116 protein-coding genes, 3 tRNA genes and 5 pseudogenes (1 of these 124 cut by a window edge) are annotated in these 110386 nt (G+C 59.1%); 56 read left to right on the top strand and 68 right to left on the bottom strand.

Annotated features, from left to right (window positions below; translation table 11 throughout):
* Both FBX99_RS21050 and sthA read left to right on the top strand, forming a co-directional pair.
* A protein-coding gene (locus FBX99_RS21050; RefSeq protein WP_256664104.1) for an FAD:protein FMN transferase crosses the window boundary here: on the top strand, positions 1–295 show its final stretch. 695 nt of this gene lie to the left of the window's left edge; the window shows 295 of its 990 coding nt (coding positions 696–990); its start codon lies off the left edge, out of view; its stop codon occupies positions 293–295.
* A gap of 209 nt (positions 296–504) precedes the next feature.
* On the top strand, positions 505–1899 hold the full coding sequence (sthA, locus tag FBX99_RS21045; protein ID WP_092197335.1) for a Si-specific NAD(P)(+) transhydrogenase: 1395 nt from the start codon (positions 505–507) through the stop codon (positions 1897–1899).
* A gap of 42 nt (positions 1900–1941) precedes the next feature.
* Here sthA and FBX99_RS21040 read toward each other — a convergent pair whose 3' ends face one another.
* Both FBX99_RS21040 and FBX99_RS21035 read right to left on the bottom strand, forming a co-directional pair.
* On the bottom strand, positions 1942–2664 hold the full coding sequence (locus tag FBX99_RS21040) for a glycerophosphodiester phosphodiesterase family protein (protein ID WP_144924127.1): 723 nt from the start codon (positions 2662–2664) through the stop codon (positions 1942–1944).
* On the bottom strand, positions 2661–3257 hold the full coding sequence (locus tag FBX99_RS21035; protein ID WP_145132761.1) for a PilZ domain-containing protein: 597 nt from the start codon (positions 3255–3257) through the stop codon (positions 2661–2663). Before FBX99_RS21035 ends, FBX99_RS21040 begins: the two co-directional genes overlap by 4 nt.
* Positions 3258–3351: 94 nt before the next feature.
* Between FBX99_RS21035 and FBX99_RS21030 the strand changes: the two genes are divergently transcribed.
* The 3 genes from FBX99_RS21030 to FBX99_RS21020 all read left to right on the top strand — a co-directional run bounded on the left by FBX99_RS21030 (position 3352) and on the right by FBX99_RS21020 (position 6601).
* Positions 3352–4602, top strand: coding sequence for a lipoprotein-releasing ABC transporter permease subunit (locus FBX99_RS21030; RefSeq protein WP_144924121.1), 1251 nt, complete (start codon positions 3352–3354; stop codon positions 4600–4602).
* Positions 4603–4609: 7 nt separating this feature from the next.
* A complete protein-coding gene (gene lolD, locus FBX99_RS21025) occupies positions 4610–5293 on the top strand; it encodes a lipoprotein-releasing ABC transporter ATP-binding protein LolD (RefSeq protein WP_162843613.1) in 684 nt (227 codons plus the stop codon).
* A 63-nt stretch (positions 5294–5356) separates the two neighbouring features.
* Positions 5357–6601: a lipoprotein-releasing ABC transporter permease subunit gene (locus FBX99_RS21020; protein WP_139648785.1), complete on the top strand. Its 1245-nt coding sequence runs from the start codon at positions 5357–5359 to the stop codon at positions 6599–6601.
* Between the two features lie 73 nt (positions 6602–6674).
* On the opposite strand, the gene FBX99_RS21015 is transcribed toward FBX99_RS21020, so the two are convergent.
* On the bottom strand, positions 6675–8033 hold the full coding sequence (locus tag FBX99_RS21015) for a heavy metal sensor histidine kinase (protein ID WP_145132759.1): 1359 nt from the start codon (positions 8031–8033) through the stop codon (positions 6675–6677).
* Positions 8030–8710: a heavy metal response regulator transcription factor gene (locus FBX99_RS21010; protein ID WP_144924114.1), complete on the bottom strand. Its 681-nt coding sequence runs from the start codon at positions 8708–8710 to the stop codon at positions 8030–8032. Before FBX99_RS21010 ends, FBX99_RS21015 begins: the two co-directional genes overlap by 4 nt.
* Before the next feature lie 229 nt (positions 8711–8939).
* Between FBX99_RS21010 and queF the strand changes: the two genes are divergently transcribed.
* Positions 8940–9770 carry an NADPH-dependent 7-cyano-7-deazaguanine reductase QueF gene (queF, locus tag FBX99_RS21005; RefSeq protein ID WP_144924111.1) on the top strand — a complete coding sequence of 277 codons (831 nt, stop codon included), beginning with the start codon at positions 8940–8942 and terminating at the stop codon, positions 9768–9770.
* A 174-nt stretch (positions 9771–9944) separates the two neighbouring features.
* Here the strand turns inward: queF and FBX99_RS21000 are convergent, their stop codons facing one another.
* Together FBX99_RS21000 and FBX99_RS20995 are read right to left on the bottom strand one after the other, a co-directional pair.
* The gene (locus FBX99_RS21000) at positions 9945–10208 is read right to left on the bottom strand and encodes a DUF4404 family protein (protein WP_144924108.1); all 264 of its coding nucleotides are present in this window, start codon (positions 10206–10208) and stop codon (positions 9945–9947) included.
* A gap of 111 nt (positions 10209–10319) precedes the next feature.
* Positions 10320–10940 carry an HAD family phosphatase gene (locus FBX99_RS20995; RefSeq protein ID WP_144924105.1) on the bottom strand — a complete coding sequence of 207 codons (621 nt, stop codon included), beginning with the start codon at positions 10938–10940 and terminating at the stop codon, positions 10320–10322.
* A 202-nt stretch (positions 10941–11142) separates the two neighbouring features.
* On the opposite strand from FBX99_RS20995, the gene FBX99_RS20990 reads away from it, so the two are divergent.
* The 3 genes from FBX99_RS20990 to rssC all read left to right on the top strand — a co-directional run bounded on the left by FBX99_RS20990 (position 11143) and on the right by rssC (position 13845).
* Entirely contained in the window at positions 11143–11832 is a 690-nt protein-coding gene (locus FBX99_RS20990; RefSeq protein ID WP_144924101.1) for a VacJ family lipoprotein, read from the top strand.
* A gap of 343 nt (positions 11833–12175) precedes the next feature.
* Positions 12176–13357, top strand: a complete 1182-nt coding sequence (rssB, locus tag FBX99_RS20980) for a two-component system response regulator RssB (protein ID WP_144924098.1) — start codon at positions 12176–12178, stop codon at positions 13355–13357.
* The gene (rssC, locus tag FBX99_RS20975) at positions 13357–13845 is read left to right on the top strand and encodes an anti-sigma factor antagonist RssC (RefSeq protein WP_144924095.1); all 489 of its coding nucleotides are present in this window, start codon (positions 13357–13359) and stop codon (positions 13843–13845) included. Before rssB ends, rssC begins: the two co-directional genes overlap by 1 nt.
* 78 nt (positions 13846–13923) lie before the next feature.
* Here rssC and tal read toward each other — a convergent pair whose 3' ends face one another.
* The gene (gene tal / locus FBX99_RS20970) at positions 13924–14850 is read right to left on the bottom strand and encodes a transaldolase (protein ID WP_144924092.1); all 927 of its coding nucleotides are present in this window, start codon (positions 14848–14850) and stop codon (positions 13924–13926) included.
* A gap of 178 nt (positions 14851–15028) precedes the next feature.
* Positions 15029–16048 (bottom strand): tRNA dihydrouridine(20/20a) synthase DusA, encoded by a 1020-nt coding sequence (gene dusA / locus FBX99_RS20965; protein WP_145132758.1) that lies wholly within the window; start codon positions 16046–16048, stop codon positions 15029–15031.
* Positions 16049–16140: 92 nt separating this feature from the next.
* Here dusA and FBX99_RS20960 point away from each other — a divergent pair, with 92 nt between their 5' ends.
* A complete protein-coding gene (locus FBX99_RS20960; RefSeq protein ID WP_145132756.1) occupies positions 16141–17292 on the top strand; it encodes a site-specific integrase in 1152 nt (383 codons plus the stop codon).
* Here FBX99_RS20960 and FBX99_RS20955 read toward each other — a convergent pair.
* From FBX99_RS20955 to FBX99_RS20895, 11 genes are all read right to left on the bottom strand, one after another.
* Positions 17267–17542: a pyocin activator PrtN family protein gene (locus tag FBX99_RS20955; RefSeq protein ID WP_145132754.1), complete on the bottom strand. Its 276-nt coding sequence runs from the start codon at positions 17540–17542 to the stop codon at positions 17267–17269. The two genes, FBX99_RS20960 and FBX99_RS20955, sit on opposite strands and share 26 nt — an antisense overlap.
* Positions 17543–17798: 256 nt before the next feature.
* The gene (locus tag FBX99_RS20945; RefSeq protein WP_145132750.1) at positions 17799–18344 is read right to left on the bottom strand and encodes a DUF2786 domain-containing protein; all 546 of its coding nucleotides are present in this window, start codon (positions 18342–18344) and stop codon (positions 17799–17801) included.
* Between the two features lie 279 nt (positions 18345–18623).
* Positions 18624–18887: a hypothetical protein gene (locus FBX99_RS20935; RefSeq protein ID WP_145132748.1), complete on the bottom strand. Its 264-nt coding sequence runs from the start codon at positions 18885–18887 to the stop codon at positions 18624–18626.
* A 57-nt stretch (positions 18888–18944) separates the two neighbouring features.
* Positions 18945–19139, bottom strand: a complete 195-nt coding sequence (locus FBX99_RS20930; RefSeq protein WP_256574011.1) for a hypothetical protein — start codon at positions 19137–19139, stop codon at positions 18945–18947.
* Positions 19140–19147: 8 nt separating this feature from the next.
* On the bottom strand, positions 19148–19486 hold the full coding sequence (locus FBX99_RS20925) for a hypothetical protein (RefSeq protein WP_144924069.1): 339 nt from the start codon (positions 19484–19486) through the stop codon (positions 19148–19150).
* Between the two features lie 58 nt (positions 19487–19544).
* Entirely contained in the window at positions 19545–22397 is a 2853-nt protein-coding gene (locus FBX99_RS20920) for a toprim domain-containing protein (protein WP_145132746.1), read from the bottom strand.
* 6 nt (positions 22398–22403) lie between these two features.
* Positions 22404–22637, bottom strand: a complete 234-nt coding sequence (locus tag FBX99_RS20915; RefSeq protein ID WP_145132745.1) for a hypothetical protein — start codon at positions 22635–22637, stop codon at positions 22404–22406.
* Positions 22638–22711: 74 nt separating this feature from the next.
* A complete protein-coding gene (locus FBX99_RS20910) occupies positions 22712–23083 on the bottom strand; it encodes a hypothetical protein (protein WP_145132743.1) in 372 nt (123 codons plus the stop codon).
* Complete coding sequence (locus FBX99_RS20905) at positions 23080–23370, bottom strand: ogr/Delta-like zinc finger family protein (RefSeq protein WP_003183346.1); 291 nt, start codon at positions 23368–23370, stop codon at positions 23080–23082. Before FBX99_RS20905 ends, FBX99_RS20910 begins: the two co-directional genes overlap by 4 nt.
* The gene (locus tag FBX99_RS20900) at positions 23367–23840 is read right to left on the bottom strand and encodes a YmfL family putative regulatory protein (protein WP_145132741.1); all 474 of its coding nucleotides are present in this window, start codon (positions 23838–23840) and stop codon (positions 23367–23369) included. The genes FBX99_RS20905 and FBX99_RS20900 overlap by 4 nt, the downstream gene beginning before the upstream one ends.
* 40 nt (positions 23841–23880) lie before the next feature.
* A complete protein-coding gene (locus FBX99_RS20895; protein WP_144924355.1) occupies positions 23881–24129 on the bottom strand; it encodes a hypothetical protein in 249 nt (82 codons plus the stop codon).
* A 101-nt stretch (positions 24130–24230) separates the two neighbouring features.
* On the opposite strand from FBX99_RS20895, the gene FBX99_RS20890 reads away from it, so the two are divergent.
* The 4 genes from FBX99_RS20890 (at position 24231) to FBX99_RS20875 (ending at position 26696) form a co-directional block, all read left to right on the top strand.
* Positions 24231–24638 carry a helix-turn-helix domain-containing protein gene (locus FBX99_RS20890; RefSeq protein ID WP_256664103.1) on the top strand — a complete coding sequence of 136 codons (408 nt, stop codon included), beginning with the start codon at positions 24231–24233 and terminating at the stop codon, positions 24636–24638.
* Between the two features lie 123 nt (positions 24639–24761).
* Positions 24762–25202 carry a hypothetical protein gene (locus tag FBX99_RS20885; RefSeq protein ID WP_145132737.1) on the top strand — a complete coding sequence of 147 codons (441 nt, stop codon included), beginning with the start codon at positions 24762–24764 and terminating at the stop codon, positions 25200–25202.
* Positions 25203–25230: 28 nt separating this feature from the next.
* Positions 25231–26160, top strand: a complete 930-nt coding sequence (locus tag FBX99_RS20880) for a hypothetical protein (protein WP_145132735.1) — start codon at positions 25231–25233, stop codon at positions 26158–26160.
* On the top strand, positions 26157–26696 hold the full coding sequence (locus FBX99_RS20875) for a hypothetical protein (RefSeq protein ID WP_145132733.1): 540 nt from the start codon (positions 26157–26159) through the stop codon (positions 26694–26696). The genes FBX99_RS20880 and FBX99_RS20875 overlap by 4 nt, the downstream gene beginning before the upstream one ends.
* 17 nt (positions 26697–26713) lie before the next feature.
* Here the strand turns inward: FBX99_RS20875 and FBX99_RS20870 are convergent, their stop codons facing one another.
* The 13 genes from FBX99_RS20870 to FBX99_RS20810 all read right to left on the bottom strand — a co-directional run bounded on the left by FBX99_RS20870 (position 26714) and on the right by FBX99_RS20810 (position 38506).
* Positions 26714–27967 (bottom strand): phage late control D family protein, encoded by a 1254-nt coding sequence (locus tag FBX99_RS20870; protein ID WP_145132731.1) that lies wholly within the window; start codon positions 27965–27967, stop codon positions 26714–26716.
* Positions 27964–28404, bottom strand: coding sequence for a phage tail protein (locus tag FBX99_RS20865; protein WP_145132730.1), 441 nt, complete (start codon positions 28402–28404; stop codon positions 27964–27966). The genes FBX99_RS20870 and FBX99_RS20865 overlap by 4 nt, the downstream gene beginning before the upstream one ends.
* A 5-nt stretch (positions 28405–28409) precedes the next feature.
* The gene (locus FBX99_RS20860; RefSeq protein WP_145132728.1) at positions 28410–31355 is read right to left on the bottom strand and encodes a phage tail tape measure protein; all 2946 of its coding nucleotides are present in this window, start codon (positions 31353–31355) and stop codon (positions 28410–28412) included.
* The gene (locus FBX99_RS20855; RefSeq protein WP_003183333.1) at positions 31345–31464 is read right to left on the bottom strand and encodes a GpE family phage tail protein; all 120 of its coding nucleotides are present in this window, start codon (positions 31462–31464) and stop codon (positions 31345–31347) included. The genes FBX99_RS20860 and FBX99_RS20855 overlap by 11 nt, the downstream gene beginning before the upstream one ends.
* Positions 31465–31472: 8 nt before the next feature.
* On the bottom strand, positions 31473–31802 hold the full coding sequence (locus FBX99_RS20850; protein WP_145132726.1) for a phage tail assembly protein: 330 nt from the start codon (positions 31800–31802) through the stop codon (positions 31473–31475).
* Positions 31803–31853: 51 nt separating this feature from the next.
* Positions 31854–32369: a phage major tail tube protein gene (locus FBX99_RS20845; RefSeq protein ID WP_145132724.1), complete on the bottom strand. Its 516-nt coding sequence runs from the start codon at positions 32367–32369 to the stop codon at positions 31854–31856.
* Positions 32370–32426: 57 nt separating this feature from the next.
* Positions 32427–33596, bottom strand: a complete 1170-nt coding sequence (locus FBX99_RS20840; RefSeq protein ID WP_145132722.1) for a phage tail sheath protein — start codon at positions 33594–33596, stop codon at positions 32427–32429.
* Positions 33597–33712: 116 nt separating this feature from the next.
* Entirely contained in the window at positions 33713–34150 is a 438-nt protein-coding gene (locus FBX99_RS20835) for a phage tail assembly chaperone (RefSeq protein ID WP_145132720.1), read from the bottom strand.
* A 19-nt stretch (positions 34151–34169) separates the two neighbouring features.
* Complete coding sequence (locus tag FBX99_RS20830; protein ID WP_145132718.1) at positions 34170–36071, bottom strand: phage tail protein; 1902 nt, start codon at positions 36069–36071, stop codon at positions 34170–34172.
* Entirely contained in the window at positions 36068–36685 is a 618-nt protein-coding gene (locus FBX99_RS20825; protein WP_145132766.1) for a phage tail protein I, read from the bottom strand. The genes FBX99_RS20830 and FBX99_RS20825 overlap by 4 nt, the downstream gene beginning before the upstream one ends.
* Entirely contained in the window at positions 36685–37596 is a 912-nt protein-coding gene (locus tag FBX99_RS20820) for a baseplate J/gp47 family protein (RefSeq protein ID WP_145132716.1), read from the bottom strand. Before FBX99_RS20820 ends, FBX99_RS20825 begins: the two co-directional genes overlap by 1 nt.
* Positions 37593–37937: a GPW/gp25 family protein gene (locus FBX99_RS20815; RefSeq protein ID WP_145132714.1), complete on the bottom strand. Its 345-nt coding sequence runs from the start codon at positions 37935–37937 to the stop codon at positions 37593–37595. Before FBX99_RS20815 ends, FBX99_RS20820 begins: the two co-directional genes overlap by 4 nt.
* Positions 37934–38506, bottom strand: a complete 573-nt coding sequence (locus FBX99_RS20810) for a phage baseplate assembly protein V (protein WP_145132713.1) — start codon at positions 38504–38506, stop codon at positions 37934–37936. Before FBX99_RS20810 ends, FBX99_RS20815 begins: the two co-directional genes overlap by 4 nt.
* 123 nt (positions 38507–38629) lie before the next feature.
* Here FBX99_RS20810 and FBX99_RS20805 point away from each other — a divergent pair, with 123 nt between their 5' ends.
* Complete coding sequence (locus tag FBX99_RS20805) at positions 38630–39847, top strand: hypothetical protein (RefSeq protein WP_145132711.1); 1218 nt, start codon at positions 38630–38632, stop codon at positions 39845–39847.
* On the opposite strand, the gene FBX99_RS20800 is transcribed toward FBX99_RS20805, so the two are convergent.
* The 13 genes and pseudogenes from FBX99_RS20800 to FBX99_RS20745 form a co-directional block, all read right to left on the bottom strand.
* Positions 39844–40311, bottom strand: a complete 468-nt coding sequence (locus tag FBX99_RS20800; protein WP_145132764.1) for a phage virion morphogenesis protein — start codon at positions 40309–40311, stop codon at positions 39844–39846. The two genes, FBX99_RS20805 and FBX99_RS20800, sit on opposite strands and share 4 nt — an antisense overlap.
* A complete protein-coding gene (locus FBX99_RS20795) occupies positions 40308–40784 on the bottom strand; it encodes a phage tail protein (RefSeq protein WP_145132709.1) in 477 nt (158 codons plus the stop codon). Before FBX99_RS20795 ends, FBX99_RS20800 begins: the two co-directional genes overlap by 4 nt.
* A pseudogene (lysC, locus tag FBX99_RS29040) lies at positions 40781–40969 on the bottom strand (Rz1-like lysis system protein LysC); the annotation flags it as partial. The pseudogene lysC and the gene FBX99_RS20795, both read right to left, overlap by 4 nt.
* Positions 40881–41324: an Rz-like lysis system protein LysB gene (gene lysB / locus FBX99_RS29265; protein ID WP_145132707.1), complete on the bottom strand. Its 444-nt coding sequence runs from the start codon at positions 41322–41324 to the stop codon at positions 40881–40883. The pseudogene lysC and the gene lysB, both read right to left, overlap by 89 nt.
* The gene (locus FBX99_RS20785) at positions 41321–41527 is read right to left on the bottom strand and encodes a hypothetical protein (protein WP_145132705.1); all 207 of its coding nucleotides are present in this window, start codon (positions 41525–41527) and stop codon (positions 41321–41323) included. The genes lysB and FBX99_RS20785 overlap by 4 nt, the downstream gene beginning before the upstream one ends.
* Positions 41524–42006: a hypothetical protein gene (locus tag FBX99_RS20780; RefSeq protein ID WP_145132703.1), complete on the bottom strand. Its 483-nt coding sequence runs from the start codon at positions 42004–42006 to the stop codon at positions 41524–41526. The genes FBX99_RS20785 and FBX99_RS20780 overlap by 4 nt, the downstream gene beginning before the upstream one ends.
* On the bottom strand, positions 42003–42845 hold the full coding sequence (locus FBX99_RS20775) for an N-acetylmuramidase family protein (protein ID WP_145132701.1): 843 nt from the start codon (positions 42843–42845) through the stop codon (positions 42003–42005). The genes FBX99_RS20780 and FBX99_RS20775 overlap by 4 nt, the downstream gene beginning before the upstream one ends.
* Entirely contained in the window at positions 42842–43165 is a 324-nt protein-coding gene (locus FBX99_RS20770) for a phage holin, lambda family (protein ID WP_003183304.1), read from the bottom strand. Before FBX99_RS20770 ends, FBX99_RS20775 begins: the two co-directional genes overlap by 4 nt.
* A 45-nt stretch (positions 43166–43210) precedes the next feature.
* Positions 43211–43423 (bottom strand): tail protein X, encoded by a 213-nt coding sequence (locus tag FBX99_RS20765; RefSeq protein WP_003199765.1) that lies wholly within the window; start codon positions 43421–43423, stop codon positions 43211–43213.
* Positions 43423–43884, bottom strand: coding sequence for a head completion/stabilization protein (locus FBX99_RS20760; protein ID WP_145132699.1), 462 nt, complete (start codon positions 43882–43884; stop codon positions 43423–43425). Before FBX99_RS20760 ends, FBX99_RS20765 begins: the two co-directional genes overlap by 1 nt.
* A 104-nt stretch (positions 43885–43988) precedes the next feature.
* A complete protein-coding gene (locus FBX99_RS20755; RefSeq protein WP_145132697.1) occupies positions 43989–44690 on the bottom strand; it encodes a terminase endonuclease subunit in 702 nt (233 codons plus the stop codon).
* A 3-nt stretch (positions 44691–44693) separates the two neighbouring features.
* The gene (locus tag FBX99_RS20750) at positions 44694–45713 is read right to left on the bottom strand and encodes a phage major capsid protein, P2 family (RefSeq protein WP_145132695.1); all 1020 of its coding nucleotides are present in this window, start codon (positions 45711–45713) and stop codon (positions 44694–44696) included.
* Between the two features lie 43 nt (positions 45714–45756).
* Entirely contained in the window at positions 45757–46587 is an 831-nt protein-coding gene (locus tag FBX99_RS20745; protein ID WP_145132694.1) for a GPO family capsid scaffolding protein, read from the bottom strand.
* Between the two features lie 167 nt (positions 46588–46754).
* Here FBX99_RS20745 and FBX99_RS20740 point away from each other — a divergent pair, with 167 nt between their 5' ends.
* Together FBX99_RS20740 and FBX99_RS20735 are read left to right on the top strand one after the other, a co-directional pair.
* The gene (locus FBX99_RS20740; RefSeq protein ID WP_003199774.1) at positions 46755–48515 is read left to right on the top strand and encodes a terminase ATPase subunit family protein; all 1761 of its coding nucleotides are present in this window, start codon (positions 46755–46757) and stop codon (positions 48513–48515) included.
* Positions 48512–49537 carry a phage portal protein gene (locus tag FBX99_RS20735; RefSeq protein WP_145132692.1) on the top strand — a complete coding sequence of 342 codons (1026 nt, stop codon included), beginning with the start codon at positions 48512–48514 and terminating at the stop codon, positions 49535–49537. Before FBX99_RS20740 ends, FBX99_RS20735 begins: the two co-directional genes overlap by 4 nt.
* 21 nt (positions 49538–49558) lie before the next feature.
* On the opposite strand, the gene FBX99_RS20730 is transcribed toward FBX99_RS20735, so the two are convergent.
* Positions 49559–49948: a hypothetical protein gene (locus tag FBX99_RS20730; protein ID WP_145132690.1), complete on the bottom strand. Its 390-nt coding sequence runs from the start codon at positions 49946–49948 to the stop codon at positions 49559–49561.
* Positions 49949–50074: 126 nt separating this feature from the next.
* Positions 50075–50776 carry an SOS response-associated peptidase family protein gene (locus FBX99_RS20725; RefSeq protein ID WP_145132688.1) on the bottom strand — a complete coding sequence of 234 codons (702 nt, stop codon included), beginning with the start codon at positions 50774–50776 and terminating at the stop codon, positions 50075–50077.
* Positions 50777–50873: 97 nt separating this feature from the next.
* On the opposite strand from FBX99_RS20725, the gene FBX99_RS20720 reads away from it, so the two are divergent.
* The 3 genes and pseudogenes from FBX99_RS20720 to FBX99_RS29260 form a co-directional block, all read left to right on the top strand.
* Complete coding sequence (locus FBX99_RS20720) at positions 50874–51299, top strand: LexA family transcriptional regulator (RefSeq protein ID WP_014338712.1); 426 nt, start codon at positions 50874–50876, stop codon at positions 51297–51299.
* On the top strand, positions 51292–52569 hold the full coding sequence (gene umuC / locus FBX99_RS20715; protein ID WP_145132686.1) for a translesion error-prone DNA polymerase V subunit UmuC: 1278 nt from the start codon (positions 51292–51294) through the stop codon (positions 52567–52569). Before FBX99_RS20720 ends, umuC begins: the two co-directional genes overlap by 8 nt.
* A gap of 1065 nt (positions 52570–53634) precedes the next feature.
* Positions 53635–53797, top strand: a pseudogene (locus FBX99_RS29260) (site-specific integrase); the annotation flags it as partial.
* A gap of 110 nt (positions 53798–53907) precedes the next feature.
* Here FBX99_RS29260 and FBX99_RS20705 read toward each other — a convergent pair.
* The gene (locus FBX99_RS20705) at positions 53908–55089 is read right to left on the bottom strand and encodes a hypothetical protein (RefSeq protein ID WP_144923980.1); all 1182 of its coding nucleotides are present in this window, start codon (positions 55087–55089) and stop codon (positions 53908–53910) included.
* Between the two features lie 509 nt (positions 55090–55598).
* On the opposite strand from FBX99_RS20705, the gene FBX99_RS20700 reads away from it, so the two are divergent.
* The 3 genes and pseudogenes from FBX99_RS20700 to FBX99_RS20690 all read left to right on the top strand — a co-directional run.
* Positions 55599–56078: a hypothetical protein gene (locus FBX99_RS20700; protein ID WP_144923977.1), complete on the top strand. Its 480-nt coding sequence runs from the start codon at positions 55599–55601 to the stop codon at positions 56076–56078.
* Between the two features lie 173 nt (positions 56079–56251).
* On the top strand, positions 56252–56920 hold the full coding sequence (locus tag FBX99_RS20695; RefSeq protein WP_144923974.1) for a hypothetical protein: 669 nt from the start codon (positions 56252–56254) through the stop codon (positions 56918–56920).
* Positions 56921–57160: 240 nt separating this feature from the next.
* Positions 57161–57391, top strand: a pseudogene (locus FBX99_RS20690) (methyl-accepting chemotaxis protein); the annotation flags it as partial.
* Positions 57392–57429: 38 nt separating this feature from the next.
* Here the strand turns inward: FBX99_RS20690 and FBX99_RS20685 are convergent.
* From FBX99_RS20685 to FBX99_RS20670, 4 genes are all read right to left on the bottom strand, one after another.
* Positions 57430–58152 (bottom strand): metallophosphoesterase, encoded by a 723-nt coding sequence (locus FBX99_RS20685; protein ID WP_144923971.1) that lies wholly within the window; start codon positions 58150–58152, stop codon positions 57430–57432.
* 66 nt (positions 58153–58218) lie between these two features.
* Positions 58219–58761 (bottom strand): hypothetical protein, encoded by a 543-nt coding sequence (locus FBX99_RS20680; RefSeq protein WP_144923968.1) that lies wholly within the window; start codon positions 58759–58761, stop codon positions 58219–58221.
* Positions 58762–58885: 124 nt separating this feature from the next.
* Positions 58886–59506: a putative adenosine monophosphate-protein transferase Fic gene (locus tag FBX99_RS20675; RefSeq protein ID WP_144923965.1), complete on the bottom strand. Its 621-nt coding sequence runs from the start codon at positions 59504–59506 to the stop codon at positions 58886–58888.
* Positions 59506–59676 (bottom strand): YhfG family protein, encoded by a 171-nt coding sequence (locus FBX99_RS20670; protein WP_144923962.1) that lies wholly within the window; start codon positions 59674–59676, stop codon positions 59506–59508. Before FBX99_RS20670 ends, FBX99_RS20675 begins: the two co-directional genes overlap by 1 nt.
* 117 nt (positions 59677–59793) lie before the next feature.
* Between FBX99_RS20670 and FBX99_RS20665 the strand changes: the two genes are divergently transcribed.
* The 4 genes from FBX99_RS20665 to FBX99_RS20650 all read left to right on the top strand — a co-directional run bounded on the left by FBX99_RS20665 (position 59794) and on the right by FBX99_RS20650 (position 63711).
* A complete protein-coding gene (locus FBX99_RS20665; protein WP_144923959.1) occupies positions 59794–61014 on the top strand; it encodes a putative DNA modification/repair radical SAM protein in 1221 nt (406 codons plus the stop codon).
* Entirely contained in the window at positions 61011–61850 is an 840-nt protein-coding gene (locus FBX99_RS20660; protein ID WP_144923957.1) for a TIGR03915 family putative DNA repair protein, read from the top strand. Before FBX99_RS20665 ends, FBX99_RS20660 begins: the two co-directional genes overlap by 4 nt.
* A 280-nt stretch (positions 61851–62130) precedes the next feature.
* Complete coding sequence (locus tag FBX99_RS20655; protein WP_145132684.1) at positions 62131–62817, top strand: cysteine hydrolase family protein; 687 nt, start codon at positions 62131–62133, stop codon at positions 62815–62817.
* 6 nt (positions 62818–62823) lie between these two features.
* The gene (locus FBX99_RS20650) at positions 62824–63711 is read left to right on the top strand and encodes a LysR family transcriptional regulator (protein ID WP_144923953.1); all 888 of its coding nucleotides are present in this window, start codon (positions 62824–62826) and stop codon (positions 63709–63711) included.
* Between the two features lie 29 nt (positions 63712–63740).
* On the opposite strand, the gene FBX99_RS20645 is transcribed toward FBX99_RS20650, so the two are convergent.
* Positions 63741–64229: a hypothetical protein gene (locus FBX99_RS20645; protein ID WP_256662471.1), complete on the bottom strand. Its 489-nt coding sequence runs from the start codon at positions 64227–64229 to the stop codon at positions 63741–63743.
* 142 nt (positions 64230–64371) lie between these two features.
* Complete coding sequence (locus tag FBX99_RS20640; protein ID WP_144923951.1) at positions 64372–65280, bottom strand: LysR substrate-binding domain-containing protein; 909 nt, start codon at positions 65278–65280, stop codon at positions 64372–64374.
* 181 nt (positions 65281–65461) lie between these two features.
* Between FBX99_RS20640 and FBX99_RS20635 the strand changes: the two genes are divergently transcribed.
* Entirely contained in the window at positions 65462–66754 is a 1293-nt protein-coding gene (locus tag FBX99_RS20635) for a dicarboxylate/amino acid:cation symporter (RefSeq protein WP_144923949.1), read from the top strand.
* Between the two features lie 11 nt (positions 66755–66765).
* The gene (locus FBX99_RS20630) at positions 66766–68259 is read left to right on the top strand and encodes an amino acid racemase (RefSeq protein ID WP_145132682.1); all 1494 of its coding nucleotides are present in this window, start codon (positions 66766–66768) and stop codon (positions 68257–68259) included.
* Positions 68260–68448: 189 nt separating this feature from the next.
* Here the strand turns inward: FBX99_RS20630 and FBX99_RS20625 are convergent.
* Positions 68449–68706, bottom strand: a pseudogene (locus FBX99_RS20625) (AraC family transcriptional regulator); the annotation flags it as partial.
* A 246-nt stretch (positions 68707–68952) separates the two neighbouring features.
* On the opposite strand from FBX99_RS20625, the gene FBX99_RS20620 reads away from it, so the two are divergent.
* Together FBX99_RS20620 and FBX99_RS28950 are read left to right on the top strand one after the other, a co-directional pair.
* Positions 68953–70188: an MFS transporter gene (locus FBX99_RS20620; protein ID WP_144923943.1), complete on the top strand. Its 1236-nt coding sequence runs from the start codon at positions 68953–68955 to the stop codon at positions 70186–70188.
* A gap of 128 nt (positions 70189–70316) precedes the next feature.
* Positions 70317–70565: a hypothetical protein gene (locus tag FBX99_RS28950; protein WP_178112015.1), complete on the top strand. Its 249-nt coding sequence runs from the start codon at positions 70317–70319 to the stop codon at positions 70563–70565.
* Here the strand turns inward: FBX99_RS28950 and FBX99_RS20610 are convergent.
* From FBX99_RS20610 to chrA, 3 genes are all read right to left on the bottom strand, one after another.
* A complete protein-coding gene (locus FBX99_RS20610) occupies positions 70562–71053 on the bottom strand; it encodes a hypothetical protein (RefSeq protein WP_144923940.1) in 492 nt (163 codons plus the stop codon). The two genes, FBX99_RS28950 and FBX99_RS20610, sit on opposite strands and share 4 nt — an antisense overlap.
* Before the next feature lie 241 nt (positions 71054–71294).
* Entirely contained in the window at positions 71295–72446 is a 1152-nt protein-coding gene (locus tag FBX99_RS20605) for a mechanosensitive ion channel family protein (RefSeq protein WP_145132680.1), read from the bottom strand.
* A gap of 173 nt (positions 72447–72619) precedes the next feature.
* The gene (gene chrA, locus FBX99_RS20600) at positions 72620–73963 is read right to left on the bottom strand and encodes a chromate efflux transporter (protein WP_144923934.1); all 1344 of its coding nucleotides are present in this window, start codon (positions 73961–73963) and stop codon (positions 72620–72622) included.
* A 185-nt stretch (positions 73964–74148) separates the two neighbouring features.
* Here chrA and FBX99_RS20595 point away from each other — a divergent pair, with 185 nt between their 5' ends.
* The 6 genes from FBX99_RS20595 (at position 74149) to FBX99_RS20570 (ending at position 82679) form a co-directional block, all read left to right on the top strand.
* Complete coding sequence (locus FBX99_RS20595) at positions 74149–74808, top strand: ribonuclease T2 (RefSeq protein ID WP_144923932.1); 660 nt, start codon at positions 74149–74151, stop codon at positions 74806–74808.
* 232 nt (positions 74809–75040) lie between these two features.
* Complete coding sequence (locus FBX99_RS20590) at positions 75041–76609, top strand: GGDEF domain-containing protein (RefSeq protein WP_144923928.1); 1569 nt, start codon at positions 75041–75043, stop codon at positions 76607–76609.
* An 80-nt stretch (positions 76610–76689) separates the two neighbouring features.
* The gene (locus FBX99_RS20585) at positions 76690–79266 is read left to right on the top strand and encodes an EAL domain-containing protein (RefSeq protein ID WP_144923925.1); all 2577 of its coding nucleotides are present in this window, start codon (positions 76690–76692) and stop codon (positions 79264–79266) included.
* A gap of 37 nt (positions 79267–79303) precedes the next feature.
* Positions 79304–80098 carry an exodeoxyribonuclease III gene (gene xth / locus FBX99_RS20580; protein ID WP_047703772.1) on the top strand — a complete coding sequence of 265 codons (795 nt, stop codon included), beginning with the start codon at positions 79304–79306 and terminating at the stop codon, positions 80096–80098.
* A 104-nt stretch (positions 80099–80202) separates the two neighbouring features.
* Positions 80203–81021: an arylamine N-acetyltransferase gene (locus FBX99_RS20575; RefSeq protein WP_144923922.1), complete on the top strand. Its 819-nt coding sequence runs from the start codon at positions 80203–80205 to the stop codon at positions 81019–81021.
* 137 nt (positions 81022–81158) lie between these two features.
* Positions 81159–82679 (top strand): nucleobase:cation symporter-2 family protein, encoded by a 1521-nt coding sequence (locus FBX99_RS20570; protein ID WP_144923919.1) that lies wholly within the window; start codon positions 81159–81161, stop codon positions 82677–82679.
* Positions 82680–82868: 189 nt separating this feature from the next.
* On the opposite strand, the gene FBX99_RS20565 is transcribed toward FBX99_RS20570, so the two are convergent.
* On the bottom strand, positions 82869–83219 hold the full coding sequence (locus FBX99_RS20565) for a hypothetical protein (protein WP_144923916.1): 351 nt from the start codon (positions 83217–83219) through the stop codon (positions 82869–82871).
* Positions 83220–83386: 167 nt separating this feature from the next.
* On the opposite strand from FBX99_RS20565, the gene FBX99_RS20560 reads away from it, so the two are divergent.
* Positions 83387–84208 (top strand): shikimate 5-dehydrogenase, encoded by an 822-nt coding sequence (locus tag FBX99_RS20560; RefSeq protein WP_144923913.1) that lies wholly within the window; start codon positions 83387–83389, stop codon positions 84206–84208.
* Between the two features lie 3 nt (positions 84209–84211).
* Here the strand turns inward: FBX99_RS20560 and FBX99_RS20555 are convergent, their stop codons facing one another.
* Positions 84212–84859 (bottom strand): YceH family protein, encoded by a 648-nt coding sequence (locus FBX99_RS20555; RefSeq protein WP_144923910.1) that lies wholly within the window; start codon positions 84857–84859, stop codon positions 84212–84214.
* A gap of 129 nt (positions 84860–84988) precedes the next feature.
* Here FBX99_RS20555 and FBX99_RS20550 point away from each other — a divergent pair, with 129 nt between their 5' ends.
* Positions 84989–85498, top strand: coding sequence for a DUF1993 family protein (locus FBX99_RS20550; protein ID WP_144923907.1), 510 nt, complete (start codon positions 84989–84991; stop codon positions 85496–85498).
* A gap of 186 nt (positions 85499–85684) precedes the next feature.
* On the opposite strand, the gene sstT is transcribed toward FBX99_RS20550, so the two are convergent.
* The gene (sstT, locus tag FBX99_RS20545) at positions 85685–86917 is read right to left on the bottom strand and encodes a serine/threonine transporter SstT (RefSeq protein WP_144923904.1); all 1233 of its coding nucleotides are present in this window, start codon (positions 86915–86917) and stop codon (positions 85685–85687) included.
* Positions 86918–87199: 282 nt separating this feature from the next.
* Here sstT and FBX99_RS20540 point away from each other — a divergent pair, with 282 nt between their 5' ends.
* The gene (locus tag FBX99_RS20540; protein ID WP_144923901.1) at positions 87200–88405 is read left to right on the top strand and encodes an MFS transporter; all 1206 of its coding nucleotides are present in this window, start codon (positions 87200–87202) and stop codon (positions 88403–88405) included.
* Here the strand turns inward: FBX99_RS20540 and nhaR are convergent.
* Positions 88347–89240, bottom strand: a complete 894-nt coding sequence (gene nhaR / locus FBX99_RS20535) for a transcriptional activator NhaR (protein WP_144923899.1) — start codon at positions 89238–89240, stop codon at positions 88347–88349. The two genes, FBX99_RS20540 and nhaR, sit on opposite strands and share 59 nt — an antisense overlap.
* Positions 89241–89374: 134 nt before the next feature.
* Here nhaR and FBX99_RS20530 point away from each other — a divergent pair, with 134 nt between their 5' ends.
* The gene (locus FBX99_RS20530; protein WP_144923896.1) at positions 89375–89638 is read left to right on the top strand and encodes a hypothetical protein; all 264 of its coding nucleotides are present in this window, start codon (positions 89375–89377) and stop codon (positions 89636–89638) included.
* Between the two features lie 28 nt (positions 89639–89666).
* Positions 89667–90416 (top strand): TerC family protein, encoded by a 750-nt coding sequence (locus FBX99_RS20525; RefSeq protein WP_145132678.1) that lies wholly within the window; start codon positions 89667–89669, stop codon positions 90414–90416.
* Between the two features lie 69 nt (positions 90417–90485).
* On the opposite strand, the gene FBX99_RS28945 is transcribed toward FBX99_RS20525, so the two are convergent.
* The gene (locus tag FBX99_RS28945; protein ID WP_178112014.1) at positions 90486–90647 is read right to left on the bottom strand and encodes a hypothetical protein; all 162 of its coding nucleotides are present in this window, start codon (positions 90645–90647) and stop codon (positions 90486–90488) included.
* Positions 90648–90871: 224 nt separating this feature from the next.
* Between FBX99_RS28945 and FBX99_RS20520 the strand changes: the two genes are divergently transcribed.
* The gene (locus tag FBX99_RS20520) at positions 90872–91549 is read left to right on the top strand and encodes a peptidase C39 family protein (protein ID WP_144923893.1); all 678 of its coding nucleotides are present in this window, start codon (positions 90872–90874) and stop codon (positions 91547–91549) included.
* Between the two features lie 100 nt (positions 91550–91649).
* Complete coding sequence (locus tag FBX99_RS20515; protein ID WP_144923889.1) at positions 91650–91862, top strand: DUF6021 family protein; 213 nt, start codon at positions 91650–91652, stop codon at positions 91860–91862.
* Positions 91863–91956: 94 nt separating this feature from the next.
* On the opposite strand, the gene pbpG is transcribed toward FBX99_RS20515, so the two are convergent.
* Both pbpG and folD read right to left on the bottom strand, forming a co-directional pair.
* On the bottom strand, positions 91957–92895 hold the full coding sequence (gene pbpG / locus FBX99_RS20510) for a D-alanyl-D-alanine endopeptidase (protein WP_144923886.1): 939 nt from the start codon (positions 92893–92895) through the stop codon (positions 91957–91959).
* A 263-nt stretch (positions 92896–93158) separates the two neighbouring features.
* Entirely contained in the window at positions 93159–94013 is an 855-nt protein-coding gene (gene folD, locus FBX99_RS20505; protein ID WP_047703758.1) for a bifunctional methylenetetrahydrofolate dehydrogenase/methenyltetrahydrofolate cyclohydrolase FolD, read from the bottom strand.
* Between the two features lie 281 nt (positions 94014–94294).
* Here folD and FBX99_RS20500 point away from each other — a divergent pair.
* From FBX99_RS20500 to FBX99_RS20450, 11 genes are all read left to right on the top strand, one after another.
* Positions 94295–94371: transfer RNA gene (locus tag FBX99_RS20500), tRNA-Arg, on the top strand.
* Positions 94372–94411: 40 nt separating this feature from the next.
* A tRNA-His gene (locus tag FBX99_RS20495) sits at positions 94412–94487 on the top strand.
* A gap of 58 nt (positions 94488–94545) precedes the next feature.
* Positions 94546–94630: transfer RNA gene (locus FBX99_RS20490), tRNA-Leu, on the top strand.
* Between the two features lie 424 nt (positions 94631–95054).
* Positions 95055–96365 (top strand): trigger factor, encoded by a 1311-nt coding sequence (gene tig / locus FBX99_RS20485; RefSeq protein ID WP_041021204.1) that lies wholly within the window; start codon positions 95055–95057, stop codon positions 96363–96365.
* 92 nt (positions 96366–96457) lie between these two features.
* A complete protein-coding gene (gene clpP, locus FBX99_RS20480; protein ID WP_003183177.1) occupies positions 96458–97099 on the top strand; it encodes an ATP-dependent Clp endopeptidase proteolytic subunit ClpP in 642 nt (213 codons plus the stop codon).
* Between the two features lie 107 nt (positions 97100–97206).
* The gene (gene clpX / locus FBX99_RS20475) at positions 97207–98490 is read left to right on the top strand and encodes an ATP-dependent Clp protease ATP-binding subunit ClpX (RefSeq protein ID WP_003183176.1); all 1284 of its coding nucleotides are present in this window, start codon (positions 97207–97209) and stop codon (positions 98488–98490) included.
* A gap of 221 nt (positions 98491–98711) precedes the next feature.
* Positions 98712–101108 carry an endopeptidase La gene (gene lon / locus FBX99_RS20470; RefSeq protein ID WP_139641705.1) on the top strand — a complete coding sequence of 799 codons (2397 nt, stop codon included), beginning with the start codon at positions 98712–98714 and terminating at the stop codon, positions 101106–101108.
* A gap of 148 nt (positions 101109–101256) precedes the next feature.
* On the top strand, positions 101257–101529 hold the full coding sequence (locus FBX99_RS20465) for an HU family DNA-binding protein (RefSeq protein ID WP_047703756.1): 273 nt from the start codon (positions 101257–101259) through the stop codon (positions 101527–101529).
* Between the two features lie 223 nt (positions 101530–101752).
* Positions 101753–103624, top strand: a complete 1872-nt coding sequence (locus FBX99_RS20460; protein ID WP_145132676.1) for a SurA N-terminal domain-containing protein — start codon at positions 101753–101755, stop codon at positions 103622–103624.
* Positions 103625–103848: 224 nt separating this feature from the next.
* Complete coding sequence (locus FBX99_RS20455) at positions 103849–104688, top strand: DUF2242 domain-containing protein (RefSeq protein ID WP_144923880.1); 840 nt, start codon at positions 103849–103851, stop codon at positions 104686–104688.
* A gap of 74 nt (positions 104689–104762) precedes the next feature.
* On the top strand, positions 104763–104942 hold the full coding sequence (locus FBX99_RS20450) for a hypothetical protein (protein ID WP_144923877.1): 180 nt from the start codon (positions 104763–104765) through the stop codon (positions 104940–104942).
* A 28-nt stretch (positions 104943–104970) separates the two neighbouring features.
* On the opposite strand, the gene FBX99_RS20445 is transcribed toward FBX99_RS20450, so the two are convergent.
* The 3 genes and pseudogenes from FBX99_RS20445 to FBX99_RS20435 form a co-directional block, all read right to left on the bottom strand.
* Positions 104971–105993 (bottom strand): AraC family transcriptional regulator, encoded by a 1023-nt coding sequence (locus FBX99_RS20445; RefSeq protein WP_371921393.1) that lies wholly within the window; start codon positions 105991–105993, stop codon positions 104971–104973.
* An 11-nt stretch (positions 105994–106004) separates the two neighbouring features.
* Positions 106005–107135 (bottom strand): carbon-nitrogen hydrolase family protein, encoded by a 1131-nt coding sequence (locus tag FBX99_RS20440; protein WP_144923870.1) that lies wholly within the window; start codon positions 107133–107135, stop codon positions 106005–106007.
* A gap of 170 nt (positions 107136–107305) precedes the next feature.
* A pseudogene (locus FBX99_RS20435) lies at positions 107306–107962 on the bottom strand (DUF3422 family protein); the annotation flags it as partial.
* A gap of 184 nt (positions 107963–108146) precedes the next feature.
* Here FBX99_RS20435 and FBX99_RS20430 point away from each other — a divergent pair.
* Positions 108147–110186: an FAD-dependent oxidoreductase gene (locus tag FBX99_RS20430; protein WP_145132674.1), complete on the top strand. Its 2040-nt coding sequence runs from the start codon at positions 108147–108149 to the stop codon at positions 110184–110186.
* Positions 110187–110386 lie beyond the last annotated feature (200 nt).

Here is a 110386-nt window from a genome sequence, read left to right as displayed (position 1 = left end):
TTCCGGCGACTACCGCCGATACTTCGAGCGGGACGGCATGCGCTATTCCCACACCTTCGATGCGCGCACCGGTGCACCGGTCCTGCACAACCTGGCGTCCGTCACGGTAATTCATCCTTCAGCGTTGATGGCCGATGGACTGTCGACGCTGTTGCTGATTCTCGGGCCTGAACGGGGGTGGGACTATGCCGAGAAACATAACATTGGGGTATTTTTCGTGCTCAGGGACGGCAATGGCTTTGTCACCCGTACCAACGATGCGTTTGAACGGATCAGCAGCGGAAAAAACCAATGATGACAGGCTGCTGAAAGCCTGGGTGTGGCGAAATAACGCAGCAAAACTAGCCTCTGGCGCGACCAAGGGGTAATGTGCGCGGCTTGACGTATCTATAGACGACGGTCGGGTGCCTGAACCGGCCCAAAATTGTCCCTTCATGCCGCAACCCGGCGTGATTTAGCCGTCGGTGCCATATCGGGTACCGCGGCCTGTTCTGAGGAGTACGCATGGCTGTCTACAACTACGACGTGGTGGTATTGGGTTCCGGCCCGGCGGGAGAAGGCGCGGCAATGAACGCCGCCAAGGCAGGACGCAAGGTGGCAATGGTCGACAGCCGTCGCCAGGTCGGCGGCAACTGCACCCACTTGGGTACCATCCCGTCCAAGGCCTTGCGTCACTCGGTCCGGCAGATCATGCAGTTCAACACCAACCCGATGTTCCGGGCCATCGGCGAGCCGCGCTGGTTCTCCTTCCCCGACGTGCTCAAGAGCGCCGAGAAGGTAATCTCCAAGCAGGTGGCCTCGCGTACTGGCTACTACGCCCGCAACCGTGTCGACGTATTCTTCGGCACCGGCAGCTTTGCCGACGAACAAACCGTAGAAGTGGTGTGCGGCAATGGCGTGGTAGAAAAACTGGTGGCCAAGCACATCATTATCGCCACCGGCTCGCGCCCTTATCGTCCGGCCGACATCGATTTCAACCACGCGCGTATCTACGATAGCGACACCATCCTCAGCCTGGGACACACCCCGCGCAAGCTCATTGTCTATGGCGCCGGGGTGATCGGTTGCGAATACGCATCGATCTTCAGCGGCCTGGGTGTGCTGGTGGAACTGGTGGATAACCGTGGCCAGTTGCTGAGCTTCCTGGACTCGGAAATTTCCCAGGCCTTGAGCTATCACTTCAGCAACAACAACATCACGGTGCGCCACAACGAAGAATACGAGCGTGTCGAAGGCGTCGACAACGGCGTGATCCTGCATCTCAAGTCCGGCAAGAAGATCAAGGCCGATGCCTTGCTCTGGTGCAACGGCCGTACCGGCAACACCGACACCCTGGGCCTGGAGAACATCGGCGTGAAGGTCAACAGCCGTGGCCAGATCGAAGTCGACGAGAACTATCGCACCTGCGTGCCGAACATCTACGGCGCCGGTGACGTGATCGGCTGGCCGAGCCTGGCCAGTGCCGCCCACGACCAGGGTCGTTCGGCCGCCGGCAGCATCGTCGACAACGGTAGCTGGCGCTTCGTCAACGACGTGCCGACCGGTATCTACACCATTCCGGAAATCAGCTCGATCGGCAAGAACGAGCAGGAACTGACCCAGGCCAAGGTGCCTTATGAAGTGGGCAAGGCCTTCTTCAAGAGCATGGCGCGGGCGCAGATCGCCGGTGAGCCGCAAGGCATGTTGAAGATCCTGTTCCACCGCGAGACGCTGGAAGTGCTCGGCGTGCACTGCTTCGGTTACCAGGCTTCGGAGATCGTCCACATCGGACAGGCGATCATGAACCAGCCGGGCGAGCTGAACACGCTGAAGTACTTCGTCAACACCACGTTCAACTACCCGACCATGGCCGAAGCCTATCGGGTAGCGGCCTACGACGGGCTCAACCGGCTTTTTTGAGCGGCTCCGGCCGGTGGCCTGAGCCGGCCGGGGAGACCGATTTCAGCAACTCTCGAGGGTGGCGGTGGCCAAACCGGGAAAGTCTGTAATCAGGCTGTCAGCGCCAAAGTCGGCGAGCCTGCGCATCAGCGCGGGCTCGTTGACGGTCCACACCGACACATGCAGCCCCTGGCGCTGCGCCTTGATCAGGCGCTCGGGCGTGCACAAGGTCCAGTTCAACGCCAGAATCTCACAACCGTAACTCTGGGCGACCTTCAGCGGGTCGAGCCAGGCGTACTCGGCTACCAACCCGCGGGAGATGTCCGGGGTCAGCTCCAGTGCTGCCTTGAGCACTTCCCGGGAACTGGAGGTGATGGTGACTTTGTCCAGCAGGCCGAAGCGCTGGGCCATCTCGCGGATCCCCAGCACCGTGGCCGCCGCGCGGGTGCGTGAGGCGCTCTTGACCTCCAGTTGCCAATGCTCGAAATCACACTGCTCGAACAGTTCCTCCAGGCGTGGGATCGGGCATGGCGTGATCCAGCCCGGGCCACCCTTGCGCGCATCGTAGGTCACCAGTTCGGCGGCGGAGTGCTCCACCACCTTGCCCCGGCGATCGGTCGTGCGCTTGAGGGTCGGGTCGTGGATCACCATCAACTCGCCGTCCATGGACAGATGCAGGTCCAGTTCGCAACGGCGCACACCGTGCTTGAGACATTCCTGAAAACCGGTCAGGGTATTTTCCGGTGCTTCGCCCTTGGCGCCGCGGTGGCCATAAATGAGGGTCACGGTTCTTCCTTATCGATACCTGATTCGTTCTGTTTCCGCGCCAGGCGACGCTCTTGCGCCTGTTTCTGCAGGATGTAGCGGGCCAGCAGCTGGCGCTGGGCGTCGGTCGGGCGTTCGAACTCGGTGCCTACGTCGTAGCCGTCGCCCTTGCGGTCGCAATGAGTGACCCGTGCCCGCAGCAACAGCCCCAGGGCCTGGGGCATGAGCACCAGTTTGATCGACAGGTGCGCACCGATGGCAATGGCGGTGGGGTACTGAAAGTCGATGCCGCCTTCGGAAATGATCACCGGTTGCGGCTCGCCGATCTCACCGAGCACGGTCAGGGCAATGACCTGGCTGAGCAGATCGATACGTTTGTTCATCACTTTGAGGTAGGCTGCGATGCTGCGTTCGCGCTCGCTGATCTGGCGCAGCAGGTGCTGTGACTCGAACTCGCTCAGGTGCAGTTCGCTGAGCAGATTGAACAATGGAGAGGGATCCTGCAACACTTCCTGGCCAGCAGCGTCAGGAATGGAGAGGGGCCGAATTTCCAGTGCGATCGTGTCCTCGATACGGTAGTATTCGCGGCGATCTTCTTCATCTAATGTCGACATGGCGAACCCATGGTAGCGGCGGTGGTCTGAGTGTAAAGCTGGTTTGAGACCCCCGCCACAAGGACGTTCCTTTTCCCTCCGAACAAGCCCCGACATGTTCAGACCTCTCTTCGTATTCATCGGCACGCGTTATACCCGTGCAAAACGTCGCAATCATTTCGTATCGTTCATTTCCCTGACATCCATCATCGGGCTGGCCCTTGGCGTGGTCGTGATGATCGTCGTGTTGTCGGTGATGAATGGCTTCGACCATGAAATGCGCACCCGTGTGCTGGGCATGGTGCCCCACGCCACTGTCGAATCCGGCGAAGCCATCAGCGACTGGCCGAGCCTGGCCGCCAAGGTCAAGCAGAACCCGCAGGTGCTGGCCGTCGCGCCGTTCACCCAGATGCAGGGATTGCTGACCAACGACGGCAAGGTGTCCAAGGTTCTGCTCAATGGCATCGACCCCGGGCTTGAGCGGCAGGTGTCGATCATCGACAACTTCATGCAGCAGGGTCGGCTCGACGATCTGGCGCCGGGCAGTTTCGGCATTGTGATCGGCGACAAGGCCGCGACCAAGCTGGGTGTGGCCATTGGCGACAAGCTGACCTTCGTCGCGCCGGAAGTCACCGTGACCCCGGGCGGCGTGTTCCCGCGCATGAAACGTTTTACCGTGGTCGGCATTTTCCATGTCGGCGCCGGGGAGCTGGACGGTTACCTGGGCGTCACCAACCTCCAGGACCTGGCACGCCTGCATCGCTGGAAGCCGGACCAGGTCCAGGGGCTGCGGCTGAAGTTCGACGATCTGTTCCAGGCGCCGCGCGCCGCGTGGACCATCGCCCAGCAGCTTGGCGAAGACCGTTACTACGCCCGGGACTGGACCCGCACCCACGGCAACCTGTACCAGGCGATCCGCATGGAAAAAGCCATGATCGGCCTGCTGTTGCTGCTGATCGTCGCCGTCGCTGCGTTCAACATCATTTCCACGCTGGTGATGGTGGTGAACGACAAGAAGGGTGATATCGCCATCCTGCGGACTCTTGGCGCCACGCCGGGACAGATCATGCGCATCTTCATGGTCCAGGGCACTGTCATCGGCGTGATCGGTACGTTTGTAGGAGCTCTGGTCGGGATGTTCGCCGCACTGAATGTCAGCGCCGCGATTGCCGCCCTGGAAAGCCTGATCGGGCACAAGTTTCTCAACGCGGATGTGTATTTCATCGACTACCTGCCATCGCAATTGCAGGCCGACGATGTGTTGATGGTCTGCGGCGCCGCGTTGATCCTGAGTTTCCTCGCCACCCTGTATCCAGCCTGGCGTGCCGCGCGCACCCAGCCTGCGGAGGCGTTACGTTATGAGTGAGTCGGGCATGAGTGAAAAAGCGATCTTGAGCTGCCGCAACCTGGGTAAATCCTACGAGGAAGGCCCGGAGTCGGTGGTGGTGTTGTCGGGCCTGCAACTGGAGCTGCATCCCGGCGAGCGGGTGGCGATTGTCGGTACCTCCGGTTCTGGCAAAAGTACCTTGCTCAACCTGCTGGGCGGCCTCGATACGCCGACCGCCGGCAGTGTCTGGCTGGCGGGGGAGGAACTCTCGGCGCTGAACGAGAAGGGCCGTGGCCTGTTGCGCAACCGCTCCCTGGGCTTCGTCTACCAGTTTCACCATTTGCTGCCCGAGTTCACCGCCCTGGAAAACGTCTGCATGCCACTGTTGATCGGCCGCACCGCGATTCCAGAGGCCCGCCAACGTGCTACCGCGCTGCTGGAGCGGGTAGGGCTGGGCCACCGCCTGGAGCACAAGCCGGCGGAACTGTCTGGAGGCGAGCGCCAGCGCGTGGCAATTGCCCGCGCCTTGGTCAACAAGCCTGGCCTGGTGATGCTCGACGAGCCGACCGGCAACCTCGACTCCCATACCGCCCAGGGCATCCAGGACCTGATGTTGGAGCTCAGCACCTCGATGCGCACAGCGTTCCTGGTGGTGACCCACGACATGAACCTGGCCCGGCAGATGGACCGCGTCCTGCATTTGCAGGAAGGTTGCCTGACGCCCATCTGACCGCCCGCAACCCGGCGCTGCTGATACGCGCCGGGTCTTCAATTTTTCTACGGTGCTCCGCGAATGTTCAGACCGTTATCGATCTTCATCGGCACGCGCTATACCCGCGCAAAGCGCCGCAATCGCTTTGTTTCGTTCATCTCCATGACCTCGATGATCGGCCTCGCCCTGGGTGTGCTGGCGATGATCGTGGTGCTGTCGGTGATGAACGGCTTCCAGCGCGAAATGAGCTCGCGCATCCTCGGCATGGTGCCCCATGCCACCATCGTCGGGGTCAATCCGATCGATGACTGGCAGCCGGTGGCCGCCGCCGCGCTGAAAAACCCCGAGGTGACTGCCGCGGTGCCGTTCACCGAGATGGAAGGCATGCTGAGCTATAAGGGCTCGATGCAGCCGATCCAGATCAGCGGTGTAGACCCGGCCCAGGAAGGCAAGGTGTCCATCGTCGCCCAGCATATCGTCCAGGGCCGTCTCGATGCCTTGAAACCGGGTGAGTTCGGCGTGGTGATCGGTGAAATCACCGCCCGGCGCTTCCGCCTGAACGTCGGTGACAAACTGACCCTGATCGTGCCGGAAGTCAGCACCGCGCCTGGCGGTATCACGCCGCGGATGCAGCGTCTGAATGTGGTCGGTGTGTTCAAGGTCGGCGCCGAGCTGGATGGCTCCATGGCCTTGATCCATCTGGCCGATGCTGCACAGATGCAGCACTGGCAGCCGAACCAGGTGCAGAGCGTGCGCCTGGCGGTGAAGGATCTGTACGCGGCGCCGAAGGTGTCCGGTGATATCGCCACCGGCCTGGGCAGTGACTACAAGGCCGACGACTGGACTCACACCCAGGGCAGTCTGTTCAGTGCCATGAAAATGGAAAAGACCATGATCGGCCTGCTGTTGCTGATGATCGTCGCGGTGGCGGCGTTCAACATCATCGCCACGCTGATCATGGTGGTGAACGACAAGGGCGCGGACATCGCGATCCTCCGCACCATCGGCGCCACGCCGCGGCAGATCATGGCGATCTTCATGGTCCAGGGCACGGTGATCGGTATCGTCGGCACGGTGATTGGCGGTGTGCTGGGAGTGATTGCGGCGCTGAACGTCAGTGAACTGGTGGGATGGCTGGAGCGGGTCACCGGCCAGCACATCTTCAGTTCCGACGTGTACTTCGTCAGCAACCTGCCGTCGGAGCTTCAGCGCGGCGATGTGGTGCTGATCTGCGCCGCTGGCTTCATCCTGAGCTTCCTGGCCACCGTCTACCCGGCGTGGCGCGCGGCGAAGATCGAGCCGGCGCAGGCGTTGCGGTATTCCTGAGGCTGCATAAGCCCTCTGTGTTCTTGCATTCCTTGTGGCGAGGGGATTTATCCCCTCGCCACAAGGTTTTGTGTCAGGGCTGGCCTGCCTTCGGCAGTTCAATCAAAAACCGCGTCCAGCCATCGGCTGATTCACATCGAATCTCTCCGCCATGGGCGCGGATGATCGAGCGGGTGATCGCCAGCCCAAGCCCCGCATGCTCGCTGCTGCCTTCCTGGCGAGCCGGGTCGGCGCGGTAGAAGCGGTCGAACAGGCGCGGCAACAAGTCCGTCGGGATGCCTTCGCCGCTGTTCTCCACGCTCACGCTCAACGCCTGGGCAGTCTCGACAATTCGCACACGCATTTCACCGCCCATGGGGGTAAAACGCAGGGCATTGTCCAGCAGATTGGACAGGGCCCGGCGCAACATGCCGCGGTCCCCCTCGAGGCGACCGTTGCCCTCGCGGCTCAAGCGAACCTGGGCGTCTTCGGCCAGTGGCGCGAAAAACTCCAGCAGTACATCCACTTCCTGTGCCAGCTCCAGCGGTTCGCGGTGGGGCGCCAGCAGGCCATGGTCGGCCTTGGCCAGGTAGAGCATGTCGTTGACCAGTTGAGCCATCCATTGCAGCTCTTCGAGATTGCTGTGCAACGTTTCTCGATATTCCTCCAGTGTGCGTTCGCGGGTGAGGGTGACCTGGGTGTGGGTCAGCAAGTTCGACAACGGTGTACGCAGTTCATGGGCGATGTCGGCGGAGAACGCCGAAAGCCGTTGAAAAGCGTCATCGAGACGTCCGAGCATGGCGTTGATGCTGTGGGCCAGTTCCGCCAGTTCGGCCGGCATGCGATCTTCGGGCAGTCGGGCGTTGAGTGAGCGTGCCGAAACCCCGCCAGCGATGGCTCCCATGCGACGAAGCGGCTGCAAACCGCGTTGGGCGACCCAGGCGCCGAGAAGGGCGGTTGCCAGGGCCGACAGGCCGACGGTCAGCCAGATCAGGCGCTGCATACGCTGCAGGAAGTGCTGATGGTGGGTGATGTCCAGCAGCAACGTCAGTTGCGGTGAGTCCGGGCGGTCGGGGTACAGCGCTGCGTTCAGGACGCGGTAATCGGTATCGGCATCGCTGAGGGTGAATAGGCCTGGGGGGGCGGGCAGTTGGGCCGGAATCTGGATCGAGCTGCCGTACCAGCGCACGCCGTCGCTGTCTTTGATGCGCAGGGCCAGGTCGGCCTGTCGGCTCAGTTCATCTTCCAGGCGCTGCTGGGTCTGCTCGGCATCGAGATCCTGAAGGGCGCGGCGCAGGCCGATCAGCTTGTCCTCCAGCAGCTGCTGGTCCAACTCGATGAAGTGCGCCTCGCTGGCGCGGCTGAACAATATCCCGGCAAACAAGGACACCACGGCGGTGCAGGCGGCGAACAGCAGTGCCAGCCGGCTGCTCAACGACCACCGCCCCCTCACAGGCTGCGCTCTTCAAGCACGTATCCCATGCCCCGCACGGTGTGAATGAGCTTGCTGGGGAATTCATCGTCGATCTTGAGCCGCAGCCGCCGGATCGCGACTTCGATGACGTTGGTATCACTGTCGAAATTCATGTCCCAGACCTGGGAGGCGATCAAGGATTTGGGCAGTACCTCGCCCTGGCGGCGCAGGAGCATTTCCAGCAAGGCGAACTCCTTGGCAGTGAGGTCGATGCGTCGGCCGCTGCGTTCGACGCGACGGCGGATCAGATCCAGACGCAGGTCCGCCAGTTGCAGGCAGGTTTCCTGGGGTGTCGACCCGCCCCGGCGCAACAGGCTGCGGACCCGTGCCAGCAACTCGGAAAAAGCGAAGGGCTTGACCAGATAATCGTCGGCACCCAGTTCCAGACCGTGTACCCGATCTTGCACCGCGTCCCGCGCTGTCAGGAACAGCACCGGGGTATCCAGGCCGGCTGCGCGAACCGCTTGCAGAATCTGCCAGCCGTCGCGGCCGGGCAGCATCACATCGAGGATCAGCAAGGCGTAATCACCGCTCAGGGCCAGTTGCTGGCCGCTGACGCCGTCCGTCACCAGGTCGGCGTTGAACCCGGCTTCGCCCAGGCCCTGGCGCAGGTATTGGCCGGTTTTGGTTTGGTCTTCGACGATCAGCAGTTTCATGGGCAACTCGGGGTATGTTCCAACGTGAGGTTATACCGCGGCCGGCACGGTTGCGGTGCAAGCTGACAAAGTTGTAATCGAGCCGTCAGCCAGCAGCCACACAGGGCGAAGGTTCTACGCAAGCTGAATCTTATGCCGGGACGGAAGGTGAACTGGCCGTCGACAGTAAGCACTCAAAGGCTGGGCAAAGGCTGGTAGAATCCGCTGATTCTTCAGTCAGGTTTCCGTCATGCATCCCGCAGCCGAACATTCGCCGCTGGGCAAATCCAGCGAATACATCGCCACGTACACGCCGTCACTGCTGTTTCCGATCCCACGCACTGCAAAATGGGCGGAGCTGGGCCTGACGGCCGACACACTGCCGTACAAGGGCGTGGATTTCTGGAACTGTTTCGAGCTGTCGTGGCTGTTGCCGTCCGGCAAGCCCGTGGTGGCGATCGGTGAGTTCGCGATCCCGGCGGATTCCCCGAACATCATTGAATCCAAATCGTTCAAGCTGTACCTCAACTCCCTGAACCAGACTCCGTTCGCCGATACCGCGAGTCTGGAAGCGACCCTGCGCCAGGACCTCTCGGCGGCGGCGGGGAAACCGGTGCAGGTTAGGGTTCGCACCCTCAAGGACGTGGAACGTGAAGGCGTCGTGGCGCTGCCCGGCGTCTGCATCGACGATCTGGATATCAGCGTCGACTCCTATGCGCACCCCCGTCCGGAACTGCTGCGATGCGATGAGTCGCGCATCGTCGAAGAAAGCCTGCACAGCCACTTGCTCAAATCGAACTGCCCGGTGACCAGCCAGCCGGATTGGGGCAGCGTTGTCGTGGAGTACCGCGGCGCTGCGCTGGACCCGGCCAGCCTGCTGGCCTACATCGTCAGCTTCCGCCAGCATTCGGATTTTCATGAGCAATGCGTGGAGCGGATCTTTCTCGACCTGCAGCGCTTGCTCAAGCCGCAGAAGTTGACGGTGTATGCGCGGTATGTCCGGCGTGGCGGGCTGGACATCAACCCCTATCGCAGCACTGAAAGCGTGCAACTGCCGAACCAGCGCCTGGTTCGTCAGTAAATACCCAGTTTGGGCAGTCCTGTGGGATCTGGGCTGCACATGATTTTCATGGCCTTCCCGGAACTATTGTGGGAGCGGGCTTGCTCGCGAATGCAGTGTGTCAGGCAACGCTAAGGTTGCTGATCCAGCGCTTTCGCGAGCAAGCCCGCTCCCACAGGAAATCGCATCTGTCAATCAGATCCCCATGTTGCCCAGCGTCAGCATGATGTTGCGCAACGTCCCTGCAACGGCCGGGTGGCTGACTTCGAAGCGTTCCACGGCCAGCTTAACTCCATCCACCAGGTTGGTGTCCTGGAGGGCGTTTTCCAGCTGGATTTCGGCTTCGATCCGAACCATCAGTTGTTGCAGGTTTTCGCGCTCCGGCCCGGACAAGGGCGGCTTCTGGTCCAATTGCTCGCGCAGGGCAACGAGGCGTTCTTGCAGTTCGAGGCGCGTCATTGGCATTGACTCCCATATTTGATAAGCACAGCCATGGACCGCGGCAGTGCGTCAAAAGTCCATGGCTTGCCCTAAGAGTAATCCACCCTCACGTTCCCTGCATGATCCCGGTCAGGGCTTCTCGCCCTTGAGCCGACGCAGGCTGATATCCGCCAGGCAGGTATCCAGTTCGCCCAGATGATCGATGACCGAATGCACCCCCAGGCCGAACAGCTGCACCGTGGCCTTGGCGCGACTCATTTCCCGCTGCTGTTGGCTCAGGGCTTGCCATTCGCTGGGTGTCAGGCCACACAGCGAGCCGCAGGAGGCCAGCCCGATGGTCCACAGGCCGGCGTTGAGCCCTGACTGCAGCAGACGGGGTTCGCCACTGACCAAGACGCACCCGTCCAGTTGCTGGACGTTCAGCGCCATCAGTGCCTGCCAACAGGCATGAGGGGCTGGCCATGGATTATTTGTTGCAGGAAGTTGCGGAGATTTGATCCATGCCGGCAACGACGCGGCCAGGCCATGACTGATGGCGGGTGGCAGTTCATCGAGCCAGGCGCAGGGGATTTCCTGAAGTTGCAGATGCCGCAGGCTTTCGAGGGCGCCGGGTGTCGGTTGTGCGTGATCGGCGGGTGTTGTTCCCGGGTGGCGAACCCGCGCCCCGAAATCCACCAGGCATCCGCTGAGGCCAAACAGTACGGCGGTGAGGCTGGAAGCGGGGAGGGGCAGGGCTTCGGCGCGGGGCATTGGAATCATCCTTGAAATAAGCCGAGCCTAACGTGTTTCAATGACAGGCTGGTGACAGAGAAATGAAAGGGGTGGGTTGTGGAAATGTCCTACGGGCAGCTTCTTTTCCATGCTGCCTCTCGGCGCTTTCCACCTTATACTACCCGCCATCTACCGCCTGGGCTCGGCGCCCTTGCCCGAATAAACCAAGGAGTTTTCCCTTATGCGCTGGAGCCATCGCCTAGCTCAGCTGTTTCTTTCCGCCAGTGTGCTGCTGGTGCCGTTCGCCACTCAGGCCGCGACGGAAGAAGATCCATGGGAAAGCATCAACCGTCCGATCTTCACCTTCAACGATACCGTTGACACCTACGCGCTCAAGCCGCTGGCCCAGGGTTATCAATACGTGACGCCGCAGTTCCTTGAAGACGGCATCCACAACATGTTCCGTAATATCGGCGACGTGGGTAACCTGGCCAACGACCTGTTGCAGGCCAAGCCGGCCGCTGCCGGGGTCGACACGGCCCGCTTGATTTTCAACACCACGTTCGGCTTGCTGGGCTTCTTCGATGTCGGCACCAAGATGGGCCTGCAGCGTAGCGATGAAGATTTCGGCCAGACCCTTGGCTACTGGGGCGTGGGCAGCGGCCCTTACGTGATGCTGCCGTTGCTGGGGCCAAGCACGCTGCGGGATGCGCCGGCCAAGTTGGTCGACAACTACACCACGCCTTATCCCTATATCGACGACGTATCGGTACGTAACTCGATCTTCGGCCTGAACGTCGTCGATACCCGCGCCAGCCTCTTATCGGCCGAAAAATTGGTGAGCGGCGACAAGTACGTGTTCATCCGCAATGCCTACCTGCAGAACCGCGAGTTCAAGGTCAAGGACGGCCAGGTCGAAGACGATTTCTGATTCGATCCAAAACTCATCGGAAGGCGGTCCTCATGGCCGCCTTCTGTGTTTTTGCGCCGTGTCAGGCACATTTGACCTTCCATTGAGTTACGCTCCGCTCGGTTCTTATAACTCTCTGTACTTTGACAAATAAAGACGGCAAGCGGCTATCCGCATGAGCTTGAAACGCCCCGCGGATGGGAGTACCGTCTGCGCCTTAGAAGGGCACCTCTGATGTAATCGTGTGTAGGGCAAAGGCCTGAAGCCGGTACGACAGAGAGGCTAGAAAGCGAATCCAGTAGTGCGTGCGAGGCCGGATGGCCAAGCCGGCTACGCCAACCTAATTCTGGCGCCGTTTGCCCACATGCCAAAAACCAGTGCCACGCTGCTGATAATCGATGATGACGAAGTGGTGCGAGCCAGTCTCGCAGCCTACTTGGAAGACAGTGGTTTCAGCGTCCTGCAGGCCAGCAACGGCCAACAGGGTCTTCAGGTATTCGAGCAAGACAAGCCCGACCTGGTCATCTGCGACCTGCGCATGCCGCAGATGGGCGGACTGGAGCTCATTCGCCAGGTTACCGAGATTTCCTCGCAGACTCCGGTCATCGTGGTGTCGGGTGCCGGCGTGATGAATGACGCGGTCGAGGCGTTGCGCCTGGGCGCGGCGGATTACCTGATCAAACCCCTCGAAGACCTGGCGGTGCTCGAGCACTCGGTGCGCCGGGCCCTGGACCGTTCACGGCTGTTGGTGGAGAACCAGCGCTATCGGGAAAAACTGGAAACCGCCAACCGCGAGCTGGAAGCCAGCCTCAACCTGTTGCAGGAAGATCAGAACGCCGGGCGCCAGGTGCAGATGAACATGCTGCCGGTCAGCCCCTGGGCCGTCGACGATTTCCGTTTTGCCCACCAGATCATCCCTTCGTTGTATCTGTCGGGGGATTTCGTCGACTATTTCCGGGTCGACGAGCGACGCGTGGCGTTCTACCTGGCGGATGTCTCCGGCCATGGTGCCTCGTCGGCTTTCGTCACGGTGCTGCTGAAGTTCATGACCACGCGGCTGCTGTTCGAGTCCAAGCGCAACGGCACGCTGCCGGAGTTCAAGCCTTCCGAGGTTCTGGGGCATATCAACCGCGGCCTGATCAGTTGTAAGCTGGGTAAACACGTCACCATGGTCGGTGGAGTCATCGACGAAGAGACGGGCTTGTTGACCTATAGCATCGGCGGTCATCTGCCGTTGCCTGTGTTGTATACGCCAGACAGTGTTCGGTATCTGGAAGGGCGTGGTTTGCCGGTGGGCCTGTTCAACGAGGCGACCTACGAAGACCACGTGCTGGAATTGCCGCCGGTATTCAGTTTGACGCTGATGTCTGATGGCATTCTGGATCTTTTGCCAGAGCCTACACTCAAAGAGAAAGAAGCGGCCTTGCCTGAGCGGGTGAGTGCAGCGGGCGGCAGCCTGGAAGGCTTGCGCCAAGTGTTTGGATTAGCCACGCTAGGGGAGATGCCGGATGATATCGCCCTGTTAGTGTTGAGCAGGAACCTTTGATGAGTACTGGTAGAATCCAGTTCGCCGAGCAGGACGGCACATTTGTCCTGAAGTTTGTCGGTGAAGTGCGCCTGACGCTGTGTTCGGCGCTGGATGCGACTATTGAGCGGATCTTCACCGCGCTGAATTTCAGCGCCATCGTGATCGACCTGACCGAAACCCGCAGCATCGACAGCACCACCCTTGGCCTGCTGGCCAAGCTGTCGATCCTGTCGCGACAGAAGGTCGGCCTGCTGCCCACCGTCGTCACCACCCATAACGACATTACCCGTCTGCTGCAATCGATGGGGTTCGACCAGGTGTTCAACATCGTGGGCGACCCGGTGCCGTGCCCTGAGTGCCTGGACGACCTGCCTGACCAGGATCAGTCCGAGGAAGAAGTGCGGATCAAGGTGCTCGAAGCCCACAAGATCCTCATGGGGCTGAACGAATCCAATCGTGAAGCGTTCCACGACCTGGTGAACGCGCTGGAGCGGCCCGGAGGCTGACTCAGTCCCTCGTTCCCACAAAAACAAAAAGGGGCGAACCCATCAGGTTCGCCCCTTTTTGTTTGCTGGTGTTTCATCTCACAGCTTGGCTTGCAGCAACGCCTCGAGCTTCTCCTGGTCCCGGGCGAACTGACGAATACCTTCCGCCAGCTTCTCGGTTGCCATGGCGTCCTCGTTGGACAACCAGCGGAACTGCGCTTCATTGAGGCTCAAGCGCGCTTCACCGGTTTGCCCCGGTGCCAGCTTGCGTTCCAGCTTGCCTTCGTCGGCGGCGAGTTTTTCCAGCAGTTCCGGGCTGACTGTCAAGCGGTCGCAACCGGCCAGTTGCTCGATCTGATTGAGGTTACGGAAGCTGGCGCCCATGACCACGGTCTTGTAGTCATTGGCCTTGTAATAGTTGTAGATGCGTGTCACCGACTGGACGCCTGGATCATCGGCACCGGTGTAGTCGTTGCCGTTGACCTTCTTGTACCAGTCGTAGATACGTCCCACGAACGGCGAAATCAGGAACACCCCGGCGTCGGCACAGGCCGCGGCCTGGGCGAAGGAGAACAGCAGGGTCAGGTTGCATTGGATGCCCTCACGCTCCAGCTGCTCTGCGGCGCGAATGCCTTCCCAGGTCGAAGCGATCTTGATCAGCACACGATCACGGCCGATGCCGGCCTTGTCGTATAGTTCGACCAGACGATGGGCACGCTTCAACATGGCGTCGGTGTCGAACGACAGGCGCGCATCCACTTCGGTGGAGATGCGCCCTGGAATCACCTTCAGGATCTCTTGCCCGACTGCCACGCCGAAACGGTCGCTGGCCAGGCCCACATCACCCTTGCAGTCCGCCACGCAGGCGTTCAACAGCTCGGCATAGCCGTGCATCGCCGAGGCCTTCAGCAGCAGGGAAGGGTTGGTGGTGGCATCGACCGGCTTGATGCGGGCAATGGCTTCGAAGTCGCCGGTGTCGGCTACGACGGTGGTGAATTGCTTGAGTTGTTCCAGCTTGGAAGTCATGAGCGTGCTCTGTCCTATGGGTCTGTTGACATTACCCGAGGGCCGGCGGCCACTCAAGGGCGTCTGCGGGGATCAATGGCCCCGGTGGCAACAACCTGAAAACGGCTGTTTGAAAGGGCGGGGCAGGTACCGGTAGATACGATGCCAAAACCTCGCGCAGGTTCAACCCAAATGACCGTCAGCGCCCTTCCAGCAACCCCGCCGCCTGATCCAGCAGTGCCAACGGATCCTTGCTCTTGTGGATATCCACCGACAACAGTTGCCGAAACCGTCGCGCCCCTGGAAAACCAGTGCCCAGGCCCAACACATGACGGGTAATATGATGCATCGCCCCGCCAGCGGCCAGGTGATTGGCGATATAGGGCCGCAACTGCGCCAGCGCCTCGGCCCGGCTGATGACCGGCGCGGTGCTGCCGAACAGCTGCTGATCCACCTCGGCCAGCAGATAGGGGTTATGGTACGCCTCGCGCCCCAGCATTACACCGTCGAAGGTCCGCAGATGCTCATGGCACGCCTCGAGCGTCTTGATCCCGCCGTTGAGCACGATTTCCAGCTCCGGGAAATCTGCCTTCAACCGCGCCACCACGTCATACCGCAAGGGTGGGATGTCGCGGTTCTCCTTCGGCGACAGCCCCTCCAGGATCGCGATCCGCGCATGCACGGTAAAACTCGTGCAACCGGCCTCGCGCACCGTGCCAACGAACTCACACAGCTGCTCATAGCTGTCCCGCCCGTTGATCCCGATCCGATGCTTGACCGTCACCGGGATCGACACCGCATCACGCATCGCCTTCACACAATCGGCCACCAACCCCGGATGCCCCATCAGGCATGCGCCGATCATGTTGTTCTGCACCCGATCGCTTGGGCAGCCGACATTGAGATTGACCTCATCGTAGCCATGCTCCTGCGCCATCTTCGCGCAGGCGGCCAGATCCGCCGGGACACTGCCGCCCAACTGGAGCGCCAGGGGATGTTCGGTTTCGTGGTGGCGCAGGAAGCGCTCATGGTCGCCGTTGAGCAGGGCGCCGGTGGTGACCATTTCGGTGTAGAGGAGGGCGTTTTTGGAGAGGATGCGCAGGAAAAAGCGGCAATGAGCATCCGTCCAATCCATCATGGGGGCCACACTGAAGCGCCGAGACGGCTCAGGCCGCGTATTCTCTAGCTTTGAGCCTGTTTTAACAGTGGAATTATTCAACGTGTTCTGTACCGATTTTCGGGGGTTTTGGGGCGTTTTTACCAATCGGTTGGTACAATGTACCAACCGAATCAGAACGTGTACCAATTCTCATGGCAACGATCAGATCACGCAAAAAGGCCGACGGCACCATCAGCTACACAGCTCAGATCCGCATCAACCGCGACAAGGTGACAGTCTACCAAGAGAGCCAGACCTTCGCCCGGAAACAGGCGGCGCAAGCTTGGGCGCGCAAACGTGAGTCCGAACTGGATGAACCTGGTGCGATTGAGCGGGCGAACCGCAAAAGCGCCACGCTCAAAGAAATGATTGACCAGTACCTGATCGAGGTTGAGAAAGCCCGGCCGCTGGGCAAAACCAAACGCGCAACCCTTACGGCCGTCGGCGAAACGTACCTGGGCAAGCTGGCCGATACCCAGATCAATACCCAATGCCTGGTCGATTACGCGCTATGGCGGATGAGCCCCGAAGGTGGGGGCGTCCAGGCGCAGACCGCTGGCAACGACCTGGCGCACCTCGGCGCTGTGCTTTCCATCGGCAAGGACGCATGGGGATACCAGCTTGACCCGATGGCGATGGGTGGCGCACGGCGCGTACTGCGCAAGCTCGGCTACAACCTGAAAAGTCGCGAGCGTGACCGGCGCCCTACGCTGGACGAGCTGGACAAGCTCATGAAGCATTACCAGGACATGCAGGCCCGGCGTCGAAGCATCATCAACATGATGAAAGTGGTGGGCTTCGCCCTGTTCTCGACACGCCGTCTCGACGAAATCACCCGGATTCGCTGGGACGATCTCGACGAGCGCGGCCAGCGGGTGCTGGTACGCGACATGAAGAACCCAGGCCAGAAGATCGGAAACGACGTGTGGTGCTACCTGCCCGACGAGGCCTGGAAGATCCTCCAGACCATGCCCCGCGCCGGCGAAGATATCTTCCCCTACAGCCCTGAATCAATCTCCACCTCCTGGGCGAAGGCCTGCAAATTCCTGGAAATCAAGGATCTGCACTTCCATGACCTTCGGCACGAAGGGGTAAGCCGTCTGTTCGAAATGGACTGGGATATCCCCCGGGTGGCAAGCGTTTCAGGACATCGGGATTGGAATTCGCTGAGGCGCTACACCCATCTGCGTGGCAAGGGTGATCGATATGTGAAGTGGGAATGGTACGAAGAGATATTGAGGGCGCCCGTCCAACTGGGCGCCGCATCAATGAAGTGGCTTAAAAGGCGTGTTTTAACCCGTTGAGCTGGCTGTTCTCTTTAACCGCGGCTGCCCGCTGTAGATCGAGATAAGCAGCCAAGTCGGTGATATGGATCCCCTTGGCCGACTTCTGGCTGCGTTCCAGACGGGTGATGGGGATCTTGATCTGCCCGTTCATCACCTTGCGTTGAAACATGTCAGGCGTCAGGTGCGTGAAGTAGTCCCGGCAAACCCGTTCCAGCGAGATAATCGCCTGGCCGTCGTACTGGGCCATCAGGATAAAGGCTGTGTTCATGATGTCCCTCACATCCGAAACGGTTGATTAATGAGCGTCGGCCGGGCGGTGCGTCCTGCAGGTTGCGCATCGTCCGCCTGAATTTCGCAAATAAACCTGTGCCTATTCCGATTTGTTGCGCTCAGTGCCTGGGTGAGCCTTGGTAATGCGCCAATGCATTGCTCATAGGCATCCGGCCCGTGCCAGCTTTGGGCAGGCAAAACCTGGCAGTCAGTACGTGTCGCGTCGCTGCATAAGTACAAAAGCAGTAGGGCTGTCATACGTTCCCCTTTCGTTCAAGACGGGGGCGGACGGATGTTGGTTTTATCGCTGAAGCCATGGCGACGACCCGCATATCGCTTTCGCTCAGCTCCATGTCCCTACTGCCTGATGGGGTGGCGGGAAATAATCGATTGGCCTGTACAAATGCGGAGAAGGCCTCGTCGAAGTGCGCGGCCAGCGCACTCCTCAACGTGTCGAAGTGAAGCTCGAACTCAATTGCCTCAGCCGGTGTAACTTCCACACCGACCTTTTTTGGTCGGCTCTTGCTGGTATACAGGCTGGGAGTGCATGTATCGCAGACCTTGGACATGATCTGCGCCGCAAGCTTTCGGTCGTACCGATTCACAATCGGAAACCAACGGATTTCTCGGCACTCTTCGTTTAAATCATCAAGGGTTAAACCGTGACGCGCTAACAAGTTATCCAGCATGCGTTGCGCATTATCCTTCTCGCCGCCTTCGCCACGCTCTGCGAGGGCCATCAGCTTGCGTAGCTTGGCCTGGACCTTCGCATCGCCTCCACGGGGCATTTGTGCTTGCATGGTGCTTCTCCTGGTAAGCGGTGGGGGAGTTGCCGCTCCCCGCGTTCCGCCTTTTTTTTGATTGTCAGCGTGCGTAGCGACGCGTTTGGTTTTGTCTTATTGCTTCCCGCTCTGCCATGAAAGCTGCCCACTCCAGCGTTTTTCGCTTCTGGCGAATCCGACTACAGGCCTGGTGCGTGCGGGTGGAGCGCGCTTTACCACATATATCGCAGCGGCTGGGCAGGTCGAGGCGTTGACTTGCCATGGCTGGCCGTGTCCTCGCTGGGCTGACAGACATAATTACTGCCCTCCCATGAGCATGCGTGTCAGGGCGTTGGGCTGGCCGTCCGGTGTCAATTTCCTGAGTGGCTGGGTGGTGGTGCGTCCATTGGCGCTACGCAATGTGGCCACGTCGCCGTTGATCTCTTCAATCACAGCTTTGCGGGCACTGAAACGATAGCTGCGACCGCCGCCACTGATTGCCACGTAGCTGACCATGTCGCCGATACCCAGCGGGGTTGTGGTAGCCTCTGCGGCGCTACCTTGGGTTTGATTCACTTGCATGGTGCTTCTCCTTTGGTGGTAGGTGTCGGGGAGTTGCCGCTCCTCGACACCGTCTTTTCAGGCCGTTCTGGCCTGGTCTTGCTTGATGATCGCTATGACTTCGTCCCGGTCCTTCGCATAAGCGAAAGGCAGATCGGCGCCTGGGCGAGTGATGGGATACCGCGCTTCAGGCAACCGGCACTCGGCCACCGTGTAGCCGCTGTCAGTGATCCAGCAGTTCTGCTGCACTTGTCCGTCTCTGTTGCGTTTCACTGCCCACTTCATGCCCAGACCCTACGCAGGTCCTGCCAGATCTCATCGCCGTCGGGGAAATAGGTGTGAACCTCTTGCTCGGGGCTGTTATCCAGCCGCAGGACTGCAATGCAGTCGTCGAACAGGCCAGCGTCGAGACGGCGCAGCTCGGTCAGGTCAAACGGATGTGCCGGGCCGTTGTACAACCCGAGCAGAAAACGCCCGATTACCCCGCTTTGCCCGGTGTCGCGTTGCGCGACCGGCAGCAAGCGAACCAGCGCCTCGACGCCGGCTTTGCGGATGGCCGGACGCTCGGCCTGGTACTGGAACAACTCGTCAAAGGCATCTTTGAGCGTTTTGTTGTGCATGGTGCTTCTCCTTGAGTGGCAGGCGTTGCCGCGCCTGGTGTGTGTTGCTGTCGATTGGTCAGGCCTGGAAGTGCCAGCACTTCACGATGGGTTGCTTGGTGATGACCGCGTTGCTGTGCTTGGCCTGGTGAGCCCGCACCGCGCTATCCGTCGCCTTGTTGATGTCGATCAGCTTTCGAGAGCGGGAGTCCTTCAGCCGCTCGCGCAGCTCGCTGACATCGGCAATTTTCTGGCGATGCTCTGCGGCGCACTTCACGAAGTCGTTGAGGTTGATGGCGATGATGTTGTCTTTCTTGCTGTGGTTGACTACAGGCCCATCGGCGTCGAGGCCTTCCAGGTATTCGTACACCTCCCAAAATTCGGCCACGACCGGATGATCGGAACTGATGGAGGCCTGGCGCTCTATCGCCATGCGAATGATCTGGGTGCGGGTGTTGCTGACCTGCGCGTCGGTGAGCGAAACCACCATCCGCAAGCAGTCGAGCAACGCGAGCAGTTGGGCGTGGTTCTTGTTGATCCGCTCGACACGGATGTAGCCGCGCAGCTTGTTGCCGCAATGTACGCAGTCGCTTTGCTCGTCTTTGAAAGGGGTGTCGCAAGCGAAGCAGTGCGAGTGCAGGCAGCGCAGTTTCGCTTCGTAGCCGGGCAGGCGCTGTGCAAACAGATCCATAACTTCGGCTTCTTTGCGCACGGCCTGCAATACGAAGTTGCTCAGCGTGGTGCCTTCCAAGGCGTTGAGTAAGTCCGCAGCAGCGCGGCTCTCCGGGGTCACGTTCGGTCGCACGAAGTGCAGTTTGACGATCCGGGTCATGATCGCTTCGGAGGCCACTACCGGCGCGTTCTGACTGATGGCGATCGTTCCCCGAAAGGGCGGCTCGTACGTCTCGTTGCCGGCGGTTTTAACCCCTTTGGTCGCCAGGGTGCCGCCGCCGTAATAGTCCTTCAGTTCATCCCATTCGAAAGTTTTGGAGTGCGCCTTGTCTTCGCCGCTTCGGTCGGATTCCAGCAACACGATAGGCATGCCAGACACCTGGCCCATCAAGCGGCTGCGGCCGGCCTTGGTGGATTTGGAAGGGTCAAAGCCCTCATACCCATCACGGCCGAGTAGCTTCCATAACAACGTCAGCAAGGTCGTCTTGCCGGCGCCGGCTTCACCGGTGGCCTCAAGAAAGGGGAACGACTGGTAGCGATGACGGATTTGCTCAGCAAACAGCGAGCCGAACCAAAACGTCAGGGCGACGATTCCCTGCGTACCGAAGCATTGCCACAGCAGATCCAGCCAGCGCGGGTCGTAGTTTTTGGCATCCTTGGTTAATTGGATTTTTACCCCTTTCTGCAAGCTCTTGAGTTTCAGCTTGCCCATTTCGAAAAACTCTTCTTCGTTGATGGTGATCAGTTGCCCTTCGCGAACGGCTACATCGTTGAACACGTAGCAGCCGTACTCCCGGCTGTAGCCGACGTAGTCGATGGTCTGAACGGTTTTAATGCCGAACAGTTGGTCTTTCATGATTTTGTCCAGCTGCTGTCCGCTGCCGGTGAACACGGCCCCGGCGCCCATGCCAAGAAGCCTTTTCTTGAACTCACTGGCAGCAGCGACCTGGCCGCCGGTGAAGGTGTTTTTCACTGAGCCGCCGTCGTGTGGGAAATCGACGCGGAAGAAATACCAGGACTCGTCGGTTATCTCGTTGCGCTGGAAATACAGTGCCTTGGGGTAGCAATTCGCGATCTCGACAACGCAGCCAGACATGCGCAGTGCCTTTTCGCGAATGGCCTTTTCGTTGAGCAGTTGGTCTTCCTGTTTGTCGCTGTCATCAAGCGCCTGTTTGGCACTGTTGAATTTGGAAATGTCCAGCTTCCACCAGTACAAGCGCGAGTCGAAGCAGAAGTGGAACTCCTCCCGCTCGCGCCACTGGTACATGAGCAGGGCCTTGTCGCTGGCGCTTTCGGCAATCAGCAGCGCGCCCTGGTGCCTGGCTTCTTTGAGGTCTTTTTCAATTCGCTGCGCTCGTGCCTCGTCATCGTCCAAAAAAGCCCAGCGCTGATGCAGGTCATTCCAATCGACCTTGCGGTTATCGGGCTGCAGGATCTGGGCAGCCTCGCAAAAAAAGCCCAACTCCCGGGCTTGCTTGACCCATGAGCGGGTGTATTTCTGCGCGCCAGGCTCGTTGTCCAATGCCCAAACCAACTTGGGCGGCTTTCCTTCACAGTCCGCGATCAATGTCTTGAGCGATTCTTCAGGGAATGCATTCGAGGACAGCGCGGCGACCGCAGAAATGCCGTTATGGATGAGCGCTATGGCGTCGAAAATGCCTTCGACAATCCACAGTTCATCAACCTGAAGAACATCAACACAAGGTGGGCACCACCAGTAGCCCTTGTAGCTTTGCTTGGGTTGGAAACGGGCTTTCTTCTTACCAAAGCGCGAGGGCTGGTCAATCAGGCGTTCCCAATAACCGCCATGTTCGAGAGGGAACCGCACCGTGGCCGAGCCGATATTTAGGTCGCGGTCAAAATAACTTTCCTGGGTGTACCAACCTTCAATCAGTTCCAGGCGGAAGCCGCGAGCAAAGGTCAGGTACGCCTTTGCGGTGGCGGTTGGCTGGTCATTGGTGGCTGGCGCACGCTTGCTCCAATCGTCAAACAGGTCGGGGTACAGCTCCTTTACCGGGGCCTGGTACCGACACTTTTCCTCGCGGCCGCAGCGGATAAACCACGGTTTATCGTGACGAGAAAACAGGCGCTTCTGATTGCACTGTGGGCAAGTACCCTTGCGCATGTAATGCGTGCCGGCCATATGTTGCAGGCCGTAATCTGACTCAAGGCGCTGAAGCACGTCGGCGCGCAGCTTGTGCTCCATGGGCTCGCGTACAAAAGCTTTTGCGCCATGGGTGGGGACGAGTCGCTTATTCATCGGGGCTTACTTCACTTCGCCGAGACTGTGTTTAAGGGCGCCAATCAGGCGTTTTTGCGCGGCCATTACCGGGAAGGCCGCGAGCAACGAGCCATGCCGTAAACCCTCGGGGATCATGCGAAAGCGGTCGTCGTACCAATGCTCGTTAAACTGCAGGGCGTATTGGTTCCGTAGCGCTTGGAGCAGCGCTTCGGCCTCTTCGCGGGGCAGTTTTGCGGTGATGGCGACGTCGATTTCCATGGTCCACCTCGAATTTCGGGCAAAGCTCACCCAAACCCACGGGAAGCGGGGCAGGGCGGGTTGTTTAAAAGGGGTTACTGAGGTTGTTGCTTCAGCGCGGCATCACGCTGGGCCAGCATCGTCTGTGGTAGCAGCCTTGCCGGGACCGGGTAGCGAAGGTCCGCCCGGGTGTCGATCAAATGGACGACGGTGCTGCCTGGGCTGGAGCCCCAGTCCACGTCGATCCACTTGCGTTGGTTGATGATCTGCAATTCAGTCCAGGCGTTGTGCACCAGTTGCTGTGCCATGAAAACTGGTACTTCCAATGCGGTGGTCATATGCCGGACGCAGTTTTCGTACAGCAGGTCTGAATCCACCAGGTGCTGCGCTTCGTGCCGTTCCAGGTAGGCGAATGCGGCACGTTGCATGCTGCTGCGGTAATCATGGTCAAGCTGTTCATGGTTCATTGCGCACACTCCATTTCCATTTGGTCGAGCAGGTCGGGTTGATCGTTGGCGGACTTCATCGCGGCACGGCGCAGGGCAATGTCGGCGATGGGCAACTTGACGGAGGGGTTCGCCATGCCGCTGGGGCTCATTTCATGAGTCATTTCGAACTCAGCCCGCACTGACCAGCCGCAGGCCTCATTGGTGCATTGCAGATAGGCCACCCGCAGGAAAATGTGTGTGCCTTCGCTGGTGCGGATACGCATGCGGCCGAGGCAGTGAGGGCAGACCAGCTTGTAAGTGCTCAATGCTTGCGCTCCTTGCTGTGCAACTGGATGGTGGCAAGCACTTCGGAGTGGCGCGCAGCCATGTAGCGATTGTGAGCGCCGAGAATCGCCGCAGCCTCGCCTGGCTCAACCACCCCGTCCTCCAGTGCCTTCGCGATGATCTGATCGACGTAACCACGTTTCGCTGCGGCATGTACCGAGCGGCTGTACAGGTCGATGTTGTCCAGCGTCTCGGGTTTAGCGAGCGGCACGAACATGCCGCCATACATGGCTGCGATGTATTCAGGCAGGTGAGTTGTGCCGGCATCCTGCTCAAGCAAGTGAATCTGCTCATCGCTCAGGGGGCGGCTGCCGGCGTTTTCGTAAACATGGTTATCGAACTTCTTCAGCTCATAACCGAGCCGAGCTGCGGCGCACTCGCGCCCGCCGGGGTAAGCGCAAATGACTGCGCTCATGACTTGGCGCTTGGTCGCTAGTATTGGGCGTTTCATCTTCTGGTTTCTCCCTGGTGCCGTCGCCCCTACAGTCATTTCATACAGCCTTGCATTCTGTTTGCTCGTTTGAATCCGCCAGGATTCCGGGTAGGACTTCTTTGCCGATCACTTTGGAGAGGTCACGCAAAATGCGGAACGACAAACGACCCCGAGGCAGCGTGTCGTGACCGGCCCAACGCTGGACTACTTGTGTCACCGTGCGCGGCTCGTAGCCGTGACTGATCGCGAACTGGCGGAAATTGCTGCCGTGCTCGATCAATCGCGCCTGAATCTGGCGCTTTTCCATGGCTTGGCTCATGGTTGATGTGTTCCTAGTTGGTTAAGATGTACCTGTTTGTTCGCAGTATACGCACCAAAACGAGTGCGTCAACCGGATCATATGAAAAAATGAGTATATCTGAGCGTCTTCGCAGCGTTCTTGATGCCAAAGGCCTGTCCATAAAGCAGGCTGCCGACATCATCGGCATCCCCTACAGAACGCTCCAGAACTACCTTCTGGACGAGAGAGAGCCCAACGCGAAGGCAATGTCGGCCTTTCGCACTCATTTGGGTATAAGCGTTGATTGGCTATTAACCGGTGAAGGTTCCATGTTTCACAGCTCGGTGGGCGAGGCCGCCCAGGCGCATGCTGCAAATAAGCAGGAGGAGGCCATCCTTGAACTGTTTCGCTCGCTTGGGGAGGCGGGCAAGCGGGAGATACAAAGCGCTGCTGAGGAGAAGAAACGCTTAATGGATGTCGAGCAGCGCCTCAAGGATTTGACTGAAGCCCTTGCCGATACCAAACGGCCAGCATAATCTGTACCCATTAAGAACGGATCAGTCAGAAAGGACGCCGACGATCCACTTGCCGACGCCCAGATCTCGGGCGCGCGAATACGCCGCCAGGCGAATATCCAAGCCACCATAAGGACATGATCCATGCGCAAAACAACAATCGCAGTTACCTCTTTGCTTACTTTCAGCCTCCCAGCAGCTTTTGCCGATATCCGCGAGATCGACGAGGTGGCCATCGTGAAAGCTATTGGCGCGCCTGTAATCAAGAAAGTGGCAGAAGAGGATTCGCCTGGTTGTAACACGACTCGCTATACCTTCGGAGACAAGGTCTTTGATATGAAGCTTGAGTTTAAATGCAATCGAATAAATGTTGCATGGACAAGCTCGAAAGAACTCAAGAACAAATCCCGAAGCGAGCAAGCATCGGATCTAGCAAAGCGCGCCGTTCAAGCTCTGTCGCGAGAGAGCGGCGTGGAGGTGGAAAAGGTTAGTGCTGGGCAGGTATTGAAAGAAAGAACTTATACAAATGGATTGGTTGGTAGCGGGTCGTGCGCCATGAATTCCTGTTTGCTTACCTTTAAATAAAATCAACTCTAAATAACGTGGTCGGCAAATGCATTCAATAGCCCCTTATTCACTTCGTTGTTTTAATCCTTATAGCGACCCTAGTAAGGGCGAAGATCGCTATGCTGTACTGGATAAAATTGGTCAGTTTGACATGTATCAGCTTTTTAAAGCTTTTATAGAGGCTCAGGGTGATAAATTCAAAATTGTTGAGACTACGCAGCAAGTTTATCGTTTTCATGGGATGAAATTTTATGATGACAAAAGAGAGATGGTCGGTTGGTTTGAAGCTGGGTATTACGGAGTAAAGAATAATATCATTGATATTGAAACAGGGAATGTGGACTTTGAAAAGCTTCAAAATAATGCCGAGATTATCAGGCATTATGTGAGGTTTTATATCCCTAATGGTTTTGATGAGGGGGTTGCTTTACTACATAATTACAAGGGTAACGGAATAAAAACGTTATTGCATGATCTCCTAAGGGAGCATTTCAATAAGGTTACTAAGCGAACTTTTCAGATGAATCCTTTGGCTTACAAGAAGGCGTTTAAAATTTGGGAGGAGGCTGTAACTAAAGAGATCAAGCTCACAAAATTTATGGGGATGCCCGACATTACGGATCAGTTGACTCGTCTTGGTCATAAAGAACAGCAATTGATAGTAAAACCCCCAAGTCGTGGCAAGCTGGGGAAACTTAAAGACTTCTTCAAACCAGGAACTGAAGAGTATGAAGTGGTTGAATTTTTAAGGCCTCATTGCGCACAGATAAAAGCCGTCGCCGAACTGGATGGTAAAAAAAGAACTTTTACAATTGGACGTCCCGCAGAGGAACAAATATGTGAGATCATTGTGGATGAGGATGAAGTGGTTATGGTTGCTGGAAATCCAGAACCAGAATCTTTACACAAATGGTGTACATCACTTCTTCAGGAATTTGTCGGGTATATATATCCAGGGCTAAAGGTTAAGATATGAGTAGCAAGATAAATGTCGCGAATATTGTATTAGGGCATATTGCAACACTTGCTGATCCTGCGGGGAAACGCTCCCTTATGGATTACGTGACATTTTTTGCAGTGCCAAGCGTGGTCGCTGCGGTAGCATGCTTTGCAGGCTACAATTTAAATAAAGATGTTTCTTCGATGCTTGTTAACTTTGGTGCGATTTTTACAGCGCTGCTTCTTTCCGTGTTGGTGCTGGTTTACGATCAGGAAAGTAAATTGAGTTCGGTCAAAGGTACTGATCCTCTTTATGAGGCAAAAAAAATACTTTTGCGCCAGCTTTATTATAATATTTGCTTTTCTATAATTAGTTCGATTGTTTTGGTTGCTTTGTGTTTTGTTCACTCGGTATTAGATGGGGTGGTAAATAGGGTTGAGTATGGTGGGTATGGGGTTAGCTTGAATTACGCTAAGTATATTTTGACTCCGCTGGTTATTTTTGTAGTTGTTAATTTGATGCTTACTATTGTTATGATTGTGAAAAGGATGCATGCGATGCTTACTATTTAAGTAAGCGGGTTACCTCTTCATATGCGCTGAAACTCTCGGTCCACCGCCCGTTTCGCCGTTTTCTCACTCGCATACAACCAGCGCAACCGCTTCGGCTTGCTCTGATCCCCAGCGGTTACCGTCTTTTCCTTCCCAGTTTTCTTGTCGCGGTAGTACGCGATGATCCCTGTGTAATTCCCGTTGTTCTCCTCCGCCAACCCTTCAACCGTATCCTCGGGTAGCTTGCTCTCCAGCTCCAGGCTGACGGTGTATCCATTATCCGGGCTGAGGGTGTGCTGCACATTTCCGCCATACCAGATGATCTCGTCGATCTCCGGCTTCACGCCCTGGAGCGTGTAGGTCAGCTCGGGAATGAGGTCAGGGCGGCCCCGCGCCAGAGTGTAGCTGAGCGTCGCGCTGCCACGTTGCAGACGGTTGAATTCCGCCCGGGCAGCGCGCAGGGCGGACTGGCGGTCGCTGAAGGTGTGGCGCAGGTCTTTGAGGTTTTCACCACCACCGGCGATGGCCTCCTGTTTCTTCGCACTGTTCACGTCGTAAAAATAGGCGCGCACACCGTCGTAGCTGTCGCGGTCAGCTTGCAGATAACGGTGTTGGTCTCCATCGGTGCGGGTGAGGGTGATATGCGGCAGCTCGGCGCCGGTGGCTGTCTTGCCGCCGCCCGCCGGCAGGCATAGCAGGCAGCCGGCCTTGACTGTGACCACCGCGTCGAACTCTTCCCCCACGCGGCTGATCAGGTTGGCGTCGGATTCGTTGGCCTGGTCCAGCTGAAGAATGGGCAATCCGTCGAGGGCGCCAGCGATGGTGGCGGTGAGGCCGTTGCCCAGGGCGATATCGCCCAGAACATCCCCGAGGGTGGAGTTGCTCCAGCTACGCTCGCGCTTGGTCTTTAGGCCTTTGCGAAGGTCCGCCGAGCGAGCGCGGATGCTCAATACATCCGGCGCGCCGCTGTGTTCGGTTTCATCGACCGTGTAGGTGCCTTTGTCCACCAGGCCTGTGTCGCTCCAACCCAGCCACAGTCGGATGGTCGCGCCTTTGGGCGGGATCGCCAGCAGCCCGTCGTGGTCGCTGAGGGTGATGCTGAGCTGGTCGGCCTCGATCCCACGATTGTCGGTCAGCTCCAAGCTCATCAGCCGTGGGCTGATCAACTGGGCGATGTCGTTGCCATCGACCGTGATACGAAACGCCGGCACCGGGTAGGCCGCATCGCGGCGGTAGCGTTCGACCAGATCTTCGACGTAGCCGGTAACCTTCGACAAGGCCGCATCAATCACAGCAACGCCCTCAAGATGTTGACGCCTGCGCTGGTGCCAGCGCCGAGGAGATCGATCCGGTCGTCATCGATGCGCTTGAGGTTGATCGTGAATTCAATACGCCGAGGCGTGCCGTCACGGAAGAACAGCGTTTTGGTTTCGCTCAGGCCATCGATAATCCACAGGCCGTAGATACGGCCGCTGCCTTCAACCATCGGCCAGGCCCTGCCGGTGTTTGCCATCAGGCGCAGGGCGTCGAGGCTCAAGGCGCTGCCGGCCAGTTCCGGCAGGATGACGCCGGGCAGGGTGATGGTGTCGTCGCCGCGACCGACAAACTGCCGAGCCGGAGCGGCGCCGACGCGGCTGTTGCTCGCATGGCGCCATTCGGTTTGGCGTTGCAGCTCTTGGTAAGCGGCGGTGGACAGGCTGAACACGAACATGCCCAAGGCAAGCATCATGGGGATTACTCCAGATCTGACAGTTTGCTGCGTTGGCGGGCGGCCTTTTCGCTGGCGATGCGCGCCAGCTCGGCCCGTACGGCGCGGCTGATTGCCTGGGCGTCCATGCCTGGCGTGGTGTGGATGTTGATTTCGTAGGTGTCGTGGCTGTCATGAACCGGCGCCGGGGCGGGGCTGATGGGCGCACGGTCATCGATCGACAACGAAGAGGCTGCGGCAGCCCCGACCGGGAATTGCGGCAACGGCATGGCAGCCAGAGGCATGGCGGTTGCGCCGAGGGCCAGTGTGCCGGCTGCCGTGAGTTGTTTGCTCAGGCTGGTCATGGCAGTCAGTGGCCCGTTTTGACTGCCCTCAAGACCCTGGGCCAGGCCCGCCATGGTGAAGCCGCCCAGCTCTGCGAACACACGGGAGGGGCTGTGGATGTCGAGCTTTTCCTTGAACCAACCAATCACCGCATCGCCTGCCCCGGTGATGGCCTCCTTGGCAACAGTCAGGCTGTTGGTGATGCCATTTGCCAGGCCTAGAATCATCTGCGTACCTAGTTCAGCGAACTGTGCAGGTAGACCTAACAGAAGGCTGAGCATATTGCCGATGACAGCGCCAAAACGTTCGCCCATTGACTGAGCGGCGCCGCCGACGTCCTCGACGGGTGCAAGTAGCTGGCCGAACCAGGTGATCAAGCTGCTGACGCCATCTGATATCAGGCTGAACAGCGGGCGTGCGATGCTGCCCAGAAGCTCCATGGCCGCGCCGACACCTGGCAGCGTCATAACGGCCTGGCCCAGGTTCAGCAGCGATTGGCCGAGCCCGGCGAAACTATCGAGTACCGGTTGCAAGGCCCCGACCAGGCCTTGCCAGAAGCCGAGGAAGAAGCCCTTGATGGGGTTCCAATATTTGTAGACCAGCACGCCAGCAGCAACCAGGGCAGCGATGGCAGCCAGCAGCCAACCGATGGGTGTCGCCATGATGGCGGTACCGACCGCACTGATCGCGCCGCCGAGCATCGGCAGCACGCTGGCGGCGGCCAGGCGGGCGCTGCTGACGAAAGCGGGTAACGCACTGAGCAAACCACCCGCCGAGCGAGTGGCTACGAGGGACCGCCAAACCTTCCCAAGCCTGCCGATGTTGGCACTGGCGCCTGCTGCTGCGGTGCGCGTGGCTAGCAACTGGGTTTTAACCAAGCCCAGACGAATGCCAAACATGCCCATGCCGTACCGCACCATGGCGAAAGGGCCGAGTAGGCTCGCCATCGTCAGTGCCAAGCCACCAAACACGAAGGCCAGGCCGGCGACAGCCGCTACAACCTTCACCAGGCCGCCCGCCAGTCTCGGGTTTTCCCGAGCCCAGGCGCCAACGCTGTTGGCAACCTCTCCGAGGGTGGTGATGATCTGTTTCAGTTCGGGCGCAACGGCAGCGCCAAACTCTGCCAGCGCGTTGGTGAAGCTGCCCTCTGCTGCTTCCATGACGTTGGTGAGGGTGGCGAGCTGTTCATTGACCCGCTTGCGCAAATCGGCTTGGTTTTGCAGCTTCTGCTGCACTTCCCGATAACCCGCGATCCCCTTGTTCATCATGGTGTTCAAGGTGGTCATTGTTTCGGAGTCGTCGCCGAACAGCAGCTTGATCGTGGACGTGCGGTCCTCGTCGTTCAGTGACTTCAGTTTTTCGACTTGGGCGAACAGATTTTCCAGTCCGGCGAAATTGCCTTTTTCGTCGGTGAACTTGAAACGGATGTTTTTGCCTTCAAGCTCCATGATTTTGTTGACGTCTTTGATCCCGTCCTTGTCCAGGCCTGCCTGGAAGATTTTCCGGTAGGCGTTACCGGCCGCGCCGCCTTCCATACCTGCCTGGTCCATCATGATCAGCAGCGGGGCCAGCTCGGCAGCGGCGTCGATGCCCGATTTCTTGATGGTGTCCATGACCGGCGCGATCTTGCTGAAACCTTGGAGCATGTTGGTCGGGTCTACGCCGGAGTAGAACCCACGCTGGATGATGTCCATCAGCGCCATCATGTCTTTCTCGGATGTTCGGGTAGCGTCCTGCATCTTCGCGGCAAATTCAGCCGCAGCGGTTACGGGCATCTGCAACTGAACGCCCAGGTACGCAGCCGCTTCGCCAGTGCCGCCGAGGATGCTTTGCGCGCTAAGGCCCTGGCGCCGCAGCATGGTCATCATTGCTTGAAAGTCGGCCGTGGTGCCGGGCAGGCGGTCGCCCAGCTTGGTCGCTAGGTCGGTGATTTTCTGAAAGTCTTCAGACACCTTGCCGGTGCCGTCCATCATCGAAACCTTGAGTTGCGTGGCCGAGTCTTCGTTCGGCGCGAAGGCACTGATGGCCTTAGCCACCGGCCGACTCGCGGCATATCCCACACCCAGGCCGGCGGCGCCGTTCATTGCCATGTTGCCGGCGAGGTTCTGTGTTTTCTCCAGCTTGGCGCGCTCGATGGCAAGGCGCTTCTGCTGAGCATTCAACGCGACCAGGCGTTTGCCTTGTTCGCTGATGCTGGCGTTGGTGGCGCTGATTTGCTCGCGCAGCTGGCGTTCGTGGCTGCTCAGGTTCTTGGTGCTGATGCCGGCGCCCTGCAGTTTGCTGCGCAGGGCCTGGAGCTGTTCGCCCTGTTGTTGATGTTGTTCCTTGAGCTTCTGCGCTTCGCGAACGGCTGCGCGGAAATCCCTGGTCATGGCCTTGGTTGGCGCGCCTGTAGCGGCGAACTGCTGGGACAGGGCCCGCACTTTGTCGCGGGCGGCGATGAGGGCTTGCTCGGTTTGCTCGGCGGCAGCGCGCTGGGTGCGCCAGGCGCTGACGTCCTTCTGTTGAGCGTTGAGTTCCTTGAGGCGGTCGCGGGCTTCCTTGAGGGCGCGGGCGGCCCCGATGCTGCCGTTGTTGATGGCCTTCAGGGGGCCGCTCGCCTTATCGATGGCATTGAGCAGCACCTGAAGTTTTAAGTCATTCGCCATCGGTGGAACTCCGCACCCGGGCGCGCTCGCGCCACTCCATCAGTTCTTGCAGGCCCAGCTGGTCCATGTCAGCCGGTGCCCAGTGGAAAACCACGGCCAGGTCGGCCATGGCGTCTTCTACGCAACGAGGGACGCGTCCGTCTTCACCGACTTCTGCAACAAAAAACCGGAGATCTTGCTGCCGCAGGCGAGTAGGTCGGCCGGATCCATGCTGGCGACTTCGGGCGCGGTGATGCCTGGTGCGCTGATACGCGGCAGGATCTTGATGAGGGTGGCGACGTCCATATTCAGCAGGTCCACCAGTTGCACACCGCGCAGCTCGCCGGATTGCGGTTTGCGCAGGGTGATGCTGTCGATGACGGTTTTGCCACGGGTGATCGGCGTGTCCAGAGTGACGGTGTTGTCATCAACCGGCGGCAGGGCTTCGAGGGTATCTTCAGGTTTCATAGGTGGCTCCAGATTGCAGGGTTAACCGCCCTGGGTCGGGGCGAGAGGGGGTCAGATGCCGAGGGCTTGGCGCTGCTTTTCCAGCATGTCCACGCCATCGACGATTTCGATGAAATTGAGCAGGTCGATTTCGATGATTTCTTCGTTATCGACGATCAGTTTGTAATAGGTGCAGGTGGTGGTGATGCTGTGCTCGGTGTCTTCGCCCGGCTGCGCATCACCCATTTCGATGGTTTCGTGCCGGCCGCGCATGACGACCTCCACGGCGCTGACTTCTTCGGTGTCGTCCTGCTGAAACGCACCCGTGAAGCGCAACGCGATGCCCGAGGCATTGACGGCGCCGAACTGTTTGAGGGCGATCAGATCCAGGCCGCCGGTCTTCCATTCGAACTGGATGCCGTCGTCCGAGAAGCCCAGGTCGGCCTTGACCGGGCCGTTCATGCCGCCGCCGCGATAGGCTTCCATCTTGCGGCCCAGCGGCGGCAGGGTGACCGACTTGACCACGCCCAGATAGCTGTTGGCGTCGTTGAACAGGTTGAGGTTTTTGAGTTTGCGAGGCATAGCCATGGTGCGTGTCTCCGTTGCTCAGGCACAGGGTCAGCTCCCCTTACGGGGAGGCCCGGTTTAGCTGTTGATCTTGCTGGCGAAGTCGATCAGGTAGCGGTCGGTAATGCGTTGCCGCAACGTGAGGTCTTCCAGCGGCGGTACCGGCGTGTAGTCGTAGTCCAGGAACAGCTTGCCGGCCTTGAGCGTGTCCTTGTCGTTGGCGTCCTCTGGATACCAGCACCTGCCGCCGATCAGGTACCCAGCCGCGATCAACTCGCGGAACTTGGCGTTGATCCCTTCGATGATGTCGCGCACCAGGGAGGCATGCATGGGCTTGTCCACGGCCCACATATGCGCCTCGGCCATGGTATCGGCGAGGATCTGCGCGGTGCGGGTGTAGTTCTCAAAGGCAAACAACGGGTCTTCGCTGGTGGTGCGGCTGCCCCAGAAGCGAAAGCCGCCTTCATTGATCAGCGTGGTGACTTCGTTGCTGTTGAGGTAGTTGGCGTCCGTGGCCGGGTTTTGCAGATCCCAGAACACGTCGGCGCTGATGCCGGTGACACCATTGACCGCGACGTTGGACAGCGTTTTGTGCCAGCCCACTTCCTGATCGATCTTGGCGCGTAGGCCCAATGCACGGGCCACGGCCGAGGCGGTGACGGTCGCGTTGGTGACGGTACTCCAGTTCTGGAACTCCGGCCAGATGACCATGGCTTCCCGGGCGCCGAAGTTGTCACGGTAGGCGACCACCTCTTCCTTGGTTTTGCAGTCCCAGGCGCTGACGTAGGCGAAGGCGCGCAACTGCTGGGCGACGGTGACCAGGGCGGTGGCGACCGGCAGGCTGTCGAGGCCTGGCACACCGAGGATGCGCGGCACCATGCCGACGCGAGCCTTCGCGGCGAGCAGGGCTTTCAATCCGGTGTATTTACCCTCTGCCGTGGTGGTGCCGATCAGCGCACTGGTGGTTTCTGCCTCGGTGGCGCCTTCCTTCACTCGCACGACGATGGTGTAGGGCTTGGTCTGGTCGGCAATGGCTTGAAGACTCTTCGCCAGGGTGCCTGTGGTGCCGGCCTTGCCGATGGCGGTTTGAACGTTGGTTAGCAGGACCGGTGTGTCGAATGGGAACACGGTGGCATCAGCGTCGTCGGCCGTGCAGACCATGCCGATAACAGCGGTGGGGATGGTGCGAATGGGGCGGGTGCCGTCGTTGAGTTCGATGACCCGCACGCCGTGAAGATAATCGGCCATGGGTTTGCCTGCGCAGTGATTGGGATGACAGTGCACAGGCTGCCGCGCGCGCGCCGGTTGGGCGAGCGCGGGGCCTTGTAGGGGAGGGCGTTACAGGACGAACTGGGGCGAAGTGTTCACTTGCCTTGGTCTGCGATCCATGACGGTGTTACTGGGCGGAGCGTTGTGTCAGGGAACGTTGATTTCTGCGGCCAATCACGAAGAGCCTGACGATAAACGAGCAACTCGGAAAATTGCTCTGCCGTAAGCGTCAAAACTAAATTCAGTTCCTTCTCATCGCGATGGCGGGTTACAAGCCATTCGGTGCTGGTTAATTCTGCATCCCGCCAAGCTCGTTCCCCGGCAGCGATAATTTCGGGCGGCTGCGGGGGAGGATCAATCAGTATCGGATAACCGTCTTCATCACTTGAAATCAGCAGCCCCATGGACTGCCCCTCAAGCAGTTCAATGTGTCGCTCCCTGGTTATCTCAACCGCATCCCCTGGAATTTGATGCACCGAGTGAATGGAGTCGTCGTAGAAGCCACCAGCTGCCTTACTCGAAAAAATAGTCATGTGTTCGGCTCCTCAATGGTCAGTAACCGATAGCCAGTAAATAGATGGCATCACCGCCCGTCGCCAACTGACTGGCTATAGTGGCTGATACATTTGGACTTGCAGTGTTGGGATGAGCACCGCATGCGTACATGGCTGCGCCGGAAGCACTTGCATCGTTACTCGCGAACACACGAAAGACCGAGTTGGGAAAGGCTATGGGGTAGGTCCATGTTCCAAATCCGTTGGAGGTGCCTGCCGTGCCCCATTGGATAATCACACCGCTTGGAAGCTTGTGATACCCGTTACTAGACAGAGAGGCGCTGAACGTCCCGGAGTATTTGTTAAGTACAGTTCCAGAGATAACCCGCCATCCTGTTGGGTTGGAAACCAGAACGATGCTCTCGAAAACGTCAATTGGAAGAAGGGATAGGACGGATAAACCGATGGATATTTTAGGGTCACCCGAGAAGGGCTTCAAGTTGAAAGCCCCCGCCCCTGCCGAGATTGCAATGGTTTGACCCGATGCTGTCGTCGACAGTTGAGGCAGTGTGACATCTGATCCCGCGAGTGCTGATGATCCAATACACACCACACCCGTATCGGCCGCTGTCAGCTCCGACGCCATAGACAGAATTTTGATACCCGAGTAGTTACCCATTAAGGATCTAATAGCCGAGGATTGAGAGTCCCGTACAGATCCGCCCTCGGCGTACCAAACATTGGTTCCAGCGCAAGACAGGGTAATGGTGTCCCGCTGTCTTAAGACGATGCTTCCCCCAGCTCCGACCCCATCAATCCCTGTCATATAGTCCGCCCCCTGCAAGGCAAGGGTCACTGGTGCTGTTAACACGTTGGTGAACGTTACTACGCCGCCGTTTGGTGAGGTACTTGCGAGGGGAAGCGTGACGGTGAAAGGGGTTGCAGAGTTGAGCATGTATGACATGCCAAACGTGTTGGCGCTGGTCAAGGTTGTGTTTGCGCTCAAGCCTCCAATAGCTGCATGGTTCCCGGAGTTTTTCTTAACAAACTCAGTTGTAGCAATTTTCGAAGTGCTGTCGAACTGAGCCGGCGTGTTTGCCGTTGGGTTGATCAGCGCTGGCGAGTTGAGCGGTGCGAACCCCTTTGTTACGTCCTGAAAGGTCAGCGCCGTGGTGCCCAGGACAATCACTCCGTCCGTAACAAGCTGCCATCGGGTGTCGGCCTGAGTGGCGCCTTGCTCTACAGACACCTGTAACGCTGAAGTTACCTCGACGCTGGTGTCGGCATCTGGCGCACGCTGCCAGGCAGCGGTCGCGGTGATGTACAGGCCGTTGTCCTTGGCGGTAGTCTGGTTTTTCACCAACACCCGGTCGCCAGCCAGCAGCGTCACTCCATCAACGACCTGCAACCCGGTTAGAGCGATGTTTCCCGTAGTTGCTACGCGCACAGACTGCTTGTTGTCGAGCTTGTACATCTCCTCACGAATTTTCGAATCCACGTAAGTGCGGGTTGCCAGAACGACGCTTGGGTCGATCTTCAATTCGACGTTGGCGGTATTGCTGACGATGAGGTTCATCCGCACCACCTGGGTACGGCCTGAGCCTTGAGTCAGCAGAGGCTTGAAGCTTGGCGCGCAGTTCGCCACGGCGACCAGGTCACCGTCGGCGTCATACAGGCCCACCTCACGAATCCACCAACCACCGATGTTCTCAGGAATGACCTGCTCGGCAACGATGATGTTGGGGTTGGCTGGATCAACGCTGAGCTGGTTCAGCGGGGCCCGGCGGCGCTCATTGATCAGGTGCGTCTGCTGCTCGTCGGGGATCGGGTCGGTGTCGTTGGCGTCCCCAACGCCCATCTGCGCGAATGTCCAGGGAATGCCCAGGGCGTCCGCGTTGGCCTGCTTGGCTTTGCCGATGGCGGTGAGGATGGCGAAAAACTGGCTGTTTTGGTCTGTCATGGGTAGATGTCCATGGTGTCGATCTGGTGTTCACGGCCGCCCTGATGGATGTAGCCCGTGACCTCGATGTCTCGCTGTGTAGGTGGGTAGATATCAATCTCGTCGCCTTCGGTGACGCAGGCGCCGATATGAACGGAACCGGTGGTCTCCAGGCTGATGGCGAGCCCGGTGAGGTGGCGTGTCAGGGGTTTGGCATCGTCAATCAGCCAGGTGAGTTCCTGGTACATCTCTTCGGTGATGCCGGTGTCCAGCACGCCGACCTTGAGCCTGAAGGTGGCGCGAGGACCGACCGGAACGGTCTGCCACCATTCGATGATTTCAATCAGGTAGCCGAGCGGTTCAACGACGCGGCGCAGTGAGCCGATGGTGCCCTTGCGCGAATGGATGTAATACGCACTGCGGATGGCGGCGCGCTTGGCCGCTTCGGTCCATTTGCTGTCCCAGCGATCCACGGAGAAGGCCCAGGCCAGGTAAGGCAAAAGAGGCAGCGGGCACCGGTCGGGGCTGTACAGAGTGCGCAGCGGAATCGGCACTCGCTGGATCTGAGCCAGTGCCTGCACCGCTTGGCGCTCCAACGGCGTCGAATTGCTTGGAAGAAGGGGCGCGTCAGCCATCATTCAACCCCCAACGCCAAATCGACGGCCGTGCAGTACGGCGCCTGGTACTTCGTGGCAACGATGTCGGCCCAGTTCTCCAGCACGACCTTGCGCACACCCTCGACGTGTAGCGACGCGTGGATGATTGATTCTGAAACCTCCAGGCCCAGGCGACGCCGCTGGTGCACGAAGGCCAGCAACTGAGCATTGGCCGCCGCGAGAATCAACTCGCTCTCAGGGCCGGACGTCGAGAGAAACAGCTTGGCCTTGACCTGGTAGTTGATGACCTGGGCGCTTTGCACAGTGAGCCGATCCGCGACCGGGCGGCGGTCATCGTCGCTGAGATAGGCATTGACCTTTGCCAGCAGCGCGGGCGAGGCGGTGCCGTCACCCAGGATCGATTGCACTGTCACCACCGCCTCGGCCGGAGCGGGGCTCTCGGCAGTGGCGTCGGCCACCTGGCCGTCAGCAGACCGCGCATGGAAGATGTAGCTATTGCGCGGGCCGGCGGTGCTCAGTCCTTCCCACGCCATTTGAGCCCGCTCCCGCAGGCTGTCGTCGCTTTCCATCAGTAACGGTACCGGCGGCACGGCTGTGGGCTTGGCGGCCTGGATGACCAGGCGCTTGACGTTGAAGTTGCCTGCCAGGTTCTCCAGATCGTTGCCCTTTGCCAGGGCCAGCATGTTGGCGACGGATGCTTCATTGACGCGCTGGCGCCACACCGTCTCGCGGTAGGCGTTTTCCTGTAGCAGCTTGGTCAGCGGCTCAGACTCCAGCTCAAGCCGGGCAGCGATTTCAGCTTGCTCCTCGACGGGCCACAAGCTGATTGCATATGCCTTGCGCTCGGCGAGGATCTGCTCGTAATCAATTTGCTCCACGACTTCGGGCGCAGGGAGCTGGCCCAGGTCAATCGCGACGAATGAGTTCATGCGCTACCCCCAAGGTTCAGCGGCACGCTCAGGCTCAGCGGCTCGTTGCTATCGACGATGCTGCCCTCGATGTCCAGTGATGCTTGACCTTGCAGGGTGGCGCCCTGGAACTGCACGCGGCTCAGGCTAATACGGGGCTCCCAGCGCATCAGCGCCATGACGGTGGCGGCGTACACCTGCAAGCGGGTGATGTCGTTGAAAGGTTGGTCCACCAGTTCGGGCAACAGGCTGCCGTATTCGCGGCGCATCACCCGGGTACCGAGGCGCGTGCTGAGGACATCGCTCATGGATTGGGCAATGCTCTCCACGGTGGTGATGGCGGCGCCGGTGTGTCGGTTCATTCCGGTTTTCCCGTCTTGCCGCTGCCAGGCATGACGCCGCCGTGCAGATGTTTCACCAGACTGATGCCGGCGGCCACCACATCCACTGACACGGTGACTTTGCCGGTGACGTTTTGGTTGCCGGTCTGGTTGTAATCGCCCTGGTGCGTGATGTTGCCGACGATGTTGATGCCGCCAGTGCTGATGAGGTTGGTGGTACCGCCATCGGTGAGCGTGGCGTTGAGGTGGTGAACGACGCTGTCGTACTCGATCACCGTGCCGTCGCGGTAGGTGACGCGGTGCAGGCCTTCGCGGTCGCCGTTGGCGGGGATCTGGTCGCTGAACAGGCCGGTCAAGGCGACGCCGTTGCCGAGCTGGCCCGAGGGGCTGAACAGCAAAACCTGTTCGTTGACTGTCGGCGGGTTCCACTCCCGGTCAGCACCTGCGCGCAGGGCGATCCACGGCAGCCAGGCAGTGGTCAGGGCTCCGGTTTTGACTTGCACACGCGGGGGCTGCATCTGGACGGCAGCGATGGTGCCGAAGCGGATGAGGTTTTCGATCAGGCGGGCGAGGGTGGCTAAGTCGTTCATGGCGCCGATGGTGGCGCCACGCGCGTATGAATTCAGCAATATTGCCGTGTAAGAACTCGGCCTACAGGTTTCCGTTTCTAAGCTAAGGTGATGGAACACATCGTTGTATCAAGGAGTGATTTGATGCTTTCCATCCTGCATCCAAGCGTGATGCGTAAAGTTCATGAATTGTCTATCGGCTTGCTCCCAATAACTATCAAGGGAGATTCTATCCCGAAATTGATTGTAAAAACTTCTAAGGAAGCAATCTTAACGGCTAAGGTTAGACAGGGCTTTCTTATCTATCTAATACCATACGAAATTCCAGGCGTTCGATCTCTCGCCTTCCTAGCTGCATTTTTTGATGATCAGCGTCACCCCTATACATCAGGTGGCGTGCTCATAAAGGAGCTTAGGGCTAAAGAATTTTCTTTGTTGTTCCAAGCACCAATTGTTGATGTTCATTTCTTTGATGAGCTTGGAAGGGAGATGCTGGCATATAGAACCGCATTCCATTCCACTAAACGACACAGAGATATGTTAAGAGGGGCTATTGTTCCCTCTATTGAAGGTTTGAATCAAAGTTTGATCCTTGATCGCATCACTGAGTGGTTTCGGTTTAGCAGCCAAGCAGATGACACCTCAGCAATCAAAGTGACATTTACAGAATCGCTTATGCCTGATGACATCATATACTTCGATATGCGTCCTGATGCTCATGACTACCATGGCAGTCCGGGATTCAGTTCGGCTCCTTTGGAACGTAGTGAACCGGGACCGTTCCAAGAAAAAGAGATTGTCGCTTTGCTTCAGCGTACATTTAAATCTAAAGAAATCTATCTTGCCCCTCTGAGAGTGAATGATAGAGAAGAAGTGGTCGATGTCTTGGTGGTGACTGCTCGTAGCGTGATTCTTATACAGGCTAAAGATAATCAAAATCTTGAGAGTACGTTAAATAAAACTATTGAGAAGAAACGAAATGCAACCAAGAAGTCTTTGAAGGGCGGGCTTGGTCAAGTAAAAGGAGCTATTGGCTATTTGAAAAGAACAGTTCCGTTTGCCTTTCTGATAGATGGAAAGGAAGTTGAGGTGGATTTGACGGGTAGGCGAATATATGCGCTGGTGATATTGAGGGAGCTTTTCGATGATGATTATGATGAGTATACCCCTCCTATGTTGGAGCTTTACAAGGCGACTGGGGTAGCCTGTATCCCTTTGTCATACACGGAACTGCACCAGTACACTCGATTTATTGAAGGTGATGAGCATTTTTATGACGCCTTCAATAAGGTTTTCAGCCATGGGCTAGAAACAGGCATGTTTCCTCGACTTCGGGTGCACCCTCCAGGTACAAAATTTTAACTTTCATGATGAGTCAGATGTGCCAACAGTCCGTCGCGGATCAGATCAAGATCCGCCTCGGTAAATCCTAGGAGTTGCCGTTGATCATATCTTACGTCTGGTGCTCCCCGTTCGGCTCGATCTTTCAGTCCATACTGGTGAACCCTAGCGATTCTCGCGATCCTTCCCGTGAACCCTACGCTGATAGCGTTGCCGTCGCCTTGGACCTTCAAAAAACTTGCCGTGCGCAGCTTCTGAAACATCTGCACCGTCCGCTTAACCCGCCCTTCTTTCCCTCGAAGGTTGCGCTGCTTTCGCGGTGCGTACTTGCTCCCGTCCGGGTTGCGCTGGGCGATGATCCGCTGTTGCTGGCTGCGCCGCAGAGCCTGGCCGATGCTGCGGGCCAGTTTGTTGCGCGATGCCGGTTCAAGTTGCCCCAGCAGGCCGGCCGCCCAGTCCTCCAGTGCTTCCAATCGATTGGTCATTTCGGCACGACCCATTCACTGCCGGTGCCTTGGGCGCCGGGTATCCACGTAGGATCGAGGAGTGCGGCTACGCGCTTAGGTTCGCCTGGATGGTGGACGGTGGTATTGCCGTCGGCGTCTTTCCCCACAACCACACGCTCGGTCAGCGGTAGTGTCAGGCTCAGGTCCACCTTGCTGTTGTCCAGGATGTCGGCCTCGAACTGGATGCCTTCGGCGGACTTGTTCAGGTTCTCCAGCAGCTCGGATTGGTTCACGCTCAGCCAGCCCAGCAACGGCAACATGACGCTGTCGGGGTGACCGGCGTAGTCGGTGAGGATGACCTGTAAATCAAAGCTGTATTCGAACGACAGCGAGGCAGCCGCGGTGCATCGGATTTTGCCGTTGTCGATGAAGATCAGCAGCCGGTCGGGGTTGTGCTTGAGTTCGGCCACTGTACTCAGCAGATGGGCGCGCAGGCTTTCGGGTTTGTTCATGGGGCCGCCTTTTGGTGTTTGAACACCATGTCTACCTGGCTCGCGCATTCAGCCCATGCGGCTTCGATGCGGTCCTGGTCGGTGAGCTGATCGCCGTTATTGAGTGGGCTTGTCGCCGGCAGGGTGCAGGGCACCACGGCCGGACAGCCACTGACGATAAGCGTCGGCGCCGGTGAGGGTGGGGCGCTCGCGCAGCCGGCGAGCAAGCTCAGGCAAAGGCTGGTCAGCCCAGTTGCGAAGGTCTTCGTTTTCACGTTTCAGCGCCTCGATGGTTTGCTCGCGCTTCGCCAGGCCCTGGCGCAGCTGATCCTGCTGGGTTCGCAGGGCAGCCTGGGCGATGCGCTCGTCGTTCAGGGTGCTTTGCAGGGTGCTGAGATTGGCGCGCAGCTTGTCAGCTTCACCGCGGGCGATTTTGGTGTCCTTCCCCGCTAGTTCGGTATTCTTCTCGGCCACGGTGATGCGTTGCTCTTGGCCCCAGATGAGCAGCGCCAGGGCGCCCAGCAGGGCGATGCCGTACAGCGCCTGGCGCAAGGTACTCATGCGCGGTACCAACCCAATTTGTTCATGTCGCCTACGTCCAGTCGCTCCACGGGGCCTCGCATGACGACTACCCGGCAACCTGGTGTCACGTAGGCCAGTGCTTCGCACAGCAGCTCCATATCGGCTTGTTCGGTACTTTCGGGCACCACCAGCAGATCGCCGTCCTTCACGTTCAACTGTTGCACGCGTTCAAGGTCGATCATTTTAGGAATTCTCCAAGATAGAGCAGCCGGAATTCCTCAGGGCTGTGCGAAGCACGGGCCTCTTCGAGAATGTCGGACATATGGATCTGCCAGGTGTAACGGCAGAAGTGCCGGTTATTGGCTTCGATCAGACGTAACAGCAGATCGTTTTCGGCGGTATTAACGCCCGCCGTCCGTTGGAATCTCGGTGTGGTTGCGTAAAAGGCGTCGGCCCGGATTCTGGTCGAATTGAGCCAATCGAATTCGTCGTAAAACCAAACAGCGTTTTCAACGTCTTCGCCGAATAGCACGTCTTCGCCGTCTTCCAGAATCACCGCGCCAGGCAAGCGGCGGCGCAGATCTTCGACCAGCCCCTTCAAGGTAACGAAACAAACCTTCCTACCCGCCACAAGGTAGGGTTGGGCACGTTGAATTAGCCGTTCGGTTTTTCCGGTTTGTCTCGGACTGATTTCAAGGTAAGCGATTTGAGGGAGGCTCATGCCGCTACCCCTTGGCCGCAGCCGCACTCAGCGTGCCGCTCATAGGCGCGTTGGAGCTTGATGTCGTACAGGTTCCGCTGATAGTCCGGGCCGTTGTAGAGCTTGGCGAATTCGGCCCATTTACGGCCTTTCAACGCCTTATGCAGTACCGGGTCGGTCTGGATGAAGCGCACGAAGGCGGCGAGCTGCTGAGACTCGCCTGCGCTCATGTCTTCTACAAACGCTTGCACACTGACATAGCCCAGGCGCTGCCAGTGAAAGCCCATGATCTGGAACGCACCCCATGAGGCAGATTCCAGCGCGGCGGTGTCATCGATCAGACGTGCATGACTCAGGCGTTGGTGTTCAGCAGTACCGCCGGCATAGCCGCCGGGCTTCGGATTGACGATAGCCGGGTTGCCGGCGGCGAGCTGGTCGGCGTGGCGCTTGAGTTCGTCGGGGTTGTCGCCGTCGTGGCGCGGTGTGGTGAGCTGGCGATACATGATATGTCGCTCGAACAGAATCACCGGCTTGCCATTCGCCAAGAATCCCTTGCCCTTGGATTCCACCTCGTTGACGGCATATACGCTCGCCAACGGTACGTCGAGGATCTGCGCAGCCTGCACCAGGTCTTCGTTTTTCAGCAAGAGCTGGCAGTCGCCACCGGCCAGGCTGGCCTGGGTTTTTTCGCCGGCCACTCCATCAGCGACCAAGCCGACTTTCAACTGATACGCCCGCACGGCGGCCTCGGTGGAATCGCCATAGTCGCCGTCCACCACCAGCCTGGCGCCGTGGTCGTTCAGGTTTTTTTGCAGGATGCGCACCGCTTGCGAGCGGTCGCCGTGGCGGAGCGTCGTCATAGCTGTTCTACCTTGCGAGTGAAAAATTTCTTGGCAGCGGCGCGAGTCCCCTCGACTCCAAGCAAACCGATTACTCCGCCGAAGAACGGTGCGGTTGAGGCGGGGATACCGAGCAGCGCTAGGCCATGACTGGCGGCCAGTGCCAGGGCACCGCAAAGCGGGGCCTCAACTGCCATCCGGCGCAGGGTTCCGCCGCCGTACATGATCCGTAGGGCGGCGATGGTCAGGGCCAGGATTCCCGCGTATAGGGCCGGCCAGTTCTGTTCGAGCCAGGCGGCGAGCCAGGCCCAGGTGTCGGGACGTTCAGGCATGCGCTTCATTCCGTAATCCAGGATGGGTAGGTTCGTGGGCTCGCTGCAGGTTGATCAGTCCCATAAGTTCACCATCTGCCGCTGTGGGGCGGCCGTCTGGGCTTCGGGCATTTGCACAGCCAGGCCTTGGGGCAGGATCGGTCCGTAGTCGGCCAGGCCGGGGTTGGCTTCGAGTACCGCTTCGGTTACGCCGGCGGTGCGGCCGTAGTGACGCCAGCACAGGGCGTCAACGGTGTCGTTTTGAAAGGCGCGGACGGTGACGGGCATCAGATCAGCTCCACGGTAGTGCGGTTGATGCCGAGGAAGTCACGCACGGCCCAGCGCAGGTCGCGGCGGTAATCGTCGATGTTTGGTGTGAGGTTTTCGGCGTTCTGGTTGCCGCTGTTGGTGGTGTCGTAGGAGCGGTAGCGCTCGCACACTTCGGCACCGGTGGCGGCTTCGATGGCGCGGCGGTAGAGGTGCTCCAGTACCGATACGTCGTTGATCTTGTCACCAGGAACATCTGCCAGTTCGGCATGGCCTGCGGCTTCCTGCCTGGCTCGCCATTCGCTCAGCTCACGGTTGACGCTGATGGCGGCGGCCACAGCGGCGGTTTCCAGGCGCGGCGCGGTGACGCTCGCGTCGATCCTCAGCGTGGCGCGCAATTGATCCAGATCGATGGAGGGCCAGAAGGCGTCGGTGTTGATATGGCCGCTGGCGACTGTGCCGCCGGCTACGAATCCGCTCATGGAACAGCACTCAAAAATAGGTCGCCGGTGGTCGGGGCTTCACGTTCAGGAGGAGCGGCCTGGCCGATCCGCCCCGAGCCGGCGGGGTGCGTGGGGACGCTCGGTTAGCCGGCAGGGCCGGCAAGTTTGTTGAGCAGGCGTTCGGCCCGCTCCAGATCTTTCTTGCCACCGCAGGCGTCGTGCAGAGCGATGGCTTTTTTCAGCAGATCCACACCGGCCTGGAGCTTGCCGGGTTGGCCTGGGGCCTCTTCGGTGATGCCTTCCAGCGTGGCGCGGCCCATGGCGAGAAACAGCTTGGCGCGGGCCTGGTCGGGCATGTCTTCGGCGTCGGTGAGTTCAGCGGTGCGGTGCAGGATCGTCAGGTCGAACGGTTCGCCAACCTTCTGAGCCTTGAAGGCTGCCGTGGCGACTTCCTCGGCGACCAGGCAGCCCAAGGTGCGGGCGAAGCGGTCGGGCATGACCATCTTGTGTTCCAGCACGTAGGTCGCGATGTCGAGCCCACCGGTGAAGTCGCCAGCGTCGAAGCGCCAGACCATGACGGTGGTCAGTACTTCGTCCTGGGCGCCCTGGCCGCCTTCCAGCACACCTTGCACATAGGATTCATAACTCGGCAGCAACTGGCGCTTGAGTTCGGCCTTGCCCTGGTTGGACTGGACCTGTTTCAGGCGCAGGCGGTCTTGCAGCAGCTGGTTGAGCTGATGCTCGTAAGCCGTGGCGCCGGCCATGGTTTGGGTGGGCTCGGTCGCTGCCGCCTCGATGGCGGCAGTGACGCGCTGGTAGTGGCGCTTGGCGAGGCTGTTAGCCATGAATCAGGCCTCCTCAAGCTCAATGTTTTCGATCAGGCAGCCAAGGCCGTAATCCTCGACTACATACGCGTCGTTGCTGGACTCGTAGTTTTCGATGCGGTTTTTTTCCGGTGCTTCTTTGACATAACGACGCCGACCACCGATCTGCCAGTAGATAGCCAAGTTCGACAGGGTGGTGACCAACGCCGAGCCGTCTGGAACATATGGCACTTCGACCGGTTGCTTCCCGCCCATGCGTTTCTGCGAAAGGATCATGTCGGTTGCCAGTTTTTCGGAGGCTGGCTGTTCCTTGTTGATCAGCGGGAAATATTTGTCGTGTACCAGATTGCTGCCCAGGATGACGACGATGCCTGGATCCTTGCGGTGCCATGGGTCGATGAGGTTGGCGACCGCGTCGAACACCAATGCATCAAGGTTGTTGTAGTCGGCGGTGGCACCGCTGCCGATGATGATCTTGCCGGCAGTTTTCCCCTCTTTGAGGACTCGCGCAGGTGCGTTGAGACGGTACTGTTCCAGCCAGCCGACATTGACGTCTTGCAACAGAGCATTGACCTGGCGGTCGGTCGTAGCGGCTGCGCTGACACCGTTGAAGCCGATCATGATGCGGTCGAGCGCCTGGCGCTTGAGGATCGCGTCGCGCAGGCGAGCCTGGAAGTCTGGAAATTTCGCCCAAGCGTCAAGCTGCGCGTAGCGGATGGCGGTGTCGAAGTCGGTTTTCTTGGCTTCGTAGCCTTTCTTGTCCAGGGAGGAGACGTCACGAGGTTGGCGCACGCCGTTGCCGGTGGTGTCGGTACGACCGGCAATGGTGCTGCTGACACCCAGGCCGACTTTCTCTCCTTGGAGTTCATCGACGCCGATGATGCCGATCTTGCCCAGGAACTCGCTGGATTCCTGCATCCGGGTTTCCAGCGTCTGCTGAACCGTGGGGTCAACGGAAAAGGTCGCGGTGGTTGAGGAAACGCCGTTGAGTCGGGCGAGCTGGCTCAAGTAGGCGTTGAAGTGTTCGCGAGTATCGTTGCGCATGAATATCGTCCTTCGTTTGTTCGGGGCTGTGGGTGGCCGGCTGTCAGCAGTCGGTCATGACCTGTTTGTCGCCACCGGTAACCGGAGGGCGCGTCTTTTGGTTGTGGTCCTGGGTGGTGGAGAGCTTGGTTTTTAGCTCTGTGAGTTCCGTGCTGATCTGGTCGAGCCGGGTTTTCAGCCCCGCGGAAAATTGCTTTTCTGCGGCCAGTTGGTCGGGCAGATCCTTGACGTGTTCGGCGATGGCTTCGACGGCTTCGCCGATCTGGGCGAATTCGGTGTCGTCCTTGGCCTGCTTGCCAGTCAGCAGCGCTTGCACCTTGTTGAACAGCTGGGCGCCGATGCTGGGCTTCTCTTCGATTTCTTCGAACTTCAACTCGGTTTCCACCGCCTCGGTAAACATCGACGTTGCCGAGTAGTGGCGATCCTTGAAGGGGCTGGCGTCAGGTTTCTGGGCAGAGAACGCCAGAACGTCGGTGCCCAGGCTGGCGGGCGAGTCGGTAACAGCCAGGCCGACGATGTAGGCCTCGCCGGTGTCGGCAAAGCTGTCGTCGATTTCGATGGAGGTGTAGATCTTCTGTTTCGCCTTGTTCATGGCGATCAGCTCTGGGGTCGGCTCAACCTGGGCGAACAGGGCCAGTTTCTTCTGGCCGTTGATGTCCACCTCTTCGGTTTTCACTGCCAGCACGTCGCCGTAGGCCTTGAACGGGCTGTCGGGCAACAGGCTGCGGAAATGCTCCAGCCAGATGCGGGCGCCGTAAGTGGACGGGTTGAAGTTCTTGGCGGCCTGTTCCAGCCAGCTGCGTTTGATGGTGCGCTTGTCCGAAGTAGCGCCCTCGACGGCGACGCGGAACCAGTTGCTGCGAAACTTCTTCATGCCGGGAATCCTCAGTGCGTGGGGCGCCTGCTGGGTTGAGCAGTGCGTTGCAATGAAGGGCATGGTCGTCACGGGCGCGAGCGGCGGCAACGAGACGGGACTGTAGGCGGGGAGGGTACAAGGGGCGGCGCTATTGAGTCGCCGCCGTGGGCGGCAGCATCTCGGCCATGACGACGACCACCCTGCTGCCTATCGATCCGCGACGCCAATCCAAGTTCCTGTACTGGATGGGTTGGCGCATCTGCGAGATTGCCGAGGCTACGGGCGAAAAAGAAAAAACGCTACACAGCTGGAAGGCCCGCGACGAGTGGGACCGGGCCGACAACGTCGAGCGCATCGGCGGCGCCCTGGAAGCGCGCTTGGTGCAGCTGATCCTCAAGGACAACAAGACTGGCGGCGATTTCAAGGAGATCGACCTGCTGCACCGCCAGCTTGAACGCCAGGCCCGTATTCAACGCTTCCAGGGCGGCGGTACCGAAACCGATCTCAACCCGAACCTCGCCAAGCGCAACGAGGGGCCGAAGAAAAAATCCCCGAAAAACGACATCAGCGAAGACCAGATCGAGCTGCTGCGCGAGGCCTTCATCGATGGCTGTTTCGATTACCAGAAAGACTGGTATCGGGCCGGCAACCAACGCACCCGCGTCATCCTCAAGAGCCGCCAGATCGGTGCCACGTACTACTTCGCCCGCGAGGCGTTCATCGACGCCCTGGACACCGGTCGCAATCAGATTTTTCTGTCGGCCTCGAAGAACCAGGCCTACCTGTTCCGTGGCTACATCCAGGCCTTCGCCCGGGAAGTCATCGGCGTCGAGCTGACCGGTGACCCGATTGTGTTGCCCAACGGCGCCGAGCTGTTTTTCCTCGGGACCAACGCCCGCACCGCCCAGGGCTATCACGGCAATTTCTACTTCGACGAGTTCTTCTGGACGTTCAAATTCGAGGAGTTGAACAAGGTCGCCTCGGGCATGGCGATGCACAAGAAGTGGAGGAAAACCTACTTTTCGACGCCATCGAGCATGGCCCACGAGGCGTACACCTTCTGGACGGGCGAGCGCTTCAACAAGGGCAAGCCCGCTGCGCAGCACACCAAGGTTGATGTGACCCACGGCGCGCTCCAACAGGGGCGGTTCTGTGAGGACCGGCTGTGGCGCCAGATTGTCACCATCCTCGACGCGGAGCGGGGCGGCTGCGATCTATTCGACATCGAAGAGCTGCGCCGGGAGTACAGCCCTGAGGCGTTCGCCAACTTGCTGATGTGCGAGTTCGTTGATGACGGCGCCAGCATCTTCCCGCTGTCGGTGTTGCAGTCCTGCATGGTCGATAGCTGGGTGGAGTGGGCCGAGGACTACAAACCTTTCGCCATGCGTCCGTTCGGCGACCGCCAGGTATGGGTCGGCTATGACCCGGCCGAGACGGGCGATTGCTCCGGTCTGGTGGTGGTCGCGCCGCCACTGGTGCCGGGCGGCAAATTCCGTGTGCTCGAGCGCCACCAGTTTCGCGGCATGGACTTCGCCGCCCAGGCCGCCGCCATCAAGGGAGTGTGCGACCGCTACTGGGTGACCTACATCGGCATCGACGTCACCGGCCTCGGCAGTGGCGTCGCCCAGCTGGTGCGCCAGTTCTTCCCGGCGGTGACCACCTTCAGCTACTCCCCCGAGGTGAAAACCCGTCTGGTACTCAAGGCCTACGACGTGATCCACAAGGGGCGGCTGGAGTTCGACGCCGGCTGGACCGACATGGCCCAGTCACTCATGGCGATTCGCAAAACCATCACCGCAGGCGGTCGCCAGTTCACCTACACCGCCGGCCGCAACGACAACACCGGCCACGCCGACCTGGCCTGGGCGCTCTTCCACGCACTGCAGAACGAACCGCTCGAAGGGCAGACCGCTGCCAATACCGGGCGAATGGAGATTTTCACATGACCGAACAACTCGCCAGCCAAGAGCTACTGCCGGCCACCCTCGACGCCGCCAGTGCGGGTACCCAGGTGTTCAGCTTCGGGGAGCCTACACCGGTGTTGGGTGGTCGGGAGGTGTTCGACTATCTGGAGTGCTGGTTCAACGGGCGGTGGTATGAGCCGCCGTTGTCGCTTAACGGCCTGGCCCGCTCAGTGGGCGCGAGCGTGCATTTGCATTCAGGATTGATGTTCAAGCGCAACCTGTTGAGCAAGACGTTTGTCCCGCATCCGATGTTGTCCCGGGCGGCTTTTGAACAGTTCGCCCTGGATTTTCTGTGCCTGGGCAACGGGTATCTGGAGAAACGCCGTTCGGTGCTGGGCAGCACGCGGCAACTGGTGCCGTCGCTGGCGAAGTACATGCGGGTTGGGCCGGAGGGGCAGTTCTACCAGGTACAGGGCTGGAAGAATGAGCATGCGTTTGAGCCCGGGAGCATCTTCCACCTGCGCGAGGCGGATTTGCACCAGGAAATTTATGGGCTGCCCGAGTGGATCAGTGCGTTGCAGTCGGCGCTGTTGAACGAGTCGGCGACGCTGTTCCGGCGCAAGTATTACGAGAACGGTAGCCACGCCGGTTTCATCCTGTACATGACCGACGCAGCCCAGACCGAGGCGGACATCGATGCCTTACGCAAGGCGTTGAAGGATTCGAAGGGGCCGGGGAATTTTCGGAATCTGTTTGTCTATTCGCCGACCGGCAAGAAGGACGGGATTCAACTCATCCCCGTCAGCGAGGTGGCGGCTAAGGATGAATTCAACTCGATCAAGAATCAGACCCGTGACGATGTGCTGGCTAGCCTGCGGATTCCACCGCAGTTGATGGGTATCGTGCCGCAGAACGCGGGTGGATTTGGATCGATCAGAGAGGCGACACAGATCTATGCAGCCAACGAGCTGGAGCCCATCCAGACGCGAATGATGCAGTTGAATGATTGGTTAGGTGAAGAGGTGATGCGGTTCAAACCTTATGAGCTGGCCCCGGCGATTTAGGCAAGGGCACAGCAGTTCATTTTAATCGTCGAATATGACTTCGCGATTATCAATCATGCCATGGCTTGACATCGCTAGGCTGAATCGCTTGAAAAGAGTGAAGAACTCAACAAGGGGCATTTCTAACTTAATTTTACGAACCTTGAGTGGTTTGCCCGAATCAACGGCCTCTTGAACATTTTCGTACCCTTCGTACTGGGTTACTAGAACTGTAACGTCCACATCAGTTACTTGAGGCTTTCCCATCAGTTCACACGCATAAGCTTCGATACCGACCAGAAATTCGCCCTGATTGATCAGACCTTTCGTTTGGAGGTATTTGCCTATGTCGTCTTGATCGTGCCGGTCAGCAGCGACGGTACCTTTGAAGTCGCCATACTGGACGCTTGCGTGAAAATTATCCTGCCCCATTCTGCTGTCCCTCTTCCTAAAATTGTTAATCGTTGGGTGCCGCTGATTCGAGCGTCTTACGCTGTATTAGGTCTGGAAAATACCAGCTGGATCCTAGCCTATTACCTGAGGATCTGAATTTTTTTATCATTCCACCTTGCTGGAAATAGACGCTATTAATTCTTCGCCTTGATTTTTTACGTTTCCTACAGCCTTGCCTACGGGAAACCACTCGAACTCCTCCACTGGGCGACAATGCTCTCTTGCGATTTTCTCTGCCCGCCCAGAATCCAGATCAGGATTCAACCACTCGCGAGCCAGGTCCGGTGAAAGCACTAGAGGCTTTCGATCATGGATATCCACCATGCCCTGATCACTGGCAGCGGTGATGATGACGAAACCGTCACCTTCTTGGCCCTCCAATCCTGGTCTGGCCTGCGCGAGGGCGCCAAAAAACATAGGCTTCTGGGTTTTCAGTCGGATGAAATAAGGCTGTTTTTTCTTCGGGTCGTTGGGATCCTTAATCCACTCATACCAGCCCTCGCTTGGTACCAGGGCACGTCCGTTCGGCCAAAGCTGTTTGAAGAACTTCCCCGTCGTGACGGTTTCAACCCTCGCATTGATGGGATCGAGGCGTTTTCCCTTCGCCCAAAATGGCGACCAGCCCCACCTGATAGGGGTGATGTGAAGGCCGGCATCGCTGGTGTGCAGGATTTGCACGCGAGTCGTCGGGGCGATGTTGTACCGATTTATCGGTTCTGCATCGAAACCGCTGAATAGGGGAAGCTGTGGCCCTAGCTCCTCTATGAACACTGCCATCCCTTCGTACTGTACGAATCTCCCGCACATGGGTTGTCCCGCCTGTCAGATTTTTCCTATACAAAATTGACCGCCAACCTTGTACAAAGTTAACTGTATGTTCGTACAGTATTCTAGAGCGTGCGTCATGAGCTTTTCAATTTTAGGCCCTATTGCCGAGGGTGGCTTGAAGCTGCCCTTGTGTTCGTTTCGAGTGCCCGCCGGGTTTCCATCTCCGGCGGCGGACCACATCGAAGCGCACATCTCATTGGATGAGGTTCTGAATATTCGTGCCCCGCATGTCTACCTTGTCTCAATCGCTGGGGAGAGCATGCAGGGCGCCGGTATTTTTGAAGGCGATCTCGCGGTGGTGGACCGCGCTCTTGAGCCAGCGCACGGTCACATCGTCGTAGCGCTGCTGAACAACGAGCCGGTATGCAAGCGGCTTTGCATTCGCGGCAGGGAGGTGATTCTCCTTTCGGAGAACCCAAAGTATCCACCGCGGTACGTGCTTGAGGGCGACGAGCTGGTGATCTGGGGCGTCATCACATGCAGCGTGCGCAGCCATGTCTAAACCCCAGCCAGTTTTCGCCCTGATCGACTGCAACAGCTTCTATGCCAGTTGCGAGCGCGTGTTTCGACCCGACCTGGCCCGCGTGCCCATCGTGGTGCTGAGCAACAACGACGGCTGCGTGATCGCCCGCAGTTACGACGCCAAGCCCTATGTGAAGATGGGCGAGCCGTATTTCCAGATCAAGCACAAGCTGCACAAGCACGGCATCGTCCCGTTCTCGTCGAATTACGCCCTCTATGGCGACATGAGTGAGCGGGTCATGACGCTCATTGAGTCGATGGTGCCCGCCGTCGAGGTCTACAGCATTGACGAAGCCTTTGCCGACATGACCGGCATCGACGGCCGGGATGCCCTCGGTCGGAAGATCCGCAGCCAGGTGCTGCGCTGTACAGGCATCCCGGTTGGGGTGGGAATCGCCCACACCAAAACTCTGGCAAAGCTGGCAAACCACACCGCCAAACGGCTCCAGGTGGAGACCGGCGGCGTGGTCGATATCTGCGACCCGTTCAAGCGTGACTGGGTTCTGCGCAACACCGATGTGTCCGAGGTCTGGGGCGTCGGTCGCAAGATGAAACTTCACCTGGACGCCATGGGCATCAAGACCGCAATGGACCTGGCGAAGGCCGACCCGTGGACGCTACGCAAGAAGTTCAGCGTGGTGATCGAGAAGACCGCTCGGGAGCTGGCCGGCACGCCGTGCCTGGAGCTGGACGAGCCGGACCCACCCAAGCAGGAGATCTGCTGTAGCCGGATGTTCGGGAAGCGGCTCACGGACCTGGCCCCCATCAAGGAAGCGGTGGCTACCTACATGATGCGCGCTTCGGAAAAGCTCAGGGCGCAGCAGTCGCTGTGCAAGAAGATCCGCGTCAGCATCCGCACGGGCATGTTCAACCCGGAGGAGGCGAAGTACGCCAACGGCGTGCTGATCGACATGCCTTACCCCACTGATGATGTGCGGCTGCTGACCAAGGCTGCGGTGGACGCTCTCGACCGAGTGTTTCGGCCTGGCTTCAAGTACAGCAAGGCTGAGGTGCTGTTGATGAACCTTTGTCAGCAAGGGGAGTACACCGACGACCTGTTTGCCACCTCCCAACCAGCCGACGCCACGAAGTTGATGGCGGTGTTGGATCAGATCAACGGGCGATGGGGCAGGGGGACGCTCCGATCAGCCAGCGTGCCCGTCAACCCTGACTGGGGCATGCGTCGGGAGATGATGAGCCAGAGCTACACGACCAGGCTGGACCAGCTGTGGCAGGTGTCCTGTCGATGACCTGCTGACCCATGAGCCGCCCGCCGAGGCGGCTTTTTTTCGCCCCGAAACGGTGCGCGCCCGGCGGGCAGTGGCGTGCTTCAAGCCTGGCGCGCGCCGTCGTCCCCCCACCGCGCCTCCGGTCTAAATAGGTCTTTTATTCCGCACTGCTGCACCCCCATGGAAATCAAGCCCGCTGGGCGCTATCGGAGCTTATCCAGGCTATCGAATACCTGCGGATCCCTGCGAAGGTAGGTGGCTTTTCGCAATGCTCATACGCATGCACAGGCATACGGATTTCAGAGGTGCCACGGGAAAAGGGTTAGGTTTTTTTGAGAGGGGGTGTTTTGAGCTGGAGGGCCCGTATTTGTTGGGCTTGAGACCTAACTTTGATGGGTTAGGTTGGGTTAGGTCAAAGGTTAGGAATCTATAACTAGCTGTTTTTAAAGGAATTTATTAAATGAAATTTTAACATCAATAAAGGTTAGGAAATAACCAAAATCTAACCAAAAGCTAACCTTCTAAATTCTGCGCAAAGCCTTACCAGACAAGGCTTTCAGACCAGCGAGAAAAAAACTAACCCTCCTAACCTCTTTCCCGTGGGTCAACATAAAAACGCCGGACATGCCTCGGGCGGACCATCTACTGACGCTGCATAAGGAAATGCACACTCCGCCTCACATTCGTCATTTACACGCACACACTCTCGTGCACACCGTATCAGTCGGTGCGTTTGTGGATGGTGTTGGGATTGGAGCGACAGGCATTACAGCACGGCCGTTCGCACGGGGCAGCTCACTAGGAGAGGGATGTTTCAGGAAGTGAGTGGTACGAAAATGGTACGGGCGTTTTCGGTAGGTGCTGGAGGGCTTGTATTACGTGGCCTCCAGAGTTAGAAGTTCCAATCCATCATGGGTGCAACACTGAAGCGCCGAGACAGCGTAGGCCGTGGATTTACTGGGCTAAGGCTCTGTTTTACTAGCATTTTACTCAACGGGTTCTTGGCGTGATTTCGGGTGTTTTCAGGCGTTTTACGGCTCGGTGGTACGATGTACCGCTTTTAAGCTGACGCGTACCACTATCGATATGGCAACTATCCGGGCAAGAAAACTGGCTGATGGGTCTGTTAGCTATACGGCTCAGATCCGCATCAAGCGCGACGGAGTGCAAGTCTATCAAGAGAGCCAGACCTTCGCCCCGAAAACAGGCGGGGCAGGCCTGGGTTCGCAAGCGAGAATCTGAGCTGGAGGCCATGTCTAAAGCCCCATCGGTTTTCGCCCTGATCGATAGCAACAGCTTCTATGCCTGTTGCGAACGAGTGTCCCGGCCGGGCCTAGCCCGGATGCCTATCGTGGCCCTTCAATTAGGCAACCAGTCCTGTTGATCGGCAACGCCACGCTCACCTACCTTATATGCATGCAGCAGGAAGCTACGGTTATCCTTCCAGATTGCATCGATTAGTTCGGCGACGTCGGTCTGTTGCTTGAGGTACGCGTCCAGCCCCTCTTGGTCTCCAGGGCAATGGCGTTCAATAAATTGGCGTGTGACATTAGCGATGGTGGTTAGGCGATCCGCAAGCGGTGGGTGCTTCTGCTCTTTCCGAAATCCTTCTTCATCACCAGTGAGCATGATTTGATGCCCGCGCTTGATAAAATCGAGTACGGATAGGATGAGGACGGCGCCAACATTGGTTTTAGCACAGTGATTCAAGCCACGAGGGTTATTCTGCCCCAGCAACATGCAAATTACTGTGCCTAAAGTATCGGCTTCGGTTTCCTTCGTTTGGGAAATTGATGACGCTTCACCCCCTGCCTGCGCAATGCCTCCCCAAGAATGTTCAAGCACGTGATGGCTGTATTCGTGAGCAAGTACGAACCAGGTCATAGCCTCGTCTATGTCACCAATCAAATGAATTTGCTGGTCTCCCGAAATCTTTATGGAGCGGCCTATGTCAGGCGCCTTTGGGTTCCGGCAGTAGTCGAGGAAGAACATTCCCCAGTCCCTGCGAAGCTCTATGTCGGCCATCAGTGATTTCATCACTGGCTTCGCTTCCCAGTTCATCTGAATGATACCGTCATGGGTGGGGCCCATAATTACAGTGCGAGCGAATAGTTTTGCCAAGCGGTAAATCAACGTGGTCAAGTGCCTGGTCATCATGATCACGCTCGCCTGTGTGGTCATTACGGGCATTTGCATGGCTTCCAAGTGGTCTCCGTGCAGGATACCCACTGTTACGCCGCTGCGTAAGGAAAGGCCAAGTCCTGAGATGACTTTCTCGATTTCACGGGCTTCCGACTCCAAGCTGAGGTGGGTGAGGGGGTCGTCCTCAGGTGCTACTTGAGCAACCATTTTATTGAGAATACTCTGCCGCAAATCGGGCAGGGCCGTGTCTGGAAATTGCTGCTTGATGAACTCAACGGCGGCATCCAGCTGATCAGGCTCAAGACGCAATCGGTAGTTTTCATCGGTTTTGAAGCGTTTCTGCTGCTGAGCCCTATAGTCTTTTGCTGCTTCCAACTCCGGATTATCGGATGTGCTCATACCTGCTCCTTCAGTGAGTGTACTTATAGGCGTAGCTCGAAAATGGTGTCATGCATCCAGCCCACCAGCCGGCCATTGTACTCGGTCATGGCGACAACTAATCACTGGCGACAGGTCAATCGCGTCTATTTGAAGTATGAAGACTCATCTAACGTGTCTCTACTTGGCGTGCGCCATCATCCCCCACCACACCTGCGGGGCTAAATAGGGAGGATCTACTGAAGCCGCATGCAGGCTTGTGTTCTGCACACGTTCTTTACTATCCCTGTTCGCAATATCGCCCCGCTAGATCATTGGACAAACGAAAGTCTGGTGCTTGACTGAGAGGGGGCAGGAGCCGCTACGTACAGGAGGAACCCCCTATGCTGAGGTTAAGTAGGCGTCTTGAGACTCGATCCGCTTCACATTTTGGCTCACATATCAGAAGGAACTATCAAACGAATGCAAAGCTGAATGTCTTTCAGGAGAAGGGTTCGTTTATGTGCACGCGAGCGGCGGTGGCAACCATCATGAACAACCTCAAGGGAAGCGTCTGGAAAGACGTCGATTATTACGACGAGTATCTTCGGACTAAAGTCGCAGAGTATGACCGGCGGTTTGCCGCTGAAACACCAATACTCGAGGAGAAAGCTTTGACTGAGCTTTTTCAGAAGGAAGGGTTTGTTGTCACTCCGTTGTCGATGACGCCGGGCCAACTGGTCAACCCTGATACCTATCAGCTGTTCAAAAAGAAGCTGGCCAGCGGCTTTATTCTTTCAACCAGCAGACCACCGGGAAATCCAGGCAATATCACCCATTCGGTGGTAATTGCGGATTCCCTGCCGTCAATCTGCCCCGGCAGTTGTTTTTATGACGTGTTTGACCCTTATCCCTACGAAAAAGGGCCTGAAGACGGCATGCATTTATATGATATTAATGACATTGTCGATAACAAAATATCGACCAATTTACTGATTCAAAAAATTCATGGAGATTTAAGCCGCGATTGATTCGACTCTTCGGTAGCGCGTTTTTTGGGCTTTCGTCAGGGCATTCTGACTGGAAGTGCCTTGCTGACAAGTTCGGTCAGGCGCGCCGCTATTCAATTGGCATTAGTGGAGCGGCGCTCAGCTGAGCATGTCGGCGCCCAACCCACCAGTTATATGGCATCATGGCATCACCCATGGACGAGGCGATGAAAGTTGGTCAAAATCGCCAATTTTGTAATGGCTTGGAGCCACATATGTTTCCTGAGGAAATTCGCTTCAAAACTAATACCTTATTGAAAATTGCACTTTCTCCACCAGGTGCTTTTTTTGTCGGCTGCGCTTTCATCATGCTGTTTACAAAATCGAGTGAAAGTGCGGCTGCTTGGGTGCAAGCAATTGGTTCCATAGGTGCCATCATTGGGGCTTTTTTGGTTGCAAGACAGACACATATGCTCGAACAGAAGGCTGGGAAAAAGTCTGAGCTTGACATTGAGATACGAGCGGTGCTCTTGGCAGAGGGAATAGTTCAAGAGGCTCACGCGGCGCTGTCCACTGCCTTCAGGAATGCCCGGAACTCTAGCGATACGCCGGTGAGTGCAAGGCGTCTTGAAAGCGTCCATCAGGCGTTAATGCTTGCTATTACCCAACCAGTAAGTGAGCACGCGCTCAAGCCGATATTGAGGACCCTCAAAAGGGTTAGTAATTCTTGTGGTTTTCTTCAGGATGCGATGCAACACAACGGGGTGCTCAGGCCCGCCGATCTCGAGAACATGAGTCGGTTCTTGGATGAGTTGATAGCTAATAAAGCCATCCTCAGTGAAATACTGAATGACCTTCGTGACCGTCGAAAAAAGTCCCGATGAAGATTGCCTGGCGTCCATAACTTTCCTACATACCATGACAGGTTGCGCGGTCGGTCGGTCCTTAGCACTATTGACGATGTCACGCCAAAGGCCGCACTAACCCATTTGTCGGGTGATTTGCAGCGTCAGGCATCTTGGTCGATATCTCGGAATGACGGCAGCGTTGTGCCGACCTTTCCAAGAGAGACAAAAAATGAATGTCAGGACTATGAACCTCGCCCCGAGGTCTGCCACTTTCTTCTCAAGCAGATCGCCGAGACGATTACCCGTATCAATGAACGCAACCTGCTGATCGCCACCGTCTCAGAAGAGCAGGCGCAGGTGGCCCGCGAGGCCGACCAAAACCTGACCAGCATCCGCGAGCTGTCGATCCAGAGTTCGGCGGGCGCTACTCAGACCGCCGGCGCCTGCGGTGAGATGGCGAACTTGGCGATTGGGCTGAATCGCCTGGTTGCGCGTTTCAAGGTCTGACACGTGCAAGCGAAGTGTCGTACCCATTTCCGTTTCGATTATGGGCGCATTGTTATGCAGGTTGTGGTATCCGCATTGAGTTCTACAAGACTCAACGCCCCATCGTCAAAGGAACAGCCGGTGTCGATGTAGACGACATTACCCAGGCAGGTGACGTTCGATACCGTTGAGTGCCCGACGTAAAGCCGGTTTATGCCCCTGATGGGGTCATTGTTCTGTTGTTCTATTTTACCCCGGGCATACAAGGCTATTTTCAAAGCGCGGTGGCGGCTATCTTCGCCAAAATGTCCGGACAAGGCGTCTTTGGCGGTCTGCCAGTCATCATTGTCGCGCAGTAATGGAGCTTCGGCGTGCACGATGCCCATTTTTCTGCCGTATTCCAGCTCAACTTCAATGATCAGCGGAAGTTCCTGGAGAACATTGGACAGTTCATGCTGGGTCGTGGCTGCCAGCTCATAGAGCCAGGCCCCGCCGTTTCGGGTGTGCCTGGCAATATCTCCCTGTCCGGACACGCAGTCGATGAGCATCTGTTCATGATTACCCCGGACCGCGTGAAACCAGGGTTCTGCCAGCCAGTTCAGCACTTCCAGGGAGTCCGGGCCGCGATCGATCAGGTCGCCAACAGAAAACACCCGATCCCGTTCAGCATTGAAGTCGGCGTGAGCCAAAAGCGACTTTAGAAGTTTGAAATGCCCATGAACATCACCCACGACAAAGTCTCGGCCTTTTCCATTGGGGGAGAACGTCCTTATCGTGTCCATTGTCGGCGTTTCATGTGGAGAAGGGAGGAGAGGAAGTAGTTTGCTCCCTCTTCTGGCCCGATAGAATCATTTTTTCAACTGATAGTCCTGGCCCCATACCCGTACAGAACTGATGGGCTCGTTCTGCCCATCGAAGATGAACTTCTGCCGCACGGCTGCCTTGGGTGGAACAGTGACTTCATCCGGGTTTTCCATTGCCTTGAGGCTGTTGGCATAACCTGCCTGATCAATTGCCAGCAAGACACCCGTCTGCCTGAGGTTGATCAGGCGCAGTTGCGTGTCGGTGCTGTTCTTGAAACCGAGGGTAACGGTGAGATTGTCGTCGCTGGGTTCCAGTTTCAGAACTTCGACGCCAATGCGGTCTTTCATTTGTTCGCCTGAGGAAATGATCGCTGCGCCATCTGTGCCCTGGGCTGATTCGCGGCCGTCGAGTACACCTTCGCTGACACCGCCCAACAGGTTCTTGCCCGCCGTGATGAACGATGAGACGGCTGCTTTGGTCGAGTCCTTGATCAGGCTGCCGTCGGCCGGTTCGGTTTCGGCGAAGCACAGGGTGCTGGCCAGGAGAGTGGAGACGAAGAAAAAGGAGCGTGACGGCGAGAGAGTCATACTGGAGTCCTTGAGGATGATCTGCAGCGTCGAGGCATGCAATGGTTGCCAAGTTTATCGCTGACCAACACTCAAGATGAAATAAATCCATTGACGCGGTTTCAATTGGGTTCGTGCGATCCATTCATGGAGCGACATTACCTGCGTCGGCTTGAATCGCCTGGCCAATGCACTTCTCGAACACCTGCTCCATGGGGCCGGGCATGCAGTTGTAAGCCGCAATGTTTGCAAAGATCCACTCGTCCTTCTCGATACCCCACCAACTGATTTCAAACCCGGCATTCATGATGAGATGCTCGAAGAGGATGCGCTGGGCGCGTCCATTGCCTTCGCGAAAGGGGTGGACCACGTTGATATCGGAATAGGCATCGGCCACGGCAATGATCAGGTCCGCCCGTGGCAGCCCTTCGAACCAATGGGCGGCGGCCATGTTGCTGAAGATTTTCCTGGCTTCTTTTTCCATGAACTGTGGCTGGCAGAAGCGTGTGTCTTGTTTGGCCATCCCGACGGTGCGCAGTTCTCCGGCCCACTCGTACAAATCCGAGAAAAGTCGTCGGTGGATGTTCTGGAGGTAGGCCAGGTCGTAAGGGGGAGCGTTGAATTCGACCTGGTCCGCCGCGATGGCCGTGAGTTGTTGTTCGGCTTCGCTCAGGGTGGGTTCGTCGCGGATATCGAGTCTGTTACGAAGGACAGTGGAGCCCGGGTAGCAATAGGCGTCCTCACCAACCCCATATTTGTCGGGCATCAGGTTCTGGTCTTGGTGAAGATCTTCAGGACTTCTTCACGGGTCGGCATTTTGCCTTCGCTATCGGAAAAGGTCACTTTGAAACCTTCCAGGCGCAGGCTGGCCGCATAGTTGGACCGACGCGTCCTGGCCGCGTAGGCCTTCTTGGTTTCAAGGCTGATGTTGCCCATGGGGCTGAACCTCAAATCGCGTGGGTGGGCGGATTATAACCCATCGATGACCAATGGCGCTTGCATCGCCTCGCATCTCCAAATACTGTATGCATGACCAGTATAGAGAGCCTTCCCATGCAATTGATCGCCAAGCTCGGCATTCTCGCCGACGCTGCCAAGTATGACGCCTCCTGCGCCAGCAGTGGTGCACCCAAGCGCAGCTCTCGCGGTCGTGATGGGTTGGGAGCCACCGACGGCATGGGCATCTGCCATAGCTACACACCGGATGGGCGCTGCGTCTCGCTGCTCAAGGTGTTGTTGACCAATTTCTGCCTCTACGACTGCCAGTACTGCGTAAACCGTCGCTCCAGCAACGTGCCAAGGGCGCGCTTCACGCCTGAGGAAGTGGTGCGCCTGACCCTGGATTTCTATCGTCGCAACTGCATCAGCGGGCTGTTCCTGAGTTCCGGCATCATTCGGTCGGCCGACTACACCATGGAGCAACTGGTGCGCGTGGCGCGTCTGTTGCGGGAGGTGCATCAGTTCCGGGGCTATATCCATCTCAAGACCATTCCCGATGCCGATCCGTTGCTGATCGAGGAGGCCGGTCGGCTGGCCGATCGCCTCAGTGTGAACATCGAGTTGCCCAGCGAGGCCAGCCTCAAGCGACTGGCACCGGAGAAGCAACTGGTCACGATCCGCCAGGCCATGGGCACCATCCACCAGGGCCAGCAAGCGGTGGCTGGAGAAGTGCGCGCGCCGCGCTTCGCCCCGGCCGGGCAGAGTACCCAGGTGATCGTCGGGGCCGATGCCACGGACGATCATGCGATCCTGCAGAACGCCGAGTCGCTCTACCAGGGATACGGCCTGCGGCGGGTCTACTATTCAGCTTTCAGCCCCATTCCCGACAGCCCCGCCAGCGTGCCATTGGCGGCGCCGCCGTTGTTGCGTGAGCACCGGTTGTACCAGGCTGATTTCCTCATGCGCGGGTACGGCTACAAGGCGGGTGAAATCCTGGGCGGTGCCGGCAACCTGGACCTGGACATCGACCCCAAGCTGGCCTGGGCGCTGGCGAACCGTGAAGTGTTTCCCCTTGACGTCAACCGTGCCGAACCCGCGCTGCTGGCGCGTATTCCAGGGATTGGCCTGCGCAGCGTGCAACGCCTGGTGACGTTGCGCCGGGAACGACGGGTCCGCTACGACGATCTGGTGCAGTTGCGTTGTGTGCTGGAAAAGGCGCGACCGTTCATCGTCACCAGCGATTATCGGCCCGCCGAGGCGCAGATGCGTAGCGGCCTGCTGCGGGCGCGCTTGCGTGAGCCCCAGGGGCCCATGCAAATGGGGTTGTGGGGATGATCGCGCTGGATTGCCAGGATGATTTCCTGGTATGGCGCGACCAGGCCCGCAAGCTGCTCGGCCACGGCATCGACCCCGTTGACGTGACCTGGAGCCAAGGCCCCATGGCCGACCTGCTGGCCATGCCGACGCCGCTGCCGTCAGGTCCGGGTCCGTTCTCCACGCGAGTGCCGGCGGCCTTGTTGACCCAGCTTGAGCAGGCCGGTCGTTACCAGGGCGAACAACGCTGGAGCCTGTTGTACGAAGTGCTCTGGCGTGTCGCCCATGGAGACCGCACGGCGATGCTCGCCGGTGATCGCCTGGGCAGCGAATTGCAGCGACGGATCAAACAAGTCAGCCGCGAGGCCCATCACCTCCATGCGTTTGTACGCTTCATACCCTTGCCGCAGGCGCTCGCCGAGCAGTTGCAACTGGACCTCGTGGCCTTTCACGAGCCGGCCCATGACATCCTCGAAAGCGCGAGCGGTCATTTTGCCGAGCGGCTGGGCCGACAACGCTGGCTGATAGCGACGCCTCGCGATGGCATCCGCTTCGATGGTCAGGCCCTGGATTATCAGCGCCATTGTCCTGAGCAGTGGCAACAATGGGCGCGTCATGCTGAAGACCCGGACGCAGAGTTATGGCGCACTTACTACCGGCACACCTTCAACCCGGCGAGGGTCAATCCCCAAGCGCTGCGACAGCACATGCCAGGGCGTTTCTGGCAGCACTTGCCGGAGGGGGCGTTGATTCCCCGGCTGGTGGGGCAGGCACGGCAAGGTAAGCAACGGGATGGACAGGCGTTGGAGGTGGGGGAGAAGGTGGGGAAGCGGATAGTTGTGGGTGGTAATGTCTAGTTAATACACAAGTCTGTAGAGGCAGGAATAAATTTAATCATCCAGAGTGCTCGCTAAGTGAATGTGATACATGTCGCTCAAGTCGAGCCTTTCATCCCTGCCGAAAATGGCGGGGAGTTCGCTTGTTCATGATGCCCGGCATGACGCTGATGCGTCCGGCGCCCACCGGCAAGTATCTTGTTTGTGCAAATCCCGAACAGGTTCTGTGCCGTCCCCACTGTGTTCAAGCACCGGACCTCTTTCTAGCATTCCTTCCCTCAACAACCAGGAAGGAATTCCCATGCAACGATTCACCCGCCGTTTCCTCGCTGCCTGTGCATTTTCCGGCATCGTCGCCAGCAGCGCTGCACTCGCTGAAAACCAGCCAACCATTCGGGCCATGTCAGGCGCAACGCCGACCAGCCAATTGCCTGTTGGTAAAACCGCGTTACTGGTGATCGATTTTCAGAACGAATACTTCACCGGTAAGATGCCGATTCCTGATGGCGCTGCCGCGCTGGCCAATACCCGTAGGCTGATTGCCTTTGCCGATGACCACAAAATGCCGGTTTTCCATGTCCAACACATCGCTCCCGCAGGTTCGGCGGTGTTCGCGAAGGATGGTGAAACCGTGAAGTTTCACCCGGACATGCAGCCCAGGGCCAAGGATGTGGTGCTGCAGAAAACCACCGTCAGCGTCTTCGGCAGTACTGACCTGGACAAGCGTCTGAAGCGCGCCGGTATCGAGAATCTGATCATTTCCGGTCTCATGACCCATGCGTGCGTGGCGGGTGCCGCCCGGGATGCGGCGCCCCTGGGCTACAATGTGCTGGTCGCCTCCGATGCATCGGCGACTCGCGCGATTACCCGGGGCAACGGTGAGGCGATCGACAAGGACGCCTTGCACAAGGCCGCGTTGGCTGAAGTCGAGGATACCTTCGGTGATGTCATGACCACCGAGCAGATCATCAAGTTACCGGTACGTTAAGTCGATATGAATCAGATGCTCGCCATGGGCGTGTTCCGCTGCATTGTGGAGACCCAAGGGTTTTCAGCCGCGGCCGAGCGACTGGGCACCACCCATTCCTCGGTGTCGCGACACTTGCAGCAATTGGAAAGCGCCTTGGGCGTGCGTTTGCTCAATCGCAATACCCGGCGCATGAGCCTGACCGCGGCCGGCGAAAGGTACTACGCGGCTTGCGTGGATATCCTGGAACGCGTCGAGGCCGCCTCCCGCGCCGTCACCCTGGAGCAGGAGCGTCCCTCCGGCCTGCTGCGAATCAGCGTGCCGCTGGTAACCGGTACGTTGGAATTGGCCCATTGGTTGCCGACCTTCCAGCAACGCTACCCGGACGTCCAGGTCGACTTGTCGTGCTCCGATCCCCTTGTCGACCTGGTGGCCGATGGTTTCGACGTGGCATTGCGGATCTGCGGGGCGCTGGCCGACAGCAGCCTGGTCGCCCGCTTGCTCAGCGTGTCACCGCAAGTATTGGTGGCGGCGCCGGGCTATGTATCCAAGTACGGTCTTGCGCGCAGCGTCGTTGAGCTCAATGAGCACCGGTTACTGACGTATGGGGCGGCTACCCAGTGGTCGTTGGCAAGCGAAGGAGGGCAGTCAATAACACTGGATTGCGACAGTGCCTTTCATACGGACACCATCACCGCCTTGCATGCGTGCGCGTTGTCGGGCGGGGGAATCGCGGCGTTTACCCTGGCGACGGTACGAGATGATCTGCTGAAGGGAAGGTTGGTGCGGATTCTGCCGGAATACACCCTGGGAATGAGGCACTACTATGCGTTGTACCCTCATGCCCGGAATCTACCCCTCAAGGTCCGCGTATTTGTTGATCACATGGCCCAGTACTACGAAGGAAAGCTCTGAATGGGGGGAATGTCCTCCGAGAAACGGATTCAGCTTTTCATGGCCAGCTTGACGACCTGTTGGGCCTGGGCAGCCGACAGCTTTCCATTCTTGCTCAGTTTGTCCAGGGAGGCGCTCGCTGTCATCAGGCTGGCGGTGAGTGTCGAGAGCGTCGCTTGCAACGCGCCGGCTTTTACCTGCTTGGTTTCCGGGGACATACTTTGATCGGCCATGAGCGCCTGCATTTCTGACTGCTTCTCTGCGATTTTCTGCTTCAGCTCCCGAATCATTTTCAGGATCTTCTGCACCTGATCGGGCAACCCGCTTTCTTCAATGTCCTTGTTGGCATTGGCGGTGCGGTCATTCGCTGATTTTTGAAGTCCGACCCCGGACAGCGATACTTTCACCCCCTCAACCTGCGTACCGGTAGACGATTTGTTCGCAGGCGCCTGTGCCACTTCATCCGTGGACTTTTTGGGTTCTACGCTGATTGTGGAGAGTGGGAGAGCACTGGAGCGCTGGGCATCGAGGTTAATCATGTTCAATCCTTGGAGGATGGGTATTCGAAACCTATCGGCTTGTTCTTGAATGTGTTTAGGTTTCTACCGGGAGAAAATTGTTAAAGGTTGTAATCCGCAAAGGAAATTTGTAGTGACGCGTAAACGAAAGCCCACTGACTGATCACCGCAACGAAGCCCCCTCCAACGTCTTCCACAACTTGCGCATCGTCGGGTTCCGATTGGCGATCGCACAGTACGAGCGAATCTCCAGCTGCGTGCTCCATTCCTGCTCTCCAGCCCTGACCAACAACCCTCGCTCCAATTCATCGGCCACCGCGCTCTGCGGTAACCAGGCCACACCATAGCCTTCGACCGCCATGCGCATCAGCAGCATCGCCATGTCGGCCTCATAGCAACGCTCCAATGCCGTCGGCGCGGGGCCGTTCTTGATGACGATGTCGGCGACGCGGCCGAGGAAGGTGGTGGCAGTGTAGGCCAGGTAGGGCACCGGTTTGCCGGCGCGGCCGGGCAGGCGGTACAGCGGTTCGCCTTTGGCATTGGGAGCGCACAAGGGGATGAACGCGTCGTGGCCGAGGGTCAGGCTGCCGAAGCGTTCGGCATCCAGCAGGATGGGGGCGAGCGGATGGTGATAGACCATCATCAAATCGCAGTTGCTTTCTTCGAGGGCGATGACGGCGTCGTGGATGTTGGCGGCGACGACCCGGGCATTGAATTGCTCGTTGTGCTGTTGGAACTGGGAGAGCCATTTCGGCAGGAAGGTCATCGAGAGGCTGTGGGCCGCGGTGATCTGGATGGAGCGGCCCGGCATCCGCTCCACGTCGCGCAACGTCGAACGCAACCGCAGCAGGCCGGCCAGTGCGTCCCGGCTTTCCTCGCAAAAAGTGATGCCCGCCGCCGTCAGCTGGACGGGGTAGGTGCCGCGGTCCACCAGCTTGACCCCCACCCACTCCTCGAGTGAGCGGATACGGCGTGACAAAGCTGATTGTGTCACGCAACGGACTTCGGCGGCGCGGGAGAAGTTCTTCCACTCGGCGATTGCCAGCAGGTCATCCAGCCATTTGAGTTGCATGTCCGGTCTCCCGTTAAAGATGCGCCAGTTTACGTCGCAATCACCCGGCCCAGCGTGTCCTTCGCATAACTATTCCGAAAGTGCATGAAGGTAGCTGGATTACTCATCATCTCGTCCGAGCCGCTCCTTAGAATCGACCTTGCCAAGTAAAAAACTCCAAGAACTACTTGAGGACAACACCGTGAAGAAGAATAAGCTCCCACGTCGAATTGCAATGGGCATAGCCCTGGGCGTGCTGGTGGGTTGGGCGTGTCACCATGTCGCAGGGAGCGAGCAAAGCGCCAAGGAGATCGCCGGCTATTTTTCGATGGTCACCGACATTTTCCTACGCATGATCAAGATGATCATTGCACCCCTGGTGTTCGCGACCCTGGTCGGCGGTATCGCCAGCATGGGCAACTCTCGTTCCGTCGGGCGCATCGGGGCCCGGGCGATGGCCTGGTTCGTGACGGCATCGATCGTTTCGCTGCTGATCGGGATGGGCCTGGTGAATCTGTTTCAACCGGGCGCCGGGCTGAACCTTGACGTTGCGCAGCATGCATCTGCTGCGGTGCCGGTCAACACCGGGGATTTCAGTCTCAAGACGTTCATCGGCCACGTGTTTCCCCGCAGCATCGCCGAAGCCATGGCGAACAACGAGATTCTGCAGATCGTGGTGTTCTCGCTGTTTTTCGGCTTTGCACTGGCCGGGGTCAAGCGGGCGAGTTACACCCGGATCACAGACTCTATCGAAGAGCTGGCGAAGGTAATGTTCAAGATCACCGACTACGTCATGGCCTTCGCACCGATTGGTGTGTTTGCCGCCATTGCCTCGGCCATCACCACCCAGGGGCTTGGTCTGCTGGTCGACTACGGCAAGCTGATCGGCGAATTCTACCTGGGTATCCTGATTCTCTGGGCGCTGTTGTTCGGTGCCGGCTACCTGTTCCTCGGGCGCTCCGTGTTCCGACTCGGAAAACTCATCCGCGAACCGATTCTCCTGGCCTTTTCCACCGCCAGCAGTGAGTCCGCCTACCCGAAAACCATCGAGGCGCTGGAGAAGTTCGGCGCGCCCAAGCGTGTGTCCAGCTTCGTATTGCCCCTGGGTTATTCGTTCAACCTGGACGGCTCGATGATGTACCAGGCTTTCGCCATCCTGTTCATCGCCCAGGCCTATAACATTGACCTGAGTTTCACCCAGCAGATGTTGATTCTTCTGACGCTGATGATTACCAGCAAAGGCATGGCCGGCGTGGCACGGGCTTCGGTGGTCGTGGTCGCGGCCACCTTGCCGATGTTCAATCTTCCTGAGGCGGGGCTGTTGCTGATCATCGGCATCGACCAGTTCCTGGACATGGCACGCACGGCTACCAATGTGGTGGGCAACAGCATTGCAACGGCGGTGGTCGCTCAATCCGAACCTCACGAGGAGGCGGCCGAGGACCGAGGCACCGCCCCCGTCCAGTCTCGATCCAACCCGGTTCCGGTTGTGTAGGGAGCAACGCCATGAAGGTGAAAGCGAAGTCGACCCGGCAGACGCCTGCGGTTCGGAAGCTGGGCATCGTCGGCGGGCTTGGCTCGCTGGCCGGTGGCGACCTGTTCTACAAACTGCTCAAGTCCAGAGCGGTGCTCGAGGATCAGGGCCGCTACCATTTTCTGGTCGAGCAGCACCCGTTCAAGGACGTGCTGCTGCCCCTGGACACGAATGCGAGCATGACGTCGCGCAAGTTCTATGTGTTCCAGGTGTGCAAGTTTTTTGAGGATAATGGCTTCGATGCGGTGCTGCTTCCATGCTTCGCCAGCCATACCTTCCGTGCGGAAATCCAGGACGAGTTGGGCATTGCGGTGCTGGACATGATGGCGGCCCTGGCTCGCTACGTCAGGCGCACTGTCCAGCCCCGGGCAACGTTGGGTGTCATTGCCTCCGATTTCGTGCGCCACTGTGGGATGTTCGAGCGGTACTTCGCGGAGGACTTCCGGATCGTTTACCCCGACGCCGAAGCTCAATCGGCCTTGATGGAGGCCGTGTATGGCGTCGATGGCATCAAGGACGGTTATCTGGAGGGCGCGCCACTGGAGGCGCTGTATCAGGCGTGTCTGTCGTTGCAGGCCCAGGGGGCGACGGTGATCCTGCCCGGCATGACCGAGCTTTCATTGGTCTGTACCGATCTGCAGCGACGCGGCATGGCCGTGCTGGACATCAACTCGATCTACGCTGACTTCGCGACGCAGCAGCGGACACCACCAGGTCGAGCGACCTTCAAACTAGGCATCATGGGCGGCGTCGGGCCGGCCGCCACGGTGGATTTCATGGCCAAGGTAGTGGCCAATACCCCGGCGGACAGGGACCAGGACCACATCCGGATGGTGGTCGAGCAGAACCCGCAGATACCGGATCGGACGGCCAGCCTGCTGCGGGGAGAAACCGATCCGACCCTGGCGATGTACGCCACCTGCAAGCGTCTTGAAAGCGCAGGCGTCAATGCCATCGCGATTCCCTGCAACACCGCCCATGCCTTTGTCGAACGCATCCAGACGAACCTGCAGGTGCCCATCGTGAACATGTTGAGCGAGACGGTGGAGTGGATCCTGCACCGGCACGGGGCGGACAGGGTCATCGGGCTCCTGGCGACTTCCGGTACGGTACAGAGCCAGGTCTATCACCAGGCTGCACGCCGCGCCGGGCTGCAGATCCTGACGCCGGGGGTCGATTATCAGGCCATGGTCATGGACGCCATCTACGGGCCGCGGGGAATCAAGGCCGGTTTCACCGACGGACTGTGCAGGGAACAGTTGCTGCTGGCGGCCGAGCACTTGTGCGAACTGGGGGCAGGGGTGTTGATTCTGGGATGCACGGAACTGCCCCTGGTGCTCGAACACGGCGAGGCGTTTGAAATCAACGGACATGCGGTGGCGCTGGTGGACCCGACGATGATCCTGGCGTTGAAGTGCATTGCCTTGGCGGAAAAGACAGACAGCCGCTTGCAAGGGGGGAAGTGAATGTCGTGGCGAGGGAGCTTGCTCCCGCTGGAGTGCGGAGCGCTCCCATCATTCGGGGCTACTGCGCAGCCCAGCGGGAGTAAACTCCCTCGCCACAGTGGATCACGTCAAATGTCCTTGCCCCCGCAACGCCGCAATATCCCGCTTGGGCGGCGTGCCAAACAAGCGGCCATATTCGCGGCTGAACTGGGCGGGCAGGTCCAGTGAGGTGATAAGGAAGCGCGAGGCATCGTAGCCATAGGCCTCGCCGCCGAGCCACAGTTGTTTCGCACCCTGGGTCACGAGGACGATGCTCGGTTCGATCATGCAGATGGCAGGCGGCGCGGGGGCATCACGTCGAAACAGGCTGAGTCCGGCGATCGATGTTGCATAGTCCCCTGTCCGCTGGGCCCGCGCGCCAATGTTGTCGGCGAGAGTTTCTTGCAACGATGTGCGCCGGATCGTCATGGTGTGTTCGGGTTTCAGGTTCGGTTGATAGCTTTAGGCAGAACATTACCTCGCCAAGCGAAGCGCTGCCTATATCTCGCGTGCAGGTTCACAGAATCGGGCAAGAATTACAGAGAAATACTCTACCGGTCATCCAGAGATAACCGCTGAAATGGACGTGTGCTGCGGGGCTTTTCCCGAGGCTCGTGCGGACCCGCTCTTGCAGTGCAGCAAAAGTGTTTACCTCAGCGACAGGATGCATACTCGATGACCGATACCTCTTTGCCGAAATCACACGGCCAACCCGCATGGAGTGCCGTGCTTGCCATGGCGCTCGCCGCGTTCGCGCTCGTAGCGTCGGAATTCATGCCGGTCAGCCTGCTGACGCCGATAGCGGCGGATCTGCAGGTCAGCGAGGGGCAGGCCGGACAGGGCATTGCCGTGTCCGGCGCCTTCGCGCTGATCACCAGTCTGTTCATAGCCTCGATTGCGGCCAGGATCGACCGTAAGTGGCTGCTGTCGGGTCTGACACTGCTGATGATCCTCTCCGGGACGGTGGTCGCGCTGGCGCCTGATTACCTGACGTTCATGGCGGGACGCGCCTTGATCGGGGTCGCAATCGGTGGCTTCTGGTCGCTGTCAGCGGCCACGGCCATGCGACTGGTACCGGACAATCAACTGCCGCGTGCCTTGGCCATCGTCAATGGTGGCAATGCCCTGGCGACGGTGGTGGCGGCGCCGTTGGGCAGTTTCCTGGGAGCGATCATCGGTTGGCGTGGCGCGTTCTTTTGCATCGTGCCCGTTGCTGCGATTGCCCTGGCCTGGCTGCTGTTGCGGATGCCGACAATGCGGATCCGGCACACGCAGACGAAACAGGGCAGCAGCAATGTTTTCAGGCTGATGACCCGGGCGCCGGTTGCATGGGGCATGTTGGCGGTCAGTACGTTTTTCATGGGGCAGTTCATGCTGTTCACTTACCTGCGTCCGTTCCTCGAAAGCGTGACCCAAGTGAGCGTCTCTCTGCTTTCGTTCATGTTGCTGGTCATCGGCGTGGCCGGTTTCCTGGGCACCTTCCTGATTGGCGCGTTCCTGAAGAAGGGCTTGTATCGGACCCTGATCATTATCCCCTTGTTGATGGTGGCGATTGCCATTGCGCTGGTGGGGTTCGGCGCGTCTGTGGTTGCCACGACCGTCTTGCTGGGATTATGGGGACTGGTGGCGACTGCCGCGCCTGTCGGGTGGTGGACCTGGCTGGCGCGGACACTGCCGGACGACGCAGAGGCCGGAGGGGGGCTGATGGTGGCAATTGTCCAGCTCGCCATCGGAGCGGGCGCGACGGTCGGCGGCTTTCTGTTTGATCTGAACGGCTACCAGGCGACCTTCGAAACCAGTGCGGCGGTGCTGGGCGTTGCCGCCATCCTGGCCATGCTGGCCGCTCGCGCTACGGCTCGGGAGTCGTTAGCGATGCCGAGCACCGCGGCATTCGGCGCAGCGGGTGGCTGAGCGAATCAGCTGACCGTTGAGCGCTTGCGGTTGGTGGCCTATTGATATCTTGGTAAACTCTGCTCTCATGATTCATCAGGCCGTCAGTTGTGTCTACCGAACGAATTCCCCAGTTGGAGCAAGCCCTTATGGCCGTTATCGCTGCCGCGGGGAAAATGGGTGTCTGCAGCGATGAACTGTGTGCTCAGGCGGTGGGCGGATTGATGTCCGATCACTACTGGAGCTGGGCCAATGCCCTTTATGCACAAGGCGCGGCCGATGAGATCGACAACGCCTTGAACAGGCTGGTGTCACGGCCGATGGCGCAAGTGACGTCGCCCGACGCTGAAGTTGGCAGCGACGTGACACTCCAGTCGGCCTTTCAGGCCAGCAATTAGACCGAGTGCGTTAAACCCAGACCTTCCTCCACCAGCGCAACCAACGCCTCTTCGTCCAGTGCCAAGGGCTCGGACAGCGGCTGTCCGCTCGACTGGACATGCCACCGCGATTCGCCATGTTCACCGACGGTTCGCAGCAGGCAGCGTGTCTGCCCCTTCAGGTGGATTTCAACACAGCCCTCTCCATGAGCGGAGAAGCGGGCAATCGGGTCGAGCTCGATGCGGTGATGGTTCCCTTCCATCAACAGTCGATCAATGGCGTAGTTGTACGTCGAACCGCTGGCATGGCTTTCGAACACGTGAGTGGGATTGCGCCGAATCGTCAACCCGGCTTCGCAGACCGGCGCCAGCCAGGTTTCGATCTGGTGGTACAGCTCATAGACCTGGGCGGGCCAGTGTTCAATCGCCAGGTCGGCATTGTTATCCGTGTCGGCACGGCTTTGCCGGGTTTGCCTCAGCTTGGCCGCCAGCTCGTCTGCTTTGCTCATGTCGATGCTCCCTGTCGTAATGATGAGGTGAGCTTAGCTGATGGGGTCAGGTGTTCAGTTGCGTTGGGTCAGGGAAGGCTTTCGAGTGTCGGGGCTGGTTTTGCTTTGGCAACGCAATCTCCGCGATTCCTTATGGGAGCGACGCTGCTGGCGAAGGCGTCCGGTCCTTTGCATCAAGGCTGGCTGACCCACCGCCATCGCGAGCAGGCTCGCTCACACATTATTCCGGTTGAAGCTGATATTAATGCCGTGCCTGATATTTCGGCGTCGCCCGCGTCGGGGTCTCGTGGTCGCTTTCCCCGGCAGGCTGTGCAGGCATATTCGGTAGCGAAGCGACGTGGACGGTCCGCGCAGGAATCGCGAAGCGCACGCCGATTTTCGCGAATTCTTCCATCATGCCCAGGTTGATCGCCTGTTGGATGTCCATGTAGATGTTGTAGCTGGGGTCCAGCACGATATAAACCGTCTCGAATTCCAGAGCGCTCTGACCGATGCCGCGAAAATGCGAGCGGTCGAAGCGGGTCTTTTCCTGTGCCTTGATGATGCGTTCGACGATGACCGGCACCTGCTTGAGTTGTTCCGTGGAGCAGTCGAGGGGCAGGGCGAATTCGAAAACGATGCGCCGTTCCTGGAGCCGTTTGTAGTTCTGGATGGTGGTGCTGATCATCTCCGCGTTGGCCATCACGATCTGTTCGCCACCCAGGCTGCGGATCCGCGTGGTCTTCAGGCCGACGTGTTCGACGGTACCGGCCAGGGATCCGACGACGATGAAGTCGCCGACTTCGAAGGGTTTGTCCACGGCAATGGACAGCGAGGCGAACAGGTCGCCGAGGATGTTTTGCACCGCAAGCGCGACGGCGATGCCGCCGACGCCGAGGCTGGCGATAAACGCGGTAATGTTCACGCCGAGGTTGGAGAGCATTGCCAACAGCACCATGGCCCAGAGAAATACCTTCGCGCCCCACAGGCTCAACGTCGCCAGGGCACTTTTCTGATGGATTTCGGTGTGGTTGTGGCGGGCGAAATAGTGCAACAGTGTAAGGGCGATTGCCCGGTTGGCCCACAGTCCCATTTGCAGGGCCGCCACCACGAACCAGAGGCTGCTGACCCGGCTGAGCCAACGTTCCGGCAAGTCCAGCACGCCGATGCCGATCAGGATCGAAGCCAGCAACAACAGGGTGTTGCTGGTGCTGGAGAGCACTTCGACGGCGATGTGGCTGAGGTAGGCGTTGGGCTTCTGCGCCCGGGCCCGTACGTTCCTGAGGAGGAAGCCGATGCTCGCCCTGGCGACGATGAAGCTCACTGTCATCACGCCGAGGGCGAGCAGCCAATTGGCGATGGAGATGCCCAGCAACTGGGTATCGGTAAAGATTTCGAGGGAGCTTGAGTCCATGGATCGGTCACCTGCGCCGTTGCTTTTCGGGTTCAGGCCCTATCTGGCGTTAGAGTCTGGACAGGGCCAGGAACTTCGTTAGGTGACGTAAGGTACGGGCCGTTCAATTTTATTACCGGCCTGTTGTTGCGAACATCGGTGGGCGTGGCGACTTACCCGGGCGAGCGTCTCTCTTAACGCAACAGGTGCACCGCCAGCCCGGCCAGCCCGCATGCCACCAATACCTGGATCACGCCACGCTTGTAGCGAAACAATGCAATGGCGGCCAATAGGGCGATGATTGCCGATGGCCAGTCCAGCGCACCGACAAAGCCGTTGGGCCAGAGTACGTGGTAGCCGAAGAAGCAAGCCAGGTTGAGGATCACGCCAACTACCGCCGCGGTAATCGCCGTCAGCGGTGCGGTGAACTTCAGGGCGTTGTGGGTCGACTCGACCAACGGGCCGCCGGCCAGGATGAACAGGAACGAAGGCAGGAAGGTGAACCAGGTCACCAGGGTGGCCGCAACGGCACCGGCGAGAAAGGCCTGTTCGGGGCCGAACACCTGCATGACATAGCCACCAACGAAACCGACGAACGCCACTACCATGATCAAGGGGCCTGGGGTGGTTTCGCCGAGGGCCAGACCGTCGATCATCTGTGTCGGTGTCAGCCAGCCGAAGTGTGCGACCGCTCCCTGATACACGTAGGGTAAAACCGCATAGGCACCCCCGAAAGTCAGCAACGCGGCTTTGGTAAAGAACCAGGCCATCTGCGTGAACGTGCCTTCCCAGCCGAACATCAGGGTCAACAGGCCCATCGGCAAGATCCACAGCAAGGCACCGATGGCCGCCAACCGGATGAGTCTGAAGGTGCTGAACCGGGCATGCTCCGGGGGCGGGGTGTCGTCGTCGATCAACGCTGGCCCGAAGGAGCGATGCCCGGCCGCCTGGCCGCCCAGGCTGAATTTTTCCGGCGCCCAGCGGCCACCGAAATAGCCGATGACCGCAGACCCGAGCACGATCAACGGGAAGGGGACATTGAAGGCGAATATTGCCGCGAACGACGCGACGGCTATTGCCCACAATCCACTGTTCCGGAGCGCACGGGAGCCTATGCGGTGGGCGGCATGGACGACGATTGCCGTCACGGCGGGCTTGATGCCATAGAAAACGCCTGCCACCACCGGCACTTCACCGAAGGCGACGTACAGCCAGGACAAGGTGATGAGGATAAACAGCGAAGGCAATACGAACAGCGTGCCGGCGATGACTGCGCCCCGGCCACGGTGCATCAGCCAGCCCAGGTAGGTCGCCAACTGCTGGGCTTCGGGTCCCGGCAGCAACATGCAGTAGTTGAGGGCATGCAGGAAACGCCGCTCGGAGATCCAGCGTCGGTGCTCCACCAGCTCCTGATGCATGATCGCGATCTGTCCGGCCGGCCCGCCAAAGCTGATGAAACCCAATTTCAGCCAGAACCAGAAAGCGTCGCGCAGGCTGACGGCCGAGGGAGCTTCAAGGGGACGGGAGGTTTTGTCCATGGTCGACGGCGCATTGGCAGATGGAAGGCGGACTACGTTATGGGGCGTTACGCAATTTGGATAGCCCCTGTCTGGGTTTCCCTGTAAAAAACACCTCCTTTCACCGGCTTGAAACACAGGCCTTGAACAATCACCGACCGGATCGAGGTCACTGCTTTCCACAGGGCTGCCCGAGGAGCGGGTCAATGAAACAACGTTTTGCAACAGTCATGCTGCTTGCGCTTACCCTGGGCTGCATGGGAGTGGGCAATGCCCGTGAATCACGCGCTGCCCGGGCGGAGTCCGTCGCGGGAGTATTCGATTACTACGTGCTGTCACTGTCCTGGTCTCCGACGTTCTGCCTGACTCACTCGGGCGATGCGCAGTGCTCCGGCAAAGGCTACGGTTTTGTCCTGCACGGTCTCTGGCCGCAATACGCCAAGGGGGGCTGGCCGCAATCCTGTGAACCGAGGGTGCCGCTGACCGACGCGGAACGGGAGAAGGGCCTGACGTTGTTTGCGACTCGCAAGTTGCTGGAGCATGAGTGGTCCAAGCACGGTACTTGCAGCGGCCTCGGCGCCATGGGCTTTCTGCAGGCGTCCGACAAGGCGCTGGCGGAGGTGAAGGTGCCGTCGCAGCTGCAACCCCCCAGTTCCTCGTATTATTTCGAAGCCGAGGAGATCGCCAGGCTGTTCCGGCAACGCAACCCCGGCATTCCGGCCGACGGTATTGCTGTCATCTGCAGTGGGCCGCAATTGTCGGAAGTGCGGGTGTGCATGGACAAGAGCCTGACGTTCACCAGTTGTGGCAGAGGCGTCAAGACGCAATGCCGGAGCGGGGATATCCGGGTGCCACCGGTGCGCTGAGGGCCGTATCTGACTGTCCATGGTCAAAGTTCTTGTGGCGAGGGGATTTATTCCCTCGCCACACATTCAGCGCTGTGCTGGCCGGCAGGCGATAGGAGATTTTTGGATCCACAATCCCACCCATCGGCTGCACTGCACCGGCAAATTGCCGCCATACGAGCGGTAGGCTAAGCTCTTGCCTATTGGGGGGCTTTGAGCGATTCGCTCATGCTTTGCCCTCCCGGGAATTCGCTTGCCTATCGTCATCCCTGATCCGCTCAATACACCCGGCGGTGCCCTCAAGCGCCTGCCGTTGCTCAAGGCAGCGGTGGCGTTTATCGCGGCGGTCTGCCTGTGCCTGTGCGGCTTGCTTTATCTGCAACTGGAGCAGTCCCGGCACCACGATCTGGACGCTGCGCGTATCGCCTCGGCCAACCTTACCCGGGCCATGGCCCAGCAGGCCCAGGATACGTTCCTGCAGGCAGATCTGGTGCTCGCCAGCCTGACCGACTGGATTCAGGTCGATGGCTTCGGCCCGGCGCTGCAACCGCGCCTGCATAGAACCTTTGCCCGACGCGTGCAATCACTGGAGCAGTTGCACGGCCTGTTCCTGTTCGACAAGAGCGGACATTGGGTCGTCACCTCCTTCGATGACTTGCAAAAAGGCGACGGGGTGGCAGACCGGGAGTATTTCGCTTTCCATCAGCAGAATGCCTCACTGATCGCCCATATCGGGCCGGCCATTCGCAGCCGGCAAAATGGCGATTGGATCATTCCGGTCTCCCGGCGCGTGAATGATCAGGACGGTAATTTCCAAGGCGTGCTGCTGGCCGGGATCAAGATGTCCTACTTCGATAGCTTCTTCAGAAGCTTCAGCCTTGACGACCAGGGCGAGATGGCCCTGGCCTTGACCGACGGAACCTTGTTGGCCCGCCGCCCCTTCGATGAAACGCAGATCGGCCGAGTCATGGCCCAGGAGAGCCTCTTCCGGCATGGCCCCGGCATCCAGAAGCCCGACACCGCAATGATCCGCTCCGCCGACGGTGTCGTCAGGCTATACGATCACCAGCACCTGCTGGCCTATCCGCTGATGGTTACGGTCGCGATGTCCGAGCAGGCGATTCTCGCCGGTTGGTACGGCAAAGCCTTTCAGTCCAGTCTCATCGTGGCCCTGGTGGTCACGGGCATCTGTCTGTTCGGTTGGGTGTTTGTGCGTCAGGTGCGTAACAGTGAGCGGATCGAGGCCGACCTGCGCAAGGCACAGGAAACGTTGAGGCTGATTGCCACCCATGACAGCCTGACGGGGCTGGCGAACCGTCGGTTGTTCGAGCGGGCCCTGGACATCGAATTTGGTCGGGGTGCCCGCCAGCGCAGTCCTTTGAGCCTGATCCTGCTCGATATCGACTACTTCAAGCGCTACAACGATGCCTACGGGCATGTGGCCGGCGACCATTGCCTGGCGCAAGTGGCGAAAGTGCTCAAGGGTTGCTGCCATCGCAAGGCTGATCTGGCGGTGCGTTATGGCGGTGAAGAGTTCGCGGTGCTGTTGCCCGACACCGACCTGCAGGGTGCCATGACGTTGGCTGAGCAGATCCGCCAGAGCCTTATCGACAAGCACATCACCCATTCCGGCTCCCCCACCGGCTACCTGACGGTGAGCCTGGGCTGCCATGCCTTCGTGCCCAGCAGCCTGGACAGCATCGAGGTCTTTATCCAGAGGGCCGATGCGGCGCTTTATCAGGCCAAGCACAGCGGCCGCAACCGGGTGCAGGCGTGGTCGACTGAAAGCGGCTTCGATACGCTGGAGCGTTCGGACCGTTGAGATCCGTTGGAATCATCGCCGACTGACAAGGGTCCACTGCTCAGCATCTCGCCGTTCGCCGATCGGACAGGAGCAGGTATATGGAGACCGCCGCCGATATTCCTTCCAGTGTCACGCGCCACACACCGATTACCCGACGACTGGTGGCCGCGGTCGCCGGGTTGTTTGTCCTGGGGGTCCTGGTGGCCGTTGCGGCACTGTTCAATATTGCCCGGCAGTTGGATGCAGAGGATGTGCGCAAGACGCACTTCTACATTGAACGCGCCGTGGAAAATCGCATCATCGCGTCGAAAAACTACATCACCAGTTACACCTACTGGACTACCGCCTATGAGCACCTCAACGGTGACGTCGATGTGCAATGGGCCTACGCGGAACAGAACATGGGCAAGACCCTGTTCACCAACGATGGCTATGAGGGAGTGTTCGTCGTCGACCGTGAGCGCACCAAATACGCGGTGGTGCGGGGGCAGCATGTCCAGGCGGAGGCGACAACGTATCTCGACGCGCCGTTGAAGGACCTGGTGGATCAGCTCCAGGGGCAATCCGACCTGACCGTTCCTGCGGTCCGCTACACCTTGTTCGAAGGCTGGCCGGCCATCGTCACCGCTTCGGTTATCCTGCCCAATGACGAGCGTCCCCGGGTCGATGCCAAGAGCACGTCGATCCTGTTGTTCGTCGACCAGCTGACCCAGGTCAAACTGCGCGCGCTGGGCAAGCGTTACGGCCTGACCGACCTGAACCTCAAGAAGGATAACGAACTTGCGTCCGGCCAGCCGGCAGTGCCGCTGGACAGCACCGGCTACAGCCTGGTGTCTCGCCTTGAACAGCCGGGCCGGCAATTGCTCTGGTCACTGATGCCGCCATTGGGTGGGGCGCTGTTGATCCTGGCGCTGCTTACTGCCTATTTTTTCCGCTATGCCCTGCGCACGGCGCGGCAGGTGGACGCCAGCTACGACAGCCTGGAACGCTCGACCCAGGCCCTGGAAGCCAGCGAAGAGCGTTTCCGGGCCGTGGCCGAGGCTGCTTCCGACTGGATCTGGGAAGTCGACGCTCAACAACACATCACTTATCTGTCGGGCCGCTTCAACACGGTCACCGGCTTTTCCGCCCAGCAATGGCTGGGCCAGGACATCGAGCAACTCCTGTACTGCGACACCACCCCGATTGCCCTGTGGCTCGGCGACCTGACGGAAGAGCAGAGCGCAAGCAACCTGCGCTGTTCCTACCGTGATCATTCCGGGCAACTGCGCTTCTGCCGGGTTTCGGCGCGGCCGATCTACGCCAGGTCCGAAGTGGTGGGCTACCGCGGCACCGCCAGCGACATCACCGATGAGGTCGCCGCCCACGCCCAGGTCCAGCATCTGTCGCTGCACGATGCGCTGACGGGCCTGCCGAACCGCAACAAGCTGGCGCGGCACCTGGAAGAGGCGCTGGCCGCCAAGGAGCATTCCGCCCCCTTGACCTTGCTGATGGTGGACCTGGACAACTTCAAACCGATCAACGATTCCCTGGGCCATCCGGCCGGCGACGCGGTATTGCTGGAAGTCGCGCAGCGCTTGCGTGACAGCACCCGTGAGCAGGATCTGGTGGCACGGTTGGGCGGCGATGAATTCGTCGTGGTGCTCAGCGGGATGGAGAACACCACTGAGATCGACCGATTCTGCGCTCGACTGATCGATAGCCTGCAGCAACCGATCCACTACGAAACCCATGCCCTGCACATCGGTGCCAGCATCGGTATTGCCGTGAGTCGTCGTCAGGGTTACGTGCCCGGCGAGTTGATTCGCTGTGCCGACATTGCCATGTACCAGGCCAAGTCCGAGGGCAAGAAGACCTGGTGCTATTTCGCCCCACAGATGAACGATCAGATCCAGCATCGGCGCCAGCTGGAAAGCGACCTGCGCCAGGCGCTGAAGAACAACGAATTCATCCTGCATTTCCAACCGCGCTACAAAGTCGACGGCCGGGAAATCGTGGCCGTCGAGGCCTTGGTGCGTTGGCAGCATCCCACCCAGGGCCTGCTCGGTCCCGATGCTTTCATTCCGCTGGCCGAGCAGACCGACCTCATCGTTCCGCTTTCGCGCTGGGTGCTGCGTGAAGCCTGCGAAACCGCACTGACCTGGCCTGGGGACCTGATGGTGTCGGTCAATCTGTCGCCGGCGCAGTTCGAGCGCAGCGATGTGGTGGAGGATGTACGCCAGGTGCTGGTCGAAACCCGTTTCCCTGCGAGTCGCCTGGAACTCGAAATCACCGAGAACGTGATGCTTAACGATGTGGACGGCGCCCTGCAGGTGATGAATGCCCTGAAGGAGCTGGGCGTGCGGTTGAACATGGATGATTTCGGGACCGGCTACTCCTCCCTGGGGTACCTGCGTACCTACCCCTTTGACGGGATCAAGATCGACAAGCGTTTCATCGCCTCCATGAGCAACAGCAGCAACGACCGCGCGGTGGTCCAGGCGATCATCAACCTGGGCAAGGCAATGGGCCTGACCGTCACGGCCGAAGGCGTGGAAACCCTGGCCCAGCTGGGTTCGCTTGGCTCGGATCAATGCCATGAGGTACAGGGCTATTTCCTCAGTCGTCCGATCGATAAGCAGGCATTTTCCGACTTGCTGGAAAACTCTCGGCCGCTGTCGAAAACCGGCTCCTGAATACTCCTGACGTCCTGGTACTTCGAGGTCCTGGCCCATGAAAAAACTGCGCATCGCGACTTTCAATATCAACGGTATTCGCGCTCGGTTGCCCAACCTGCTGGAATGGCTGGAGCGGGAGAAACCCGACATCGTTTGCCTGCAGGAGCTCAAGGCGCTCGACAGGGATTTCCCGGCGGCCGAGCTGGAGTCGGTGGGTTATGGGGCGATCTGGCACGGCCAGGCTTCCTGGAACGGCGTCGCGATACTGGCCCGTGATGCGCAACCGCTGGAGAGTCGGCGCGGCTTGCCCGGCGATGAAGGCGACAGTCACAGTCGCTATCTGGAGGCGGCCGTGCATGGCGTGCTGGTCGGTTGTCTCTACCTGCCCAACGGCAACCCACAGCCAGGGCCCAAGTTCGATTACAAACTGGCGTGGTTCGAGCGATTGATCGATTACGCCCAGGCGTTGCAGGCCAGTGATCACCCCGTGGTGTTGGCCGGCGATTACAATGTGGTACCCACCGACATGGATATCTACAACCCGCGCTCCTGGCTCAAGGACGCGCTGTTGCAGCCCGAAAGTCGCGAGTGTTATCAACGGTTGCTGGACCAGGGCTGGACGGATTCGTTGCGCCATTTGTACCCGGACGAGCGGATCTACACCTTCTGGGATTATTTCCGCCAGCACTGGCAGAAAAACTCCGGGTTGCGCATCGATCACCTGCTGCTCAACCCCGCAGCAAGCCCCTATCTGAGTGAGGCGGGCGTGGACGCCTGGGTCAGGAACCAGCCGCACCCCAGCGATCATGCACCCACCTGGATCCGGCTGGCTTCACGCAAGCGACGCTGACCGACAAGCCCAACGGGACCGGTTGTCGCTGCAAGAATAATGCCTTATACCTTGCTCCAGCAGATGGCTTACCGTAAGCCCTGCATTGGATAAAGGACACCCTCATGGACACCTCACGACTGAGCGATACGGGCCGTTATCTGCAACGCCTGGGTTTGGACGCACCCCCAGCGCCGACCCTCGACACCCTGCGCCTGCTCCAATGGCGCCACACGGCTGAATTCCCTTTTGAAACCCTCTCGACACTGCTGCGTCTGCCGGTGCCGATTGAGCTCGAAGCGGTGGAGCGAAAAATCTTCGAGCAAGGACGCGGCGGCTATTGCTACGAACTCAATCAATTGTTCCTGGTGCTGTTGCAGACGCTGGGCTTTGACGCCCGAGGCATTACAGGACGGGTGGTGATGAACGCACCCGAAGGTGCCTGGACCGCTCGCACTCACCGTCTCAGCCTGGTGACGATAGACGGCGTGCGCTATATCACCGACGTTGGCTTCGGCGGCATGGTGCCCACCGGGCCGCTGCTGCTGGACAGTCGTGACAGCCAGGCCACTCCCCATGAACCTTACCGTATCGAAGAGCATCCGGACGGCTATCTGCTGCGTGCCAACGTCGCGGGCGAATGGCGGCCGATGTACCTGTTCGACCTACAGCGCCAGGAAGACATCGACTACACCGTGGGCAACTGGTACGTCAGCAGCCACCCGGACTCGCCGTTCATGGGCCGGCTGATGGCGGCCCGCACTGGCGATGGCCTGCGCAAGACCCTCAACGGCAACAGCTATGCCGTGCACCGGATAGGGCAGAAGAGCGAGCGGCGGGAAATCACCGATGCCGATGAACTGATCGATTTGTTGGAAAATGAATTCGGTCTGCGTGTGCCGCCGCGCGAGCTGTTGCGGCCAGCAGTGTCGGGGCTGCTCTGACAGTGGGATGGGCATCCTGAGGATGTGATGACCTTTAGGTCGTAATGTGGCTAAGAAGTTGTATACAACTCTATGGACATTTGTCATGAGTTTTGAATACAGTGTGCCCATAACAAAAAACAGGGAATCCCCGAACCATGAAAACGCCCCATGTTTCACTTCCACGGCCCGAGGACGAAAACCTTGGTATCGGTGCGAATATGGCTTACGGCCTGCAGCATGTGTTGACCATGTATGGCGGCATCGTCGCGGTGCCCCTGATCATCGGCCAGGCGGCTGGGCTGTCTTCGGCGGACATCGGTCTGTTGATTGCGGCGTCATTGTTTGCGGGGGGGCTGGCGACCTTGTTGCAAACCCTTGGCCTGCCGTTTTTCGGGTGCCAGTTGCCCTTGGTGCAAGGTGTATCGTTTTCTGGGGTCGCGACCATGGTGGCGATTGTCGGGACTGGCGGGGAGGGGGGCTTCCAAGCCATCCTGGGGGCCGTGGTCGCCGCGTCCCTGATCGGTTTGCTGATCACCCCGGTGTTTTCGCGAATCACCCGTTTCTTTCCGCCGCTGGTCACCGGCATCGTCATCACCACCATTGGCTTGACGTTGATGCCGGTGGCGGCGCGCTGGGCCATGGGTGGTAACAGTCACGCCGCTGATTTCGGCAGCATGGCCAACATTGGTCTGGCCGCCGTCACGCTGGTGCTGGTGCTGTTACTCAGCAAGATGGGCAGTGCGACGATTTCCCGGTTGTCGATTCTGTTGGCGATGGTGGTTGGTACGGTGATCGCCGTGTTTCTCGGCATGGCTGATTTCTCATCCGTCAGCGAAGGCCCGATGTTCGGCTTTCCCACGCCATTCCATTTCGGCATGCCGACGTTCCACGTCGCCGCGATCCTGTCGATGTGCATCGTGATCATGGTGACCCTGGTGGAAACCTCGGCCGATATCCTGGCGGTGGGCGAGATCATCGACACCAAGGTCGACTCGAGGCGCCTGGGTAACGGCCTGCGGGCGGACATGCTGTCGAGCATGATCGCGCCGATCTTCGGTTCCTTCACCCAGAGTGCCTTTGCGCAGAACGTCGGCCTGGTGGCGGTGACCGGAATCAAGAGCCGTTTCGTGGTCGCCACCGGTGGGTTGTTTCTCGTGGTGCTGGGGCTGTTGCCATTCATGGGCCGGGTGATCGCTGCGGTACCGACCTCGGTCCTGGGTGGCGCAGGCATCGTGCTGTTCGGTACCGTGGCTGCCAGTGGCATTCGAACCCTGTCGAAAGTCGACTACCGCAACAACGTCAACCTGATCATCGTTGCCACCTCCATCGGTTTCGGCATGATTCCTATCGCCGCGCCAAACTTCTACGACCATTTCCCGACCTGGTTCGCGACGATCTTCCATTCGGGCATCAGTTCCTCGGCGATCATGGCGATCATCCTCAACCTGGCCTTCAATCACCTCACCGCAGGCAACTCCGACCAGCAGTCAGTCTTTGCCGCCGGCACCGAGCGGGTGTTGCGTTACCAGGACCTGGCGGCGCTGCGTGAAGGCGATTACTTCAGCGACGGCAAGCTGCATGATTGCGATGGCAATGAAATTCCGGTGCTGGCAGAGCCTTCCCACTCGACTGCGGAGCATGGGCCGATGCGGTTGAAAAGCGGCGAACATGCCTGACTGGGCCAGTTGAACATCAGCGGCAAATCCCCTGTGGGAGCGGGCTTGCTCGCGAAGGCGGTGTGTCAGGCAACATCAGTGTGATCGACAGACCGCTTTCGCGAGCAAGCCCGCTCCCACAGGTTTTGTGGTGTTCACATAATAAAAAACAGCCTGTGATCCTCGATCACAGGCTGTTTGTCTATTCGCTTACCAGCGACCGTAATGGCCGTGGGGCGGGCCGTAGTAGTAGCCCCGTGGTGGCCCGTAATACACCGGTGCTGGGCGATAGTAGATAGGCCGCTCGATGTACACCGGCTGTGGCTCGTAATAGACCGGTGGGGGTTGTTGTACATAAACCGGTTGCGGCTGGACGTAGACCGGTTGTTGCACGTACACCGGCCGGTCACGGTTGATGAGCGCCGAGCCGACAATAGCCGAGCCGACGATTGCACCGAACACTGCGGGACCCTCCCAACCACCGCGACCATGGGCGGATGCCTGGCCGGTGACCGCGAGTGCCCCCACGAGCAGGGCGATGACAGGGAGTTTACGATTCATGGTGGTTCCTCGTTTGGCCCCGTTTGCAACAGACCGCTGAAAGGTCACGGGGGTACTTGCTCTGACAACGATTTTCCCAGGATTTGCAGCGCCGTTGGGTAAATATTGTGTAAGGTCGGGCGGGCGGTGATCCCGCTTGTCAGAAAGTGGAATGCAAGGAAATAAACATGCAAATCAATCCCAACAAAGACACCCAACTGTGCATGTCGCTGTCGGGGCGGCCCGGGAATTTCGGCCTGCGTTTTCATAATCACTTGTATGAGCAACTGGGCCTGAATTTCTATTACAAGGCCTTCAGCAGCCAGGATCTACCTGGTGCGGTCGGCGGTATCCGCGCCCTGGGCATCCGCGGGTGCGGGGTGTCGATGCCGTTCAAGGAGGCCTGCATTGCCCTGGTCGATGAACTGGACGCCTCCGCCGCCGCGATCCAGTCCATCAACACCATCGTCAATACCGATGGCCATTTGAAGGCTTACAACACCGACTACATCGCGGTTGCCCAATTGCTGCAGACCCATGCCGTGCCCAAGGACTCGACCTTTGCCCTGCGCGGCAGCGGCGGGATGGCCAAGGCCGTGGCCAGCGCCCTGCGTGATGGCGGCTACCAGCAGGGGCTGATCGTCGCCCGCAACGAAACCGCCGGACGGGCCTTGGCCGAGTCCCTGGGATATGAGTGGCAAGCCGAGCTGGGTGAGCAACGGCCGCGGATGCTGATCAATGTCACACCGATTGGCATGACCGGAGGGCCGGAAGCCGATCAGCTGGCGTTCGAGCCCGTTGCCATCGCCGCAGCCGAGACCGTGTTCGACGTGGTGGCAATTCCATCGGAAACCCCGCTGATCGTGCGTGCCCGGGCTGAGGGCAAACGAGTCATCACCGGGTTGGAGGTAGTTGCCATCCAGGCCCTGGAGCAGTTCGTGCTTTACACCGGCGTGCGGCCGAGCCTGGAGCAGTTCGAGAAAGCCGTGGCGTTTGCCCGGTCCGCTTAGGGCTTATTCCAGACGCGCGAGGCGTTCCTCCAGCGCCACGATCCGCGCTTCGAGCTCTTCGATGCGCTCCAGCGAGACGCCGCTGCCGGCACCGCGTTCCACCGGGTGCTGGCGGGCGGCGAGGATCGCTTCGATGTCCGCCGGGTCGCCCATGGCATGGACATAGCGGTCTTCCCGCTGGCCGGCCTGGCGTGGCACCAGCAGCGCCAGCCCGCGGGCGATCAGGCGTTCAAGTTGATGCAGCACTTGGTCGGTGTCTTCGAAATCATGCATGCGGCCACTACGGGTCAACAACTCATTGACCGTTTGCGGGCCGCGCAGGAACAACAGGCCCATCAGGATGACCTGGGCCGGTACCAGTTCCAGGGCCTTGTCGACCCGATGCTCCCAGCGGTCGGCGCGGCTGCCCATGACCAGTTTGGTAAAGCCGCGACCCTCCAGCGCCCGCAAGCTCTGGCCGACCTGCCCCGGGGTGAGGTTCATCACCGGTTCACGGCTGGTTTTCTGGTTGCAGGCCAGTACCAGGGCGTTGAGAGTCAGTGGGTAGGTTTCCGGGTTGGTGGCCTGTTTTTCCACCAGGGCACCGAGGATGCGGATTTCCATGCTGTTGAGCCTTGCTTGTTCGGCCTGGCCTTGTTCTTCGATGCTCATCGCGCGTCCCCTATGCTGTGAAGCCGCCTAGCCTAATCCTTGCGCAATAAAAGACAAGGTGTGCAACAAGCCGTGGCTATAATCGCCTCCGTTTGCTGTGTTCCTTCCTTTCACCTGCATGAGATCGCCATGACTATTTCTCTTTATGCCGCTTCCATCCCGGTTTTCAAGCAGATGCTCAACGCCATGAGTGACGTCCTGAATAAGGCCGAAGCCCACGCGACTGCGAAAAACATCGAGCCGAACGCTTTCCTGCAAGCCCGCCTCTACCCGGACATGTTTCCGCTGGTGCGTCAGGTGCAGATTGCCGTGGATTTCGCCAAGGGCGTGTCCGCTCGCCTGGCCGATATTGAAGTACCCAAATATGACGACAGCGAAACCACCTTCGCTGAGCTGCAAGCCCTGATCGCCAAGGTATTGGCCTTCATCGACGGCATCAGCCCCGAGCAGATCGATGGCAAGGAAAATATCGAGATCGTCACCCGCCCGGGCACGCCGAAGGAAAAACGCTTCACCGGCCAGAATTACCTGCTGACCTATGGCCTGCCGCAGTTCTTCTTCCACGTCACCACCACTTATGCGCTGCTGCGTCATAACGGTGTGGAAGTGGGCAAGCGCGACTATATGGGCGCGTTCTAAGCGCGCAGCCATGAAAAAGCCCGGGACGGTGTGAGCCGTTCCGGGCTTTTTTTGCCTGTTGGTCACCGGTGAAGGTGCCGCCTATCCCCACAGAGGATTCAGGGTGGATACAAATCCCGAGACCACTCTAAAACAAATGTGGGAGCGAGCCTGCTCGCGATAGCGACGGCACCTTCACCGCAGCCATCAAGCCGTACGTGCGAGCCTCTGTTCCTCACCCAGGCAAGCCGCCGCGGTGAACAGCACATCGGTGGACGAGTTCAACGCCGTCTCCGCCGAATCCTGCAGGACACCGATGATGAATCCCACGGCAACCACTTGCATGGCGAGTTCACTCGGGATACCGAACAGGCTGCACGCCAGGGGAATCAGCAGCAGTGAACCACCGGCCACACCGGACGCGCCGCAGGCACAAATGGCCGCGACGACGCTCAGCAATACCGCTGTCGGAACATCCACCACGATCCCCAGGGTATGCACCGCAGCCAGGCTCAGCACGGTGATGGTGATAGCGGCGCCGGCCATGTTGATGGTCGCGCCCAGTGGAATCGATACCGAGTAGGTATCCTCGTGCAGGCCCAGGCGTTTGCTCAGTTCCAGGTTCACCGGAATGTTGGCCGCTGAACTGCGGGTGAAGAACGCGGTGATGCCGCTTTCGCGCAAGCAAGTGAACACCAGCGGATACGGGTTGCGCCGCAGTTTCCAGAACACGATGAGCGGGTTGATCACCAGTGCGACGAACAGCATGCAGCCGATCAGCACGGTCAACAGATGCAGGTAACCGAGCAGGGCGCCGAAGCCGGAGGTGGCCAGAGTCGAGGCAACCAGCCCGAAGATCCCCAGCGGGGCGAAGCTGATCACCAGACGCACGATCGCGGTCACGCCGTTGGACAGATCATCGAGCATGGTGCGTGTGGTTTCGCCGGCGTGGCGCAGGGCAATTCCCAGGCCGATGGCCCAGGCCAGGATGCCGATGAAGTTACCGTCGGTCAGCGCCCGGACCGGGTTATCCACGACGCTGAGCACCAGGCTTTGCAGCACTTCGCCGATGCCACCGGGAGCGGTGACAGCTACGTCCTGGGCGGACAACACCAGGCTGGAGGGGAACAGGGTGCTGGCTACCACCGCAACTACCGCCGCTGCGAAGGTGCCCAGCAGATACAGGAGCAGGATTGGCCGGATATGGGTCTGCTGGCCTTGCTTATGGTTGGCGATCGAAGCCATGACCAGCACGAACACCAGGATGGGGGCGACCGCCTTGAGGGCGGAAACGAAGACCTTGCCGATGAATGCGGTGGATTTCGCCACATCCGGCGCCAGCCACGCCAGGGCGATACCGATGATCAGGCCGATGACGATTTGCGTCACCAGGCTGGTGCGTTTGAAGCGTTGTAGAAGGGAAGGGGATAAAGCAGTCATACGGCTATCCATGTGTTTTTTGTTGTGGGCAACGGTCCGCGTTCAGGGCAACAAGCGGGCAGGCCACGTGAGCGGGACCGGAAGAATGTTCGATGTTTGCGGGGCGCGGACTTTAGCACAGCCCGGTAAAGAATCTGACGGACCTGTGACGATCCGTCACTCGGGTGTTTAAGCACATTTGTCTGTGGCCCACATTCTGTTAGGCTTTGATTCTCTCACCTCTCTCTTCCTCCAGCGGGCCCTCAGGCCAACGCTGGTGTTGTCGTTTTCTCGGAGTTCTGCATGTTGTTAGCCATTTTCCTGTTGTCGGCTGCCGGTTTCACGGTGCTGACCACGGAATTCATCATTGTTGGCCTGCTGCCATCCGTCGCTCGCGACCTGCACGTCAGCATTCCCCAGGCCGGGTTGCTGGTGACGCTGTTCGCGTTTACGGTGGCGGCGTTCGGGCCATTCCTGACAGCCTGGTTTGCCCGTTTCGAACGGCGCAGACTGTTTATCAGCGTACTGCTGATGTTCGGCCTGGCCAACACATTGGCCGCCGTTGCCCCCGATATCTGGGTCATGGCCCTTGCCCGGTTGATCCCGGCCCTAGGCCTGCCGGTATTCTGGGCGCTGGCCAGCGAAACGGCGGTGGACATCGTCGGGCCGCAGCACGCCGGGCGGGCCATTGCCCGGATCGGCTTTGGCATTGTCTGCGCCACGGTATTCGGAATCCCGGTGGGAACGCTGGTTTCCGATGCGTTCGGTTGGCGCAGTGCTTTCGCGATCCTCGCCGTCATCGCCTTCGCCAAGGCGCTGTTGCTGTTCATCTACCTGCCGAAGACGAACCTGCACCTGCATCAAGTCAGCTTCCGCTCGCAGTTCAAGATCCTGCGCAGCCCGTTGATGCAAGGCCACGTGCTGTTGTCGATCCTGGTATTCAGCGGCATGTTCACCGCCTACACCTACCTGGCCGACATCCTCGAACGTCTCGCCGGGTTCGATGGCACGCTGGTGGGCTGGTGCCTGATGGGGTTCGGCGCAGTGGGGCTGGTGGGCAATTCCCTGGGTGGCCGAGCGGTGGACCGGCATCCGCTGATCGCGTCGATGGTGTTTTGCCTGTTCATGATCGGCGGCATGGTGGCGTTGGTGCCGAGCATTCATTCGAGCCTGTGGCTGGCCGCGGCGATGGCGATCTGGGGTGTGACCCAGGCCGCGCTGTTCCTGGTCAGTCATGTGCGACTGATGAAGGCCGCCCCAGAGGCGCCAGCCTTTGCCGCGTCGCTCAACATCGCTGGCGCCAACCTGGGGATTGGTTTGGGGGCGATGGTCGGCGGGCGGGTCATCGATACGCTGGGCCTGGGCAGCGTCGGTTTTGCGGCGGCCGGTTTCATCCTGCTATCGATCCTGCTGGCGTTGCTGCTGATGACCTTCAAGCCCCGACACGCGTCTAGTGGAACAACTCGCGACGTGCACCTTCGGCAATCGCGACGATGCCCGGGTGGCTGACCTTGCGCTCCACGGAGATGGCATAGAACGACTCGCTCACCGCGTCGGTCTGGCCGATCTCCTGCACACCATACTGGCGCTTCACTTCTTCGGCGATCACGCTCGGGCCGATGAAAATGCCGCTGCCTGACTGACCGAAGGCCTGCATCAACGCACTGTCATCGAATTCACCGACGATGCGCGGCTGGATCTGCTGCTCGGCGAACCAGCGTTGCAGGCGGCTGCGGACCACGGTTTCTGGACCGGGGATCAGCAGCGGGGCGTCCTGCAGGCCTCGGGGAAAATCCTGCCCGTAGCGTTCGGCCAATGCGGCGGTGGCGAAGAAGCTGATGCCGCATTCCCCCAATTTCTGGCTGTAGCCTTTGATGTCCAGGTGACTGGGCATCGGGCTGTCGGAAATCACCAGGTCCAGGCGCTGGATCGCCAGGTCCGCCAGCAGCCGTTCGAGTTTGTCCTCGCGACAGGTGACGCGCAGCGGTTCGCTCAGTTCCATGGTCGGCGCCAGTAGTCGATAAACGATGGATTTGGGTACTACATCCGCCACCCCCACCCGGAACAACGTCTGCTGTTCGTTGGGCTGGGCACGCAACATCAGCTCCAGTTCGCCTCCCAGTTGGAACATGTGCTCGGCGTAGGGCAGCGTCTGGCGACCGGCTTCGGTCAGCTCCAGTTGTCGTCCGACACGGCGGAACAATTTGATGTTGTACGTCTGCTCGAACAGGGAAATCTGCCCGCTGATGGTCTGTGGGGTCAGGTTCAACTGCTCGCACGCCCGCACGATGCTGCCTGTCTTGGCTACGACCCAGAAGTAATGCAGTTGCCGATAATTGAGCATGGTTCACTTGGTTTCGTAAAAATCGAAGTATAACCGCTGAAAATACGAATTTTCCTGAAGTATCGACGTCTCTAGAATCCCTGGCCATTGGTGAGCCATCTTCAGGTTCCGTCTTTTCACAGAGGCTTCTATTCATGACGTACAAATCCCTGGGTCTTGCAGCCCTTCTGGCGATGTCTTCAATGGCACTGGTGGGCTGTGAGCAGGCTGAGAAAAGTGCTGAACAACTGGCCCGGCAGTTGAAGGAACAAGCGGTCGACGCGGCCCGGAAAGCCATCGACGATACCCACAAGGCTGCCGAGCAGGCGCTGAACGACGCCACTGGCGGGTTGATCAGCCCCAAGAAAGAACCGAAGGAGGATGCTGACAAAGCCGAATCTTCCACCCAAGCCATCTAACTCCGTCACATCGAGCCAGGACTGACCCATGGATTATCTTCTACAACTCGCTGCCAGCCCCACTGCCTGGATCGCCCTGGCGACCCTGGTCGTCATGGAAATCGTGCTGGGCATCGATAACCTGATCTTCATTTCGATCCTGACCAACAAGCTGCCCGAACAGCATCGTGCCAAGGCGCGGCGGATCGGGATCGGCATGGCGCTGATCCTGCGCCTGGGCTTGTTGAGCACCATTGCGTTCATCGTGCAGTTGACGGAGCCGGTCATCGAAATTCTCGGCCAGGCGTTCTCCTGGAAGGACATGATCCTGATTGCCGGCGGTCTGTTCCTGCTGTGGAAGGCCACCACCGAGATCCATCACAGCATGGATCCTGCGCCAAACGATTCCAAGACGGCCACGTCAGGCGTGACCCTCGGGTTTGCCGCCGCTATCGGTCAGATCCTGATGCTCGACCTGGTGTTCTCCATCGACAGCATCATCACGGCCGTGGGCATGACCGAGCATTTACCGATCATGATCATCGCGGTGGTGGTGTCGGTACTGGTGATGCTGTTGGCGGCCGAGCCGCTGGCCCGCTTCATCAACAATAACCCGACGGTGGTCATGCTGGCGTTGGGCTTCCTGATCATGATCGGCATGACGCTGATCGCCGAAGGCTTCGGTGCCCATGTGCCCAAGGGCTACATCTACGCGGCGATGGCGTTCTCGGCTGCGATTGAGGTGTTGAACATGATGGCCCGTCGTGCCCGGCAAAAGGCGTTGGGCAACGAGGCCTGATTGCAGGCATGTAGAAGCCGCCCGGGTTCAGCCCGGGCGGCTTTTTTCTTTTTTTGAAGAAAGTAGCAATCAGTGCGCGGCGGCGTGGCGCCGGCTGGACTCTTTGGGCTTTTCCGTGCGCAATGGCGACGGATGATGGCGACGGGTAATCCGCAGCACGCCCCACAGCATGGCTGCCGCTACGCTCAGCCAGCCGAATACCAGCATCAGGATAGTCGTTGTCAGGCTCATGCGGGCCTCCCTCAGCCCCGGTCCGGGGCAAACGCTCTCAGTTCAATGGACAGTCTAGTCGTTCAAGTGTTGCAGGCAGTCGTTCGCGGGCATTGGCGGCGGAGCGGTTCGTTCTATCGCGGTAGCGAGACTGCTGTTTAAAGCTATACCCAAGCCAGTGGGCGCTTTATGATCGACGGCCCAAGCCTGGCCCGTTCATCGGGTACCTGAACTAGAGACTCATCATGTTGCCGGTCATTCCCTCTTTTCGATCACTGGTATTCGCGACGGCCTGCCTGGCGGCCCTGGCCGGTTGCGCGGGCAGTGTGTCGCCGCAGATCCAGCGCCTGCCCGAACGGGTGGAGCTCAACAGCGTGCCCTTCTATCGAGGCGATATGTATCAGGGCGCCCCGCAATCCCTGGCTGCCGTGTTGACTGCGCAAGGTACGGTGATTACCCCGGGGTTGCTGGAAAAACCATTGCACCTGCCAGGTGGTGAGGCCGGTTTGCAGCAGAATATGCAAACCCTGGCGCGAGAATACGGGTTGGTGGTATACCCCCTCGACAGTGAATTGTCCGCACTGTTGGAGCAGGTGGCCGCAGGCAATCCGGTGTTGCTGCGCTACACCGAAGGCACGGCACTATGGGGTGGGCCTCGGTACGGGATTCTGGCCGGCTATAACCGGCAGAAACGCACGGTCTTGCTGCGTTCGGGCATGAACCGGCGGCTGTTGATAAGCTTCAGTGGGTTCGAGTCGGCCTTCAAGGATGCCGGCGGCTGGGCGGTACTGCTCCAGCGGCCGACGCAGCTGCCAGCCAATGTCAACCCACAGCGCTGGTTGAAAGCGGCGGACGAGCTGGCCGGGGCAGGGCAGGAGCAGGCAGCGGCGCGCGCCACCAAGACCCTGGGTGCAGCGCACTGATGGTTTGCCCCGTTCGTCACCTGTCGGGCACGACCCGGCACGCCTGAAACTCTTATCGTCAGGGCCCGGACTGTCCGGGCCATGATTCGAGGAGGCAGGTATGGCACAGTCGAAAACACCCACGGGACCCCATTCTTCCGAGCATTCGTCCGCTGATGATGAACTGGGATTCGATCCGGATTCCCCGGATCTCGATGATCCGCAAGTCGATCCGATAGGGCCGGCCAAGGCCCCTCGTGACGAGCAAGACAAACGGGGCGAGCCCGAGGCCAAGGCCAAGGCCTATGATCCGCTCGGTGATCTGAAACACTGAAGCAGAAGAAGCAAGTCAGGGAATGTGCAGCGGACCATGGCGAGGGAGCAAGCTTCCTCGCCACATGCATGCTCTATGCGGGGCACTGTGACGCTTATTTCGAAGCTTCCACCACGGCGCTCTGGCGACTCTTGAGGTTCTTCGCCGCCTTGTACTGCATGGCCACTGCCGGAACGTTGGAGCTTTTGCCCGTTTCCACCCAGCTTCGAATCCGGCTGGCGTCAGCGAAATGGGTGTATTTGCCATAGGCATCGAGAATAACCAGGGCCATCGGGCGATTGCCCATCTTCGTCACCAGCACCAGACAGTGACCGGCCTGGTTGGTGAAACCGGTCTTGGTCAACTGGATATCCCAGTTGTCCTTGTGGATCAGGTGATCGGTGTTGCGAAAGCCCAGGCTGTAAACCGGCTTGCGGAAGGTGACGGTTTTCTCCTTGGTGGTGCTCAATTCGCTCAGCAGGGGGTATTTGCGAGCGGCGATCAGCAGCTTGGTCAGGTCCCTGGCGGTGGAAACGTTATGGATCGACAGACCCGTCGGCTCGACATAGTGGGTGCTGGTCATGCCCAATGCCTTGGCCTTGGCGTTCATGGCGGCGATGAAGGCTGCGTAACCGCCCGGGTAGTGATGCGCAAGGCTGGCGGCGGCGCGGTTTTCCGAGGACATCAGTGCAATCAGCAATACGTCGCGACGGGACAGTTCGCTATTGAGCTTGACCCGGGAAAACACCCCTTTCATTTCCGGAGTGTTGGCGATGGTGATGGAAATGTACTCGTTCAGGTCCTGCTTGGCGTCCAGCACAATCAACCCGGTCATCAGTTTGGTCACCGATGCGATGGGTACCACTACATCCGGATTGCTCGAATAAACCACTTTATCCGTCTGCAGATCCAACAACATCGCGCTGCCGGAAGCGACCTGCAATTTTGACGTGTCTCGTGGGGCGGCGATGGTTTCCTGCGCGTTGATGTTCTGCGTGATAAGCGCGCCTGAGAAAGCGATGAACAGGCTGAGAATCGAAAGACGGATTTTCACGCGAATAGACTCGATAGAATTGAGGAGGCCGTTCAGCAACGGTTTTGGAAAAAAGCGCTGCATTTTATGAGTATGGGCGACAACAGCGCTACGTGCCTGTACCGCTGGGCCTCGAGAATAAATAAAGTTTAATGAAAGAAGGGTGCAAACCAATGTGGGAGCGAGCCTGCCCGCGAAGTGGTGTACCAGTCAGCCATGAAATCGCTGACACGCCGCCTCGCGAGCAGGCTCGCTCCCACAGGGTTTCGCTTTTGCCGGGAAACTCAGCTATGCAGCGTCTCGGCCGCGTACAGCGTGTTTTCCAGCAGACAGGCCCGGGTCATCGGGCCCACGCCGCCAGGTACCGGTGTGATCCAGCCGGCGCGGGGCAGGGCGGTCTCGTAGACCACATCGCCCACCAGCTTGCCGTCATCCTGGCGATTGATGCCCACATCGATGACGATGGCGCCTTCCTTGATCCACTCGCCCTTGACCAGGCCTGGTTTGCCAGCGGCCACGACCACCAGGTCGGCGCGTCCCACATGGCTGGCCAGGTCCCGGGTGAAGCGGTGGGTCACGGTCACGGTGCAGCCGGCCAGCAGCAGCTCCATGGCCATTGGCCGGCCAACAATGTTGGATGCGCCCACCACGACGGCATCGAGGCCATAAAGGTCCACACCGGTGCTTTCCAGCAACGTTATGATGCCTTTGGGCGTGCAGGGACGCAGCAGCGGGATGCGCTGGGCCAGGCGACCGACATTATAAGGGTGGAAGCCGTCGACATCTTTATCCGGGCGGATGCGCTCCAGCAGTCTGGAGGCGTCCAGATGTTCAGGCAGGGGCAACTGGAGCAGGACGCCGTCGATGTTCGGATCATCGTTCAGGCGATCGATCAGATCGGCCAGCGCTTGCTGGGTGGTTTCGGAAGGCAGGTCGTAGGCCTGGGAAAGGAAACCGACCTCTTCACAGTCTTTACGCTTGTGCGAGACATAAACCTGAGAGGCGGGATCGCTGCCGACCAGGATCACCGCGAGACCGGGCGTGCGCAGACCTTGCTGGCGACGCTCGGTGACGCGTTGGGCGATCTGCTGGCGCAGGCTGGCGGCGATCGATTTGCCGTCGATAAGTTGTGCAGTCATTGCGCGTGGTTAACCATCGAGAGGGGAAAAAAAGAGAGCGCATTCTCGCATGCCGAGGCGTGAGGGCAAAGGCGCTTGGTCTGCAAATTCCTCTAACCCCTTTAATTAAATGAATTTTTTTTAAAAAAGAGTTGACGGCCTATCGGGCCGTCTATAACATTCGTCGCACTTGTCGGGCACAGCCTAGCACTGGTTAAGAAGGTGGAGTGGAGTTGGTTGTTTCAACTCGGCGAAACTGAAAGCACTTAGTTTGTAATCGTCAAAGAATACAGATTAAAAAGGCGCCCGTAGCTCAGCTGGATAGAGCATCCGCCTTCTAAGCGGATGGTCGCAGGTTCGAGTCCTGCCGGGTGCGCCATTAGGCAGCTTTGGCACAAGTAACGCAACATGGCAATATGGTGGGCGTAGCTCAGTTGGTAGAGCACGGGATTGTGACTCCCGTTGTCGTGGGTTCGATCCCCATCGTCCACCCCATATTCTAGAAAGGCGCCAGATCTAACAATCTGGCGCCTTTGCTTTAAAAGCTTGATACGCGGATGTGGTGGAATTGGTAGACACACTGGATTTAGGTTCCAGCGCCGAAAGGTGTGAGAGTTCGAGTCTCTCCGTCCGCACCATACAAGTCGCTATTTGAATAGCAGAAAACGGCGCAGTACCTGAAGAGGGCTGCGCCGTTTTTGTTTTCGGCATTCAGGTGGTTTGTTGCCGGTCTGTTTCGCGGCAGGTTTTGGCGATGGGTTGTTGCGATTGTGTTTCGCGATGATGCGCGGTATGCCCGTCGGTCTCCTGGCGGAACTCGAGTGCCGGGGAGGTGCAGGTTCACGCTTCTATATATAGAAGCGTTGGTGCAGAGCCTCTGGAATGATCGGCTGTATTTGCAATCCGGGCGAGGCATGACCGTTTGCCTTGCCCCCAATGCCGGCGCCTGTTTTCCAGCCATTTTCAGTAGGGTGACTTCTTGGGTTTGACCTACTAGAATGCATGCCCTTGATTCTGGGGTCGGAAAATGCCCGGCCAACGTCTGTGCAACGAGGAATATCCATGCAAGTTTCTGTTGAAAATACTACTGCTCTTGAGCGCCGCATGAGCATCACCGTGCCGGCTGAGCGCATCGAGACTCAGGTCAACAAGCGTCTGCAGCAGACTGCCCAAAAGGCCAAAATCCCAGGTTTCCGTCCAGGCAAGGTGCCAATGAGCGTGATCCGTCAGCGTTACGAAGCTGATGCGCGCCAGGAAGCCGTGGGCGACGTGATCCAGTCTTCGTTCTACGAAGCCGTGGTCGAGCAGAAACTGAACCCGGCCGGCGCGCCATCGGTCGAGCCTAAAGTGCTGGAAAAAGGCAAGGACCTGGAATTCGTTGCCACTTTCGAAGTGTTCCCCGAGTTCACCGTTGCCGGTTTCGAGTCGATTGCCGTCGAGCGCCTGAGCGCTGACGTGTCGGATGCCGACCTGGACAAGATGCTGGACATCCTGCGCAAGCAGAACACCCGTTTCGAAGTGGCCGATCGCGCAGCCCAGAACGAAGATCAGCTGAACATCGATTTCGTCGGCAAGGTCGACGGTGAAGTATTCGCTGGCGGTTCCGCCAAGGCCACCCAACTGGTGCTGGGCTCCGGTCGCATGATCCCGGGCTTCGAAGATGGCCTGGTCGGCGCGAAAGCCGGCGAAGAACGCGTGCTGAACGTGACCTTCCCAGAGGACTATCAGAACCTGGACCTGGCTGGCAAAGCCGCCGAGTTCACCGTGACCGTAAACAGTGTTTCCGAGCCTAAGCTGCCTGAGCTGAACGAAGAGTTCTTCGCTCAGTTCGGCATCAAGGAAACCGGTCTGGAAGGTTTCCGCGCCGAAGTTCGCAAGAACATGGAGCGTGAGCTGCGTCAGGCCATCAAGTCCAAGGTCAAGAACCAGGTCATGGACGGTCTGCTCGCTTCGAACCCGATCGAAGTGCCGAAGGCCCTGCTGGAGAACGAAGTGAACCGTCTGCGCGTGCAGGCTGTTCAGCAGTTCGGCGGCAACATCAAGCCTGATCAACTGCCGGCCGAGCTGTTCGAAGAGCAAGCCAAGCGTCGTGTCGTACTGGGCCTGATCGTTGCAGAAGTGGTCAAGCAATACGAACTCAAGCCTGACGAAGCCCGCGTTCGCGAGCTGATCCAGGAAATGGCGTCGGCTTATCAGGAACCTGAGCAAGTCGTGTCCTGGTACTACAAGAATGACCAGCAACTGAACGAAGTCCGTTCGGTTGTGCTCGAAGAACAAGTTGTGGATACTGTTCTGCAGAAAGCTAGCGTGACCGATAAAGCGGTCTCTTACGAAGAAGCGGTCAAGCCGGTGGAAGCTCCACAAGCCGATTGATTGCTCTGCGGTAAGAAATACACACCATAAGCCAGCCTTCGTGCTGGCTTATGCGTATTCAAGACATAACTATTTGGGAGTGACTGCGAGACATGTCCCGCAATTCTTTTTATCAGCAGAGCTCTGACATCCAGGCCGCAGGCGGCCTGGTCCCGATGGTTATCGAGCAGTCCGCCCGTGGCGAACGTGCCTATGACATCTATTCGCGTCTGCTCAAGGAGCGTGTCATCTTCCTGATCGGGCCCGTTGAAGACTACATGGCCAACCTGGTTGCGGCGCAACTGCTCTTCCTTGAAGCGGAAAACCCGGACAAGGATATCCATCTTTATATCAACTCCCCCGGCGGTTCGGTGACTGCAGGCATGTCGATCTACGACACCATGCAATTCATCAAGCCGGATGTTTCCACCATCTGCATCGGCCAGGCCTGCAGCATGGGCGCCTTCCTGCTCGCCGGCGGCGCAGCGGGCAAGCGCCATTGCCTGCCTAATTCGCGCATGATGATTCACCAGCCATTGGGCGGTTTCCAGGGCCAGGCGTCGGACATCGACATCCATGCCAAGGAAATCCTCCATATTCGTTCGCGTTTGAACTCGCTGTTGGCTCATCACACCGGTCAAAGCCTCGAAACCATTGAGCGAGACACCGAGCGTGACAACTTCATGAGCGCCGAGCGTGCGGCCGAATATGGCCTGATCGACTCCGTGATCAACAAGCGTCAAATGCCTGCCTGAGCCATTCAAAATGCAGGTGGTTGGGATGACCGGCCGCCTGCGGGCTTGAAAAAGCCCGCAATTGCCTTCATCTTGTGTTGCAAGCCTATCGGATTTGGATCGATCGAATGACTGACACCCGCAACGGCGAGGACAACGGCAAACTGCTTTATTGCTCTTTCTGTGGCAAAAGCCAACATGAAGTACGCAAATTGATTGCCGGCCCCTCGGTCTTCATTTGCGACGAGTGCGTCGACCTGTGCAATGACATCATCCGCGAGGAGGTGCAGGAAGCCCAGGCCGAAAGCAGCGCGCATAAGTTGCCTTCGCCTAAAGAAATCAGCGGCATCCTTGACCAGTATGTAATTGGTCAGGAGCGTGCGAAAAAGGTATTGGCCGTAGCGGTTTACAACCACTACAAGCGCCTCAACCAACGTGACAAGAAGAATGACGACGTCGAACTCGGCAAGAGCAACATTCTGCTGATCGGCCCGACAGGCTCGGGTAAGACCCTGCTTGCCGAAACATTGGCCCGTTTGCTGAACGTTCCGTTCACCATCGCCGACGCAACCACCCTTACCGAGGCGGGTTACGTAGGGGAGGATGTCGAGAACATTATTCAGAAGTTGTTGCAGAAGTGCGACTACGATGTGGAAAAGGCCCAGATGGGCATTGTCTACATCGATGAAATCGACAAGATTTCCCGCAAGTCCGACAACCCGTCCATCACCCGGGATGTATCCGGTGAGGGCGTGCAGCAGGCCTTGCTCAAGTTGATCGAAGGCACGGTCGCTTCCGTTCCGCCCCAGGGTGGTCGCAAGCATCCGCAGCAGGAATTCCTGCAGGTCGACACTCGCAACATCCTGTTTATCTGCGGTGGTGCGTTCTCCGGTCTGGAGAAGGTCATCCAGAACCGTTCCACGCGCGGCGGCATCGGCTTCAATGCCGAAGTGCGCAGCAAGGAAGAGGGCAAGAAGGTCGGTGAGTCCCTGCGTGAAGTCGAGCCTGACGATTTGGTCAAGTTTGGTCTGATCCCGGAATTCGTTGGTCGTCTGCCGGTCCTGGCGACGCTGGACGAGCTGGATGAGGCTGCGTTGATGCAGATTCTGACCGAGCCGAAGAACGCCCTGACCAAGCAGTATGCCAAGCTGTTCGAAATGGAAGGCGTAGACCTGGAGTTCCGTTCCGACGCGCTGAAGTCGGTGGCCAAGCGAGCCCTGGAGCGCAAGACCGGTGCCCGTGGGTTGCGCTCGATTCTCGAAGGCGTATTGCTCGACACGATGTACGAAATCCCCTCGCAGTCCGAGGTGAGCAAAGTCGTGATCGACGAAAGTGTCATAGAAGGCAAGTCCAAGCCGCTGTATATCTACGAAAACAGCGAGCCGGCTGCCAAGGCTGCACCGGACGCCTGATCGTCCTGCTGCCGGAACAAAGGAGGGGCCTTCGGGCCCCTTTGCTTTTATGTGGCGAGGGGATAAATCCCCCTCGCCACATAAAGTTGTACATGACTTTTATTTCTTTTAACCGTCTGGCATTTGCCTTAGCGCTTGTTTTTTTTCAAGGCTGCCCCCATCTTGGTTTCAAGCTTACTTCCATCTGTTTCCGGCCTTGTGGCCGCCGTTGAGGCGAAATCATGAAGACAACCATCGAATTGCCTCTCTTGCCATTGCGCGATGTCGTGGTATATCCGCACATGGTTATCCCGCTGTTCGTGGGGCGCGAGAAGTCCATCGAAGCCCTCGAGGCCGCGATGACGGGTGACAAGCAGATTCTGCTGGTGGCCCAGAGAAATCCTGCTGACGATGATCCTGGTGAGGACGCACTTTATCGCGTAGGCACCATTGCAACGGTCCTGCAATTGCTCAAGCTGCCCGACGGCACCGTCAAGGTCCTGGTCGAAGGCGAGCAGCGCGGGGCGGTCGAGCGTTTCAGCGAAGTGAACGGTCATTGCCGCGCTGAAGTGTCACTGATCGACGAAGCCGACGTACCCGAGCGTGAGTCCGAGGTGTTCGTCCGCAGCCTGTTGTCCCAGTTCGAGCAGTACGTACAGTTGGGCAAGAAAGTGCCAGCTGAGGTGCTGTCGTCGCTGAACAGCATCGATGAGCCCGGCCGGCTGGTCGATACGATGGCCGCCCATATGGCGCTCAAGATCGAACAGAAGCAGGAAATCCTCGAGATCATCGATCTGTCCGCCCGTGTCGAACACGTGCTGGCATTGCTCGACGGCGAGATCGATCTGCTGCAGGTCGAGAAGCGCATTCGTGGTCGCGTCAAGAAACAAATGGAGCGTAGCCAGCGCGAGTACTACCTGAATGAGCAGATGAAGGCCATTCAGAAAGAGCTGGGGGACGGTGACGAAGGCCATAACGAAATCGAAGAGCTGAAAAAGCGCATCGATGCCGCTGGCTTGCCCAAGGATGCCCTCGCCAAAGCCCAGGCCGAGTTGAACAAGCTCAAGCAGATGTCGCCGATGTCCGCTGAAGCCACCGTGGTGCGCTCCTACATCGACTGGCTGGTGCAGGTGCCGTGGAAGGCTCAGAGCAAGGTGCGCTTGGACCTGGCCCGTGCCGAGGACATCCTCGACGCCGATCACTACGGTCTGGAGGAGGTCAAGGAACGTATCCTTGAATACCTCGCCGTGCAAAAGCGCGTGAAGAAAATCCGTGGCCCGGTGTTGTGCCTGGTTGGTCCTCCCGGGGTCGGTAAAACCTCCCTTGCGGAGTCGATCGCCCACGCCACCAATCGCAAGTTCGTGCGAATGGCCCTCGGCGGCGTGCGCGACGAAGCGGAAATCCGTGGTCATCGTCGTACCTACATCGGTTCGATGCCAGGAAGATTGATTCAAAAGATGACAAAGGTCGGCGTGCGCAATCCGCTGTTCCTTCTGGACGAAATCGACAAGATGGGCAGCGATATGCGCGGCGATCCCGCTTCCGCATTGCTCGAAGTGCTCGATCCGGAGCAGAACCACAACTTCAACGATCATTATCTGGAAGTCGACTACGATTTGTCGGATGTGATGTTCCTGTGCACCTCCAACTCCATGAACATTCCGCCGGCGTTGCTGGATCGCATGGAGGTGATCCGTCTGCCGGGCTACACGGAGGACGAGAAGATCAACATCGCCGTCAAATACCTTTCGCCGAAGCAGATCCAGGCCAACGGCCTGAAGAAAGGCGAGCTGGAATTCGACGAGGAAGCGATTCGCGACATCATCCGTTACTACACCCGCGAAGCCGGTGTGCGGGGCCTGGAGCGGCAGATTGCCAAGGTCTGCCGCAAGGCGGTCAAGGAGCACGCGCTGGAAAAGCGCTTTGCAGTCAAGGTGACTTCAGACCTGCTGGAGCACTTTCTGGGCGTGCGTAAATTCCGCTATGGCCTGGCCGAGCAGCAGGATCAGATCGGTCAGGTGACCGGCCTGGCGTGGACTCAGGTCGGTGGTGAGTTGCTGACCATTGAAGCCGCCGTGGTACCGGGCAAAGGCCAGTTGATCAAGACCGGTTCCCTGGGCGATGTGATGGTCGAATCGATCACCGCAGCGCAGACGGTCGTTCGCAGCCGCGCCCGGAGCCTGGGCATTCCCCTGGACTTCCATGAGAAGCGTGACACGCATATCCACATGCCCGAGGGCGCTACGCCCAAAGACGGCCCCAGCGCCGGCGTAGGCATGTGCACGGCCCTGGTATCGGCATTGACCGGCATTCCGGTGCGTGCCGACGTTGCCATGACCGGTGAAATCACCCTGCGTGGACAGGTACTGGCCATTGGCGGGCTGAAAGAAAAACTGCTGGCAGCACACCGCGGCGGGATCAAGATCGTGATCATTCCAGAAGAGAATGTGCGCGATCTGAAAGAAATTCCTGACAATATCAAGCAGGATCTTCAGATCAAACCGGTTAAATGGATTGACGAGGTCCTGCAAATTGCGCTGCAATACGCGCCGGAGCCCTTGCCGGATGTGGCTCCGGAGATTGTCGCGAAAGATGAGAAGCGAGAGTCTGACTCTAAGGAAAGAATTAGCACGCATTAATACGCATTTGCCTGGGGGGCTTCCTTGACAGTTTTTTAGAGCCCTTGTTATAAAGCGGCTCTTAAGTGTCTGTAGGCCATTCAGCACTCGTTTTTGCTTTCACCAAAAAAACTTAGAATCATCTCAAATAGATATAAGGGGACTTAGAGTGAACAAGTCGGAATTGATTGATGCTGTCGCTGCATCCGCTGATATCCCGAAAGCTGCTGCTGGCCGCGCGCTGGACGCTGTAATCGAATCCATCACTGGTGCTCTCAAGGCTGGCGACTCCGTTGTTCTGGTTGGTTTCGGTACCTTCGCCGTTACCGATCGTCCAGCTCGTACCGGTCGTAACCCACAGACTGGCCAGGCTCTGCAGATCGCTGCTGCCAAGAAGCCAGGCTTCAAGGCCGGTAAAGCACTGAAAGACGCCGTTAACTAAGTTTCATTGAGTTTATCCGGGTCGGGGTCATGCCTGGCTTGGCAGCGGAGCGGTAGCGGGGATCGGTTCCAACCGGTCTGTCGTACCAGGGCTCGCGGGTTCGAGCCCGGTCCGCTCCGCCAGTTACGAGAAGGCGCATCTTCGGATGCGCCTTTCTTCTATCCGGATTCTACCCACGCTCCACGGTTGCCTAATTTGAAGTTCAACCGTTTCTGGGGGACGCATGCTGCAGAATATCAGGGACAATTCACAAGGCTGGATTGCCAAGACCATCATCGGGGTCATCGTCGCATTGATGGCGTTGACCGGTTTCGATGCCATTTTCAAAGCCACCACCCACAGCAATGACGCGGCCAAGGTCAACGGCGAGAACATCAGCCAGAACGAGCTGAGCCAGGCGGTCGACATGCAACGCCGTCAGCTCATGCAACAGCTGGGCAAGGACTTCGACGCCTCTCTGCTTGACGAAAAGATGCTCCGCGATTCGGCGCTCAAGGGCCTGATCTACCGCAAGTTGCTGCTGCAAGGCGCGCACGATGCGAAGTTCGCTTTTTCCGAAGCCGCGTTGGATCAGGTGATCCTGCAAACGCCTGAGTTCCAGGTGGATGGCAAATTCAGCCCGGAACGTTTCGACCAGGTGATTCGCCAGCTGGGTTACACCCGCCTGCAGTTCCGCCAGATGCTGGCCCAGGAAATGCTGATCGGCCAGTTGCGCGCTGGTCTCGCTGGAAGCGGTTTCGTGACCGATGCCCAGGTGCTGGCGTTCGCCCGTCTGGAAAAACAGACCCGTGATTTCGCCACCCTGACCCTCAAGGCCGATCCGTCGGCGGTGAAGCTGACCGATGACGAGGTCAAGGCCTACTACGACAAGCACGCCAAGGAATTCATGAGCCCCGATCAGGTGGTGATCGATTACCTGGAACTGAAGAAAGCCGCTTTCTTCGATCAGGTCAGTGTCAAGGATGAAGACCTGCAAGCGGCGTATCAGAAAGAAATCGCCAACCTCTCCGAACAGCGTCGGGCGGCCCATATCCTGATCGAAGTGAACGACAAGATCAGCGAAGCCCAGGCCAAGGCGAAGATCGAGGAAATCCAGGCGCGCCTGGCCAAAGGCGAATCGTTTGAGGCTCTGGCGAAGGAGTTTTCCCAGGACCCGGGTTCGGCGAACAATGGCGGTGACCTCGGCTATGCTGATCCCGGCGTCTACGATCCGGCGTTCGAAAAGGCGCTGTATGCGCTGAGCAAGGATCAGGTTTCGGCACCGGTGCGCACCGATTTCGGTTTTCACCTGATCAAGCTGCTGGGTGTCGAAGCGCCTGAAGTACCAACCTTTGCCAGCCTCAAGGACAAGCTGACCCGCGAGCTGAAAGCTCAACAAGTGGAGCAGCGTTTCGTTGAGGCGACCAAGCAATTGGAAGATGCTTCGTTCGAAGCTTCCGATCTGGCGCAGCCAGCCCAGGACTTGAAATTGACCGTCCACACGTCGGCGCCGTTCGGCCGCGAAGGTGGAGAAGGGATCGCGGCCAACCGTGCTGTGGTCACTGCTGCGTTCAGTCCGGAAGTGCTGGATGAAGGTGCCAACAGTACTGCCATCGAGCTGGATCCGGAAACCGTCGTGGTGCTGCGTGCCAAGGAGCATCGCAAACCCGAGCAACTGCCGCTGGAAAGCGTGGAAGCAGCCATCCGTACCCAGCTGGCCAAGGAACATGCCAGCGAGGCCGCCAAGACCCGGGCGGACGAGTTGATCGCCAGCTTGCGCGAAGGCAAAACGCCGCTGGCCAAGGCTGTCGACGGTCAAAGCTGGAAGGTTGTCGAGGCGGCGACTCGCAGTCAGGAAGGTATCGACCCGGCGGTGCTGCAGGCCTTGTTCCGCATGCCCAAACCCGAGTCCAAGGACAAGCCGACGTTTACCAGCGTGACCTTGTCCGACGGCAATCTGATGCTGGTGCAACTGCGTGGCGTGAACGAAGCCGCGGCACCGACCGACGCGGAGAAAGCTGAATATCGCCGCTATCTCGCGTCCCGTGTTGGCCAGCAGGACTTTGCGGCTTATCGCAAGCAGTTGGAAAGCGAGGCGGACATCAAGCGTTACTGATGCCTTGATGGCTTGCTGATAAAGACCTCGGCCGAAAAGCCGGGGTCTTTTTGTAAGTGCCTGTTGCCAAATGACAGGATGTTCATCGGTCCACTGGATTTACGTCTTTTTCCCGCAAACATCCCCCAGTAGACTTGTAACCCCTTTGAGACATGAATACCCACGCTGCCGATGGGCGTTCTGTTGCACAATACGCCCCCGGACCGTTTTCCTCAGGATGTTCAATGTTCAGATCATTTCACATGCGCACTGTCGGATTGGCACTGATACTGGTCGCCGCAGCCGGTTGCTCGTCGAAGAAAGCCGCTATTTACGAGCATGAGAACTTCGATGACTCCGGTACGTTCTCCCGTACTTATCCGGTGAGCGACACGGTGACCTGCGAAGCGGGGCGCCGGGCCTTGCTCAGCCAGGGCTATATCATTACCAGCAGCGATCCGAAGCTGGTCAGTGGTCATAAGAGCTTCCAGCAGACCGGTGATACCCACATGGAGATCAGCTTCAACCTGGTCTGTGCTGAAGACGGCGGTACTGGACATCATGCGACCATGTTCGCCAACGCGTTGCAGGACCGTTACGCGCTGAAGAAAGTCAACAATTCCGCCAGCCTGGGTGTGGGTGTGTTGGGGTCGGTGTCAATGCCGATCGGGTCGTCGGATGATTCGATGGTCAAGGTGGCCAGCGAAACCGTCTCGGCGACCAAATTCTACGAGCGCTTCTTTGCCTTGGTGGAGATGTTCCTGCCTGCTGAAGCGAAGAAAGGCGCACCGGCTGCCGAAAAGCCGAATACTGAGCTGGGGGTTCCGGAGCCCAAGGCCGAACCGGCTGCGTTGACACCGGCTCCGGCGCCCGTTGCGCCGGCAGAGCCAGCGGCCCCAGCCCCAGCTGAGGTCGCACCTGCAGCGTCCGAGCCTGTCGCACCGCCGCCGGAACCTGCGCCGATTGCACCCAGCGAGCCCGCGCCCTACGTAAGCCCTGAATCGACGCAGGAAGTGGTCACGCCGCCCCCTCCCAGTGATCTGCCACCGCCGACCGAGGCGATTCAGCCGCTTCCTTCATCCTGAGAGACATGGCAAGGCAGTCATTCCTTGTCACACCTGTATAGGTTGATTTCCCATCGCTGTGCTACGTTTGAAACATGAAGCCTTTGCTTCATGTTTTGTTCATAAAGCAGCTTTATTCTGACACCAAGGCCATCAGGCATCGGTCAACGACATGGGAAGGATTCAAAATGGATGATTATCAGGAAGAGCTGCTGGAATATCAGGCCTACGAGCTGGATCCGCTGGAGCCTGCCGAGGATGCGACGGAGTTATAAGAGCAGCCGCAAGCGGCAGGCTTGAATTTCAATTCGCCCTCTGGCTGCGACGAAACTCCCCCGGCGTCTGGCCATTCCAGCGTTTGAAAGCGCGCTGGAATGCCTCGGCCGAGGCGAAGCCCAACAGGTAGGCGATTTCGCCGAACGCGAGTTCGGTATCTCGGATGTAGGTCATGGCCAGGTCGCGGCGCGTGTCATTGAGGATCGCGCGAAATTGCGTGCCTTCCTCTGCCAGTTTTCGGCGCAGTGTCCAGGTCGGCAGCTTCAGGCGCGCCGCCACTTCCTCCAGGTCGGGTTCCCGGCCACCGTTGAGCAACGGCCCCAGCAGTTGAATGATGCGTTCGCGCAGGCTGCGGGTGCGGGTGAGTTGTTCCAGTTCCCGTTCACACAGTTGAACCAAGTGCCGCCAGGTGCTGGGGCAATGCTGTGGGTTGCGCCGGGCGAGGGCTTCCAGGCCCAGGCGCAGCTGATTCTGGTCGGCACCGAACAGGATCGGGCAATCACCAAGCGTACGGTAGGCGTCCAGGTAAGCCGGTGCCTCGAATTCGATCTCGATGCGCTCGGCTCGTAACGGGGTGTCGCTTACGCTGGACAACTGCTGGAGCCAGCCGGCGACGATCGAGTCCACCACGAAGCGGTTATAGGCGTTATAGGGGCTGATGGAGTAGAACCGCAGCCAGGCACCCCGGGCATCCTCGTGGAAACTCGATTGGCCACGATAGTTGGAGCCATACAACGGTTCGAAGCGGATCAGGCAGCGTGCCGCTTCGCGTACCGTCGGGGCCTGGGCCGCAGTGACGCCAGCGAGGCCGGCCTGGCTCAAGCGGCTGAGCTGGCCCATGCGCAGGCCCAGGGCGGCATCCTGGGTTTGTTGGATCGCAGCGTGACCGAGGCGCATATAGCGTGGAATCGATAATCGCGCCCCGGGCTCGGCCAGGCGTGCGGCGTCGAGGCCGTACTGTTCGAGCAGGGGATGGGGATCCTGGCCATGGCTGGCTACCGCATCGGCCAGGCTGTGGACGAAGCCCACGGACAGGTCGCCCAGGCGCATCGGCTTCATGCTCACAACCACAGGTTCAGCAGGCGGGCGCCACGGGCATCGCCGTCGGGGAAATGCTGGCCGTCGTGGCTGATGAAACTCTGGCCGGCGCTGCCGTTGTCCCAGAACTGGCCGCGCAGGAACACGCTCACACCGCCCTTGGCCTGGCTGATGGGCAACTGACTGGTCAACGTCAGGCGGTGCCAGGCCTGGCCTTCACTCATTTCACCGGGCTTGAGGCTCACTTCGCTGGGCGTGGACAGGCCTTTATAGCCGTTCCAAGGTTTGTTCCAGCTGTCACGTCCACTGACAAAGGCGGGCACCGCGATCAGTTGCACGCCCTGATCGTTGAGTTGTCGATAATAGCGCGGATACCAACTGTCGCTGCCGATCAGCACGCCCAGGCGTCCAGCGGGGGTATCGACGACGCGGAGCGCGTCCTGGCGGTCGGCTTCCAATACATCCCGTTGCTCGAACACCGGATGCTGTTGACGCTGGGGCTGCCCGAGCGGTCGACCGTCGCGGCCAAACACCAGGCTGCTGTTATACAGCGCGCCGCGGCCGATCTTCAGTTCACCTTCGCTGACGCTGGGCTCGGGCAATACGATGGAGCCGGCCACCAGGGTCACGCCGAACTCCCGGGCCAACCCACCGAACATGGCCTGGTAATCGCGGGCCATGCTGTCGGCTTTCATGCGCAGGTAGGCGTCGTCCAGGCGGTTGTCGCCTTGGGCACTGATCAACCCCCGGATGAATGCCAGCGGGTTGCTGATCGCCAGCCAGTTCATGGCGTCCTTCAATGTGCCGGCCTGATACAGCTCGTCCTTTTCTCCGCTGATCATCAACCAGGTGCCGATGTGTTCGGGCAGGACCACGACGGTCTTGTCGCTGAGCAAGCCCAGCTCGCGAGCGGTCTGCAGATAGGCCGCGAGTTTGCGGCGCAAGTGCCCGGGGTTCTGGTAGTCGGTGGGGAACAGCTCAGGCTGGATGCCCAGCAAGTTGCCTCGATCGGCGCGAACGCCCTGGTCGACTGCCAGGTCGATGCGCAGGTCCGAGAGGTAGTGCCCCGTCGGGCGATCCGCCGTCCACAGCGCATAGCTCGTCAGGGCGGCGATCAGGGCCAGTGAAAACAGCAGGTACAGAAGTTTACGCATGGAGAGCAGTCAGCGGCCGTGTACGGTTCTTACGGGGCAGGGTACGGTAAAACCTGGAATTAGCAAAAGAGAAGTCCTTGTGTGGGAACCAGCCTGCTCGCGATCGCGGCTGACACATCGCCATCGCGAGCAGGCTGGCTCCCACATTGGGCAATGGACAGGTTTGACACTCAGTGATTCTTGGCCTTTCTGATCCGCAGCATGATCAACAACATGATCAGCAGCACCGGTGGCGCCATCCCCAGCAATGCTTCGCGCGCCGATAGGTCCGCACCCAGCGTATGCAGTCCGCTATAGACCAGCTTGAACAGGTTGATCAGGTAGTAGGTGATGGCAATGATCGACAGCCCTTCCACCGCCCGCTGAATCTTGACCTGTGCATCGGCCCGGGCATTGAGACTGCGTAGAATCTCCGCGTTCTGGTCTTCCATTTCCACTTGTACCCGCGCCTGGAGCAGGTCGCTCAGGTTGGCAATGCTCATGGCCAGTTGTTCCAGGCGCTGCTCGGTCGCTGCGCAATAGCGCACGGTCGGCTTGAAGCGTCGCTCGATAAACACGCCCAGCCTCTGGCAGTCGCCCAAATGGCTTTCACGCAACTCGGCCAGGCGCTCGAAGACCAATTGTGCGTAAGCCCGGGTAGCGCTGAAACGGTGGCGACTTTTCACCGAGCTGCCGACGATCCGGCGAGACAGTTGCGCGATGTCCTCCAGCAAGGCCTTGGCGTGCACGCCGCTGGCGTTGGCGTTGCGTTCGGAGAGTGTCACCAGGCTGCGGTCGAACTCGTTCAGTTGCGGGTCCAGCGCCTTGGCGACGCTGAGAGACAAGGACCCATTCAACTGGGAGTCACCTGGGTGCGCTCCTCCATTGGTACTGGATCGCTGCACATTTGGATCAATAAGTTGTCAGTTTCGGTCATTGAGCGCGCTTGTCCCGGCTTTTAGGCTGTGGGCATGACTGATGGACGCCGCAGAGCTTCCGCACTTTTCGTGTTCGCCCGTTGTGGAGTTACCGATGACCGCCCCTCACTACCCGCATCTGCTGGCCCCGTTGGACCTGGGTTTTACCACACTGCGCAACCGTACCCTGATGGGGTCGATGCACACGGGGCTTGAGGAAAAGCCCGGTGGTTTCGAACGCATGGCGGCGTATTTTGCCGAACGTGCCCGTGGTGGCGTAGGCCTGATGGTAACCGGCGGGATCGCGCCAAACGACGAGGGCGGCGTGTATTCCGGCGCCGCCAAGCTGACCACCGAAGAAGAAGCGCTCAAGCACCGGATCGTCACCCGGGCCGTACATGAGGCCGGTGGCAAGCTCTGCATGCAGATCCTTCACGCCGGACGCTACGCCTACAGCCCCAAGCAAGTGGCGCCGAGCGCGATCCAGGCGCCGATCAATCCGTTCAAGCCCAAGGAACTCGACGAGGAAGGGATCGAGAAACAGATCAGCGATTTCGTCACCTGCTCGAGGCTGGCCCAGCAAGCTGAATACGATGGCGTCGAGATCATGGGCTCGGAAGGGTATTTCATTAACCAGTTCCTGGCGGCTCACACCAACCACCGTACCGACCGTTGGGGCGGCAGCTACGAAAACCGCATGCGCCTGCCGGTGGAAATCGTGCGTCGGGTGCGCGAGGCGGTAGGGCCCAACTTCATCATCATTTTTCGCCTGTCGATGCTCGACCTGGTGGAGGGCGGCAGCTCCTGGGAAGAAATCGTCCAGTTGGCCAAGGCGATCGAGCAGGCAGGCGCGACGATTATCAACACCGGTATCGGCTGGCACGAGGCACGCATTCCCACCATCGCCACCAAGGTTCCCCGGGCGGCGTTCAGCAAGGTCACGGCCAAGCTGCGCGGTTCGGTGAGTATTCCTCTGATCACCACCAACCGCATCAACACGCCGGAAGTGGCCGAACAGATCCTCGCCGAAGGTGACGCCGACATGGTGTCCATGGCACGGCCGTTCCTGGCGGATCCGGATTTCGTCAACAAGGCTGCCGCTGGCCGGGCGGATGAAATCAATACCTGTATCGGTTGCAACCAGGCCTGCCTCGATCACACCTTCGGCGGCAAGCTGACCAGTTGCCTGGTGAACCCGCGGGCCTGCCATGAAACCGAACTCAACTACCTGCCGGTCACCCAGGTGAAGAAAATTGCCGTGGTCGGCGCCGGACCCGCCGGGTTGTCCGCGGCCACGGTGGCGGCCGAGCGTGGGCATCAGGTGACGCTGTTCGATTCGGCCAGCGAGATCGGCGGCCAGTTCAATGTCGCCAAGCGCGTGCCGGGCAAGGAAGAATTCTTCGAGACCCTGCGTTACTTCAAGCGCAAGCTGCAGACCACCCATGTCGAGTTGTGTCTCGACACCCGTGTGGATGTGGAGCAATTGGTGGCAGGCGGTTATGACGAGATCATTCTCGCCACGGGCATCGCGCCGCGGGTGCCGGCGATTCCCGGTGTGGAGCACGCCAAGGTGCTGAGCTACCTGGACGTGATTCTGCAGCGCAAGCCGGTGGGCCGCAACGTGGCGGTGATCGGCGCCGGTGGTATCGGCTTTGATGTGTCGGAGTTCCTGGTGCACCAGGGCGTCGCCACCAGTCAGGACCGCGAGGCGTTCTGGAAGGAGTGGGGGATCGACACCCAGCTCCAGGCACGCGGCGGCGTGGCCGGGATCAAGGCCGAGCCCCATGCGCCGGCGCGGCAGGTGTTCCTGTTGCAGCGCAAGACTTCCAAGGTCGGTGACGGCCTGGGCAAGACCACCGGCTGGATCCACCGCACGGGGCTGAAGAACAAGCAGGTACAGATGCTCAACAGTGTCGAGTACCTGAAGATCGACGACGAAGGCCTGCACATCCGTATCGGCGACAGCGGCGAGCCGCAGGTGCTTGCAGTGGACAACGTCGTGATCTGTGCCGGCCAGGATCCGCTGCGTGAATTGCAGGAGGGCCTGGAAGCGGCGGGTCAGACTGTTCATCTCATCGGCGGCGCCGACGTAGCGGCGGAATTGGACGCCAAGCGGGCCATCAATCAGGGGTCGCGGTTGGCGGCGCAGTTGTAATTCTTCCCCAGGATTACCGCAAATCCCCTGTGGGAGCGAGCCTGCTCGCGATAGCGTCGGTCCAGTCACTAGAGAGGTTGGATGAGCCGCCGTCATCGCAAGCAGGCTGAACTGGCTTAATGATCCCGGACACCTCTTAAGGGCGATATGATTCGCCCCATCAGGAGGATCCATGCAAGAGCGAAAGACCTACACCCGCG

It is taken from the genome of Pseudomonas sp. SJZ074, from assembly GCF_007828215.1.
GTDB lineage: Bacteria > Pseudomonadota > Gammaproteobacteria > Pseudomonadales > Pseudomonadaceae > Aquipseudomonas.
The sequence above is the reverse complement of the archived record's forward strand: the minus strand, read 5'-3'. Positions and strand labels throughout refer to the sequence as shown.

What these genes read in the sequence shown, in the direction of transcription:
- sthA (WP_092197335.1), top strand. Translation starts at nt 505, where the DNA reads ATGGCTGTCTACAACTACGACGTGGTGGTATTGGGTTCCGGCCCGGCG.
- FBX99_RS21035 (WP_145132761.1), bottom strand. Translation starts at nt 3,257, where the DNA reads ATGTCGACATTAGATGAAGAAGATCGCCGCGAATACTACCGTATCGAG.
- FBX99_RS21030 (WP_144924121.1), top strand. Translation starts at nt 3,352, where the DNA reads ATGTTCAGACCTCTCTTCGTATTCATCGGCACGCGTTATACCCGTGCA.
- lolD (WP_162843613.1), top strand. Translation starts at nt 4,610, where the DNA reads ATGAGTGAAAAAGCGATCTTGAGCTGCCGCAACCTGGGTAAATCCTAC.
- FBX99_RS21020 (WP_139648785.1), top strand. Translation starts at nt 5,357, where the DNA reads ATGTTCAGACCGTTATCGATCTTCATCGGCACGCGCTATACCCGCGCA.
- FBX99_RS21010 (WP_144924114.1), bottom strand. Translation starts at nt 8,710, where the DNA reads ATGAAACTGCTGATCGTCGAAGACCAAACCAAAACCGGCCAATACCTG.
- queF (WP_144924111.1), top strand. Translation starts at nt 8,940, where the DNA reads ATGCATCCCGCAGCCGAACATTCGCCGCTGGGCAAATCCAGCGAATAC.
- FBX99_RS21000 (WP_144924108.1), bottom strand. Translation starts at nt 10,208, where the DNA reads ATGACGCGCCTCGAACTGCAAGAACGCCTCGTTGCCCTGCGCGAGCAA.
- FBX99_RS20995 (WP_144924105.1), bottom strand. Translation starts at nt 10,940, where the DNA reads ATGCCCCGCGCCGAAGCCCTGCCCCTCCCCGCTTCCAGCCTCACCGCC.
- FBX99_RS20990 (WP_144924101.1), top strand. Translation starts at nt 11,143, where the DNA reads ATGCGCTGGAGCCATCGCCTAGCTCAGCTGTTTCTTTCCGCCAGTGTG.
- rssB (WP_144924098.1), top strand. Translation starts at nt 12,176, where the DNA reads ATGCCAAAAACCAGTGCCACGCTGCTGATAATCGATGATGACGAAGTG.
- rssC (WP_144924095.1), top strand. Translation starts at nt 13,357, where the DNA reads ATGAGTACTGGTAGAATCCAGTTCGCCGAGCAGGACGGCACATTTGTC.
- tal (WP_144924092.1), bottom strand. Translation starts at nt 14,850, where the DNA reads ATGACTTCCAAGCTGGAACAACTCAAGCAATTCACCACCGTCGTAGCC.
- FBX99_RS20960 (WP_145132756.1), top strand. Translation starts at nt 16,141, where the DNA reads ATGGCAACGATCAGATCACGCAAAAAGGCCGACGGCACCATCAGCTAC.
- FBX99_RS20955 (WP_145132754.1), bottom strand. Translation starts at nt 17,542, where the DNA reads ATGAACACAGCCTTTATCCTGATGGCCCAGTACGACGGCCAGGCGATT.
- FBX99_RS20945 (WP_145132750.1), bottom strand. Translation starts at nt 18,344, where the DNA reads ATGCAAGCACAAATGCCCCGTGGAGGCGATGCGAAGGTCCAGGCCAAG.
- FBX99_RS20935 (WP_145132748.1), bottom strand. Translation starts at nt 18,887, where the DNA reads ATGCAAGTGAATCAAACCCAAGGTAGCGCCGCAGAGGCTACCACAACC.
- FBX99_RS20925 (WP_144924069.1), bottom strand. Translation starts at nt 19,486, where the DNA reads ATGCACAACAAAACGCTCAAAGATGCCTTTGACGAGTTGTTCCAGTAC.
- FBX99_RS20920 (WP_145132746.1), bottom strand. Translation starts at nt 22,397, where the DNA reads ATGAATAAGCGACTCGTCCCCACCCATGGCGCAAAAGCTTTTGTACGC.
- FBX99_RS20915 (WP_145132745.1), bottom strand. Translation starts at nt 22,637, where the DNA reads ATGGAAATCGACGTCGCCATCACCGCAAAACTGCCCCGCGAAGAGGCC.
- FBX99_RS20910 (WP_145132743.1), bottom strand. Translation starts at nt 23,083, where the DNA reads ATGAACCATGAACAGCTTGACCATGATTACCGCAGCAGCATGCAACGT.
- FBX99_RS20900 (WP_145132741.1), bottom strand. Translation starts at nt 23,840, where the DNA reads ATGAAACGCCCAATACTAGCGACCAAGCGCCAAGTCATGAGCGCAGTC.
- FBX99_RS20895 (WP_144924355.1), bottom strand. Translation starts at nt 24,129, where the DNA reads ATGGAAAAGCGCCAGATTCAGGCGCGATTGATCGAGCACGGCAGCAAT.
- FBX99_RS20890 (WP_256664103.1), top strand. Translation starts at nt 24,231, where the DNA reads ATGAGTATATCTGAGCGTCTTCGCAGCGTTCTTGATGCCAAAGGCCTG.
- FBX99_RS20885 (WP_145132737.1), top strand. Translation starts at nt 24,762, where the DNA reads ATGCGCAAAACAACAATCGCAGTTACCTCTTTGCTTACTTTCAGCCTC.
- FBX99_RS20880 (WP_145132735.1), top strand. Translation starts at nt 25,231, where the DNA reads ATGCATTCAATAGCCCCTTATTCACTTCGTTGTTTTAATCCTTATAGC.
- FBX99_RS20875 (WP_145132733.1), top strand. Translation starts at nt 26,157, where the DNA reads ATGAGTAGCAAGATAAATGTCGCGAATATTGTATTAGGGCATATTGCA.
- FBX99_RS20865 (WP_145132730.1), bottom strand. Translation starts at nt 28,404, where the DNA reads ATGATGCTTGCCTTGGGCATGTTCGTGTTCAGCCTGTCCACCGCCGCT.
- FBX99_RS20860 (WP_145132728.1), bottom strand. Translation starts at nt 31,355, where the DNA reads ATGGCGAATGACTTAAAACTTCAGGTGCTGCTCAATGCCATCGATAAG.
- FBX99_RS20855 (WP_003183333.1), bottom strand. Translation starts at nt 31,464, where the DNA reads ATGGCCGACCTGGCCGTGGTTTTCCACTGGGCACCGGCTGACATGGAC.
- FBX99_RS20850 (WP_145132726.1), bottom strand. Translation starts at nt 31,802, where the DNA reads ATGAAACCTGAAGATACCCTCGAAGCCCTGCCGCCGGTTGATGACAAC.
- FBX99_RS20845 (WP_145132724.1), bottom strand. Translation starts at nt 32,369, where the DNA reads ATGGCTATGCCTCGCAAACTCAAAAACCTCAACCTGTTCAACGACGCC.
- FBX99_RS20840 (WP_145132722.1), bottom strand. Translation starts at nt 33,596, where the DNA reads ATGGCCGATTATCTTCACGGCGTGCGGGTCATCGAACTCAACGACGGC.
- FBX99_RS20835 (WP_145132720.1), bottom strand. Translation starts at nt 34,150, where the DNA reads ATGACTATTTTTTCGAGTAAGGCAGCTGGTGGCTTCTACGACGACTCC.
- FBX99_RS20830 (WP_145132718.1), bottom strand. Translation starts at nt 36,071, where the DNA reads ATGACAGACCAAAACAGCCAGTTTTTCGCCATCCTCACCGCCATCGGC.
- FBX99_RS20825 (WP_145132766.1), bottom strand. Translation starts at nt 36,685, where the DNA reads ATGGCTGACGCGCCCCTTCTTCCAAGCAATTCGACGCCGTTGGAGCGC.
- FBX99_RS20820 (WP_145132716.1), bottom strand. Translation starts at nt 37,596, where the DNA reads ATGAACTCATTCGTCGCGATTGACCTGGGCCAGCTCCCTGCGCCCGAA.
- FBX99_RS20815 (WP_145132714.1), bottom strand. Translation starts at nt 37,937, where the DNA reads ATGAACCGACACACCGGCGCCGCCATCACCACCGTGGAGAGCATTGCC.
- FBX99_RS20810 (WP_145132713.1), bottom strand. Translation starts at nt 38,506, where the DNA reads ATGAACGACTTAGCCACCCTCGCCCGCCTGATCGAAAACCTCATCCGC.
- FBX99_RS20805 (WP_145132711.1), top strand. Translation starts at nt 38,630, where the DNA reads ATGCTTTCCATCCTGCATCCAAGCGTGATGCGTAAAGTTCATGAATTG.
- FBX99_RS20800 (WP_145132764.1), bottom strand. Translation starts at nt 40,311, where the DNA reads ATGACCAATCGATTGGAAGCACTGGAGGACTGGGCGGCCGGCCTGCTG.
- FBX99_RS20795 (WP_145132709.1), bottom strand. Translation starts at nt 40,784, where the DNA reads ATGAACAAACCCGAAAGCCTGCGCGCCCATCTGCTGAGTACAGTGGCC.
- lysB (WP_145132707.1), bottom strand. Translation starts at nt 41,324, where the DNA reads ATGAGTACCTTGCGCCAGGCGCTGTACGGCATCGCCCTGCTGGGCGCC.
- FBX99_RS20785 (WP_145132705.1), bottom strand. Translation starts at nt 41,527, where the DNA reads ATGATCGACCTTGAACGCGTGCAACAGTTGAACGTGAAGGACGGCGAT.
- FBX99_RS20780 (WP_145132703.1), bottom strand. Translation starts at nt 42,006, where the DNA reads ATGAGCCTCCCTCAAATCGCTTACCTTGAAATCAGTCCGAGACAAACC.
- FBX99_RS20775 (WP_145132701.1), bottom strand. Translation starts at nt 42,845, where the DNA reads ATGACGACGCTCCGCCACGGCGACCGCTCGCAAGCGGTGCGCATCCTG.
- FBX99_RS20770 (WP_003183304.1), bottom strand. Translation starts at nt 43,165, where the DNA reads ATGAAGCGCATGCCTGAACGTCCCGACACCTGGGCCTGGCTCGCCGCC.
- FBX99_RS20765 (WP_003199765.1), bottom strand. Translation starts at nt 43,423, where the DNA reads ATGCCCGTCACCGTCCGCGCCTTTCAAAACGACACCGTTGACGCCCTG.
- FBX99_RS20760 (WP_145132699.1), bottom strand. Translation starts at nt 43,884, where the DNA reads ATGAGCGGATTCGTAGCCGGCGGCACAGTCGCCAGCGGCCATATCAAC.
- FBX99_RS20755 (WP_145132697.1), bottom strand. Translation starts at nt 44,690, where the DNA reads ATGGCTAACAGCCTCGCCAAGCGCCACTACCAGCGCGTCACTGCCGCC.
- FBX99_RS20750 (WP_145132695.1), bottom strand. Translation starts at nt 45,713, where the DNA reads ATGCGCAACGATACTCGCGAACACTTCAACGCCTACTTGAGCCAGCTC.
- FBX99_RS20745 (WP_145132694.1), bottom strand. Translation starts at nt 46,587, where the DNA reads ATGAAGAAGTTTCGCAGCAACTGGTTCCGCGTCGCCGTCGAGGGCGCT.
- FBX99_RS20740 (WP_003199774.1), top strand. Translation starts at nt 46,755, where the DNA reads ATGACGACGACCACCCTGCTGCCTATCGATCCGCGACGCCAATCCAAG.
- FBX99_RS20735 (WP_145132692.1), top strand. Translation starts at nt 48,512, where the DNA reads ATGACCGAACAACTCGCCAGCCAAGAGCTACTGCCGGCCACCCTCGAC.
- FBX99_RS20730 (WP_145132690.1), bottom strand. Translation starts at nt 49,948, where the DNA reads ATGGGGCAGGATAATTTTCACGCAAGCGTCCAGTATGGCGACTTCAAA.
- FBX99_RS20725 (WP_145132688.1), bottom strand. Translation starts at nt 50,776, where the DNA reads ATGTGCGGGAGATTCGTACAGTACGAAGGGATGGCAGTGTTCATAGAG.
- FBX99_RS20720 (WP_014338712.1), top strand. Translation starts at nt 50,874, where the DNA reads ATGAGCTTTTCAATTTTAGGCCCTATTGCCGAGGGTGGCTTGAAGCTG.
- umuC (WP_145132686.1), top strand. Translation starts at nt 51,292, where the DNA reads ATGTCTAAACCCCAGCCAGTTTTCGCCCTGATCGACTGCAACAGCTTC.
- FBX99_RS20705 (WP_144923980.1), bottom strand. Translation starts at nt 55,089, where the DNA reads ATGAGCACATCCGATAATCCGGAGTTGGAAGCAGCAAAAGACTATAGG.
- FBX99_RS20700 (WP_144923977.1), top strand. Translation starts at nt 55,599, where the DNA reads ATGAACAACCTCAAGGGAAGCGTCTGGAAAGACGTCGATTATTACGAC.
- FBX99_RS20695 (WP_144923974.1), top strand. Translation starts at nt 56,252, where the DNA reads ATGGACGAGGCGATGAAAGTTGGTCAAAATCGCCAATTTTGTAATGGC.
- FBX99_RS20685 (WP_144923971.1), bottom strand. Translation starts at nt 58,152, where the DNA reads ATGGACACGATAAGGACGTTCTCCCCCAATGGAAAAGGCCGAGACTTT.
- FBX99_RS20680 (WP_144923968.1), bottom strand. Translation starts at nt 58,761, where the DNA reads ATGACTCTCTCGCCGTCACGCTCCTTTTTCTTCGTCTCCACTCTCCTG.
- FBX99_RS20675 (WP_144923965.1), bottom strand. Translation starts at nt 59,506, where the DNA reads ATGCCCGACAAATATGGGGTTGGTGAGGACGCCTATTGCTACCCGGGC.
- FBX99_RS20670 (WP_144923962.1), bottom strand. Translation starts at nt 59,676, where the DNA reads ATGGGCAACATCAGCCTTGAAACCAAGAAGGCCTACGCGGCCAGGACG.
- FBX99_RS20665 (WP_144923959.1), top strand. Translation starts at nt 59,794, where the DNA reads ATGCAATTGATCGCCAAGCTCGGCATTCTCGCCGACGCTGCCAAGTAT.
- FBX99_RS20660 (WP_144923957.1), top strand. Translation starts at nt 61,011, where the DNA reads ATGATCGCGCTGGATTGCCAGGATGATTTCCTGGTATGGCGCGACCAG.
- FBX99_RS20655 (WP_145132684.1), top strand. Translation starts at nt 62,131, where the DNA reads ATGCAACGATTCACCCGCCGTTTCCTCGCTGCCTGTGCATTTTCCGGC.
- FBX99_RS20650 (WP_144923953.1), top strand. Translation starts at nt 62,824, where the DNA reads ATGAATCAGATGCTCGCCATGGGCGTGTTCCGCTGCATTGTGGAGACC.
- FBX99_RS20645 (WP_256662471.1), bottom strand. Translation starts at nt 64,229, where the DNA reads ATGATTAACCTCGATGCCCAGCGCTCCAGTGCTCTCCCACTCTCCACA.
- FBX99_RS20640 (WP_144923951.1), bottom strand. Translation starts at nt 65,280, where the DNA reads ATGCAACTCAAATGGCTGGATGACCTGCTGGCAATCGCCGAGTGGAAG.
- FBX99_RS20630 (WP_145132682.1), top strand. Translation starts at nt 66,766, where the DNA reads ATGAAGGTGAAAGCGAAGTCGACCCGGCAGACGCCTGCGGTTCGGAAG.
- FBX99_RS20620 (WP_144923943.1), top strand. Translation starts at nt 68,953, where the DNA reads ATGACCGATACCTCTTTGCCGAAATCACACGGCCAACCCGCATGGAGT.
- FBX99_RS28950 (WP_178112015.1), top strand. Translation starts at nt 70,317, where the DNA reads ATGGCCGTTATCGCTGCCGCGGGGAAAATGGGTGTCTGCAGCGATGAA.
- FBX99_RS20610 (WP_144923940.1), bottom strand. Translation starts at nt 71,053, where the DNA reads ATGAGCAAAGCAGACGAGCTGGCGGCCAAGCTGAGGCAAACCCGGCAA.
- FBX99_RS20605 (WP_145132680.1), bottom strand. Translation starts at nt 72,446, where the DNA reads ATGGACTCAAGCTCCCTCGAAATCTTTACCGATACCCAGTTGCTGGGC.
- chrA (WP_144923934.1), bottom strand. Translation starts at nt 73,963, where the DNA reads ATGGACAAAACCTCCCGTCCCCTTGAAGCTCCCTCGGCCGTCAGCCTG.
- FBX99_RS20595 (WP_144923932.1), top strand. Translation starts at nt 74,149, where the DNA reads ATGAAACAACGTTTTGCAACAGTCATGCTGCTTGCGCTTACCCTGGGC.
- FBX99_RS20585 (WP_144923925.1), top strand. Translation starts at nt 76,690, where the DNA reads ATGGAGACCGCCGCCGATATTCCTTCCAGTGTCACGCGCCACACACCG.
- xth (WP_047703772.1), top strand. Translation starts at nt 79,304, where the DNA reads ATGAAAAAACTGCGCATCGCGACTTTCAATATCAACGGTATTCGCGCT.
- FBX99_RS20575 (WP_144923922.1), top strand. Translation starts at nt 80,203, where the DNA reads ATGGACACCTCACGACTGAGCGATACGGGCCGTTATCTGCAACGCCTG.
- FBX99_RS20570 (WP_144923919.1), top strand. Translation starts at nt 81,159, where the DNA reads ATGAAAACGCCCCATGTTTCACTTCCACGGCCCGAGGACGAAAACCTT.
- FBX99_RS20565 (WP_144923916.1), bottom strand. Translation starts at nt 83,219, where the DNA reads ATGAATCGTAAACTCCCTGTCATCGCCCTGCTCGTGGGGGCACTCGCG.
- FBX99_RS20560 (WP_144923913.1), top strand. Translation starts at nt 83,387, where the DNA reads ATGCAAATCAATCCCAACAAAGACACCCAACTGTGCATGTCGCTGTCG.
- FBX99_RS20555 (WP_144923910.1), bottom strand. Translation starts at nt 84,859, where the DNA reads ATGAGCATCGAAGAACAAGGCCAGGCCGAACAAGCAAGGCTCAACAGC.
- FBX99_RS20550 (WP_144923907.1), top strand. Translation starts at nt 84,989, where the DNA reads ATGACTATTTCTCTTTATGCCGCTTCCATCCCGGTTTTCAAGCAGATG.
- sstT (WP_144923904.1), bottom strand. Translation starts at nt 86,917, where the DNA reads ATGACTGCTTTATCCCCTTCCCTTCTACAACGCTTCAAACGCACCAGC.
- FBX99_RS20540 (WP_144923901.1), top strand. Translation starts at nt 87,200, where the DNA reads ATGTTGTTAGCCATTTTCCTGTTGTCGGCTGCCGGTTTCACGGTGCTG.
- nhaR (WP_144923899.1), bottom strand. Translation starts at nt 89,240, where the DNA reads ATGCTCAATTATCGGCAACTGCATTACTTCTGGGTCGTAGCCAAGACA.
- FBX99_RS20530 (WP_144923896.1), top strand. Translation starts at nt 89,375, where the DNA reads ATGACGTACAAATCCCTGGGTCTTGCAGCCCTTCTGGCGATGTCTTCA.
- FBX99_RS20525 (WP_145132678.1), top strand. Translation starts at nt 89,667, where the DNA reads ATGGATTATCTTCTACAACTCGCTGCCAGCCCCACTGCCTGGATCGCC.
- FBX99_RS28945 (WP_178112014.1), bottom strand. Translation starts at nt 90,647, where the DNA reads ATGAGCCTGACAACGACTATCCTGATGCTGGTATTCGGCTGGCTGAGC.
- FBX99_RS20520 (WP_144923893.1), top strand. Translation starts at nt 90,872, where the DNA reads ATGTTGCCGGTCATTCCCTCTTTTCGATCACTGGTATTCGCGACGGCC.
- FBX99_RS20515 (WP_144923889.1), top strand. Translation starts at nt 91,650, where the DNA reads ATGGCACAGTCGAAAACACCCACGGGACCCCATTCTTCCGAGCATTCG.
- folD (WP_047703758.1), bottom strand. Translation starts at nt 94,013, where the DNA reads ATGACTGCACAACTTATCGACGGCAAATCGATCGCCGCCAGCCTGCGC.
- tig (WP_041021204.1), top strand. Translation starts at nt 95,055, where the DNA reads ATGCAAGTTTCTGTTGAAAATACTACTGCTCTTGAGCGCCGCATGAGC.
- clpP (WP_003183177.1), top strand. Translation starts at nt 96,458, where the DNA reads ATGTCCCGCAATTCTTTTTATCAGCAGAGCTCTGACATCCAGGCCGCA.
- clpX (WP_003183176.1), top strand. Translation starts at nt 97,207, where the DNA reads ATGACTGACACCCGCAACGGCGAGGACAACGGCAAACTGCTTTATTGC.
- lon (WP_139641705.1), top strand. Translation starts at nt 98,712, where the DNA reads ATGAAGACAACCATCGAATTGCCTCTCTTGCCATTGCGCGATGTCGTG.
- FBX99_RS20460 (WP_145132676.1), top strand. Translation starts at nt 101,753, where the DNA reads ATGCTGCAGAATATCAGGGACAATTCACAAGGCTGGATTGCCAAGACC.
- FBX99_RS20455 (WP_144923880.1), top strand. Translation starts at nt 103,849, where the DNA reads ATGTTCAGATCATTTCACATGCGCACTGTCGGATTGGCACTGATACTG.
- FBX99_RS20450 (WP_144923877.1), top strand. Translation starts at nt 104,763, where the DNA reads ATGAAGCCTTTGCTTCATGTTTTGTTCATAAAGCAGCTTTATTCTGAC.
- FBX99_RS20445 (WP_371921393.1), bottom strand. Translation starts at nt 105,993, where the DNA reads ATGCGCCTGGGCGACCTGTCCGTGGGCTTCGTCCACAGCCTGGCCGAT.
- FBX99_RS20440 (WP_144923870.1), bottom strand. Translation starts at nt 107,135, where the DNA reads ATGCGTAAACTTCTGTACCTGCTGTTTTCACTGGCCCTGATCGCCGCC.
- FBX99_RS20430 (WP_145132674.1), top strand. Translation starts at nt 108,147, where the DNA reads ATGACCGCCCCTCACTACCCGCATCTGCTGGCCCCGTTGGACCTGGGT.